At 65.6% G+C, this 113510-nt stretch carries 107 protein-coding genes and 2 pseudogenes (2 of these 109 running past the window's edge); 66 read left to right on the forward strand and 43 right to left on the reverse strand.

What is annotated here, in order from left to right:
- A protein-coding gene (locus M0R89_RS19105; RefSeq protein WP_248652675.1) for a sulfatase-like hydrolase/transferase crosses the window boundary here: on the reverse strand, window positions 1-421 show its 5' end (the start). It extends 770 nt beyond the left edge of the window; 421 of the gene's 1191 nt are visible here — the first part of the coding sequence; it begins with the start codon at window positions 419-421; its stop codon lies beyond the left edge, outside the window.
- Between the two features lie 426 nt (window positions 422-847).
- Between M0R89_RS19105 and M0R89_RS23480 the strand changes: the two genes are divergently transcribed.
- Both M0R89_RS23480 and M0R89_RS19110 read left to right on the forward strand, forming a co-directional pair.
- On the forward strand, window positions 848-1720 hold the full coding sequence (locus M0R89_RS23480; RefSeq protein WP_368408903.1) for a class I SAM-dependent methyltransferase: 873 nt from the start codon (window positions 848-850) through the stop codon (window positions 1718-1720).
- Window positions 1717-2640 carry an aminoglycoside phosphotransferase family protein gene (locus M0R89_RS19110; RefSeq protein ID WP_248652676.1) on the forward strand — a complete coding sequence of 308 codons (924 nt, stop codon included), beginning with the start codon at window positions 1717-1719 and terminating at the stop codon, window positions 2638-2640. The genes M0R89_RS23480 and M0R89_RS19110 overlap by 4 nt, the downstream gene beginning before the upstream one ends.
- Here M0R89_RS19110 and M0R89_RS23565 read toward each other — a convergent pair.
- Together M0R89_RS23565 and M0R89_RS19115 are read right to left on the reverse strand one after the other, a co-directional pair.
- Window positions 2614-3765, reverse strand: coding sequence for a glucosamine inositolphosphorylceramide transferase family protein (locus tag M0R89_RS23565; RefSeq protein WP_438267693.1), 1152 nt, complete (start codon window positions 3763-3765; stop codon window positions 2614-2616). The genes M0R89_RS19110 and M0R89_RS23565 overlap by 27 nt on opposite strands.
- The gene (locus M0R89_RS19115) at window positions 3762-5543 is read right to left on the reverse strand and encodes a putative glycosyltransferase family protein (protein WP_248652677.1); all 1782 of its coding nucleotides are present in this window, start codon (window positions 5541-5543) and stop codon (window positions 3762-3764) included. Before M0R89_RS19115 ends, M0R89_RS23565 begins: the two co-directional genes overlap by 4 nt.
- 154 nt (window positions 5544-5697) lie before the next feature.
- Between M0R89_RS19115 and M0R89_RS23650 the strand changes: the two genes are divergently transcribed.
- Complete coding sequence (locus tag M0R89_RS23650) at window positions 5698-5973, forward strand: DUF8044 family membrane protein (RefSeq protein WP_248652678.1); 276 nt, start codon at window positions 5698-5700, stop codon at window positions 5971-5973.
- A gap of 118 nt (window positions 5974-6091) precedes the next feature.
- Window positions 6092-7105: a DUF1616 domain-containing protein gene (locus M0R89_RS19125; protein ID WP_248652679.1), complete on the forward strand. Its 1014-nt coding sequence runs from the start codon at window positions 6092-6094 to the stop codon at window positions 7103-7105.
- 865 nt (window positions 7106-7970) lie between these two features.
- Here M0R89_RS19125 and M0R89_RS23570 read toward each other — a convergent pair.
- Complete coding sequence (locus M0R89_RS23570; protein ID WP_438267694.1) at window positions 7971-8222, reverse strand: hypothetical protein; 252 nt, start codon at window positions 8220-8222, stop codon at window positions 7971-7973.
- Between M0R89_RS23570 and M0R89_RS19130 the strand changes: the two are divergent.
- Window positions 8173-8847: pseudogene (locus M0R89_RS19130) on the forward strand (NAD-dependent epimerase/dehydratase family protein). The gene M0R89_RS23570 and the pseudogene M0R89_RS19130 sit on opposite strands and share 50 nt — an antisense overlap.
- Before the next feature lie 1106 nt (window positions 8848-9953).
- Window positions 9954-10214, forward strand: a complete 261-nt coding sequence (locus M0R89_RS19135) for a hypothetical protein (protein WP_248652680.1) — start codon at window positions 9954-9956, stop codon at window positions 10212-10214.
- A 468-nt stretch (window positions 10215-10682) separates the two neighbouring features.
- Here M0R89_RS19135 and M0R89_RS19140 read toward each other — a convergent pair whose 3' ends face one another.
- On the reverse strand, window positions 10683-12866 hold the full coding sequence (locus M0R89_RS19140; protein ID WP_248652681.1) for a hypothetical protein: 2184 nt from the start codon (window positions 12864-12866) through the stop codon (window positions 10683-10685).
- A gap of 171 nt (window positions 12867-13037) precedes the next feature.
- On the opposite strand from M0R89_RS19140, the gene M0R89_RS19145 reads away from it, so the two are divergent.
- From M0R89_RS19145 to M0R89_RS19155, 3 genes are read left to right on the forward strand one after another with little or no spacing between them, the layout of a single operon-like run.
- Complete coding sequence (locus M0R89_RS19145) at window positions 13038-14531, forward strand: DUF58 domain-containing protein (RefSeq protein WP_248652682.1); 1494 nt, start codon at window positions 13038-13040, stop codon at window positions 14529-14531.
- 1 nt (window position 14532) lies between these two features.
- On the forward strand, window positions 14533-15021 hold the full coding sequence (locus tag M0R89_RS19150) for a DUF8163 family membrane protein (RefSeq protein WP_248652683.1): 489 nt from the start codon (window positions 14533-14535) through the stop codon (window positions 15019-15021).
- The gene (locus tag M0R89_RS19155; RefSeq protein WP_248652684.1) at window positions 15014-16081 is read left to right on the forward strand and encodes a DUF7982 domain-containing protein; all 1068 of its coding nucleotides are present in this window, start codon (window positions 15014-15016) and stop codon (window positions 16079-16081) included. Before M0R89_RS19150 ends, M0R89_RS19155 begins: the two co-directional genes overlap by 8 nt.
- A 9-nt stretch (window positions 16082-16090) precedes the next feature.
- On the opposite strand, the gene M0R89_RS19160 is transcribed toward M0R89_RS19155, so the two are convergent.
- The 3 genes from M0R89_RS19160 to M0R89_RS19170 all read right to left on the reverse strand — a co-directional run bounded on the left by M0R89_RS19160 (window position 16091) and on the right by M0R89_RS19170 (window position 20075).
- Entirely contained in the window at window positions 16091-17095 is a 1005-nt protein-coding gene (locus M0R89_RS19160; RefSeq protein ID WP_248652685.1) for an AAA family ATPase, read from the reverse strand.
- 126 nt (window positions 17096-17221) lie between these two features.
- Window positions 17222-18364, reverse strand: coding sequence for a DUF4350 domain-containing protein (locus M0R89_RS19165; RefSeq protein ID WP_248652686.1), 1143 nt, complete (start codon window positions 18362-18364; stop codon window positions 17222-17224).
- Window positions 18365-18617: 253 nt separating this feature from the next.
- Window positions 18618-20075 carry a sulfatase family protein gene (locus M0R89_RS19170; RefSeq protein WP_248652687.1) on the reverse strand — a complete coding sequence of 486 codons (1458 nt, stop codon included), beginning with the start codon at window positions 20073-20075 and terminating at the stop codon, window positions 18618-18620.
- 116 nt (window positions 20076-20191) lie between these two features.
- Between M0R89_RS19170 and M0R89_RS19175 the strand changes: the two genes are divergently transcribed.
- The 3 genes from M0R89_RS19175 to M0R89_RS19185 are packed head-to-tail and all read left to right on the forward strand — an operon-like array spanning window position 20192 to window position 24666.
- Window positions 20192-21376, forward strand: a complete 1185-nt coding sequence (locus M0R89_RS19175; RefSeq protein ID WP_248652688.1) for a DUF1616 domain-containing protein — start codon at window positions 20192-20194, stop codon at window positions 21374-21376.
- Window positions 21377-22807, forward strand: a complete 1431-nt coding sequence (locus M0R89_RS19180; protein ID WP_248652689.1) for a flippase — start codon at window positions 21377-21379, stop codon at window positions 22805-22807.
- Window positions 22804-24666: a hypothetical protein gene (locus M0R89_RS19185; protein WP_248652690.1), complete on the forward strand. Its 1863-nt coding sequence runs from the start codon at window positions 22804-22806 to the stop codon at window positions 24664-24666. Before M0R89_RS19180 ends, M0R89_RS19185 begins: the two co-directional genes overlap by 4 nt.
- On the opposite strand, the gene M0R89_RS19190 is transcribed toward M0R89_RS19185, so the two are convergent.
- Window positions 24667-25836, reverse strand: coding sequence for a glycosyltransferase (locus M0R89_RS19190; RefSeq protein WP_248652691.1), 1170 nt, complete (start codon window positions 25834-25836; stop codon window positions 24667-24669).
- A 163-nt stretch (window positions 25837-25999) separates the two neighbouring features.
- On the opposite strand from M0R89_RS19190, the gene M0R89_RS19195 reads away from it, so the two are divergent.
- Complete coding sequence (locus M0R89_RS19195) at window positions 26000-27283, forward strand: glycosyltransferase (RefSeq protein ID WP_248652692.1); 1284 nt, start codon at window positions 26000-26002, stop codon at window positions 27281-27283.
- On the opposite strand, the gene M0R89_RS19200 is transcribed toward M0R89_RS19195, so the two are convergent.
- The 3 genes from M0R89_RS19200 to M0R89_RS19210 form a co-directional block, all read right to left on the reverse strand.
- Window positions 27261-28463: a glucosamine inositolphosphorylceramide transferase family protein gene (locus M0R89_RS19200; protein ID WP_248652693.1), complete on the reverse strand. Its 1203-nt coding sequence runs from the start codon at window positions 28461-28463 to the stop codon at window positions 27261-27263. The genes M0R89_RS19195 and M0R89_RS19200 overlap by 23 nt on opposite strands.
- Window positions 28463-29767: a carboxylate--amine ligase gene (locus M0R89_RS19205; RefSeq protein WP_248652694.1), complete on the reverse strand. Its 1305-nt coding sequence runs from the start codon at window positions 29765-29767 to the stop codon at window positions 28463-28465. Before M0R89_RS19205 ends, M0R89_RS19200 begins: the two co-directional genes overlap by 1 nt.
- 265 nt (window positions 29768-30032) lie before the next feature.
- Window positions 30033-30287 carry a DUF8044 family membrane protein gene (locus M0R89_RS19210; RefSeq protein ID WP_248652695.1) on the reverse strand — a complete coding sequence of 85 codons (255 nt, stop codon included), beginning with the start codon at window positions 30285-30287 and terminating at the stop codon, window positions 30033-30035.
- A gap of 385 nt (window positions 30288-30672) precedes the next feature.
- On the opposite strand from M0R89_RS19210, the gene M0R89_RS19215 reads away from it, so the two are divergent.
- Complete coding sequence (locus M0R89_RS19215; protein ID WP_248652696.1) at window positions 30673-31722, forward strand: hypothetical protein; 1050 nt, start codon at window positions 30673-30675, stop codon at window positions 31720-31722.
- A gap of 59 nt (window positions 31723-31781) precedes the next feature.
- Here the strand turns inward: M0R89_RS19215 and M0R89_RS19220 are convergent, their stop codons facing one another.
- A complete protein-coding gene (locus M0R89_RS19220; RefSeq protein WP_248652697.1) occupies window positions 31782-32627 on the reverse strand; it encodes an alkaline phosphatase family protein in 846 nt (281 codons plus the stop codon).
- 529 nt (window positions 32628-33156) lie between these two features.
- Between M0R89_RS19220 and M0R89_RS19225 the strand changes: the two genes are divergently transcribed.
- The 6 genes from M0R89_RS19225 to M0R89_RS19250 all read left to right on the forward strand — a co-directional run bounded on the left by M0R89_RS19225 (window position 33157) and on the right by M0R89_RS19250 (window position 39978).
- Window positions 33157-34482: a glycosyltransferase family 2 protein gene (locus M0R89_RS19225; protein WP_248652698.1), complete on the forward strand. Its 1326-nt coding sequence runs from the start codon at window positions 33157-33159 to the stop codon at window positions 34480-34482.
- Window positions 34483-34640: 158 nt separating this feature from the next.
- Window positions 34641-35822: a glycosyltransferase family 4 protein gene (locus tag M0R89_RS19230; RefSeq protein ID WP_248652699.1), complete on the forward strand. Its 1182-nt coding sequence runs from the start codon at window positions 34641-34643 to the stop codon at window positions 35820-35822.
- On the forward strand, window positions 35819-36847 hold the full coding sequence (locus M0R89_RS19235; protein WP_248652700.1) for a lipid II:glycine glycyltransferase FemX: 1029 nt from the start codon (window positions 35819-35821) through the stop codon (window positions 36845-36847). Before M0R89_RS19230 ends, M0R89_RS19235 begins: the two co-directional genes overlap by 4 nt.
- Before the next feature lie 31 nt (window positions 36848-36878).
- Window positions 36879-37946: a GNAT family N-acetyltransferase gene (locus M0R89_RS19240; protein WP_248652701.1), complete on the forward strand. Its 1068-nt coding sequence runs from the start codon at window positions 36879-36881 to the stop codon at window positions 37944-37946.
- A 165-nt stretch (window positions 37947-38111) separates the two neighbouring features.
- The gene (locus M0R89_RS19245) at window positions 38112-39503 is read left to right on the forward strand and encodes a sulfatase-like hydrolase/transferase (protein ID WP_248652334.1); all 1392 of its coding nucleotides are present in this window, start codon (window positions 38112-38114) and stop codon (window positions 39501-39503) included.
- Between the two features lie 85 nt (window positions 39504-39588).
- A complete protein-coding gene (locus M0R89_RS19250) occupies window positions 39589-39978 on the forward strand; it encodes a DUF4112 domain-containing protein (protein ID WP_248652335.1) in 390 nt (129 codons plus the stop codon).
- Between the two features lie 210 nt (window positions 39979-40188).
- Here the strand turns inward: M0R89_RS19250 and M0R89_RS19255 are convergent, their stop codons facing one another.
- Window positions 40189-41985, reverse strand: a complete 1797-nt coding sequence (locus M0R89_RS19255) for an alpha-amylase family protein (protein WP_248652336.1) — start codon at window positions 41983-41985, stop codon at window positions 40189-40191.
- A gap of 362 nt (window positions 41986-42347) precedes the next feature.
- On the opposite strand from M0R89_RS19255, the gene M0R89_RS19260 reads away from it, so the two are divergent.
- The 5 genes from M0R89_RS19260 (at window position 42348) to M0R89_RS19280 (ending at window position 47156) form a co-directional block, all read left to right on the forward strand.
- Window positions 42348-43298 (forward strand): hypothetical protein, encoded by a 951-nt coding sequence (locus M0R89_RS19260; protein WP_248652337.1) that lies wholly within the window; start codon window positions 42348-42350, stop codon window positions 43296-43298.
- Window positions 43299-43508: 210 nt separating this feature from the next.
- Window positions 43509-44264, forward strand: a complete 756-nt coding sequence (locus M0R89_RS19265) for an ABC transporter ATP-binding protein (RefSeq protein WP_248652704.1) — start codon at window positions 43509-43511, stop codon at window positions 44262-44264.
- An 8-nt stretch (window positions 44265-44272) separates the two neighbouring features.
- Complete coding sequence (locus M0R89_RS19270; RefSeq protein ID WP_248652338.1) at window positions 44273-45523, forward strand: ABC transporter permease; 1251 nt, start codon at window positions 44273-44275, stop codon at window positions 45521-45523.
- A gap of 63 nt (window positions 45524-45586) precedes the next feature.
- On the forward strand, window positions 45587-46801 hold the full coding sequence (locus tag M0R89_RS19275) for an ABC transporter permease (protein ID WP_248652339.1): 1215 nt from the start codon (window positions 45587-45589) through the stop codon (window positions 46799-46801).
- A 148-nt stretch (window positions 46802-46949) separates the two neighbouring features.
- Complete coding sequence (locus M0R89_RS19280) at window positions 46950-47156, forward strand: hypothetical protein (protein ID WP_248652340.1); 207 nt, start codon at window positions 46950-46952, stop codon at window positions 47154-47156.
- Between the two features lie 19 nt (window positions 47157-47175).
- On the opposite strand, the gene M0R89_RS19285 is transcribed toward M0R89_RS19280, so the two are convergent.
- The 3 genes from M0R89_RS19285 to M0R89_RS19295 form a co-directional block, all read right to left on the reverse strand.
- On the reverse strand, window positions 47176-47661 hold the full coding sequence (locus M0R89_RS19285; RefSeq protein WP_248652341.1) for a hypothetical protein: 486 nt from the start codon (window positions 47659-47661) through the stop codon (window positions 47176-47178).
- A 150-nt stretch (window positions 47662-47811) separates the two neighbouring features.
- Window positions 47812-49422 carry a DUF7282 domain-containing protein gene (locus M0R89_RS19290; RefSeq protein ID WP_248652342.1) on the reverse strand — a complete coding sequence of 537 codons (1611 nt, stop codon included), beginning with the start codon at window positions 49420-49422 and terminating at the stop codon, window positions 47812-47814.
- 137 nt (window positions 49423-49559) lie between these two features.
- Entirely contained in the window at window positions 49560-50117 is a 558-nt protein-coding gene (locus tag M0R89_RS19295; protein ID WP_248652343.1) for a metal-dependent hydrolase, read from the reverse strand.
- A 149-nt stretch (window positions 50118-50266) separates the two neighbouring features.
- Here M0R89_RS19295 and aglF point away from each other — a divergent pair, with 149 nt between their 5' ends.
- Entirely contained in the window at window positions 50267-51043 is a 777-nt protein-coding gene (gene aglF / locus M0R89_RS19300) for a UTP--glucose-1-phosphate uridylyltransferase AglF (RefSeq protein WP_248652344.1), read from the forward strand.
- Here aglF and M0R89_RS19305 read toward each other — a convergent pair.
- Entirely contained in the window at window positions 51040-52248 is a 1209-nt protein-coding gene (locus M0R89_RS19305) for a DUF8073 domain-containing protein (protein WP_248652345.1), read from the reverse strand. The genes aglF and M0R89_RS19305 overlap by 4 nt on opposite strands.
- Before the next feature lie 289 nt (window positions 52249-52537).
- On the opposite strand from M0R89_RS19305, the gene M0R89_RS19310 reads away from it, so the two are divergent.
- A complete protein-coding gene (locus tag M0R89_RS19310) occupies window positions 52538-53245 on the forward strand; it encodes a hypothetical protein (RefSeq protein ID WP_248652346.1) in 708 nt (235 codons plus the stop codon).
- A gap of 37 nt (window positions 53246-53282) precedes the next feature.
- Here the strand turns inward: M0R89_RS19310 and M0R89_RS19315 are convergent, their stop codons facing one another.
- The 3 genes from M0R89_RS19315 to M0R89_RS19325 all read right to left on the reverse strand — a co-directional run bounded on the left by M0R89_RS19315 (window position 53283) and on the right by M0R89_RS19325 (window position 54965).
- Complete coding sequence (locus M0R89_RS19315) at window positions 53283-53837, reverse strand: D-lyxose/D-mannose family sugar isomerase (protein WP_248652347.1); 555 nt, start codon at window positions 53835-53837, stop codon at window positions 53283-53285.
- Window positions 53838-53950: 113 nt separating this feature from the next.
- Complete coding sequence (locus M0R89_RS19320) at window positions 53951-54301, reverse strand: HalOD1 output domain-containing protein (RefSeq protein WP_248652348.1); 351 nt, start codon at window positions 54299-54301, stop codon at window positions 53951-53953.
- 124 nt (window positions 54302-54425) lie between these two features.
- On the reverse strand, window positions 54426-54965 hold the full coding sequence (locus M0R89_RS19325; RefSeq protein ID WP_248652349.1) for a DUF1684 domain-containing protein: 540 nt from the start codon (window positions 54963-54965) through the stop codon (window positions 54426-54428).
- 142 nt (window positions 54966-55107) lie between these two features.
- Here M0R89_RS19325 and M0R89_RS19330 point away from each other — a divergent pair, with 142 nt between their 5' ends.
- From M0R89_RS19330 to M0R89_RS19345, 4 genes are all read left to right on the forward strand, one after another.
- Complete coding sequence (locus M0R89_RS19330; RefSeq protein WP_248652350.1) at window positions 55108-55278, forward strand: hypothetical protein; 171 nt, start codon at window positions 55108-55110, stop codon at window positions 55276-55278.
- Window positions 55279-55627: 349 nt separating this feature from the next.
- Window positions 55628-55801, forward strand: a complete 174-nt coding sequence (locus tag M0R89_RS19335) for a hypothetical protein (RefSeq protein ID WP_248652351.1) — start codon at window positions 55628-55630, stop codon at window positions 55799-55801.
- Window positions 55802-55904: 103 nt separating this feature from the next.
- The gene (locus M0R89_RS19340; RefSeq protein WP_248652352.1) at window positions 55905-56414 is read left to right on the forward strand and encodes a macro domain-containing protein; all 510 of its coding nucleotides are present in this window, start codon (window positions 55905-55907) and stop codon (window positions 56412-56414) included.
- A gap of 302 nt (window positions 56415-56716) precedes the next feature.
- The gene (locus tag M0R89_RS19345) at window positions 56717-58255 is read left to right on the forward strand and encodes a PAS domain S-box protein (protein WP_248652353.1); all 1539 of its coding nucleotides are present in this window, start codon (window positions 56717-56719) and stop codon (window positions 58253-58255) included.
- A 29-nt stretch (window positions 58256-58284) separates the two neighbouring features.
- Here M0R89_RS19345 and M0R89_RS19350 read toward each other — a convergent pair whose 3' ends face one another.
- On the reverse strand, window positions 58285-59316 hold the full coding sequence (locus tag M0R89_RS19350; protein ID WP_248652354.1) for an enolase-like domain-containing protein: 1032 nt from the start codon (window positions 59314-59316) through the stop codon (window positions 58285-58287).
- A 76-nt stretch (window positions 59317-59392) separates the two neighbouring features.
- The gene (locus M0R89_RS19355) at window positions 59393-59839 is read right to left on the reverse strand and encodes a universal stress protein (RefSeq protein ID WP_248652355.1); all 447 of its coding nucleotides are present in this window, start codon (window positions 59837-59839) and stop codon (window positions 59393-59395) included.
- Window positions 59840-59963: 124 nt separating this feature from the next.
- On the opposite strand from M0R89_RS19355, the gene M0R89_RS19360 reads away from it, so the two are divergent.
- The 3 genes from M0R89_RS19360 (at window position 59964) to M0R89_RS19370 (ending at window position 64334) form a co-directional block, all read left to right on the forward strand.
- Window positions 59964-61775, forward strand: a complete 1812-nt coding sequence (locus M0R89_RS19360; protein WP_248652356.1) for an alkaline phosphatase D family protein — start codon at window positions 59964-59966, stop codon at window positions 61773-61775.
- Window positions 61776-61965: 190 nt separating this feature from the next.
- Complete coding sequence (locus tag M0R89_RS19365) at window positions 61966-63477, forward strand: hypothetical protein (RefSeq protein WP_248652357.1); 1512 nt, start codon at window positions 61966-61968, stop codon at window positions 63475-63477.
- Window positions 63435-64334, forward strand: coding sequence for a hypothetical protein (locus M0R89_RS19370; protein WP_248652358.1), 900 nt, complete (start codon window positions 63435-63437; stop codon window positions 64332-64334). The genes M0R89_RS19365 and M0R89_RS19370 overlap by 43 nt, the downstream gene beginning before the upstream one ends.
- Here the strand turns inward: M0R89_RS19370 and M0R89_RS23575 are convergent.
- The gene (locus M0R89_RS23575; RefSeq protein ID WP_438267689.1) at window positions 64331-64477 is read right to left on the reverse strand and encodes a DUF7503 family protein; all 147 of its coding nucleotides are present in this window, start codon (window positions 64475-64477) and stop codon (window positions 64331-64333) included. The two genes, M0R89_RS19370 and M0R89_RS23575, sit on opposite strands and share 4 nt — an antisense overlap.
- Before the next feature lie 461 nt (window positions 64478-64938).
- On the opposite strand from M0R89_RS23575, the gene M0R89_RS19375 reads away from it, so the two are divergent.
- The gene (locus M0R89_RS19375) at window positions 64939-65688 is read left to right on the forward strand and encodes a DUF7504 family protein (protein WP_248652359.1); all 750 of its coding nucleotides are present in this window, start codon (window positions 64939-64941) and stop codon (window positions 65686-65688) included.
- A gap of 65 nt (window positions 65689-65753) precedes the next feature.
- On the opposite strand, the gene M0R89_RS19380 is transcribed toward M0R89_RS19375, so the two are convergent.
- The gene (locus M0R89_RS19380; protein WP_248652360.1) at window positions 65754-66686 is read right to left on the reverse strand and encodes a helix-turn-helix transcriptional regulator; all 933 of its coding nucleotides are present in this window, start codon (window positions 66684-66686) and stop codon (window positions 65754-65756) included.
- Between the two features lie 602 nt (window positions 66687-67288).
- Between M0R89_RS19380 and M0R89_RS19385 the strand changes: the two genes are divergently transcribed.
- Together M0R89_RS19385 and M0R89_RS19390 are read left to right on the forward strand one after the other, a co-directional pair.
- Window positions 67289-67825 carry a type IV pilin domain-containing protein gene (locus M0R89_RS19385; protein ID WP_248652361.1) on the forward strand — a complete coding sequence of 179 codons (537 nt, stop codon included), beginning with the start codon at window positions 67289-67291 and terminating at the stop codon, window positions 67823-67825.
- 114 nt (window positions 67826-67939) lie between these two features.
- Window positions 67940-68293: a hypothetical protein gene (locus M0R89_RS19390; RefSeq protein WP_248652362.1), complete on the forward strand. Its 354-nt coding sequence runs from the start codon at window positions 67940-67942 to the stop codon at window positions 68291-68293.
- A 78-nt stretch (window positions 68294-68371) separates the two neighbouring features.
- On the opposite strand, the gene M0R89_RS19395 is transcribed toward M0R89_RS19390, so the two are convergent.
- Both M0R89_RS19395 and M0R89_RS19400 read right to left on the reverse strand, forming a co-directional pair.
- The gene (locus M0R89_RS19395; protein WP_248652363.1) at window positions 68372-68656 is read right to left on the reverse strand and encodes a DUF7521 family protein; all 285 of its coding nucleotides are present in this window, start codon (window positions 68654-68656) and stop codon (window positions 68372-68374) included.
- Entirely contained in the window at window positions 68653-69030 is a 378-nt protein-coding gene (locus M0R89_RS19400; protein ID WP_248652364.1) for a winged helix-turn-helix domain-containing protein, read from the reverse strand. Before M0R89_RS19400 ends, M0R89_RS19395 begins: the two co-directional genes overlap by 4 nt.
- A gap of 190 nt (window positions 69031-69220) precedes the next feature.
- On the opposite strand from M0R89_RS19400, the gene M0R89_RS19405 reads away from it, so the two are divergent.
- Window positions 69221-70360 (forward strand): multicopper oxidase domain-containing protein, encoded by a 1140-nt coding sequence (locus M0R89_RS19405; protein WP_248652365.1) that lies wholly within the window; start codon window positions 69221-69223, stop codon window positions 70358-70360.
- 7 nt (window positions 70361-70367) lie between these two features.
- Window positions 70368-70880, forward strand: a pseudogene (locus tag M0R89_RS19410) (halocyanin domain-containing protein); the annotation flags it as partial.
- 290 nt (window positions 70881-71170) lie between these two features.
- On the opposite strand, the gene M0R89_RS19415 reads toward M0R89_RS19410, so the two are convergent.
- Complete coding sequence (locus M0R89_RS19415; protein ID WP_248652366.1) at window positions 71171-72847, reverse strand: gamma-glutamyltransferase family protein; 1677 nt, start codon at window positions 72845-72847, stop codon at window positions 71171-71173.
- Between the two features lie 71 nt (window positions 72848-72918).
- The gene (locus tag M0R89_RS19420; protein WP_248652367.1) at window positions 72919-73680 is read right to left on the reverse strand and encodes a hypothetical protein; all 762 of its coding nucleotides are present in this window, start codon (window positions 73678-73680) and stop codon (window positions 72919-72921) included.
- Between the two features lie 206 nt (window positions 73681-73886).
- Here M0R89_RS19420 and M0R89_RS19425 point away from each other — a divergent pair, with 206 nt between their 5' ends.
- Window positions 73887-74156, forward strand: a complete 270-nt coding sequence (locus M0R89_RS19425) for a hypothetical protein (RefSeq protein ID WP_248652368.1) — start codon at window positions 73887-73889, stop codon at window positions 74154-74156.
- A 92-nt stretch (window positions 74157-74248) separates the two neighbouring features.
- On the opposite strand, the gene M0R89_RS19430 is transcribed toward M0R89_RS19425, so the two are convergent.
- Entirely contained in the window at window positions 74249-74698 is a 450-nt protein-coding gene (locus M0R89_RS19430) for a hypothetical protein (RefSeq protein ID WP_248652369.1), read from the reverse strand.
- An 86-nt stretch (window positions 74699-74784) separates the two neighbouring features.
- Window positions 74785-76326: a uracil-xanthine permease family protein gene (locus tag M0R89_RS19435; protein WP_248652705.1), complete on the reverse strand. Its 1542-nt coding sequence runs from the start codon at window positions 76324-76326 to the stop codon at window positions 74785-74787.
- 425 nt (window positions 76327-76751) lie between these two features.
- On the opposite strand from M0R89_RS19435, the gene M0R89_RS23340 reads away from it, so the two are divergent.
- Window positions 76752-76886, forward strand: a complete 135-nt coding sequence (locus M0R89_RS23340; protein ID WP_256478566.1) for a hypothetical protein — start codon at window positions 76752-76754, stop codon at window positions 76884-76886.
- A 15-nt stretch (window positions 76887-76901) separates the two neighbouring features.
- Here M0R89_RS23340 and M0R89_RS19440 read toward each other — a convergent pair whose 3' ends face one another.
- On the reverse strand, window positions 76902-77714 hold the full coding sequence (locus M0R89_RS19440; protein WP_248652370.1) for a TrmB family transcriptional regulator: 813 nt from the start codon (window positions 77712-77714) through the stop codon (window positions 76902-76904).
- A 200-nt stretch (window positions 77715-77914) separates the two neighbouring features.
- Between M0R89_RS19440 and M0R89_RS19445 the strand changes: the two genes are divergently transcribed.
- Window positions 77915-78265: a DUF7344 domain-containing protein gene (locus M0R89_RS19445; protein ID WP_248652371.1), complete on the forward strand. Its 351-nt coding sequence runs from the start codon at window positions 77915-77917 to the stop codon at window positions 78263-78265.
- 156 nt (window positions 78266-78421) lie between these two features.
- On the opposite strand, the gene M0R89_RS19450 is transcribed toward M0R89_RS19445, so the two are convergent.
- Complete coding sequence (locus tag M0R89_RS19450) at window positions 78422-79681, reverse strand: XdhC family protein (RefSeq protein WP_248652372.1); 1260 nt, start codon at window positions 79679-79681, stop codon at window positions 78422-78424.
- Window positions 79682-79809: 128 nt separating this feature from the next.
- Between M0R89_RS19450 and M0R89_RS19455 the strand changes: the two genes are divergently transcribed.
- The 6 genes from M0R89_RS19455 to M0R89_RS19480 all read left to right on the forward strand — a co-directional run bounded on the left by M0R89_RS19455 (window position 79810) and on the right by M0R89_RS19480 (window position 88290).
- Window positions 79810-81387, forward strand: a complete 1578-nt coding sequence (locus M0R89_RS19455; protein WP_248652373.1) for a S41 family peptidase — start codon at window positions 79810-79812, stop codon at window positions 81385-81387.
- Window positions 81388-81493: 106 nt separating this feature from the next.
- Window positions 81494-82423, forward strand: coding sequence for an NAD-dependent epimerase/dehydratase family protein (locus M0R89_RS19460; RefSeq protein ID WP_248652374.1), 930 nt, complete (start codon window positions 81494-81496; stop codon window positions 82421-82423).
- A 185-nt stretch (window positions 82424-82608) separates the two neighbouring features.
- Window positions 82609-84147, forward strand: a complete 1539-nt coding sequence (locus tag M0R89_RS19465; RefSeq protein WP_248652375.1) for an outer membrane protein assembly factor BamB family protein — start codon at window positions 82609-82611, stop codon at window positions 84145-84147.
- A 164-nt stretch (window positions 84148-84311) separates the two neighbouring features.
- Window positions 84312-86018, forward strand: coding sequence for a thiamine pyrophosphate-binding protein (locus M0R89_RS19470; protein WP_248652376.1), 1707 nt, complete (start codon window positions 84312-84314; stop codon window positions 86016-86018).
- A 71-nt stretch (window positions 86019-86089) separates the two neighbouring features.
- Window positions 86090-87550 (forward strand): extracellular solute-binding protein, encoded by a 1461-nt coding sequence (locus M0R89_RS19475; protein ID WP_248652377.1) that lies wholly within the window; start codon window positions 86090-86092, stop codon window positions 87548-87550.
- Window positions 87551-87804: 254 nt separating this feature from the next.
- Window positions 87805-88290: a hypothetical protein gene (locus M0R89_RS19480; protein ID WP_248652378.1), complete on the forward strand. Its 486-nt coding sequence runs from the start codon at window positions 87805-87807 to the stop codon at window positions 88288-88290.
- A gap of 19 nt (window positions 88291-88309) precedes the next feature.
- Here the strand turns inward: M0R89_RS19480 and M0R89_RS19485 are convergent, their stop codons facing one another.
- Together M0R89_RS19485 and M0R89_RS19490 are read right to left on the reverse strand one after the other, a co-directional pair.
- Window positions 88310-89770, reverse strand: coding sequence for a PAS domain S-box protein (locus tag M0R89_RS19485; protein ID WP_248652379.1), 1461 nt, complete (start codon window positions 89768-89770; stop codon window positions 88310-88312).
- Window positions 89771-89845: 75 nt separating this feature from the next.
- Window positions 89846-90814 carry an LLM class oxidoreductase gene (locus M0R89_RS19490; protein ID WP_248652380.1) on the reverse strand — a complete coding sequence of 323 codons (969 nt, stop codon included), beginning with the start codon at window positions 90812-90814 and terminating at the stop codon, window positions 89846-89848.
- 288 nt (window positions 90815-91102) lie between these two features.
- Here M0R89_RS19490 and M0R89_RS19495 point away from each other — a divergent pair, with 288 nt between their 5' ends.
- The 3 genes from M0R89_RS19495 (at window position 91103) to M0R89_RS19505 (ending at window position 93606) form a co-directional block, all read left to right on the forward strand.
- On the forward strand, window positions 91103-92071 hold the full coding sequence (locus M0R89_RS19495) for an NAD-dependent epimerase/dehydratase family protein (RefSeq protein WP_248652381.1): 969 nt from the start codon (window positions 91103-91105) through the stop codon (window positions 92069-92071).
- Between the two features lie 124 nt (window positions 92072-92195).
- Window positions 92196-92672, forward strand: coding sequence for a cupin domain-containing protein (locus M0R89_RS19500; protein WP_248652382.1), 477 nt, complete (start codon window positions 92196-92198; stop codon window positions 92670-92672).
- A 49-nt stretch (window positions 92673-92721) separates the two neighbouring features.
- Window positions 92722-93606, forward strand: coding sequence for a DUF5602 domain-containing protein (locus tag M0R89_RS19505; RefSeq protein ID WP_248652383.1), 885 nt, complete (start codon window positions 92722-92724; stop codon window positions 93604-93606).
- Window positions 93607-93768: 162 nt separating this feature from the next.
- Here the strand turns inward: M0R89_RS19505 and M0R89_RS19510 are convergent, their stop codons facing one another.
- Window positions 93769-94107 carry a DsrE family protein gene (locus M0R89_RS19510; protein WP_248652384.1) on the reverse strand — a complete coding sequence of 113 codons (339 nt, stop codon included), beginning with the start codon at window positions 94105-94107 and terminating at the stop codon, window positions 93769-93771.
- A 243-nt stretch (window positions 94108-94350) separates the two neighbouring features.
- Between M0R89_RS19510 and M0R89_RS19515 the strand changes: the two genes are divergently transcribed.
- Together M0R89_RS19515 and M0R89_RS19520 are read left to right on the forward strand one after the other, a co-directional pair.
- Window positions 94351-94953: an HD domain-containing protein gene (locus tag M0R89_RS19515; protein WP_248652385.1), complete on the forward strand. Its 603-nt coding sequence runs from the start codon at window positions 94351-94353 to the stop codon at window positions 94951-94953.
- Window positions 94954-95014: 61 nt separating this feature from the next.
- Entirely contained in the window at window positions 95015-95452 is a 438-nt protein-coding gene (locus M0R89_RS19520) for a dCTP deaminase/dUTPase family protein (protein WP_248652386.1), read from the forward strand.
- A gap of 129 nt (window positions 95453-95581) precedes the next feature.
- Here the strand turns inward: M0R89_RS19520 and M0R89_RS19525 are convergent, their stop codons facing one another.
- Together M0R89_RS19525 and M0R89_RS19530 are read right to left on the reverse strand one after the other, a co-directional pair.
- A complete protein-coding gene (locus tag M0R89_RS19525) occupies window positions 95582-96856 on the reverse strand; it encodes a M24 family metallopeptidase (RefSeq protein ID WP_438267690.1) in 1275 nt (424 codons plus the stop codon).
- A 70-nt stretch (window positions 96857-96926) separates the two neighbouring features.
- Entirely contained in the window at window positions 96927-97271 is a 345-nt protein-coding gene (locus M0R89_RS19530) for a hypothetical protein (RefSeq protein WP_248652388.1), read from the reverse strand.
- Window positions 97272-97628: 357 nt separating this feature from the next.
- Between M0R89_RS19530 and M0R89_RS19535 the strand changes: the two genes are divergently transcribed.
- From M0R89_RS19535 to M0R89_RS19550, 4 genes are all read left to right on the forward strand, one after another.
- The gene (locus M0R89_RS19535) at window positions 97629-99407 is read left to right on the forward strand and encodes a hybrid sensor histidine kinase/response regulator (RefSeq protein WP_248652389.1); all 1779 of its coding nucleotides are present in this window, start codon (window positions 97629-97631) and stop codon (window positions 99405-99407) included.
- An 83-nt stretch (window positions 99408-99490) separates the two neighbouring features.
- On the forward strand, window positions 99491-99661 hold the full coding sequence (locus tag M0R89_RS19540) for a hypothetical protein (RefSeq protein WP_248652390.1): 171 nt from the start codon (window positions 99491-99493) through the stop codon (window positions 99659-99661).
- 76 nt (window positions 99662-99737) lie between these two features.
- Window positions 99738-100061, forward strand: a complete 324-nt coding sequence (sugE, locus tag M0R89_RS19545) for a quaternary ammonium compound efflux SMR transporter SugE (RefSeq protein WP_248652391.1) — start codon at window positions 99738-99740, stop codon at window positions 100059-100061.
- Between the two features lie 54 nt (window positions 100062-100115).
- Window positions 100116-100832: an EthD domain-containing protein gene (locus M0R89_RS19550; RefSeq protein WP_248652392.1), complete on the forward strand. Its 717-nt coding sequence runs from the start codon at window positions 100116-100118 to the stop codon at window positions 100830-100832.
- A gap of 33 nt (window positions 100833-100865) precedes the next feature.
- Here the strand turns inward: M0R89_RS19550 and M0R89_RS19555 are convergent, their stop codons facing one another.
- Window positions 100866-101714 carry an ABC transporter permease subunit gene (locus tag M0R89_RS19555; RefSeq protein ID WP_248652393.1) on the reverse strand — a complete coding sequence of 283 codons (849 nt, stop codon included), beginning with the start codon at window positions 101712-101714 and terminating at the stop codon, window positions 100866-100868.
- An 82-nt stretch (window positions 101715-101796) separates the two neighbouring features.
- Window positions 101797-101955 carry a hypothetical protein gene (locus M0R89_RS19560; protein ID WP_248652394.1) on the reverse strand — a complete coding sequence of 53 codons (159 nt, stop codon included), beginning with the start codon at window positions 101953-101955 and terminating at the stop codon, window positions 101797-101799.
- A gap of 107 nt (window positions 101956-102062) precedes the next feature.
- Between M0R89_RS19560 and M0R89_RS19565 the strand changes: the two genes are divergently transcribed.
- From M0R89_RS19565 to M0R89_RS19590, 6 genes are all read left to right on the forward strand, one after another.
- On the forward strand, window positions 102063-103097 hold the full coding sequence (locus M0R89_RS19565; RefSeq protein ID WP_248652395.1) for an LLM class flavin-dependent oxidoreductase: 1035 nt from the start codon (window positions 102063-102065) through the stop codon (window positions 103095-103097).
- 119 nt (window positions 103098-103216) lie between these two features.
- On the forward strand, window positions 103217-104494 hold the full coding sequence (locus tag M0R89_RS19570) for an ABC transporter substrate-binding protein (RefSeq protein ID WP_256478567.1): 1278 nt from the start codon (window positions 103217-103219) through the stop codon (window positions 104492-104494).
- 1 nt (window position 104495) lies between these two features.
- Window positions 104496-106487 carry an ABC transporter permease gene (locus M0R89_RS19575; RefSeq protein WP_248652396.1) on the forward strand — a complete coding sequence of 664 codons (1992 nt, stop codon included), beginning with the start codon at window positions 104496-104498 and terminating at the stop codon, window positions 106485-106487.
- Window positions 106484-107305 carry an ABC transporter ATP-binding protein gene (locus M0R89_RS19580; protein ID WP_248652397.1) on the forward strand — a complete coding sequence of 274 codons (822 nt, stop codon included), beginning with the start codon at window positions 106484-106486 and terminating at the stop codon, window positions 107303-107305. The genes M0R89_RS19575 and M0R89_RS19580 overlap by 4 nt, the downstream gene beginning before the upstream one ends.
- Before the next feature lie 74 nt (window positions 107306-107379).
- A complete protein-coding gene (locus M0R89_RS19585; RefSeq protein ID WP_248652707.1) occupies window positions 107380-108078 on the forward strand; it encodes an ABC transporter ATP-binding protein in 699 nt (232 codons plus the stop codon).
- A 106-nt stretch (window positions 108079-108184) separates the two neighbouring features.
- Window positions 108185-108433, forward strand: a complete 249-nt coding sequence (locus M0R89_RS19590; RefSeq protein WP_248652398.1) for a hypothetical protein — start codon at window positions 108185-108187, stop codon at window positions 108431-108433.
- 34 nt (window positions 108434-108467) lie between these two features.
- Here M0R89_RS19590 and M0R89_RS19595 read toward each other — a convergent pair whose 3' ends face one another.
- The 3 genes from M0R89_RS19595 to M0R89_RS19605 are packed head-to-tail and all read right to left on the reverse strand — an operon-like array spanning window position 108468 to window position 110955.
- Window positions 108468-108707 (reverse strand): hypothetical protein, encoded by a 240-nt coding sequence (locus tag M0R89_RS19595; RefSeq protein WP_248652399.1) that lies wholly within the window; start codon window positions 108705-108707, stop codon window positions 108468-108470.
- Window positions 108704-110128, reverse strand: a complete 1425-nt coding sequence (locus M0R89_RS19600; RefSeq protein ID WP_248652400.1) for a hypothetical protein — start codon at window positions 110126-110128, stop codon at window positions 108704-108706. Before M0R89_RS19600 ends, M0R89_RS19595 begins: the two co-directional genes overlap by 4 nt.
- Window positions 110125-110955, reverse strand: coding sequence for a hypothetical protein (locus M0R89_RS19605; RefSeq protein WP_248652401.1), 831 nt, complete (start codon window positions 110953-110955; stop codon window positions 110125-110127). Before M0R89_RS19605 ends, M0R89_RS19600 begins: the two co-directional genes overlap by 4 nt.
- 128 nt (window positions 110956-111083) lie before the next feature.
- Here M0R89_RS19605 and M0R89_RS19610 point away from each other — a divergent pair, with 128 nt between their 5' ends.
- The 3 genes from M0R89_RS19610 to M0R89_RS19620 all read left to right on the forward strand — a co-directional run.
- Window positions 111084-111281 carry a hypothetical protein gene (locus M0R89_RS19610; RefSeq protein WP_248652402.1) on the forward strand — a complete coding sequence of 66 codons (198 nt, stop codon included), beginning with the start codon at window positions 111084-111086 and terminating at the stop codon, window positions 111279-111281.
- Window positions 111282-111498: 217 nt separating this feature from the next.
- On the forward strand, window positions 111499-112890 hold the full coding sequence (locus M0R89_RS19615; protein WP_248652403.1) for a hypothetical protein: 1392 nt from the start codon (window positions 111499-111501) through the stop codon (window positions 112888-112890).
- 127 nt (window positions 112891-113017) lie between these two features.
- On the forward strand, window positions 113018-113510 hold the beginning of the coding sequence (locus M0R89_RS19620) for a hypothetical protein (protein ID WP_248652404.1). Its footprint extends 4808 nt past the window's final position; only the first 493 of its 5301 coding nucleotides appear in the window; the start codon lies at window positions 113018-113020; the stop codon falls past the right edge of the window.

Consider the following 113510-nt stretch of genomic DNA (forward strand, 5'->3'; position numbering starts at 1 on the left):
GAGCAGTTTCGGTCTTGTACTCGTATACGTTCATATCGAACCCATCGTAGGGGGCGTGACCACCCGGTCTTCGAACAACGTGAATAAAGGGAGGTTCTACCTCGTTGATGGTCGAACGTGGAACGCCTCCAAAAATGGATCCAATAGTGTCGTTCATGCCACCAACAGCTGCGAGAGAGACATGGAAGTTTCGGGCGTCGAATATTGACTCTATCCCATGAGGTGAAGAGTGATTGAAACTGATAATGCCGTTCGACGGCGGATACAATCCTGTAAGGAGACTTCCAAACGATGTCGGTGTGTGCGTCGAAGCTGAAATAGTTTTGTACGTTGGGCCGAGCGTAGCGAGTTCCTCACTCACAGCGTCGTATCGCACTGCATCAGCCACATATATCAGTACATTTCGCACACGGATATCCATACCTACCACATCTATCTACTTTTGCATCAATATTTGGGCTAAGATGGCTTGTAGAAGGCAACGAAGACTGGTCATGGAGGAATCATACACCCGTTATTTCATATATTTTATAATATTGAAATTATCCCCGGTAAAGTGTAAATATAGAGTAACTATAAGTGTGACTGTGAAGTCTTTCGGATATGTTAGCCGGAAGTTGGTACTCCGACGGCGACTCGGTGTACGAGAAGGAATCCCAACAATGCCCGTGAATTACAGAAGATGAGTGAAGAAAAAGTAGGTCCATTGCTCTGTCAGTCGTGTTCGACGGCTTTGACTCATACAGACGCAGAATGGGTTTGTAAGACCTGTGCCGACACGGTTCCTATCGACCATGATGGAGTCGTCCGATATTCCGCTGTTGAGACGGGCAATATAAACGCGGTAATGCCTGAACTCCGTCAACTTTCCCAAGATCAGTTTTTCGATCAATTCGCTCGACTCTGCGAGGAAAACGACGAGGCAAAATACGAATGGCTCGACCCCGTTCAAGCGGATTGGACTCTCCTCGGGGAATTCGACGAAGCGACTGTACTCGAAATCGGTAGAGGATACGGTGGAATATCACAACACTCGCTCTCCAAAGCAGCCAAGTTTTATCTCGTTGATTCGTCATTCGGGCGACTTAAGGCAGCCGCTATTGCGGCTAATACGTTGGAGTTAGACTCACTCACGTCGGTAGCAGCTACGCCACTTTGGCCGCCGTTCAAGAACAGGAGTTTTGACCGCATAATCGATAACGGATTCCTTCATTGTATTAGCGACCGGACCCAAGAAGTACCAGGACATAGCCAACGGGCGTACCTCAAACGAATTAACAGTCTCCTCAGGACACATGGGGAGCTCTACATCCGAGCAAGAAACTGGTTCAGCCCGTATACTCTCCTCGATAACACATCGAATCTCAGTGAAAGAGCGTTGGAGATAGCGCGAACGATTCTTCGGAGACTGACAAGCGGAAAAAGGCTTAGAACTCGTCGATACACGAAGCGCGGTTACGAACGGTTGTTACACCGGGCGGGATTTTGCGAAGTCGAAGTTGCGTTCGGTGTCCCTGACCACCGCAGCCCTGTTTCAATCTTTTCCGGAATCGACACCCTTACTGCCCATCTCCGAGAGCAGCTGACGTTAGTGCTGCGCAATCGATGGAATTCACTCCCGACAAGTATTATCGAGAACATTGTGGATCTAGCGATGTCGGACAGACTGTCTGAACTGATCACCCCGGCGTTGTTCCTGAGAGCGAAAAAGAGAACATGATTGGGAGTATCGTCGAGTACATCGCCGAAAATCACTCAATCGACCGAGACAAGGTTTCGTACTCCGTATACAGCGGTAGCGGTACATATAGGTATCTAACAATTCGGATCTATTGCGATGGCGAACCAATGGTTGTCTGCCGCGTTCCGCGATGGAGTACGTCGGCCATCGAAACCCAGTACGAGACGTTACAGACCGTCAACAATATAGTGGAGGGGAGCGGACCACTCGAAACGAGTATCGAGAAACCACTGGCGCTAAAAACTATCGACGGTGTTCCAGTCATCTTCAAGGAATTTGTCTCCGGGACAGTAGCAAAGGGAATCGTCAGAAAGAACGTCTCTGAAGCAGTCGGCTTCCTCCGCAAAGCAGTCAATTGGCTTATAGATTTTCTTCTCGGGACTCAACCATACTGGGTATATGAGGCAGAAGTAAAACGGGAACGGCTCAACGAGTTGGGCGTTCCCCCTGAGACGGATCGAACCGAGACCTTCATCAATTCCCACCTACTCTTTTTAGCCCCATGTCACGGCGACTTCGTTCCGTCGAACATCCTCATCTCCGACACGGACGATATTAACGGTGTAATAGATTGGGAGCTGTTTTCAGTTCGAGGTGTGCCCATGTTCGACTTCATGCATCTCGTCGTAGCGACAGGAACCCATCAGTTCGGCGCAACGTCGGAGATGATTCAAAAGACGTTCTTCGAACATAATAGGTTCTCAGCTACCGTACGGGCTTGTGCAACCGATTACTGTAGCGCACTCGGTTTTGCAGTGAAGGACTTCAGACGTACACTTCCAATTTATTCGGATATTCGTCTCTCCCGTGGTCACAATCTGGACAACCTAGATTTCCTTCGGAAGCTCCGGGAACAGTTAGTCAATTTCAACTCAGATATCGTGCCTCTCTGTGATTAATGAGGGATCATATGAATTCGGAGATGTAGGTACGCGCTGATCGTAAATCCCAATACTCCAGTGGTTATCTCCGACGACAGAACGACCGAACCCGACGTTTCCATCAACTACACACCGCCAGCCGTCTTCAAGCGGCCAGGTATCAATGTGGTGCATCTTCCCTGAATTCCAGCCGACTGGACAGGGGTCTGCCTCAAGAACAGGAGAATATTGCAGTTCCACATCTTGGTACGACTGGCGAGTCAGCGTGTTTATCCGATACGCACGGACATTGCGGCCATATCTCCCGTTACAATCTTGAAGGTAGACAACTATCCCATCATCCTGGATGTGGGGTCGGCCCGCGGGACGTGATGCTTCGGGCCGACCGCTGGCGACTGGGTTCTCGGGGTGCTGATCCCAACTATTAGTAACCAAATTAGGGGAGTGATAACAATAGAGGTCTTGACCATTACCGGTAAGCGCCCACCACCTGTCCCGCCATTGGAAGACGATACAGTCGTGAATCGGCGTAGTCGGTCGTACCAAAGTGGCACACTTGCTCCACCCGTCAGGAAGGTTCCGCGTACGATAAAGAGAAATAGGAGCGGGAACCTCGCTTTTCGACCAAGCGTCCGGAAGCATATAGTACCAGTTATCATGACGAAACACAAATGGAAACGAAAGATGGTCGTCAGTCTTCAAGACTACCCCGTTGTAGGACCACGTAACCCCAGCGTCGTGACTCAGCGCGTGACCGATGACTGCGGAAGGAACAGCTTCGTGATTATGAACCTCAAAGAACATGTGCCATCTATCGTCTGTGACGAGCAGAAACGGATCGGCCACTGAGTCTACCCGGCCATAGTCAGTGACCGCATCAGCAGTCAGTACCGGATTTTCAACGACAGGAGACGGCGTGGGGAAGATGGGGCCCAGTGTGCGCTTGAACCGGGACTCGAAGTATTTCGATCTATGCTGTTCAAACTGCGGTCGGTTATGGTCTTGACACAGAAGACGTTGAATCCACTCGGTTCGGTGGATTTGTTCGCCGACCTGCCAGACCATCTGTCTGATTGTACTGCGGTGAGGCTCAAATATGGAATTAACGCCTCGTTTCCAATTCAGCAAGCCGTCTCCAATCATGATTTGGTCTTATTAGTCACGTACCAAGCTTCGAAACCACCATTTTCGTATATTTTCATAACTGTCGGCTCAGTCGAGAGACGCCGAATGTGAGTTTTGTTATGATGGAAGAATGCTCTTTGCTGTCGCTCCGTAAAGTATTTTGCTTTATGGAACTTGCGGTCAAACTGTTTGGTCACAAGATATCCGGGACCAAGTGAACGCGCTGTGGACTCATTGGGTTTCCTACCGTATCCAAGATGGCGGGGAAGACTGTACCGTTTGTCCTTAACGCTGAACGATTTTCGATTTGCATTGGGGTGGTCCGTTCCGAAGACGAATTCCTCCATCTTATACGAGATGGAGAACGAACGAATTGGGACTGTCTCATTGTGGTGACGCAACACGAATTCGGCCCCTTGGTACTCCTTATGAGTGAGATGCTTGTTCGGCCCGTAGACTGTCCCAGCACCGAGGAGAGTAGCTATAATGATGATGGATACGATAGCCGGAACGAGTTGCGCGTTCGTGTCGGTGCAACGGTAAAGGAGTAATGCGACGAGAACGACTGCGAGAACTATCATGTATCGTGAGACCCGTATTGGGGAGAACGCAATGAGATAAACGTTCAGGAATACACCAGCGAGGCCGAAACCCACGAAGAATTGCAAGGAGAGATATGTATATAGGTATGACTGCTTAGCGGTCACAACCCGGTAAATTAGGTAGAGTGCGAACGCTCCTCCAATAGAGAGATAGACGAATACGGCTCCGTAAATTTGGACGAATCGAATCACGAGTTGGGGCACTGTTAATGAGGCCTCAACGGCTTGTGAAAATTCGGCCTCTCCAGGCGAAACGTGTCCCTTTAAGAGGCCATAGGCGACGGATCGTACGGCCCACTCGAACGTAGTAAATGTCATGTACCACGATAGTAATGATAGGAGTCCAACAATTCCAAGATTGAGCGAAATTTTAGAGACTGGGCGAGCGGTCCACCACTCGAAGAGAAAACCGAATACCGATGATGTGACGAAAAGGATGACGAGGAACAACGCGGTCACGGGGTGGAAAAAGACAGTCGCAACCAGAAAAACAATCAATACGGCCAGATACCGTCCAGACTTCGTGCGCCGGTACAATTCCAGCACGACCACAACCATTGGGAACCAGAAGAACGACAGAACTGACGGACTGAGAGAAATATGATATGTTCCAAACAGAAGCGGAGTCCCCGCACAGAGCCCGGCGGTCAACGCTCGTCTATCACCGAAGAAACGCCGGGCGGCGATCCCGATCGAACAGATGTACAGTACCGTGAATACCCATCCAACGAACACAGCAGCGATTCGCATCGAAAGTCCGAGTTGGACCAGTTCAGCCACCAGTACGTGTTCGAAAGGATACCACAGCGTGTCAGGTACTGACCCCGTCTGGAGAATGGCCTTGATATCTCCAAAGTGAGCGAGTATATCCGAAGTTCCGCGACCGTAGAGTCGGTAACCCCGAAAGAACGGTAGGGAAAACAGAATGGCGTAAGCGCTCATTGCGAAAACGAGTCCCCACCTCCATCCCGCCGAATGGGTCATTGTAGAGACCGCGTAGATACTCACTGCCACCGTGACGAGTAGTCCGAAGCAGAGCCAAAAGGCGAATGGATACGCCGTGTAGACCGAGGTCTCGAATTCTGTCGCCCCTTGCACGGTAGCGAGGAAATATCCCTCGGATGCGATGCATAGCAATCCTATGATGGCTAGGACCTTAACGAGTATCGATAGGTCAAAGTCGTCGAATAGCATCTCTACGTATTCCTGGTAGTGTTTTCCGTCTCCCCATCCGATGCCAGAATACGTACGGCGCCGACTTTCTTAGTATTACCGGGGCGTTCGTCGTGTATTGAGGAGTCCCGGAATCACCGATATCTTCTCCTGTAAGCAGGTAGAAAAGGAAACGATGAGGCTTCCACGGAGCCAGCAGTTTGTTTACGGCCAGATCGTTGCGATGCTCGTCATAGTCGTCAGCCTTTCACTTTTGCGGTTGCTCTCGCTCGAACTTTTTTTTATCACTTCGTTCATCAGTCTATTACTCCTCGTCGAACTCACGTCGCCCTTTAACGTCGCGCCGTGGTGGCGCAGGAGACTAAAATGGTTCGTCATCCTTGGGGTCCTAGGGTCCATCTACGTCATCGGAAAACGGATATTGGAAATTCTGCCACCTGAGTTTCTATAAAAGCTTCGAGACACGCCCTCAGGAATCTCTTCGAAATACAGTTTTATTATTCCAATCGTCTGCAACCACCAGACAATTGGCCTATCGTTATGTAATGCTAGACTGTTAATAGGTAATAGTGAACACCAAGCTCCTACGTTCGAGGATCCTTCTTGCCGTCCGTCGATTTCCCACCGACCTTGCTATCGTATTGGGAGTCGTCGGCGTAGCATCTCTGTCGCTTCTCATTCCAGTCCTCCGAAAGTCTCCACTCGGACTCCTATTCGGTCTCCCGCTCGTCCTCTTTCTGCCAGGATACGCCACAATCTCCGCCCTCTTCCCCGAAAAAGGAGAACCGAACATCGAAGTCGGCATCGTCGTGGAATCACTTCCCGGGAGCGACAGAATAGACGAGTTCGAACGCCTCATCTTCTCCGTTTGGCTTAGCGTCGTTATCGTCCCCATGACTGGGTTGGTACTTGACCAAGCGAGAGGCGGATTCAGGGTCGAGACGGTCGTGTTGGCGGTCGGGGTCTACACCGGGGTAATGACCGTACTCGCAGCCGTCCGGCGTCGGAACGTACCATCCAACGAGTGCTTCCGTGTACCGTTCGCGCAGTGGCGGCGTTCGATCCAGGTCTACTTCTGGGACCCCGGTAATCGGACCGAGAAAGTCATAAACGTTACACTGGCTCTCGCTTTACTCGTTGCAGTTAGTAGTCTCACCTACGCGGTGGCAGTCCCGAAGCAAGACGAAACGTTCACAGAATTCTACCTGTTGAACGAAGATTCAGCCGGGGAACTCCAAGCCGAGAACTATCCGACAACACTCGTTCAGGGAGAAACCACCAAACTGGTTGTCGGAATCACCAATTACGAACACGAGCGGACTGCATACACGGTTGTCGTCAGAATTCAACGTGGTGAAGTGACGGAGAATTCGCTGAACGTGCACGAAGAGACGGAGTTGTACCAATTTCATGTCCTCCTAAACCACAACGAGTCGTGGACACGAACACATGCTATTAAACCTACGATGGTCGGTGATAACCTTCGGGTGCAGTACCTTCTCTTCCGGAACGAGGAACCGTCAGAGCCACGTACAGCGTATAGGAAGTTACACTTCTGGATAAACGTCACTGAATCCGCGTAGCAGAGACGCCATTAATTATAAGGTTATAATGAATTTATTACAATTATAGTTGCTATTTAGGTGTTCTCATAGAGTGAAATATCTTAATAACGGGGGAATTCGACTGCGGCTATTGACCGAAGAGAGACCGAAGGGGATAATCGAGATTGTCGGGAAGTCAATCCCTACACGCTGTTTCGAGGAGTTATCTGTACACGACGCCAACGAGTTCGTGGTAATGGACTAATGCAAGTAGAACATCCAACTACCCTTATAACAACGAATTCGACCCCATCCCAATCACCGACCCGTACCAGTGCGAAAGCAAGAATTGGTGCACGACCTATTCAGTTAAGGATTACAACGAGAAAGTCTTCATGTAGATGCGGGAGGACAGAATCTTCGACGTGAGTCTCGGTGACGTGGTGAAACGCCAGCAGGAAGAGCAGGGCGACGCTGACATCCCACCGATTCGGTCCCATAGGACGAGGCGGGCCGCTACGGGGTCTGTGACACCAAAGACTACGGCGAGACAACCGACAAGATTGAAAAGGCAGACGACCTGACTGGCACCCTCGTAATGACCGGCTTCTATACATTCCCCCGCCATCTTCCATGCCTGTCACATCCTCCGGACCTCCAACCGTGGAGAGTACGAAATCAGCCAGGCCATTGCCTTCCTGGCGCGGAACGGTCGCACCCTCAACGTCATCTGGATGGACGTCTGATGCGTCGACAGGAGGTATCCCAAGGACCGTTAGAAGGCCGAAAGCCTGCTCCGGGGCGAAACCCAGAAGGCAACGCGACCAGAGTGTCCGCAGACGAGGGGTCGTAATGGGATGGTGAAGAATCTGCTCGTCACTGGCAGCACAGAGTTCATCGGTAGTCATCTCGCCGACAGGTCGCCCGCGACGGCCACCGCGTAATCGCACTCGACAACTTCGAACCGTACTACAACCTTATCATTAAGGAGCACAATGGCAAGAAGATCCGGAGGGTAGCCGGGGAGACCCACGGGAACTACGAACTGGCCCAAGTAGACATCTGCGACGAGGCGGCCGTGCGGAAATCCGTCGAAGACGCGGAGGTTGTCTTCCCTCAGTTGGCGAAGGCCGGCGTCCCAACCAGCGTCGAGCACCCCAGAACGTCAACGACATCAAGGGCACGAAACGGTCAACGTGCTGGAGGCGGCCAACAATTCAGAGGCCGTCCGGGTGGTTGGGAGTCCTTCGTCGGTGTACAGCAAACCCGAGTACCTGCCCTACGAAGAGGACCATCCGACAACTCCGGTGAGTCTCTACGGCGCGTTGAAATTGGCACAGGAGCAGTACGTCTGGGTCTACTAGAAGGTATACGGCCTACCGACCACCTCGCTTCGGTACTTGACGGTGTATGTCTCGCGAATGCGGCCGAACATGGCCATCTCGAGCTTCGTCTCGCGATGTCTGAACGGCGAACCACCAGTCGTCTACGGCGACGGCGACCAGACACGGGGCTTAACCTACATCAAAAAGTGGTGCAGGCCAACAGGACCCTGCTGGAAGCGGACGCTACGGACGGCGAGTTATGAATGTCGGGAACACCGACAGCATCGAGATTTGAACATTGGTCCGGGAGATACAGACCGACTTACGCTCAAACTCGAACTCGAATACACTGAGTGCCACAGCGGCGATGCTAAATGGAGTCAATCTTACATTTATCATATTAGCGAACTCCTCGGATGCGAGCCCACGACCACGATTCAGGAAGGTCTCGAGTGATTCACAGAATAATATCTCGCAAACCGCAAATGGTACGGGTCACTGGTGTGGGGCTAGTGGCAAGCATCCCGTCGGACGCTATTCAGAGTGTGACCCGGACGTTTCGACGCCGCCGTACCCGTGCATTCCGAATTCCTGTCTTGGGCGCGACAGTTCTGGTTCGGATTCAGCTCGGGAGGGACCGGATTTCGACGAACGGTGGTTCGTCACGGTGGTCCCTCCGTAGCCGTAGTTACAAGTAGTAGCGCATCTTTCTCGGAGTCTCGTACCGAGTGCGACCGCAGTTATCGCTACGAGAAATGACCGGCGGTTCATGGTTTTAAAGGTCAGTTCGTGGGTGCATTCTCCACAGGAAACTCTAGTGGATTGCTTCTACAAACAGTCACCGGACGTGTGCAGAGGCGGAGAACACTTCAAAATATGTTCCGACGGGGTTACACTGAGATTTTCACCGCACTAATCGCGGTACTACAATAATAATTCTGGTACTGGGAGCGCCGTCGTAAAAGTAAAATGAGGACGCGAAAATTCCAATAGAAGTTTAAACGCTATCCGCGAACTGAGTGTCAAGCCGTGGAGGAAGCGGCGAAGGTCGGTTCGGTCGAGTACTCTATCGCGGGGACGACCGGCCACGTGAGAAATCCGAGGATGTAGTAGTCGGCTGTGAGCATTGAGGCCTATCGGTCACTGAAGAACTGAGAGACGTAGGCGATGGCGAACGCGATCGCCAGTTCACGAGGTTCCGTCGTCCAAGGAGAGTTTAGTGTGCGACAATGACGAAGACGGCCGCGAGCGGCAAGTGAGCCAACGAACGGCCGTTCATAATGACGCCGAAGGTCCACGCCAGCGGTTTGTCGACGAAGTCCGGGAACAACGTACCGGGGACAAGCGCGAGGTCACACGCCCGGTCGGCGAGCGTCGGTGGAACAGGTAGACTAGCAGGTACAGCAGGTGTCCGGCAGCGGGTCTCTCCACGGCCGTATGGACCTTTTTAGACATCGAATTGGATTAGCCCCTTCGGTCGCTCTGGTCGGCACGGCCAGTCAGAGTCCAGACTACGACCATATCAATTCCTTGTAGAAAAGATCCTGTCGGAGCTCGACGATATGGCAACCGACAACGACGAGAGGAGTAGCCATCGCGGCGAATTTAGGTCAAGCGCGGCGAACTCGTCTCAGTCGATAACAAGTAGTGCGGCGTGGGCGTCGGCGAGTGGTTCGTCGGCCGAGGAGGCGTACTCGATTTCAGGAAGCGCTCGCGCATGTTCTCAATTATCCAAATACGAGCAGCCATTCGAGACACTGCTTGCGGTAATCGATTTGTTAGGGTTCGTCGAGAGTTTCTGCAGAAGGTTTGGGGACAACTAAGATCCCCTCTAGAGGGATCTTGCCACGTCAACGTTCTGTATTGCCTGCTACCTCACATGTAACCTAGGTACTTATGCCTCAGTTCTATCCAACCGCCAAACAGCACCGATTTCAGAACACCGAAATGTTTGCCGGCACTATACGTCTAACCGCAAGTTAACAATATATTCTTCCAACCCTTTATAGTAATTTATTGCAATTATTATATAATATTTTATAATTATTACTATAATATAGTAATTTATTTTTCTTTATATATTATTATAAATATTTCATTATAATAATAGAATCGCCTCTATCGCTCATGGCGGAGTTAATTGAGTATCTGTATAAAATCCAGCAGCACCGTCTTTAAAATCTGTCGCAACAAAAGAGAATTAACAGTAATGACTTTTAGCGATTTAGGGTCGTCAATAGTCAGTAGGACTCTCCAAATCGTTGCCGAAAACTCGGGTGACTACAGACCGTTCAACCCCACTCATCTGATCGGATGACATGCGCGACTTCCACCGCCTTGACGACGGTAGTCTCTGAGACTGATTTCGGTGCGAATGCTGCGATCTCATAGGCTTTGGTCAAAAGCTTCAGGTTATCCAAATGCTCCTCGCCAAGACCCGCCTCACGACATTGCTCGTAGAACTCCCAATGTGTCTCGACCGAAGTACTGCCGACCAACTCTTCTAGACGCACCCGAGCGACAGCGTACGCTAACAAAACGGCGTCATCGTTGTCTCCAGCTTCAAGATAGTCTTTAGCCACGTCAAGGAGCGCGTCGGCGGACTGTTCGGTGTCGGCCGGAATCGTCTCCGAGAGGTCGGCCGCGGCCGTCTCGGGCGTCGCGTCGTCGCCGATGCCCCAGTCGTCACCGCCGAGTCGCCACGCGAGGACGACGCCGATGACAGCGAGACCGAGCAGTCCCGCGACGCGGAGCGCCAGCGGGTAGTCGAGCGGACCGCCGTCGGCCGTCTCGAAGGTCACGGTCGCGTTCGCCCGCGACGGTTCGAGGTTTCCGCCGATCGGCGAGTACGACGCGCTGACGTTGGCGTTCGAACTCCCGGCGACCGACGACGGCACGGGCACGACCTGCGCGTAGCCGCCGGTCGCGTTCGTCGTGACCGTTCCCACCGCGGTCCCACCGACTGACAGTTGGAGCGTGCGATTCGGAAGCGGGGTCCCGCCCTCGGTCGCCAACCGGCCCGAGACCAGCAGGCTTCCGTTCATCCGCCTGACCTCGGTCATCGAGAGGGCGGTCACGGTCGGTTCGACGGTCACCGGGACGGTGGCGTTGGCCGCGCGGAACTGCGGGTCCGCGATTCGGACCCGAACTCGTCGCTCGCCGGTCGAGAGGTTCGCCGGCACCGTCGTCGCGAAGTCGAACGACCCGTTCGGCGCCGTAGTCGTCCGCCCGACCGGGAACCCCGCGAGCGTGACCGCGACCGGCACCCCGCCCGTGGAGACGTTCTCGGCGGTGACGGTGCCGTCGACGACCAGCGAGTCGCCGAACCCGACCGTCCGCGTTCGGTTCGTGACCGCTATCTCGGGTCGGACGCGCTCGACGCCGAACCTGACCGTGGCGTTGTCGTGGAGGTACCGCGACGCGTTCGCGGGTCGGAACCTGACCGAGCGGACCCGGTCGCCGACCGACGCCAGCGTCGGTCGGTAGGCGACCGCGAAGTGACCGGTCTCGTTCGTCCGGGTCTCGACGGTCCGGTTCTCGATTCGGAGCGTGACGTTGCGCGAGGCTATCGCGCTGTCGTTCGCGGCGGTCACAAGTCGCCCGCGGAGTCGCACGCGGTCGGTGAACGACCCGTTCTGCGTGACCGCCCGGACCGACAGTCGAGTCCGGACGAGCGTCTGGTTCCGGACGGTCTGCTGGGCGGCCACCACGTCGGCGCGCACGGCCCCGATTTGCCGGGTCACGTTCGCGGTGTCGTCGCCCGACCCGGTCGAGACGTTGGCGTAACTCCGCCGGAGCGCGGCCGCCGACCGGTTGACCTCGGCGAGACGGCGTTCGAGTTCGTGGGCGAGTCGGCGCTCGCGTCGTATCGTGTCGTTCTCGCGGGCGTTCCGGTAACGCTGGAGCGTCGTCCGGTACGCCTGCACGTCGGCGAGGAACGCGCTCTGGATGGCTCCGACGCCGTCGAGGTCCGAGAGGTTCCGGTCGTCGCTCGCCGCATCGCTCTTCAGTTCGGCGTACTTGTCGGCGAACTCCTCGAACTTCGAGTCGTTGCCGACGAGGCGGCGGGCGCGCTCGGAGTTGCGCTCGCTGACGTTGATGCTCCGGACGAGGCGCTCTACCATCCGGTCCTGAAGCCACGCCTCGACGTCGCTGGCGTTGGACCCCTCGCCGACCCGGCCTGGATTCCGGTGGTGGACCGTGGTGTTGTTCCCGCCGGGCGGACGCGTGGTCGTCCCCTGTGCGGCGACGACGGCACCGTCCGCGCGTGATGCCGGTTGGTCCGTCCACGACGAAGCGCCACTCGTCGCTGACGAAGATTCGTCAGCGGTAGGCACGTCTCTAGTCACGGAAGACGAAGGTTCACCTGTCTCTGGCGCGGACGCGCCCGCGGCGACCGCACCGCTCGCGGCGGCGAACAGCAGCGTCACCGCGACGGCGACGCTTCCCAGTCGCTCCCCATCGACCCCCCTCACAGACAACTGATACTGCGGCGAGCGTAATACCTCTATTGGGGACCAATCGGCAATATTATGCTACTCGGTGGCACGCCAATCAGAGCGCGCCGACGGTAATGACAACCTGTTGGACTCTCGCCGCCCGGACGACCAACAGCTTGAACTACAGATACGTCGTGCGTTGGTCTGATGGGGGTTACTCGCGGGTATTGGGGAGAGTTCGGACTGGTCGTCGCGCTCACCGGAGCGGCCGCGCTGTTGGCGGAACCGCTCGTGCTGGTCGGCGCGGCGGGCGTCGGCGGGTGGCTGGTCGCGCGCCACTACGCGTTCGTCAGAGCGGTCTCGGACGCCGCCGCCTCGCTCGCCGTGACCCAGTCGCCCGAGCGAGAGCGACTCAGCGAGGACGACTCGGTGACGGTCGCGCTGGAAGCGACGCTCCCCGACCCCGCGCCGCTGGACCTCGACGTGCGCGCCGACGCGCCGGTCGGGGTCGAAGTGGACGACAGCGGAACCGGCGACTCCGACGACGACGGAACCGACAGCATCGCCGACGACGGACCGAGCGTGACCCTCCCGGCGGGCGAGCGCGAGGCGACCGCGGCGTTCGAGGCCCGCTGTCCGCTGGCGGGCGAGTTCCGGTTCGACCGGCCGACCGTGACGACGGCCGACGAGTCGGGGCGGTTCACCGCGCGCTTCGCGACGGGGGAACCGGCGACCGTGACGGTCGACGCACGCGGTCCCCGGGACCTCCACGTCGGCACCGGCGGCGACGCCATCGACACGCCCTACGGCGACCTCGACACCGGCGAACGCGGCGTCGGCCTCGACTTCGCGGAACTCCGGTCGTACGTCCCCGGCGACGCTGTCCGGAACATCGACTGGAAGGCGACCGCGCGCTTCGACGAGGCGTACGTCCGGACCTACGAGACCACCGCCGAGCGCCGCATCGCCCTGCTGGTCGACTGCCGGAGCGCGATGGCGACCGGGCCGGCGGGCGCGACCAAGTTCGACTACCTCCGGCGGTTCGCGCTCGGCATGGTGGAGTACGCCCGCCAGCGGAGCGAACCGCTCGGTCTCTACGCGGTCGGCGACGAGGGACTGATCGCCAACCGCGCGCCCGCCGCCGACGTGGAGTCCTACGCCGCGGCCGAGAGGCGACTCCGCGAACTCGCGCCGGGCGACGCCGCCGAGAGCGACCGGCGCGCTCCGAAGGACACTTCGCCCGCCATCGCACGCCAGCGCGCCCGCCGCCTGCAAGCCGACGACTCGGCGTACGCCGAGCGGCTGGAACCGTTCTTCGCCGCGGCCGACCCGTACGTCGAGCGCATCGAGGGCGACCCGCTCTACGGCGCGGTCCGATCCTCGCTCTCGCGGGTCTCGGGCGCCCTGACGACCGTCGTGCTGACCGACGACTCGAACCGGGCCCGGACCCGGGCGGCGGTCAGGGCGGCGGCGCGGGGTGACGGCACCGTCCTCGCGTTCCTGACGCCGACCATCCTCTTCGAGCGCGACGGCGGCGACCCGGAGGCGACCTACGAGCGCTACGCCGACTTCGAGCGGTTCCGCCGCGAACTGGCGAACGAGCGGGGCGTCGCGGCCTTCGAGGTCGCGCCCGGCGACGAACTGTCGAGGCTGCTGGCCGGCCACCGCGCGCGCCGCCGGGCGGCGGAGGCGGGTGACTGAGATGGCCGCCCGCACCGACTCGACCGCCGACCGGACTCGCCGCGCGGACCGAAGCCGTCTCGGCGGGGCCAGCGTCCTCGTCGTCGCGGGCGCGTTCGTCCTGTCGGCCGGCGCGCCGGGCATCGCGGCGGCCGCGGCGGTGCTGGCGGTCTGGTTCGCGCTCCCGGCGACCTACGCCTTCGCGCTCGGCAACGTCGCGCTCGCGGCGCTGGTCGGGAGCGGGGACGTCGTCCAACTCGCGGTCGCGGAGGCGGGTCTCCTCGGCGTCCTGCTCGCTCCGGCGGGCGCGCTCGACAGGCCGGGCCGCCCGGTCGCCATCGCGGTCGGCGGCGCGGCCGCCGGTGCGGCGCTCGCGTGGGCGGCCAGTCGGGGCGCGGTCGGCCTCTGGGTCGCCGGACTCGCAATCGTCGCGGCGACCGGACTCGGCGGCTACGGTCTGCATCGGTACCAACTCGTGGAACTCGACTCCGTAGGTGATGCCAGTGAGTAACGACGGGAGATTCGACCGAACCGACGACGCGCGCGAGGAATCGACCGACGGACGACCCGGCGACCTGCTCGGCCGGGCGAGAGACGACGCGGACGATGCCAACGGGAGCACCGCCGAGACCGACCTCGAAGAGCGCGCCGAAGACCTCGCGGCGCAGGTCGAACTCCTGTCCGAGGAGAACCAGCGCCTCCGCGAAGAATACGTCCGGGCCCGGCGGAGCGACTACCGCCGGACCGCCGCGGGACTGCTCGCGGTCGGACTGGTGGCGGTCGTCGGCGCGCTCGCGTTTCCGAGCGCCCGCGCCGTCCTGTTCGCGCTCGGGGGAACCGGCGTGTTCGGCGCGCTCCTGACCTACTACCTGACGCCCGAGCGGTTCATCGCGGCCGAGACCGGCGAGCGCGTCTACCGGGCCGTCGCGGCGACCGGCGCGGCGCTGGTCGGCGAACTCGGCCTGCGGGACGACCGGGTCTACGCGCCCGCGAGAGCGACCGGCGACGAGTTCTCGAACGTCAGACTCTTCGTGCCACAGCGCCGCGACTACGCGGTTCCGGACCCCGCGGAGTTGGACTCGCTGTTCGTCGTCACCGACGACGAGCGTGAACGCGGCGTCTCCGTGCCGCCGACCGGCGGGTCGCTCCACCGCGAGTTCGAGTCGGCCATGGCCGACGAACTCGCCGCAAGTCCGGTCGGGGTCGCCTCGCAACTGACCGACGCGCTGGTCGAGGGTCTGGAACTGGTCGAGCGTGCGGCCCCCGAGACCGACCCCGAGGAGGGCCGCCTCACCGTCGAGGTCTCCGAGAGCGCCTACGGCCCGCTCGACCGGTTCGACAACCCGGTGGTCTCGTTCCTCGCGGTCGGACTGGCCGACGCGCTCGACGCCCCGGTGGCGGTCGACGTGACCGAGACCGACGGTCGCGCCGACTACTTCGTGACCTGCGAGTGGGACCCCGAGGAGGCGCGAGTCGGCGAGTCCGAAGGCGCAGAAGACGCCCGAGAGTCGGCCGAGGAGACAGCGAGGACAGAGAATATCGAGAACGGCCGAGAGGGGACCGAGGAGTAACGCCGCCGGTTACGACCCGCCGGCGGTCGCGTCCGATTCGCCGGTCGCGTCTGCTTCGGGCGTCTCGTCGGCACTGCCCGGCGGTTCGACGCTCGCGAGCACGTCGTCGATTACGTCTTCGACCGTCACGTCGCTGAGTTCCGCCTCGGCGCTCAGGGTCAGGCGGTGTGCCAGCACGGGCCGGGCCAGCGCCTTCGCGTCGTCGGGTATCACGTAGTCGCGGCCGTGAATCGCGGTGCGGGCCTTGGTCGCGTGGAGGAACGAGAGCGCGGTCCGGGGCGACGCGCCGTATTCGAGGTCCGGCGTCTCGCGGGTCGCGCCCACCAAATCGAGCAGGTACTCCTTGACGGCGCGCTCGACGTGAACGTCCTCGACGGTCTCGCGGGCGTCCAGAATGTCCTCGGTGGAGACGACCGGCGACACGTCGTCGGGCCCGAGGTTGGGCGATTCGTCGAACCGGTCGAGCAGCGCCATCTCCTCGTCGGCGTCGGGCATCCCGACGGTGAACTTGAACTGGAAGCGGTCGCGCTGTGCGATGGGGAGTTCGTAGGTCCCCTCCATCTCGACGGGGTTCTGGGTGGCGACGACGAGGAAGGGTTCGGGCAGCGAGAGCGTCTCGCCCTCGATGGTGACCGCGCTCTCCTGCATCGCTTCGAGCAGGGCCGACTGGGTCTTGGGCGTCGCGCGGTTTATCTCGTCGGCCACGACGAGGTTGGTGAACACCGGGCCGCGCTGGAGGTCGAACTCGCCGGTCGCCTCCCGGTACACGTTCGTCCCGGTGATGTCGGCCGGCAGGATGTCGGGCGTCATCTGGATGCGGTTCGAGTCCATCCCCGTCGCCTCGGCGAACAGGAGCGCGATGGTCGTCTTGGCCACCCCCGGCACGCCCTCCAGCAGGACGTGGCCCCGCGTCAGCAGCGAGATGGTGAGTCCCTCCACGATGGTCTCGTTGCCGACCAGCACGGTTCCGATGCGGTCTCGCAGGTCCTCGTAGATAGCCGCCGGTTGGGTCATCGTCCACCCACACCACGCGGAGCCGGATAACTCGCGCGGTTAATTTCGGATTACCGAGCGCCTCACGTCCGCCCTCCGACTGGAGTAATCGCGGTTCCGGGTCGACTGCGGTTCCGGCGGTCCCGCTCACCCGTCTCGGCGGCGGTGGAGCGCGGCCGCGACTCGCTCGACGCGTTCGCGGTCCCACTCGGGATGCCGACGTTCGAGGTGGGCGGCCACCTCGCCCCGCGTCGGCCGGACGCCGACCCCCGAGTCGGGCGCGCCGTCGAGGTCCGAGTCGTGACGCCACGGCCGGGGGAACGCCACCTTCGCCGACGCGAGCAGGTCGGGGCGGCGCGACCAGACCCCGAGAACCCCCACCGCCGCCGCGCCCGCGGCGAGCGTTAGCCACGCCGAGTCGCGGACGACGAGGAGTGCGACCACCAGCGGCGGCAGGCCCGCGGTGTGAGAGTAGTCGAGCAGCACTCGGTCGTGGCCCGACAGCAGCGACGCGACGAACGCCCGGTTTCGCCCCTCCTCTACCATCGCGTCGATGAAGACCGACGAGTCAGAGACCACGACGACTCGGCCCGCGCCGAGGCGCTCGGCGGTCACGACCGGCGCGGACGTGAGGTTCTCGGTTGACCCGAGTTTCCCGTTCCGGTCGGTGTCGAGGTAGGCGTACCCCGAGGTGTTGTAGACGACCGTCGCGCCGTTCGGTTCGACCGCGGTGCCGTAGTTCAGCGTCACCGAGTCCGCGCCGGTCGTCCCCCGAATCGGCGCGCGGCCGGGGGCGCCCGGACCGCCCGCGCTCCCCGGACTCAGCGAGGCGTTCGGGACCCGCGAGGCCACCGGCATCGCCGGGGTGCGGTAGTTCGACCGGGGGTCCCGGAGCGGCCGGCCGTCGAGGCGCGCCTTCGTTCCCAGCACCCGGAGCAGTTCGTTCGTGTGCGGGCCGAAGTCGCCCGCCACGACCAGCGTGCCGCCGTTCCTGACGAACCTGCTCACTTCGAGGAGTTCCGACGACGAGTACTCGGAGTCGGGCGACAGGACGAACGCCACGGTCCCCCTCGGGGACACCGAGTCGTACGCGCCGGTCCCGCGCGCGACGACGACCTCTCCCCGCTCGCTCGCCATCGACCGGAGGTCGCTCGCGCCGTCCCAGTCGGCGTTGTAGGGACTGAGCGCGGCCGACGAGGAACTCCCGGCCAGCACCGCGACGACGAGGACCGAAACTACGAGCGCCGCGAGGACCATCCGTGGAATCGAGACGTCGAAGTCCCGCGCCACGGTCAGGCCTCCCGGAGCGTGAAACGAGTTCGGTCAGTGGCTCTCCGGCCGGAGCGAGGTTGGACACAAGCGGCGCTGTCGGGGCGAGTCGAAGCGGAGTCGGTGCGGTCGGCGCGACTGCAGTCGCACCGACCGCGTTCGAGACGGGACGAGACGCGGGTGTCCATCGTAGCGCCGGAGCTACGCCGTCGGTCGTATAGAATCGTTCGGCGTAAGCCGTGCTTAACCGGCGCGTCGGGACGCTCGCGGACGCTCAGAGGTATCCCAGTTCCTCCAACTGCCGTTTCGTGCCCGCCTCGATGTCGGTCGCGTCGCCCGACCGGTATTCGAGCGGCCCGAGTTCGGCGGTCGCTCGCTCCCGGAGTCGGTCGGCCGTCTCGGGGCGGTCGGCCGCGAGATTCCGGGACTCCGCGGGGTCGTCGGTCAGGTCGTACAGTTCCTCGGTGCCGTCGCTCCCCTCGACGTACTTCCACTCCGGCGTCCGGACCGCCCGCAGCGCCCGGTCGAATCGAGAGATATCCCGGGGAACCTCGTCGTACCGGTCGCGGACCGCCTCGATTTCGGGTTGGGGGTGCAGGTACTCGCTGACCGCGTACTCCCTGTCGGAGCCGATTTCGTCGCCGTCCGCGAGGACGTTGCCCGACGTCGCCGCGTCGAGTTCCGACGGGTCGCCCCCGGCCAGCGAGAGGACCGTCGGGTAGAGGTCCCGGAGTTCGACGGGGTCCTCGCAGGTCGTCGCCCGGTCCCCGCCGGGCAGACTCATCACCAGCGGAACGTGAACCAGCGTGTCGTAGAGGCAGTACTGGTGGTCCATCAGGCCGTGGTCGCCGATGTTCTCGCCGTGGTCGCCGACGATAACGACCGCGGTGTCGTCGAGTTCCCCGGCGTCGGCGAGGAAGTCCAGCAGGCCCCCGAGGCGATGGTCGAGGTAACGCAGTTCCGCCTTGTAGAGTCCCTCCAGAATCTCGAACTCCTCGGCGGTGCGCTCGTCCGCGCCGGTGATGTGGGCCCACGCGTCCTGATTTATCGTCTCGACGCGCGCAATCTGCTCGTCGGTCAGGAACCTGCGCTGGAACCGCTCGGGCGGGTCGTACGCCAAGTGCGGTTCCATGAAGTTGGCGAACGCGAAGAACGGCCGGTCGCCGTCGCGGTTGCGGAACCACCGCTTCATCCGGCGGACGGTCCGGCGCGCGCCCGAGTCGTAGCCCTCCCGGAGGAACTGCATGTAGAGCGCGTTCGCGACGGTCTGAGGACCGGTCGGCGAGAGCAGTTCCGAGGCCAGTTCCCGGAGTTGGTCGCGCCGGTCCTCCATCTTGGCGATGGACGCGAGGTCGGCCCCCTCCGAGAACAGTTTCCAGCACGGCGAGAACTCCTCGAACCCGTCGAAGCCGAAACTCGGCGAAATCCACGGATTGTTCGAGAACGCCGCAGTCTGATAGCCCATGCGCCCGAGGCGGGCGGGCAGCGAGCGGCGACCGGCCGTGAACGCCTTCGTGCCGGCGTGTGCGCCGTGGTCCGAGGTGCGCTGGCCGGTGAACATCGAGGCGTGGGAGGGGAGCGTCCACGGTCCGTTCGCGGTGGCGTTCGCGAACCGGACCCCCGAGTCCGCGAAGTCGGTCAACCGCGGCGCTACCTCGTCGGCGTCGTCGCCGAACACCGTCCGCGCTCTGGCGGTGTCGAGTACGACGAACAACACGTTGGGACCACGCATCGTAGCCAGTGTCGGCAGTCCTCCTCATATCTCTGACGGTCGCTCGGGCGATAATTGACCGATTTCTCCGCGTTACGGCCTGACCACTTTTGTGGGAGAACGTCGAACCCACGGCGATGAGTAGACGCCCGGAGTTCGCCCGACGAGTCGGACGGCTACCGCTCGACCTCGCGGCGGTGGCGGCGCTCGACGCGGTGGCGGCGGCGGCGCTGTTCGTCCCGGCCGTCCGGACGACCCCGATTCGGGTCGTCGTCGGCCTCCCGTTCCTGCTCGTTCTGCCGGGGTACGCGCTGGTCGCGGCGCTGTTCCCCGAGAACCGGTTCGCGCTCTCGACCGACCGGACCGGCGGGGGCGCGCCCGGCGACCCCGGGGTCTTCCTGCGCCACGAGTTGGACGGCATCGAGCGACTGGGGCTGTCGGTCGGAGCGAGCATCGTCGTCGTCGCGTCGATAGCGCTCGGACTCGACCGGTCGGCGGTGGGTCTCGGGACCACCTCGCTCGTCCTGTCGGTCGGCGCGTTCACGCTCGGCGTCGCGCTCCTCGCGGTCCGTCGGCGCGAGCGACTGCCCGAAGACGAACGGTTCGGGCGCGCTCTCGGCGCTCGACTCGGCTCCGTGCGCGGCGAACTCCTCAGTCCGGACACGCGAGCGGACGCCGCGCTCAACGTGGTGATGGCGGTGAGCCTGCTCCTCGCGGCCGGGGGCACGGCCTACGCGCTCACCGCCGGGTCCGGCGGCGAGGGCGACACCGAACTGTACCTGCTGTCGGAGAACGAGGACGGCGAACTCGTCGCCGACAGCTATCCGAACACGGTCGCCGAGGCGAGGCGGAGTCCGCTGGTCGTCGGCCTGCAGAACAACGAGGGCGAACCGACGAAGTACACCGTGGTCGCGGAACTCCACCGGGTGGCGGGACCGCCCAACGCGACCCGAATCGTCGCGGAGCGAGAACTCGCCCGGTACGGCGTTCGCGTTGCTCCCGGCGAGTCGTGGCAGACGCGCCACGTCCCCCGGGTGCAGATGCGCGGCGACCGACTCCGACTCGTCTACCTGCTCTACCGCGGTACCCCGCCGTCCGACCCGAGCGTCCGGAACGCGGACCGCGAGGTCCACCTCTGGCTGAACGGGACGGCGGCAGCGAGCGGAACGACGACGGCGGCGAGCGGAGCGACGACAGCAGGAAACGGAACGACGACAGCAGGAAACGGAACGGCGGCAACCAGAGACGGAACGGCGGTGACGGGAGACGGAACGACGGCCCCGAACCGTGACGGCTTCGACCGACTCGGGAGGTGGTCGTGAGTGGACATCGCCCGCTCGACGCTGAAGCTCTACGTCGCCCAACTCGGGAGCGCGGCGCTCGTGGCGGGCGGTCTCGTGTTCTTCTCCCGGGAACTGGGGGCCGCGACGATGGGGGTGTTCTTCCTCTTTCAGGCGGTGCTGGAGATGCTGATGATTCCCGCCGACTTCGGCGTCCGCGGGGCCGTCGAGAAGCGAATCAGCGAGGGCGAGAGTCCGCCCGACATCTTCAGCACCGGCCTGCTTCTGAAGGCGGGTCTCGCGGCGTTCGCCGTCGCGGGCATCCTCGTGTTCCGGGGGCGACTCAACGAGTACATCGGCGCGGAGTTGGCGCTCTACCTCGCGGTCGCAGTCGTCCTCCGGGAGTTCTCGTGGCTGATGATGCGGGTGCTGAAGGGCGAACTCCGAGTCGAGGAGACCGCGACCCTGAAGTTCGTCCAGAAGGCCGTCTGGATAGTTGGCGGCGGCGCGCTGGTCTACCTCGGGTGGGAGGTCGAAGGGCTGGTCTACGGCCTCATCGGCGGCTTCGCGGCCGTCCTCGTCTGGGGGACGTGGAAGGTCTCGACGCCGCTCGGCAGACCCTCCCGCGAGCGGGCCCGGTCGCTGGTGGACTACTCGAAGTACAACGTCGTCACGTCGGTGCAGGGCTACGTCGGTAACTGGCTCGACGTGGTGTTCATCGGCTTCTTCCTGAGCCAGACCCACGTCGGGGCCTACGAGGTGTCGTGGCGGGTGACGACGTTCGTCCTCCTGCTCAGCAAGGCCATCGCCCAGAGCATCTTCCCCCAGATAAGCGAGTGGAGCGGCGAGGACGCGACCGGGCGCATCGAGCGTCTCATCACCTCGGTCATCACGCCGTCGGTGTTCCTGCTGATTCCGGCGCTGGTCGGGACCGCCCTGCTCGCCCGACCGATTCTGGAACTGGTGTTCGGCGCGGAGTTCGGCATCGCCAGCGTCTCGTTCGTCATCCTGATGGGGTTCACGCTGATTCGGGGCTTCGGCGTCGTCTTCGGCCGGGCGCTCGGCGCGATAGACGAGATGCGACTCGCGGCCATCTCCGGGGTCGCCGCGACCACGAGTAACGTCCTCCTGAACGCGGTGCTGGTCTTCCAGTTCGGTCTCGTCGGCGCGGCGACGGCGACGTTAATCTCGTCGGTGGTGGGGACCGGTCTCGACGTGCGATTCCTCTCCCAACACATCGACCTCGAACTCCCGGTCACCGAACTGAAGTACTGCGCCGTCTCGGCGGGCGTGATGGGCGTCGTCGTCTACCTCGCGCGGTCGAGCATCGGCGTCGGGACCCTCTGGAAACTGGGCGCGGTCATCGCGCTGGGCGGCGCGACGTACGGGGCCGCGGTCTTGGCGTTCCGACCGCTCCGGACGCGGGTCCTCGGGACGCTTCCCGTCGGGCGACTCCGGAGGTGGTCGCCGTGAGTTGGCTCCCGTCGGACTGGACGGGGCGGACCGCCGGCGGCGAGACGGACAGCGGAGGCGAGACGGACAGCGCGGCCGAGACCGGTCGCGGCGTCCTGACGAGAGCGAACGCGGTCAAGGTAGCGGTGATACTCGGGTCGCTCTGCGCGCTGAACGCGGTCTACCTCTGGTCGTACCGCGGCGCGCTCTCGGGGTTCACGTTCGCGCGCCTCGGCGTCCTCAGCACGTACGTCCGCAACGACCTCTTCCTGCTGGAGGCGACCCCGTCGTTCCCGTTCGGCGCGTACTACCTCCGGTCGCTCCAGGCCGTCGTCGGCGGGAGTCTGGTGGACGTACTCTACCTCCCGATAATCCCGCTCCTGAGTCCGCTGTTCGTCTACCCGTTCGTCCGCCTGTTCTTCGACGACCGGACCGTGGCGATGCTGGCGTCGCTCCCGGTGTACCTGCTGGTGTTCGCCGACAGCTACCACTTCCGGGCCTACGAGATGGGAAAGCTGTTCTTCCTGCTGTTCGTCTTCGCGACGGCGCTGTTCCTCAACGACTTCGAGGAGTACCGCTACCGGTTCGGCTTCCTCTCGCTGCTGTTTTTCGGCGGGGTGAAGTTCTTCGCGCCGCCGATGGAGGTGTGGGCGGTCACGTGGGTCGGGATCGTGACGGCGCTGGCGCTGTTCCGGCGGTTCTACCACGGCGAACTGACCGTCACCCGGCGGATGGTCGCCCGACTCGTCGCCCTCGAACTCACCTTCGTCGTCCTGCTGTTCTCGTACAACAACAAGTTCTACAACCAACTGCTCGGGATGGACTTCCCGCTGTCCGGCGCGAACCTCATCTACTCGGTGTTCGCGCTCGCCTCGGTGCTGATGGCCGACCCCGTGACCGTCCAGAGCCAGTACGTCGTGGTCGAGGAGTCGCCGCGCCTGCTCCAGATGGTGAACATACTGACGTTCGGGCTGATAGCCCTCGCCTGCGCGCTGGTCCCGCTCACTCGACTGATTCGCTCCGGGCCGTCGTTCGTCTTCCGGAACGCGCGGGAACTGCTCGCCATCTCGCTGATGGCGGCGTACACCGAAGAGCTACTGCTCTACTCGATGGTCGGGTCGGGCGTCCAGTTGCGGTACGTCGAACTGGTCTTCCCGGTGGTGGCGCTGTACTACTACGCCGACGTGTCGGTCCGCGACGCCCTGCCGGTGGTCTCGCTCCGGAAGGCGATGCCCGTCGTCCTCGGCGTCCTGCTGGTGACGAGTTCGTTCGCGCTCGGCTACGAGTACGCCAACGAGACCCAGCGCCAGTACGTGAACGAGGAGGCCGCGAACGGGCTGGTGGAGTGGCTCTACGAGTACCAGACCGGCGAGGAGGTCACGACCGACTTCCAGACGTTCGGTTCCATCGTCGCCCACTCCGGGATGCAGTTCGGCGAACCGTACTTCACGAACCTCGGGCGAATCGACCCCGAGACCTACGCGAAGTTAGACGACGCCGACACCAGCGACAGCTACAGCATGAACTACTTCGTCCTCAACGTGAAGTCCATCGACCAACCGGTCATGCGCGGACCACCGACGTGGACGAACTTCGAACCGCTGGCTGGCTACACCGACGCGATAGCGACCGAACAGTCGCTCGACAAGGTGTACGCCAGCGAGACGTTCCGGGTCTACAAGCCCGACCCGGCGACCCGAGCGGCGAACGGGACGGAAGGCGGAACCGCGACCGAAGCGGGAGGCGCGGCGAACCGAACCGGAGGCGGAGCGACGAACGGAACTGAAAGTGGAGCGACGAACACGACAGAAGGCGGAACGGCGAACGCCTCGGCCCGGCCGCCCCCGAACTCGGGGAGCGCGCCCGACCGCCGGGGGTAGCTACAGCACTTCCTCGGCCAGATACGTCTCGAAGTTCTCGACGTACCGCTCTTGACTGAACTGCTCGACGACCGTCCGGCGCGCGTTCCGACCCATGCGGGCGCGGCGGTCCGAGTCGGAGCCGAGTCGTTCGAGCGCGTCGGCGAGTTCGTCGGTCGAACCCTTCGGGACGATAAATCCGTTCTCGCCGTGGGCGACGAGTTCCCGGGTGCCGCCCGCGGGCGTCGCCACCACCGGGACGCCGAGCGCGAACGCCTCCATGATGCTCCGGGGAAGCCCCTCGTTGTACGACGGCAGGACGAAGAGGTCGATTTCCGCGAGCAGGGAGGGCACGTCGTCGCACCACCCGAGGAAGGTGGTCCGGTCCTCGATGCCCGCGTCAGCGACGCGCCGACGGAGCGACTCCGCGTAGTCGCTGCCGTGCTTGTACGCCTCGTCGGACGCCTCGCCAGCGAAGACGAGTTCGAAGTCGCCCAGCGAGTCGGCGACCGCTCCGACCGCGTCCACGAGGTGGTGTTGGCCCTTTCGAGGCTGAATCGTCGCCACCTCGGCGATTATCGGCCCGTCGCGGTCGGCGAACGGGAAGTCCGGAGCGTCGCGGTCGTCGGCGCTCGTCGCCGAGAACTCGTCCAAATCGACGCCGGTGTAGATGGTCGTCGCCTTCCCGTCGCGGGTCAGCGGCCCGTCGAACCGGGTCTTGGTCCCGTCCGAGATGGTGATGACGTGGTCGGCGAGGCGGTGCGCGAGCGTGTCGAGGACGGAAATCGGCGTGTCGATGCGGACGTACCAGACGACGGGAATCCCCAGAAGCTTCGCCGCCGGGCCGAAGAGGACGACCGCTTTCAGACTGTTGCAGTAGACGGCGTCGTAGTCGCGCTCCCGGAGGTAGCGCACGATTTTGCGCGGGTACCCCGTCACGCCCGCGGCGGTGGACAGCAGCGACGCGGGGTGGGTGTCGAGCAGTTCGTCGCCCGACCGGTCGAGTTCGTCGGGGAGGCCCACTACGTCCACCGATACGCCGCGCTCGCGGGCCTCGGTAGCGAGCGCTCCCTCGCTCGGGACGACCAGCGTCGCGTCGAACGAGTCGGTGTCGGTCAACAGCGGGAGCATCGACTGCTGGGCCCCCGTCACGCTCTCGTAATACGGCTCTACGAAGGCGACCTGCGTCACAGGCCAAAGAAAGCGAGAGGCGCACTTAGTAATGGCCTCCGTATCGACTCGCCGAGCGAGCGCGCGCCGGGCGCGAGACGGGAAACGGGAGCGAAACGGACGAAACCCCTTTCCGGCGACGCGTCGTCGTCGGTGACGAGACATCGTGCAGGGCCGGATTCGCGTGTGTCACGTACTCAACGCGCTGGGGGACGGCGGGGTGCAGAACCTGCTGTTGAACATGGTAGAGCGTTCCGAGAGCAACGTCGAGCATTCCATTAGCTATCTGAACGAGTTGGAGACCTCGCTCGAACCGGCGTTTCGGGCGAGGGGCGTCCGGACGACCGACGCGAGTCCGGGCGGCCAGTTCGACCCGCGGGCGATCCCCGCGCTGGCGCGTCACGCCCGGGAGAACGACGTGGACGTGCTCCACGCCCACCTGCCGTGGCAACAGGTCGTCGCCAGACTCGCGAGTCTGGCGACCGACGCGGTCGTGGTCAGCACCCACCACAACCTCGGCGACAACACCCACCCGGCGGTCGCCACCGCCGAGCGAGCGACCAGACCGCTCGACGCGGCGACGGTCGCGGTGTCGGAGGCGGTCCGCGACCGGCACGCCGGGCGGTGGCTTCCGGGCGAGGACGGATGGCGCGTCGTCCACAACGGCATCGACGTGCCCGGATTCCGCGAGGAGGTCCGGTCGCGACGCGTCGACGGCGAGGTCCGCGACTCAGCGTCGGCCGCGCCGCGCGACACGGACGAGACGGTGGCCGACGGCGGTGCGGACGAACGAGATTCGGGCGGCGACGCTGACGAGCGAACTTCGGACGCCGACGAGCGGAGTCTGAGCGGCAACGAGCAGAATCCGACCGGCGACGAGCGAAACCCGGCCGACGACGCGGCGGACGAGGGAGGAACCACGTTCCTCCACGTCGGCCGGTACATCCCCGGCAAGTCCCAGATAGACCTGCTCCACGCGATGGCGCGCGTCGTCGAGGACCACCCCGACTCGCACCTCTACCTCGTCGGGTGGGGCGACCTCGAAGCGTCGCTGCGGGACGCTGCCGACCGCCTCGGCGTCGGGGCGAACGTCTCGGTCACGGGGTATCAGAGCGACGTGGAGGCCTACTACGCGATGGCCGACGCCTTCGTGTCGAGTTCGCTCTCGGAGGGGTTCCCGATAACCTACATCGAGGCGATGGCCGCGGAGTTGCCCGTGGTCTCGACGGCGTTCGGCGGGGCCGCCGACATCGTGGCCGACAGCGAGACCGGGTTCGTCGTGCCGACCCGCGACAGGGAGGGTCTCGCCGAGGCGATGCTGGCGCTGGAGTCGCCCGAGACGCGCCGCGAGATGGGGCGGGCGGGGTACGAGCGCGCGGCCGACCTGTTCGACGTGGGCCGCACCGCGGCGGAGTACCGCCGGATTTACCGGGAGAGCCTCGGCGCTACCGCTGGAACTCCGGACTGAGCGTGTTCCGCTCCTCGCGGGCGTCGGCGGGGCGAGAGGCCGACGCGACGCTCTCGTACATCCCGATTGACCAGTTGTGGCCGAAGACGCCCCGGCCCCAGTCGATGTTGCCGTCCACCGCGCACCGCCACGTCGTGCCGTCGAACCACGGGTCGACGTGGTGCATCTTCCCCGAGTTCCACCCGACCGACGAGTCGCTGGCCCGAATCGTCGGCGACGAGTCGAGTTCCGCGTCCGCGTAGCTCTCCGGCGTGAGGTCCGTGATTTCGAAGGTCCGGACCTGCTCGCCGTAGCCCGCGATACACTGCTGGAGGAACAGCAGGACTCGGTTCTCGCGCACGATTGGTCGGCCCGCGGGCCGGGCCGCGCGCGGCCGGTCCTCGACGACGGGGTTGTCGGCGTGAGGTTGCCAGTCGTCGGACCGGAGTCGCGGCGAGTGGTAGGCGTACAGGTCGCGCTCGTCGCCCGCGACGGCCCACCAGCGACCGCCCCACCGGAAGACGACGGTGTCGCTCACGGGGGAGTCGGGCGACAGTATCGTCGCCGCCTCGGTCCAGTCGTAGGGGAAGTTTTGGGCCTCGTAGAGTCGAATCTCGGCGGTCCCCGACGACTTGTCCCACGGGTCGGGCAGGAGGTAGTGGGTCCCCTCCCACGCGAACACGTACGGGAACGAGAGGTGGGCGTCGGTCCGCAACACGACGCGGTCGTACTCCCACGACGACCCGCCGTCGGGACTGGTCGCGTGCCCGATGACGGCCGTCGGGTCGGCGTCCTGATTGAAGATTTCGAAGAACATGTGCCACTCGCCCGACGCGGTGACGAACAGGAACGGGTCGGCCACGCCGCCGACGCGCCCGTAGTCGGTCACGTCGCGGGCGGTCAGGACGGGGTTGGCCGCGTCGGGCGACGGCCGGAGGGCTATCGGGTCGAAGGGAGCGTCGCGGTACGGATACGTCGGAATCGTCTCGCCGGTGTAGCACCGCCGAGCGGACGGGTCCGTCTGCCGGTCGTCGGCCGACGACCGACTCGAACCCGAGCCACCGACTACCCGCGGGACCGTGTGGTGGAGCGTCTTGCCGACCCGCCAGCTCAGCTGACGGACCACCGGGACGTTGCCGAGTCGCGCCCGGAGGGAATGGACGACCTCGTCGCGGAGTTCGGAGGGCGAGTTCCGTTTCATCACTCGAAGTCGGGTTCGTTCACTTCCAGCCGCGAGCGCTGGGGCGGTTCGGTCGGCACCGACGCCGGGTCGTCCTCGTCGGCGGAACCGACGAGTCGGTCCGACAGCCCAGCGATTCGGTTCGACGCGTACCGGGCGAACGGCAGGGGGTCGGTCGGGTCGAGGTAGTCGAAGCGGGGGTGGCGGACCAGCGAGGTCAGCACGTCCGCCGCCGTCCTCGCGAACGACGGACGCTCGACGAGCGCGGTGTCGTCGGCGAGGATGCTCAGCAGGTGGCTGGCCTCCCCGCTCAGCAGGTGACCCGCCGTGCCCACCTCGTAGTCGCACTCGATGCGGTCGCGGTCCCCGTTCGCCAGCAGCCACGCGTAGTACGGGAAGTCCGCGCCCGCCTGCACGGTGAACGGGAGCGACGACCAGAACCGCGGGTTTATCTCCATGAGTTCGAAGTCGCCGGTGTCGGGGTCGCGGAGGAACTCGACCATCGCCACGCCGTGCCAGTCGAGGTGGTCGAGCAGTCGCGTGCCGAGTCGCTCCAGTTCCGGAATCTCGACCGACCGCCGGAACGCGCTCGCGCCGCCGCTGTAGTGGACGCCCCGAATCTGGCGGTGCTGGAAGGTGGCGACCGCCTCGCCCTCGTCGTAGAGCGCGAAGAAGCCGTACTCGTCGGTCGAGCGCAGGTACTCCTGCACGATGGGCACGTGGTGCATGTCGGCCACGGCCCGGTCGGCGTCCGGACGCTCGCCCGCCGGGAGGTAGCGCGTCGTCGGCGGACGGGCGAGTCCGCGGGACTCACCCGCCCCGTGCGCGCCGCTGTCGGTCGGCAACACCGAGTATCGACCCTTCATTATCCACGGCCGCGACCAGTCCGAGCACTCGGTCAGCAGGTGGGTCTCCGGCGAGGGCACGCCGACCTTTCGGGCGGCGTCGTAGAGCCGAATCCGGTCCTGGACCGTTCGCAGCGTCTCGAACTCCGGCCACGGCGTGCCGACGTGGTCGGCGAACTCGTCGCGGTACTTCGAGAGGAGATACACGTCCTTCTCTCGGACCGGAAGGACGGTCCGAACGTCGGACCGGCGCGCGAGGCCGAGTAACGCCTCCTTGTACGCCGTGGCGTCCCGGGACGGCGACGGCACGACGACCGACTCGTCGCAGTACCGCGACCGGAACGCCTCGGCGGACTCGTCCTCCGAGACCAGTATCGTTTTGAAACCGCGGCGACCCAGCGACCGTGCGCAAGCGAGTGAACTCGGATGCGTTATCGCAGGCACGACGACCCCGTCCCCCGCTCCACCTTTCGCAGACATGTCGTTATTACAAACGCTACGGTAGGTTTTCTTAAAGAAGTTGCTCCCGTTGACGCGGCTCCGGCACGTTATTGTATCCGTACGCCCCCGAAATTTCATTCGTTTGCCACCTCGTATCCGCCTCCGAGGCGCCGCGAGTCGGTCGGACGAGGCCAATGCGCGAGTCGCGGACCGACCAACCGCCGACGGAAGGTGGCGGCCCGTCCACGTCGAGTCCGGACAAGGCCCGAGGCCGACCGCCTGCCACGGCTTACCGCGAGTCGGGTCACAGTTTCCCCATCACCCGACGGAAGACCGCGTACCCGAACACGACCACGACCAGCGCCACGAACCACTTCAGGCGGCGTCGCCACTCCGGCGACCGGGTCGCGGGCGCCGTGAGCGCCACCAACCCGAGAAACCCGACGAACGAGACGAACGCGAACGCCTGTAGCGACATGAGTCCGAAGAGAGTGAGTCCCAACACGCCCAGAAGCATCCACGACACGTGAGCGAGAACGAACTCGTGGCGTCGGAGCATCGACACAGACCGTATGCTCCGTAATTCTATGTAAGTACCGGCCGGGCGCCGGCGGTTCGCGCCGCCCGACCGGAAGCGAGCGCGGTCGAAACCGGTTCTCGGCCCGTCACCGCGAGACCAGTCCAAGCCCAGAGCGAAAGAAAGAGTCTAGTCTAGGAAGTCTAGGTATTATGGCCCAATTTCCTACGTTAAGCCAGTAATATCTCCAGATGCCGAAATATCCGGTTGCTGTTACGGAAGATTGATGAAGAGGTGTTGCAAATCCAGTTCCCGTGGCCCCGTCACGGACCGTCCGGGTACGCCGAAGCCCTCCTCGCGGGAGACGACTGTGGGGCGAGTGGGAGAGCGCCCGGCGTCCGGCGGCGGGTCGAACGAGTTGGTATCTATGACAGACAACCACGAATATCAGACTCCCTCGAAGGGAGCGAACGATTGGCACATCCCGATCAACAAGAACTTCGCGGCGCTCGACGCCGACGTCGAGATCCGCGACGCCGCCCAGAATCGCTCGCAGTACAAGCCCAAGCAGGGCGCGAAGTTCCTCGCGACCGACTCCGGCGAGCGGTTCATCGGCGACGGTAGTCAGTGGACGAAGCTTCCGTACCCCGGTTCCAGCGACGGACAGACCACGTCCCAGACCAACGAGGGCGACCGACCGCTCACGACGACGGGCAGCGTCGGCGTCACGGTGGACTCGGGCGGTGGCGGCGATTACGAGTCGATTCAGGCCGCCATCAACAACGAGGTGCCGTGGCTGGTCCAACACCCCATCGACATCGGAGTGAAGGGCGGAACGTACGACGAGGACATTCTCCTCCCGCCCTACATGTCCAACTGGGCCGAGCAGGGCGACCGGGGCGAGCGCATTCCCATCCAGATTACCGGTGACACGAACTCGCCGTCGAACGTGAAGGTGAACTCGTTCATGGCGACCGGCGGCGTCGGCGTGACGCAGATCCGCGGTATCGAGTTCACGGGCGTCAGCCCCTACGACGACGAGAACACGGCCTTCTCGGTGTACAACACCAACCGGGTGGGTATCATCGACTGTAACATCAACACCAGCGGAAACGCGATGACGGCCTACAACGGCCAAATCTGTGCGGTTCGCGTCAAGGTAAACGGTGGCGGTTGGGGCATCAAGGTCAAGCACAACGGCCAGTACTGGGAGTCCGGCAGCGGCGTCTCCGGGTCGGTCAGCGGCAAAGCCTACAACATGGACGACGGGACCATCAAGTTCAACCACAAGGACAACGGCCACATCTCCGGCAACCCGACCGTCGCGGCCGACAAGAGCCACGACGGCGGGTTCGTGCTGGACGAGGGCAAGGGTCGACTCTACGGCGTCAATCGACTCGCGGTGGCCGACCAGAGCGACGGGTCGCTCCACGACATCGTGGTCGAGAACGGGTCCGTGACCGCGAAGAAACTGTAACGCCCGGAAGTCGCGTCCCCGACGAACACGTCGGTCCGGCGGTCACCGACGACCGGCGGTCACATCTCGACGTAGCCGAGGTCGGCGAGTCGCTCCGAGACGGTTTCGTCGTCGATGCTGTCGGTGTCGGCGCGCGACTCGCCCGCGACGATGTTTCTGCGGTCTCCCGACTCGCGGACCAGCCACGGCACTCGTACCAACTGGTCGGTGTAAAGTTTGGGCGGGTGGCCGAAGAACGGCACCGGAATCGGGGAACTGCGCTCGCCGAACATGTTGCCGTGGTCCGAGGTCACGACGGTCCGGCCGTCGAGTTCCTCGACCAACTCCTCGACGTGAGGGAGGGCGCGCTCGAGGTTCTCCTCGAAGAGGTCCCAGAGTCGGCGACGCGAGATATCGAGTTGGCCGTTGTTGAGTTCGTGCCAGAAGCTCTTGTCCTTCTCCGCGCCGTCGTGGAGCTGTTTCTTGTCGAACTCCGTGTCGGACTCGATGAAGGGGTAGTGTGGCTGGATGTAGTGGACGAGGAGCCGTTTGTTCGGGTACTCCTCGTAGGCGTCGAGCGCGTACTCGGTCGTCGTCTCCGGGAGGACCGTCTTGACGTCTTCGTGCCACCCCGCCTCGTTCCAGACGTTGATGACTTCGTGGAAGGAGGCGTCGATGGCGTCCTGATGGTAGTAGTAGATGGGACTCGCCGTGACGTAGACCGTGTCTTCGAGGTCCTGTCCGTTGCAGTTGGCCTTGAGGAACTCCGAGGTGTTCGACCCGCGCGATATCTTGGTCTCGACTTCCCCCGAGAGCGTGTTCGACATCCGGAACTGGTCGTCGCGGCAGGCGTCAAGGATGACGAGGTTGTCCCAGTCCTCGGCGAAGATGTTCGTCCCGTCCGTGTTGTACTCGCGTCGGTCCATGCGGGTGTGGTAGAGACTGTTTAACTTTTTAATAATTAGATTCGGATGGTACGGGAGCGCCTCTGCGAGCGTATCCATAGATACCGTACACATCGTCCTCACCTTTATACGTAGTGCCCGCCGGGAGCAGGGCGGAGCGATTACTCTCGCGGGGCCTCCTGTCAGACCGGAATTGACTGTGGGAAAGACCCACATCCGGGTTTTCCCCCAATCTGACACTGTCGGTAACGGACGCAACGACCGCACTAACGAGCCAATAACGGTCCGAGTCGGCTCTCCGACGGGCCGCGGTCAGTGAGGAAACCGCGCCGTTCCGCTTCAGCGCCGTGTTCGAGCGCGTGCGGTCGCGAATCGAAACCGGTGGTTTCCAGACGGCGGTAAGCGACGGAAAGAATCGGAAACGGGGGAATACCCAACGGAAATCCGAAATTCCGAGTATTTGTCGGCTGTTATACTCTTTGAGCGCAAATAATAACGGGCAGATAACAAAGGAAGCAAGAACCCTCCTTTCAGGCGAGGAGATGGGGAAATGGGGGTACTACCATCAGGCCCACAGCGTGCCGAGCGTAATCGACGCGATACGCGTCCGGCCGTCGGTCTGATAGCGACTGAGTCGAACAAGGAGTCAATCGAGAGAGCGATACGGCGGGCCAGCGACCTCGGCTACGAGGTCTTCGTCGCGCCCGGGTGTGAGGAGTCGGCCGAACTCGTCCGGCAACTGGACGGGACCGTCGTCCGACCGCACGAGAGCGACGGCGACCACAAGGTCGACGACCTGCGGGTCGCGCTGGCTGCTGCCGCGCGCGACGCCGAGTTCCCCGGACTTATACTCTCCGAGGAGTCTACCGGCCGAATCGACTACACGCGAAGTATCTCGACGTTTCGAGAGCGCGACTCGTACGTCGTCCCCGCTGTCGACCTGGAGTCTGCGCACGCGCGGGAAACCGACCCTATCGTCGCGGGCATCCCGGCGTACAACGAGGGCGAGACGATAGGACAGATAGTAGACATGACGACCGAGTACGTCGACGAAGTCGTCGTCGTGGACGACGGGAGCGCCGACCGGACCGCGGAGGAGGCGAAACGGGAAGGCGCAGTCGTCATCCGTCACTCCGCGAACAGAGGGAAAGGTGCCGCCCTGAGGAGTCTGCTCGACTACGCCGAGCGGCGGTCGTGTTCCGCGCTCGTCTTGCTCGACGGCGACGGACAGCACCTTCCCCGAGACATCCCCACCGTCGTTCAACCGGTCCTCGACGGCGACGCCGACGTGGTCATCGGGAGCCGGTACCTCCGGCAGGGGATGGGGACCGAGACGCCGCTCTACCGGCGTCTCGGCCAGCGAGTCCTCGACCAGAGCATCTCGTTTCTGTTCGGCGTCTCGGTCTCGGACACACAGAGCGGGTTCCGGGCGCTCTCCCCGGAGGCCGTCGAGGACATCACCATCCGGACGAACGGGATGGCCGTCGAGACAGAGATGCTAGACGCCGCGAACCGCAACGACCTGACCATCGCGGAGCGCCCGATACGGGTACAGTACGACGTTCGCAACGGCCAGACGTACAACCCGGTCCGCCACGGAGTGACCGTCCTCGGGCGCATCGTCCAGTTGGTGGCCCGAGGTCTGCTGAACCAGTCGTCCCGCGAAGGGACCGACGACCGGGGCCGGGCGCGCGACGCCGGGACCCCGACGGAGGGAGAGCGCGCGGCCCGGCGGCGCGAGCGGGCCGTCGCGCTGGGTAACGGGCGAACGCCGGGGGAGAGCGATATGCCGGCGGACGGCGGGCGAGCGCCGATGCCGGGCGACGCGAGCGGAGACAACCAGAGCGCCGACGAGCGAGAGCAGCCACAACGATGACCGACAGCCGAGAACGGACACAGCGACGCGACGCACCGAGAGGAGAGGTCGAATCGACGCGACGAGACGAACCGAGGCGACGGGGCGAGTCGGGACGGACCGACTCGGCCCGACCGACGCGACCGATACGGGACGACGGCCGACTGCGGATTCTCCGCGTGAGCAGCGACATCCACCCGGAGGTCCCCGGCGGACTCGGCCTCCACGTCCACAGCCTCTCGGAGAAGCAGGCCGAGATGGGCCACGACGTGACGGTTCTGACGTCCGACCACGGCGACCGGTCGCTCCCGCGCACCGAAGTCCGGGACGGCTACGCGCTGAAGCGCCACCGCGAGGTGGCGAGGCCCGTGGACAACAGCATCGTGCCGGGCGTCGCGAAATCGCTGTGGGACCTCGCCGACGAGTACGACGTGGTTCACGCCCACTCGCACCTGTTCTTCTCGTCGAACGTGGCCGCGGCCATGGCCGCGCTGACCGACGTACCGCTGGTCGTCACCAACCACGGCCTGTTCTCGCAGTCGGCGAATCAGACGGTGCAGGAGGCGTACCTCTACACCGTCGGCCGGAAGACGTTCGACGCGGCCGAGCGGGTGTTCTGCTACTCCGAGACCGACCGCGACCGACTGCAGTCCTACGGGGTCGAGACCCCGGTGTCGGTCGTCCGGAACGGCATCGACTGCACGAGGTTCCGGCCGGTCGAAGCAAGCCAGAGCGACGAGGGGAGGGAAGAAAGCGAACGCGGAGGCGACGGCGACACGCTGCTGTTCGTCGGGCGACTGAAACCCGGCAAGGGCGTCCGGGTCCTCCTGCGGGCGATGGCCGAACTGGGCGAGGAGTTCCCCGACGCGACGCTCAGGATAGTCGGCGACGGCCCGCTCCGGGAGTCGCTCGAGGAGTACGCCGCCGAGTGCGGCGTGGCCGACCGCGTGACCTTCACCGGGTGGCTCTCGCAGGACCGACTCCCCGAGGAGTACGGCGAGGCCACCGTCTTCGTCCTGCCGAGTCTGAACGAGGGGTTCCCGCGGACCGTCCTCGAAGCGCTGGCCTGCGAGACCCCGGTCGTGACCACCGACCTGCCGCAGCTCGAATCGGTCCTCGACGGAGTGGGCCTGACCGTGCCGCCGAAGTCGCCGGACCTGCTGGCGTCCGCGGTCGGCGAACTGCTGGCGGACGACGAGCGCCGCGAGCGCATGGCGGCCGAGGGTCGCTCGCTCGTCGCCGAGCGCTACTCGTGGGACCGGACCGTCGAGGAGACGACCGCGACGTACTACGACGTGCTGGGCGTCGAACCGCCGCGCGACGCCCGCACGCTTCCCGAAGGGAGCGTGCAGCACCGATGACGGTGCGCGTCGAAACGACCTCGGACGCCGACGAGTGGGACTCCTGCGTGGACCGGTCGCCCCAGACGGGGTTCTTCCACCAGTACGACGCGCTGACCACGCTGGCCGAACACTTCGACGCGACGCTCCACACGCTGGTCGGCTACGTCGGGCAGGAACCGGTGGGCGTCTTCCCGGTGTTCGGTCTCGAACGCGGGCCGCTCTGGGTCGCCGCGTCCCAACCGCCGGGCGTCGAGGTAAACACCGGGCCGGCCCTGCTGAACCACCGGAAACTCAAACAGCGGAAGGCCGAGAAGCGCCACCGGGAGTTCCTGTCGGGGTGCATGGAGTTCGTCGAGGAGATGCTCGACCCCGACTACCTCAAGATAGCGACGACCGACCGGTACGACGACGTTCGCCCGCTGGTCAATCACGGACTCGACGTGCGGCCCTCCTACACCTACGTCCTCGACCTCGACCCCGGCGAAGACGAACTGCTGGCCCAGTTCAGCAGCGACGCCCGGAGCAACGTCCGCAACACCGACGAGTCGCGGTACGAGATTCGAGAGGGCGGCGTCGAAGAGATTCGGGAGATAGTCTCGTTCGTCCGGCGGCGCTACGCCGAACAGGGCGAGGACCACTACCTCGATACGGCGTTCGTCGCGGACCTTCACGAGACGCTCGGCGACGACGCGGTCCGGCCCTACGTCTGCGAGGTGGACGGCGAAATAGCCAGCGGCATCGTCGCGCTCGAGTACGGCGACACGGTGTACCGGTGGCAGGGCGGGCCGCGGCCGAGGGTCGACCTGCCGGTCAACGACCTGCTCGACTGGCGGGTGATTCGGGACGCCGTCGACCGGGACCTCTCTCGCTACGACCTCGTGGGCGCGATGCTCCCGCGGCTCTGCGAGTACAAGGCGAAGTTCGGGCCGGAGCCGAAACCGGTCTACCTCGCCGAGCGACGCAACCTGACCGCGAAACTCGCCTCCGAGACGTACAGCACGCTCCAGACGCTCCGCGACCTCTCTCTGCGAACTGACGGATGAACCCGAACTACGCTCGACGATTCGAGACAGCATGACGAAACTGCAAGCAAACGTCGTAGACAGCATCGACGCGGTCAACGAGAACCAGTGGGACAACGTCGTCGCCCAGTCGGAGTGCGGCACTATCTTCCAGCAGTCGGGGTGGCTCCGGGCCATCGAACGCGCGCTCGACCGGACCCCGCGGCACGTCGTCATCCGGAAGAACGGCAACCCGGTCGCGGTGCTCCCCAACTTCGTCTCTGACATCGCGCTGCCCGTGGACCTCCCGGTGGACGCGAGCGCGGTCGGAGCCACGCAGTTGAGTTCCGTCACCCCCGGGTTCGGCGGGCCGCTCATCATGGGCAAGAAAGACCGGGTCCTCGGTGCGCTTCGCCAGACGCTGGAGCGAGTCCACCGAGAGGGGTCGGTGTTCCACCGCATGCGCATCCTCGATTCGAACCACGTCCAGTACGCCCAGACCCTCCGCAAGTGGGGGTACCGCCCGTCGCTGCTCTACTGCCGGTTCGCGCTCGAACTCGACGACTACGACCGCATCCTCGCGGACATGGACAAGGAGCGCCGGAAGGAGATTCGGGACGCCAAGGAGATAGAGTACGAGGTCGAGTCCGAGGAGATAGACCGCGAGACGATGCGGTCGTTCCACGACGAGTACCTGAAGACGATGAGCCACGTGGACGGGTCGCCGTTCCCCGTCGCGTTCTTCGAGCAACTCGGCGACCACCTCGCCGACCAGATTCAGATTTTCACGGCGTACGTCGAGGGCGCGGAGGCCGGGCAACACCTCTACCTGCGCGACGACAACCGGGACGCGCTCCACTACTTCTTCGCGGGCGTGGACGAGGAGTACTTCCGGTACTCGTCGCCGACGCTCCTGCACGACCACGCGCTCCGGTGGGGCATCGAGAACGGGTACGAGCGCTTCGACTTCGGCAGCACGAACGCCAACTACGCGAACGGCACCTTCAACTACAAGCAGAAGTTCGGCGCGGAGTTGGAACCGATTTACGAGTGGGAGAAGGGGACCGCACCGATTCGGTGGCCGGTCTACCGGTCGGCGCGGACGCTCTACCGGCGACACAGCGACACCCTCGAGAAGTAGGTCGCGAGCCACAGCAGACGAGGTTCCGAGGGGGCACGCCCTCGAACGGGCCGGGCGCGCCGAGGCGTACCAACCAACTAATCGCAGTAACAGCGCGTTGGCGAACCGGTCGGTGCTGAACGGTAGCCCCGGTTTATGGCTTCAGCGGCGGAAACAGTGCTGAGAATGTACGGGAACAGCGACACTCCTCTCTCGATGCAGTTAGTCTGGGCGCTCTACGACCACATCCCCGAGACGGTCCAAGCCTCGGCCGAACCGCTGTACTACTGGTACCAGTCGAAGCGCGCCGACCAGCGCCACGTTCCCCCGACCCGAACCGCCCGTCGGCGCGAGGACGCGCCCGACCACGTGCTGACGGTGGTCGTGGACGCGCTCCGACCCGACCACGTTCCGAGCGTCGGAATGCCGTTCGACACCGCTATCGCACCGAGTACGTGGACGTTCCCGTCGGTGACGAGCATGCACACCGGGGTCTACCCGAGCGAACACGGCGCGTCGGCCCACACCCGGCCCGACGCCGAGGAGTACGCGATGCCCCGGCAGGTGGACGACCGGCCGACGCTCCCGGCCGAGATGGAGGCGGCGGGCTACGACACCTACGGCGGGTTCGCGTTCGTCGTCCCGTTCACCGCGCTCCGGGGCTGGTATCAGACCCATCGGCTCTACGGCAACGACCTCGCGGAGAATCTCTTCTCGGACTACGTCTCGTGGCGAGGCGGCCGCGACCGGACGTTCGGCTACCTCCACCTCGGCGACCTCCACCAGCCGATTCGCATCCCGGACGAGTATCTGGAGGCCCGAGACGTGGACACGCGAGTGTTCGACGAGGTGGAGATGTGCGTCGAGTTCGACGGGTGCGAGAGCTGCCGGCGAATTCAGCGCGAGCGATTCGCCGAGTATCGGGCGGCGCTCGACTACGTGGAGGACCAACTCGACCGACTCCTCTCGGTGGTCGGCGACGACACGCTGGTGGTCGTGGTCGGCGACCACGGCGAGGGGCAGGGCGAACACTACGAGCGCGCCAACCGCATCACCGACTCGCGGCCGAACGGCGGGAGCGGCTACCGGGGCAACGTCGGCCACGGCGGGACTCCGTTCGACGTGGTGGCCCGCGTCCCGGTCGGCGTCTCGGACCCCGAGGACTCGAACGCAGATACGCTGCTCCCCGAGGGCGGGTGGCCGAGTCTCGTGGACCTCGCGCCGACGATTCTGGAGGAGACGGTCGGCGACTCCCGACTCACCGACGAGGCCACGGGGCGGCCGTGGCAGTCCGAGATTCCCGCCGACCGGACGGCCGTCTGCGAGGCGGCGCGGTTCGGCGTCGAGCGCAAGGCCGCCTACCGGGGCGACTCGAAGGTCATCCGGTCGGAGGCCGACGACGTGACCTACACCGCGCGCGTCGAGCAGTCGGAACCGGGCGAGGAGTTCCGGACGATTCCGGTCCGCGAGCGCGAGGAGTTGCTGGCGAGTCTACCGGACAACTGGGAGGACTTCGACGTGACCCGGTCGGTCAGTCCGGCGGTCGAGCGGCGACTGGAGAAGCTGGGATACCGGTGATTTGCGGGAGACGCCGACAGAACCCTCGACGGCGCGGATTCGAAGGCCAGCAAGCCTTTCCCCGCTCGAACCCTCAATCACACTCATGGAAAACGAACCCGACGAATACGGCGAGCGAATCGAGGTATCGGTCGAGGACGAACCGCCGGGCATGGAGCGCGTGCGGGCCGTCGCCGACCTGCTGGACGAGGCCATCGAACTGCCGGTCGTCAACTACAGCGTCGGGTTGGACCCCATCCTCGGCATCCTGCCGGTGGGCGGTGACGCCATCTCGGCGGCCATCTCGCTCTACATCGTCGCCGAGGGCGCCCAGATGGGAGCGTCGCGCGACACGGTGATGAAGATGCTGTTCAACGTCGGTCTCGACGCCGTAATCGGGTCGATTCCGGTCATCGGGACGCTGTTCGACTCGGTGTGGAAGGCCAACATGCGCAACGTCAAACTGCTCGAAGACGAGTTGGGCGACGGGTACTGAGCGGTCGGCGCCAATCGCGGTGACGAGGCGGGAAGGGGCTAAATCGGTGTTTTTCTTTTCGGAATTACGACGGTAGCCGGCGGTACGCGAGTCGGTGATTGCGACGGGACGACGGAAATACGGAAACGCGACGACCGGCGTTTCGAGACTTCGTCGCCGCGTTCGGCGCTCACGACCTTCCGGGCGACGCCAGACCCGACGCTCGCCGCGCTACACTCCCGACTCGACCCGCATCCAGCAGAATCCGTATCGGTCTAGCTCGAATCGCCACTCGCTGGACCCGTCTCTGCCTTCGTCGTCGCTCCCTCCGTCAGTGTTAGCCACGGCTACTCCTTCGGTAGAGCCATCTTCACCTTCCTCTCCGCCCTCGAACGCCGCGCCGCCCTCGTCAACTCGCTCGAACGCCGCCTCGCCGAATAGCCGGGTCGGTTCGCCGGGCAGTTCGAGCGACACCGCCGTCTCGGTCTCGTCGAGGTTGTGGACCGCGACGACCGACCCGTGGTCGCTGGTCATCCGATGGGCGAACACCGCGTGGTCGTCGACGTCCAGAATCTCGCAGTCCCCGTTGCCTATCTCCGGGCACTCCGAGCGCAGGCGGGTCAGGCGCGAGAACCACTGGAGCAGCGAGTCGGGGTCGCCGCGCTGGTCGGCGACGTTGACGCTCTCGTAGCCGTACTCGCCGCCCGCGACGACCGGGCGCACGAGGTCCTCCGGGTCGGCCGTCGAGAACCCGGCGTTGCGCTCGTCGGACCACTGCATCGGGGTGCGGACCGCGCTCCGGCCCGGCAGGTCGAGGTCGTCGCCCATCCCGATTTCGTCGCCGTAGACCAGCAGGGGCGCGCCGGGGAGCGAGAAGAGCAGACTGTAGGCCAACCGCAGGCGGTCGCCGTCGCCGTCGAGCATCGGCGCGAGGCGTCGGCGGATGCCCCGACCGTAGATGCGCATCTCCTCGTCGGGCGCGAACTGGTCGAACACCGTCTGCTGGTCGGCCGCCGAGAGGCGGCCGACGTTGAGTTCGTCGTAGTTCCGGAGGAAGTTGGCCCACTGACCGCCCTCCGGCGTGGGCGGGAGCAGGTCCAGCACCTCCCGAATCGGGTCGGCCTCCCGTTCGGCCAGCGCTAACACGAGGTAGGCGTCGAGCAGGAAGTTGAGCAGGACGTTCATCTCGTCGCCCTCGCCGAGTTCGTCGCTCGATTCGGCCGCCGAGGCGGGTCGGCCGGTCGTCCCGCCGAAGTAGTCGCCGAGGTGTTCGGGCGCGTCGTCGGCCTCCGCGAAGAGGATGGCGTCGTCGCCCCGGCGCTCCACGAAGTGGCGCATGTCCCGGAGGACGCCGTGAGGGTCGTCGAGTTTCGTGGACTCGAGACCGCCCTTGTTGTCTATCATCAGCGTGGCGGCGTCCACCCGGAACCCGGAGACGCCGAGTTCGAGCCAGAACCCCATTATCTTGCGAATCTCCTCGCGGACCGCCGGGTTTGCGAGGTTGAGGTCCGGTTGGTAGTGGTAGAACCGGTGGTAGTAGAACGCCTCGGCCTCCTCGTCGTAGCTCCAGACGTTGTCCTCCTCGCCGGGGAACACCGGCCCGCGGTGCGGGTCGGGTTCGTCGGGCAGGTCCTCGCGCCAGACGTAGAAGTCGCGGTGCTTCGAGTCGGGGTCCTCGCGGGCGCGCCGGAACCACGGATGCTGGTCGGACGTGTGGTTGACCACGAGGTCGATTATCACCCGAATCCCCCGGCGGTCGGCCTCGCGGACGAACTCCACGAAGTCCCCGAGCGTGCCGTGGCGGTCGTCCACCCCGTAGTAGTCGGTCACGTCGTAGCCGTTGTCGCGGTTCGGCGACGGGTAGAACGGCAGCAGCCAGATGCAGTCGATGCCGAGACTGTGGAGGTAGTCGAGTCTGTCGGTCAGGCCTCCGAAGTCGCCCACGCCGTCGCCCTCGGCGTCGGCGAACGCCTCCACGTCGATGGCGTAGAACGTCGCGTTCTCGTACCAGCGGTCTTTCGTTCCCATTTGAAACACCCCACTTACGGTTTCTGACGGCCTCGATTCGGAAAACTGGTTCGGGCGACGCGGTGACAGACGAACCGGCGGTGTAGCTGTGGGAAAACTTATGTCCCGGTTCGCGCAGGTAGCGGCTACCCGGTTCCGACCCGCGTGCGCGCCGTTCGCGGGGACGTCTCGCTCGCGGGAACATTCGCTTTCGCGGTCACGAAATAAGCTCGGCCAAAGCGACACGGCGAGTCGCTCCACGAGACGTTGGTCGGGGAAACGACGGATTTGTTCGGTAAATCTGGATTAAGGCGGCGAAATCCCGGCAAAGCAACGGCCGGGTTCACATCGCTCGACGCTATCGTTACTGTCGGGGTAAAGAAATGACCGATTCGGACGAAGCAGGTCGAACGAGCGGGTGGATGAATCGCCGAACGATGCTGAAGAACGCGGCCGCCGCGGGCCTCGTCGGGGCCGGACTGACCGGCACCGCGAGCGCGGCAGAATGGACCGAGATGACCCTCTGTGCGAGCGGGAGCGAAACGTTCAGTTACCGCGTCGAGGTCAGCGGTGCCGTCAAGCGCGGGGGGACCTACCAGAGCGACAGTTGGGACGAAGTCGGCGACGACTACGTGGAGGGAGCGGTCTCCCAGAAGCGCTGCGACAGTTTCCTCTTCCAGGGAGAAATCACCAGCCACGAGTTGGAGGGGCCGGGGCAACTGAAAGTCGACGGCGAAGTCGTCGCGGAGTCGTCGGGCGACGGCGGCGACGTCGGCGACGAAAAACGCGAGGTGACGTTCTGCGCGGCCGGAGACGAGACGTTCAGCTACCGGGTGGAGGTGACCGGCGAACTGATGCGGGGCGGCAGTTACCAGAGCGACAGTTCCGACGAGGTCGGCGACGACTACGCCGAGGGCGCGACCGCCGGAGGGCGGTGTGACAGCTTCATCTGGACCGGCGAAATCGCCGACCTGCAGGTCGACGGTCCCGGGACCGTGAAGGTAGACGGCGAAGTGGTCGAGGACACGACGGGCAACGGTGACGGGTCGGACGGCGGCGACAGCGGCGACGGCGGCAGTCTGCCGAAGATGGTGACCATCTCCAGTCCCGACACCGACGAGCAGATGAACTACGTCATCGAGGTGACGGGCGACTTCCGGAAACTGGAACCCAACGAGGACGGCGGTGCGGCCGTGGACCTCGTGAGTCAAGCCGGCGACCGGGTCCGGGTCAACGGCACGGTCGGCAAGGGCAACGACAAGTTCGCGTTCTCGGGGGACCTCATCGAGGTGGACATTCCCTCGGGCGTGGTCGTCGAAGTAACCGACCGCTGACGCGGCGGAGCGGAGACCGGCGAGGTCCTATAGCGGAGACCGACGGAGCAGGTACCGCAACCGACGAAACGAGAACCGACGGAGCGACGTAGCGGGGCGTTGACCGACCCGCTCGATTTTTGAAACGGTTGGTTTCACGAGTAAGCGGAGCGTAGAGCCTGAAACGATAAGTGTGTCCGGGTCTTCTACACGTCCGTTCTGGTGGGGGAGATGGACGCGAGTACACGAGCAGCGACGGAGGAATCGGACCGGAGCGAAGCGGTCGTCGAGTGCGACCGAGTCACCCGCAGGTACGAACGCGGCGGCGGGGGCGGGTGGTTCTCGTTCGGCGACGGCGGCGACGACCGCCCGACGGTCACGGCGCTCGAAGACGTGTCGCTGGCCATCGAGCGCGGGGAGTTCGTCGGCCTGTCTGGACCGAGCGGGAGCGGGAAGTCCACGCTCATCCACCTGCTGTCGGGGCTGGACGCGCCGACGGAGGGGACCGTCACGCTCGCGGGCGAGGAGGTGTCGTCGCTCTCCCAGAAGCAACTCACGCGACTGCGACTGGAGCAGGTGGGAATCGTCTTCCAGCGGTTCCACCTCCTGCCGTCGCTGTCGGCGCGCGCGAACGTCGCGCTCCCGTTGGTCGAGCGCGGCCTCGGCAAGTCAGAGCGCCGCGAGGAGGCCGCCGACCTGCTGGAGCGAGTCGGCCTCGGCGACCGGCAGGACCACCGGCCCGGCGAGATGTCCGGCGGCGAGCAACAGCGGGTCGCGGTCGCGCGGGCGCTGGCGGGCGACCCGCTGGTCGTCTTCGCCGACGAACCGACCGGCGAACTCGACACCGACACCGGCGGGGTCATCCTTGACCTGCTCGGGGACCTCGCCGAGGACCGCGCGGTGGTGCTGGCCTCCCACGACGAGCAGGCGTTAGACCGGACCGACCGCGTCATCCGCCTGCGCGACGGGCAGGTGAAGGATGATTGAGAGGGACCATGCGTAGCCTCTCGCGCTGGGTCGGTCTCGTCGGGGTCGCGCTCCGGCGGACCGCCACGAAGGCGACCCGGACCGCGCCGCGCCAGACCGCGGTCAGCGTCCTCGGCGTGGCCATCGCGGTCGCGCTCATGCTGGTCGTGACCGCGACCGGTCTGGGCCTCGTGCAAGGGACCACGGTCCGGGGCGACGCTGTGGACTACTGGGTCGTGCCCGAGTCCGGCGGTGCCTCGACGATGGTCGTCTCGACCGCGTCGGCCCAACTCGGCGGCGTCCACGACAAGAGCGCCGCGCTGAACGCCGACGACCGCATCGAGTACGCCACGCCGGTCCAGATTTCGGTGTTACAGGTGAAGTCGGGCGACGGAGGCGGTGGAGGCGGCGAGTACGTCCTCGGGGTCGGGGTCGTCGGGTCGCCGAAACTCGACCGAGTCGCCGGACTCCCGACCGGGTCGCTCTCGGCGGGCGACCCGTACTACGCGAACGGAAGTTACAACGGAACGTGGACCGGCGAGGCCGTCCTCTCGGCGGGCGCGGCCGAGCAGTTGGGCGTCAACGAGAGCGCCAACCTCTCGGTCAGCGGCGCGGTCTCGGGGTCGGGCGAGCGGAAGTTGCAGGTGACCGCCGTCGAGCAGGCCGCCGTCGAGTCCGGACTCTCGGGAATGCCGGTGATGCTCGTCCACCTCAGCGAGTTGCAGGCGATAACCGGCGCGAGTTCGGGCGACCAAGCCGACCAGATTCTGGTCCAGTCGAACGTCGGGAATCTCAAGTCGTCGCTCGAAACCCGGTTCGACGGCGCGAGCGCGGTGACGCGGTCGGGGTTCACCGCCCAGAAGTCGGTGGACTCGGACCTCCCGCTGGCGATGGGACTCGCGGCCCTGCTCATCGCCATCGTGGTCGGGACGCTGTTCGTCGCGACCACGCAGGGGTTGCAGGTCGAGGCCGACAGCGAGCAGTTGGCGACGCTGACCGCAATCGGGTTCTCGCGGCGCGCACGCGCGGTACTGCTCGTCGTGCAGGCGCTGGCGCTCACGCTCGTCGGCGGCGCGCTCGGAATCGTCCTCGCCTACGGGACGACGGCGGTGACGAACTACGCCGCCACGCGCGCCATCGCGCCGGTCCCCATCGCCAACTTCCACCCCCTGCTGGTGGTCTACGGTCTCGGCGTCTCGGCGTTCATCGGGATACTGGTCGCGCCGTACATCCTCGCGATGGAGCGACGCACCGAGGGCGTCTCGGAGGTGATTCGGTGAGCGAACTTCGCCGGAGTCGGCCAGTCTCGGCGGCCCAGTTCGGGCCGCCGCGGAGGTGGACCGATGAGCAAACTCCGTGTCGCGGCCTCGGTCGCGGCCGCCCAACTCCGCCACGACCGCGCGCGGACCGCGCTCGCGGTGGTCGGCATCGCGGTGGCGGTTCTCTCGACGACCCTGCTGGCGAGTCTCGGCTACGGCGTCTTCGAGACCGGCCAGCAGAAGTTCGACGCCTCGGGGCGGGACCTCTGGGTCACCGGCGGGTCGCTCTCGGAGGGTCCCGGCGGGTTCGGCACGTCCATCACGGACTCCCACATCACGGCAGGGAACATCGAGTCTCGCGAGACGGTCGAGTCGGCGGTGCCGATGGCGTTCAGGGCGGTGTACGTCGGCAACGGGTCGGGAGAGATGCAGACGCTCGTCGGGGTCGGCGTCCCCGGCGGCGGCGGAGCGGTCGATATCACCGAGGGCGAGGGGTTCCAGACCCACGACGTTCACTACGCGGGCGGGGACTACGACGGGAACATGACCTACTCGGTCATCATCGACACCCGGACCGCGGAGATGTTCGACGTGGGCGTGGGCGACACGCTCCACATCGGCGGGTCCGTCGAGACCGCGAAGCAACACAACTTCACGGTCATCGGCATCTCGCCGACGTTCTCCAGCTTTCTGGGCGCGCCGACGGCCACGATGCACCTGAGCGAACTCCAGCAGGTCACCGGCACCACCGGGACCGACAAGGCGACGTTCATCACGGTGAACCTGAAGGACAGCGCGAACGTGAGCGCGGTCGAACAGCGCCTCCAGCAGAAGTACCCCGACTACACGATTCGGACGAACGACGAACAGATGCGCGCGGTCCTCCAGCACAACGCGGTGGTCATCGCGGTCGGCGGCGCGCTGGTGGTTCTCGCGGTGGTCGCGGGGTTCGCGCTGACGCTCAACGTCCTCTCCATCGTCGTCTTCCAGCAGAAGGAGGAACTCGCGGCGCTGACAGCGCTCGGCGTCTCCCCGAAGACGCTGGTGGCGATGGTCTCCGGGCAGGGCGTCCTGCTCGGCGCGCTCGGCGGAATTCTCGGAGTCGCCGTGACGCCGCCGTTCGTGGTCGCCCTCAACTTCGTCGCGGCCGAAATCGTCGGCTTCGAGGGACTGGTGCAGGCACCGATGTCGGTCCTCGCGCTCGGCGGAGCCATCGCGCTGGTCATCGGGACGCTGGCGGCCGCGGTCGCCGGGTGGCGGACGCTCCGGACGGTCGGCATCGACCAGTTGGCGCGGTGAGAGCGAGAGGACAGAAGGCGTAGACTCCGCTCGACTTCTCCTCCAGAAAGCGAGAAGAGAGGGAGAACCGAGAGCGAGAGGAAGCGAGAGAGAGAAAGCGGGACTTCCGGACGAAGCTTTTTGTGGCGCAACGTTGGGACTCGTCCCGATGGGAGAAACCGACACCGACGCGTGCGCTCGATGCGGGGGTCCGCTCGACCCGGAGCGCGACCACCACGTCTCGCTGTCTCGGACTTCGGTGGACCTCCGGACGGCATCGAAGGAGACTGACGAACGGCTGTTCTGCCTCGACTGCACCGCGTCGTATCTCGACGACGCGGGGCGAACTGCGGGCGCAGACCCCGTCGGGGAGTGAACTGAGAGCGCTGCGGGGATTACAGCGTGATGGACTGGGACTGCTTGACGACCCGATTGCCCGCGTCCTTGGCGCGAATCGTCACGTCGAGCGTGCTGCCGACCGGGAACTGGAAGAGGTCCCATCCGGAGGCCGACTTGCCGCTCACGTCCGTCACCGAGAAGTTCACGTCGGCCGTGCCCTCGTGGACGACGACCTCAACCACGTCGAGGTCGGCGTCGGTGTCGGCGACGGCCCACTTCACCGAGAACATGCGGTCGTCGCCGAGTTGTTCGCTCTTCGAGACGTCGAACCGTTGGACGGTGGGCGCGGACTCCGCGGCCCCGCCGCCGAACGCCACTTGGCCGTAGCCGCCCTCGCCGAACCCGGCCGATTCGGCCGCGGTGGCCCCGCCGGAACCCGCGGCGACCGCCGCCGCGGCGGACCCGGCGAGTTTCAGGTAGGAGCGTCGGTCGAGTAGGGAGGTCTCTGCCTCGTCGTCTGCTTTGAATTGCTCGCGTGCCATGCGCAGTCGAAAGGCTTCGACCGGCGACTATGAACTTTATGGTCTGCTTGTAAAAAGAGAGAATTCTTTGAACCTTCACCGCCGCGAGGTGACGCGGCCGCGCCCGGCCGAGCAGTCGGCCCGGCGCGGGCGGTTCGACTCGTCGCTCGATTAGTTCGAACTACCGTTCTCGGTGTCCTCCTCCGGTCCGTCTCGGACCGTCACCTCGACGGACTTGCCGAAGTCGGTGGTCAGCACGTCGATGAACGTCTCGCCCGGTTCGAGGCCGAGGTCGGACTTCGACACGCTGAACTGGACCGACACGCTCTCACCGGCGTCAACCTTCACGCGGCGCTCCGCCACGAGGTCACCGTCGATGCGCAACTCCACGGTGTCGGTCACGACTTGGTCGCTCGGGTTGCTGACCTCCGCGTTCACGACCAGCGTGCCCTCGTTCAGGACTATCGTTCCGGGCGCTGTGAGCGCGGGCACGCGGAGCGACGGCTCCTCGGCGGACGGTTCTTCCGTGGTCGTCTTTTCGTCCGGTGCTTCCGTCTCCTCGGTCGTGGTCGTCTCGGTTTCCTCTGTCGTGGTCGTTTCTGTCTCCTCGGTAGTGGTCGTTTCAGTGGTCGTCGTCTCGGTCGGCTTCTCAGTCGTCGTCTCGGTCGGTGCTTCCGTCTCTTCCGTCGTGGTTTCGGTCGGTGCTTCCGTCTCCTCCGTCGTAGTCGTCTCCGACACCACCGTCGTCTCGGGCATCATCTCGTCGGGCACGTTGAACTCCACGCCCTTCGGCGCGGTCACGACGAACTCGACGTTCTGGACGGACACGTTCCGGAAGACGAACCGAACGTCCTGCAGGTCCGAGGAAGCAATCTGTCGCTCCTCGGTCGCGGCCTCGCCGACGCTCTCGGCGGGCGAAGCCCCGCTCAGAATCTTCGTGAGGTCCACGCGGACCGTCTGGTCGCTGACCGAAACGTTCTCCACGACGACCGTGCGGTCCACGTCGTCGGGGTTGCCCACGACGAACGAGAACTCGTTGACGTGGACGCTGTCGATGTGGAACCGGACCGTCTGCTCCGGCACGGACGGTCCAGCCTCTTTCGTCGTTGTCGTCGTCTCGGTCGGCTTCTCAGTCGTGGTTTCGGTCGGTTCTTCGGTGGTCGTGGTCGTCTCAGTCGTCTTTTCGGTCGTCGTCGTTTCCGTGGTCGTCTCGGTTTCTTCCGTCGTCGTTGTCGTCTCCGTCTCGGGCGGCTCCTCCGTCGTGGTCTCCGTCTCGGGGACCTCCGTCGTAGTCGTCTCCTCGGGCTCCGCCGTCGTGGTGGTCGTGGTCTCGGTGGACGCCTCGACCGTCACCGTGGCCTCGTCCGCGACGACCTGATTCTCTACGGTGTAGGCGCTGTCCTCCTGACCCTGCGTCGCCACGAAGTCGAAGCTCTGGTTGTCGTTCGTGTCCCGGTAGGCGAGCGCGAGCAGGCGCTGGGACTCGTCGACCGGTTCGTCGAGCCTCACCTGGACGTTCTCGTGGGTTCCCGGTTCGAGGTACTCCGAGACCCCGCGGACGCTACCGAGAACCGACCCGTTGAGGAGGCTCGTGTCGTGGACGACGACGAAGCCCCCGTCGGTCAGGTTCACCTGCGAAATCGTGACGACGGTCCCGTTCGTGGTCTGGTTCTCGAACGTGACCGACGTGTTCGCTACCGTCTGATTCTGTCGTAACACCTCGCTCGACGGCGACGCGTCGTCCGCCGCGTCCGGACCCGTCGCCCCGAGCGTGGTTGTCACTCCCCCGAAAGCTGTTCCCAAAACGAGTACGATAGCCAAGGCTGCGTGCTTGTGACTCACTGTTTTTCTCCCCCGGCGAATACTCTACGACGAATGGTATAAATCCGCTGGCGGCCGGTAGACCGGTTCTCAGCGTATCAGACCGAGAGACGGCGACCGACCCATCGCGGAATCGCCGCGACGACCCGGACGCCGGGCGCGCCGTCGTAGAGCCAGAGACAAAACGTCAGAAGAGCGAACAGTCCCTCGTCGCTCGCGAGCGCGGCCAGCGAGAGTTCTTGCAGGTGGGCCACGAAGCTCTGTTCGGTCCCGTAATCTATCGCCGGCACCAGCGGCCACGCGAGGAAGCCGAGCAGGTAAACGTCGCCCGCGAGCAGCGGGTCGAGCGCGTCGCCCAAGAGGTGCGAGAGGTAGCCGATGGCGAACGCCGACGCCACGGTGCCGCGGTCGAGCAGACGCAACAGGACCGACAGTACTGCGAGGAAAACGACTGCGATAATCAGCGAGTGGGCCAGCGACCGCCCGTTCGGGATGACGCCGAACGTCCACGCGAGCGGTTTGTCCACGAGGTCGGGGAACTGCGTCCCGAGCGCGAGTGCGACGGTCGCGTACCCGTCGGGTGCGCGCCGGGCGCTAACGTGGACGAAGGCCGAATACAACAGATAGCCGACAGCGAGATGCCCCCAAGGCCACATGCGGGTTGGTTGGGAACACGAGCGCTTAGTCCTTCGGGCGAAGGCGACGCGTTAGGCAGTCACAACCGCGTCGTTTCCGGTAATTCAAACGTTCAACGAGCAACGGGTTTTTTAAAAGAGAGAGTGGTCGTATCTGTGGGGAATGGGAAATGAAAGCTGTTATTCTAGCCGCTGGAAAGGGCACTCGTCTCCGGCCGCTGACCGACGACAAGCCCAAGGGAATGGTCGAGATAGACGGAGAACCGATTCTGACCCACTGCTTCGAGCAGTTGGCCGAACTGGGGGCCGACGAGTTCGTGGTCGTGGTCGGGTATCGCAAACAAGACATCATCGAACACTACGACGACGAGTACGAGGGCGTGCCGATCACCTACTCGCACCAGCGCGAGCAGAAGGGACTGGCACACGCGCTGCTGACCGTCGAGGAACACATCGACGACGACTTCATGCTGATGCTGGGCGACAACGTCTTCGACGCGAACCTCGGCGACGTAATAAACCGCCAGCAGGAGGACCGCGCTGACGCTGCATTCCTGACCGAGGAAGTTCCCTACGAGGAGGCCGACCGGTACGGGGTGTGCGACACGAACGACTACGGCGAGATAACCGACGTGGTCGAGAAACCCGAGGACCCGCCGAGCAACCTCGTGATGACCGGGTTCTACACCTTTACGCCTGCCATCTTCCACGCCTGCCATCTGGTTCAGCCCTCGAATCGAGGAGAGTACGAAATCAGCGAGGCCATCGACCTGCTCATCCAGAGCGGTCGCACCATCGACGCCATCCGGATGGACGGGTGGCGCGTGGACGTCGGCTATCCCGAGGACCGCGACAGGGCCGAGCGACTGCTCCGCGGCGAGGACCCCGAGGCCGCCGACTCCGAATCAGACTCGGCCACGGGTTCGGCCGAGGCGTCCTCGGACTAATCGCTCCGGTTCGCGTTCGTCACCGCCTCTCGAATCCGGCGCTCGACCGTTTTGCGCGACTGGGAGTGCGCCGAGACGGTCGAAACCCGGCCGTGGACGAGTTCCAACAGGTTCAGTTCCGAGAGCAGTCGATAGGTCTGCTCGCGGTCGATTCCCAACTCTCGTTGGACCTCGTAGAGCGTCTTTGCGGTACAAACCGCCTCGGTGACGCCGACCACCGAGAGGTCGTCGGGGAGTTCTACCGACTCGGCGATTTCGGCCGCGACGTCGCCGCTATCCGGTACGCTGTCGTCCGAAATCGTATCGCCGTCCGGCGTCGAATCGCCGTCTGTACCTTCGGCCGCCAGTTCGGGGCCGGTTTCGTCGGACGAGTCAGCGGTTGGCGCTCCAGACGAGTCCGTCTCGGGGTCGTGGATACCGTACTTGACCATGTAGTGACGAACCGTCTTCGGCGTCACGTCCACCCCTAACTCGTCGCGCATCTCCGGAAACGTACGCTCGGAGTCGTACACTTCCGCCAACCGCTCGGGGTCCTTGTACGTCGGTTTCGAACCGTCATCGTCGTGGCTCGGCGGTAGCGTCTCGGGGTCGTGGATACCGTACTCGACCATGTAGTGGCGAACTGTCTTCGGCGTCACGTCTACTCCTAACTCGTCGCGCATCTCCGGAAACGTACTCTCGGAGTCGTACACCTCCGCCAGCCGCTCGGGGTCCTTGTAGGGAGGTCGCTCACGAAGTTCGGTCTCGTCCGAGTCGGGCGTCGAGACGATAGCCGTCCCGCCGTCCGTGACCCCGTTCGCCGTTTCGTCGGTATCAGCCGTTACAGCCGTCAGTGAGGCCTCCTCGGCGTCTGTCGGGGACGCGTCTTCGATATCGCTTTCCGGACCGTCCTCGACAGCAGTCGGCGAAGCCACCCCGACCGTAGACGGAAGCGCCTCGATATCCGAAGCGCCCTCGTCTGCACAGTCGAAAGCCGCCGCGACCCGAATCGAAATAGCACCCTCGTCCGTCAACGCCGCGTTGGTCACCGATAACTCGGCGATATCGTCCGCGTCGGCCTGAATAGGTAGCTCGACGGATACGTCGGCTTCGAGGCCGTGGTTGGTGGCCTCGTTGCGCGACTGTAGCTCCGTAATCTCCGGTTCCGATTCTTCGAGTCGTTCGGCGAACTCCGCTAATCGTCGGAGTGAAGTACTGACCCCCATAGTTGCCACGTTTCTGGAACATCTTCTCTGCCAAGTGTGATAGTTATTCCCTCGTATACGTCCCAGTATTACGAATTACGGGTTATCACGTTCTGTGTGATATTTCCGCTTCCTGCCGAGAGAGACGTAACTCGTCGTGTCGCCCGCCACAGACGGCGTGGACGCGACCGGTGCCATCGCCACTCGTATCGGCCCGTTCGAGGTTCTCCATTCGGGTACACGTCCCGAATCTGACCTGTACTATCTCGGTTACGCCGGGTTTATACACGCCGATTAGCGTCGTCTACGCATGGGTCGTTGGGGCGAACTCGCCACGCAGATACACGGTGAGGCCGGCGACGAGCGACCGCCGTCGATAGAGGAGTTTCTGGAGTCCAACCACCAACTGTTCACCGTCATCGGCATCTTCGGTGCGCTCTCGGTGTACCTCATCAAGTTCCAGCAGTCGGCCGCCGAAACCGGGGCGGCGACCGGGTCGGTCGGCGCTATCCTGCTGCTGTTCCTGCTCACGTCGTCGGTGGCGGTCCGGAACTCCTACCGGTGTACCGAACGAGCGAGACGCCACGGCGCGTACCTCCTCGTGTTCGGGTACGCGGTCTTCATGTACTCGTTCGTCACGCTCGTGGTCTCTGTCGTCCTCGTCATCGTCGGCCGGTACGCGCAGGGCGCAGAGAGCGTCCTCGGGTCGAGTTTCGTCTACGCGCTCGTGTTCCTCTACGTACCCTTCATCTTCCGGGCCGACGCCTTCCGGGAGTTCGAAGGGTCGAGCGTCGCCGCGGCGGGCGTCCGGCGCGCTCCGCACTTCGGCGCCGTCGTGCTCGCGGCGTGGTACGCGATGCAGTGGTACCGCGGCACCCCGCCCGCTCTGGAACTCGACAGCGCGGCCTACTCCATCGGCATCGTGGCGAGTCTGGTCGGCAACCACTTCGTGCTGACCGCGTTCGCGTTCGGCGCGTTGTGGGTCGGAGACAGGGTCGTCACGGCGATTCGCGGATGAGTCGGTGAGAAGTCGGGCGTCCGAAGGAAGAAATCAGTCAGTACCTCCCCGCCATCCGGTCGATTTTCGGGTCGGTGAACACGTCCTTCTCGTCGTAACTCGGTGACGAGAACTCCGAGATTACCGCGCCGTCCCCGCCCGCTTTGAACCAGTGACGCGTGTCCGGCGGGATGGTGTACTGCTCGCCGGGTTCGAGGTGAATCTCCTCGCTCGCGGTGTAGAACTCCTCGCGCATCGGCGGGGAGACCGACCACTCGTCGGAACTCTCCGAGTCGTCGCCGTCGCCCTCGACGTAGAGATACACCTCGCCCGAGCGACACCGGAAGGTCTCGCGCTTGCCGGGGTAGTCGTCGAAGGGCGGATGGCGATGCTCGGGGCAGGTCTGGTCGGGGAACAGGACGAGTTCCTTCGCGCAGTAGCGGTCGTCGTTGACGTAGACGACGATTTCGGTCCCGACCGATTCGAGGTCGCCGAGACCGTAGTCCACGACTTCCATTTCGTCGCGCTCCTCGTCGGTGAGGACGACGCCCGCGTCCGCGAGCATGTCTGCGGCGCGTTCGCGGGCCCGCGCTCGCTCGACTTCGTCGGTCATGACCGCCGGTTCGGGGCGGCGAGTAAAAAACGGTCGGGTGGCCGTCGCCGATTGCTCGGGCGACGGTGTTCGGTCGGCCATCGTTCGTTGGGCGGTCGTTCAGTCGGCGGCCGTCAGTCGTCGAGGTCGGACCGGTCGGCGAGTTTCATGAACGAGACGTTGCCGCGCTGGTCGAGTTGGATGCGGTAGCCGTGGTACGAGAACTCGATTTCGGCCTGCGCCTCCGGCGGTGGCGGCGTCTCGAACAGGTGTTCGACCATGTGGTCTATCTGGTCGTAGAGGGGCGGCAGGTCGGTCACGTCGCAGTTCTCAAGATTGGCGACGAGACGGAGGAGACTCCGGTTGGCCTCCTCGGCCTCCGGCGTTATCCTCCGGTGACGTATCCGTCGCTCCGATTCGGAATCTTCGCCCTCGCCGTCCGATACCCCGTCGTCTTCCCCCACTTCTTCGTTCCCACTCGGCATCACCAGTAACGTAGCCCCGAAGCGGGGAAAATTTAACTCTGGGTTTCTCGCGGCGTGCGCCGAAACGAAGCGCCGTCCGGGGTCGCGTCTCTACTGCCGAAGGGTTGCGGTCGCCGCGGCGCGGTCACTCGTAGGTCTTCTCGCCGGCCTCGATGGCGACTTCCAGCCAGTTCTCCGTCGGCGGAAGCGGACACTCGTACCGGTCGGAGTAGGCGCAGGTCGGGTTGTACGCCTCGTTGAAGTCGACCACCCACTCGCCGTCGTCGGTCCGGTGGTCGGCGGGTTCGAGGTCGAGGTACCGGCCCGCGCCGTAGGTCTCCTCGCCGCTGGTCGCGTCGCGGAACGGCACCCAGAGGCGGGCGTCCTCGCGGTCAGTTTTGTAAGCCTGCAAGGTCGCCTCCTCGCCGTCAACCTCGAATCGGAACTCGCCCCACCGGAGGTACTCGCGTTCGCCCTCGGTGCTGGTGGAGACGGTGACGCGCTCCTTCTCGTCGTGTTCGCGGAGCGCGAGCGTGAACCGGAACGCCTCGTCGATGGGGAAGTGGTCGAGACCCTCGAACGAGTCGCGCTCGTCGTCGGGAATCGGCGACTGGGGATGCTCGGCGAAGTAGTCGTCTTTCTCGGCGCGCTGTCTGCGGATGGTCTCGCGCCAGTCGATACTCATGCGGAGAGATGCGTGTTCGGCGTTGACGTGTGTTTGGGCCAGAACGGCGACCCCGAGCAATCGCTCGCCGTTCGTTTTTCGAACCTGACGCGGCCGCCTCGCCGACAACCATTTGCCTGACGGCGTTGCCAATGGACTACAGATGTACAAAGCACAGATAACTGACGGCGAGCAGATAGAGTGCGCGGACTACGAGGAGGGCGACAACGGGGTCGAACTGTTCGACGAAGACGGCGACTTCATGGCCTTCGTGCCGTACCCCCACCTGCTCTACGTCGGGAACATCACCGAAGACGGGCAGATGGTCTGGTAGCCGGGGATAGTCTGGTAACCGAGGGCGTCGAGTTCAGTTCGGTACCGATTGCGCGACTCGCGCGGAAGGACCGTCCGGTCGCGACGACGCCGTTCGGTTCTGTAACGCGGCGGACCGAATCGAGCGATTACCGGGGCCCAAACGCCGCTCACGGGCCGCGTTTCGACCGAACGCAGAAACCTACGCGACTCGTCACGTAACCGTCTCACCGGAGTATCTGACCTGCGTGAATCAGATGCCCAACCGTTTCACACGTTCCGTTACTGGCCTGAATCCGACTTAATTGGGTCCGAACGGACGCAAGCGTCGCACCCGCCTAATAGCGTCTGGGTCGGAGAGTAGACCGACGATGAGTTCCGGAATAACCGACGACGACAAGGAGCGCATCGCGTCGTTCTGCGAGACTCCGTCGCACGCCCGTTCGCCCGACGACCTGACTCCAGACCAGTCCGACGACCGCCGAGACGACGACGGCGACGAGTCGCTGTTCCGCGCGGTCTGGCACCGGATACAGGGTCGGTAGCGCGGGCGATTACCCTTTTGCGAGCGGTCACTGAACCGTCACGTGTTTCTGCGAGCGGTCGCCGACCGTCACGTCCTTGGCGACTGCGGACGCGTTTTCTAGCATGGAGTTCAGCGTGATTCGCGGCGACATCGCCGAACAGGAGGCCGACGCGCTGGTCAACGCCGCGGGCACCAGTCTTCGAATGGGAAGCGGAGTCGCGGGGGCGCTCCGGCGGGCGGCGGGCCCGGAGATAAACGAGGAGGCGACGGCCGCCGGGCCGGTTGACCTCGGCGAAGTCGCAGTCACCGACGCCTACGACCTCGACGCCGAGTTCGTGGTCCACGCCGCCGCGATGCCCCATCACGGAGACGGGCGAGCGACGGCCCAGAGCATCGGGGACGCGACCAGAAACGCGCTCGAAGCCGCGGACGAGCGAGGCGCGTACTCGCTGGTGATTCCGGCGCTCGGGTGCGGCGTGGCGGGGTTCGACCTCCGCGAGGGCGCGCGAATCGTCTGCGAGGAACTCGCGGCGTTCGAACCCGAGTCGCTGTCGGACGTGCGGTTCGTGGCCTACGCCGACGACGAGTACGAGACGATTCGGGCCGTCGCCGACGACGTGCGCGACGGGTAATGTCACCTAATCTCAAATACCACCTATTTTTAAGTATGGGGCGTAATAACGCGGTACAGACACTACGACATGGGTTGGAGTAGTACGGTGGTAACCGGTAGCGAGTCGGGCGAGCGCAGGGTCTCGCGGACCCGCGACCGGTGCCGTGGGGAAGGGCACTTCTGTCAGAATCGCCGACCGAGCAGACGAACGCGGACGGAGGCCGTACCGAGTCGCCGCCTCGCCCGCCGCGGCGCAGACTGCGAAGTCGATCGCGCCGGCCGCGAGCGCGGACGACGTCCGGGAGGGACCCGAGAACGAGCATGAGCGAACAGTTACGCGAGGAGAAACGGAAGATAGAGGAGTTGCACGAGGTCGCCTCCGAGATGGAGGCCTGCAAGAGCAAAGCCGAGGTCTATCGACTCGCCGTCGACGCCGCGGAGGGCATTCTGGAGTTCGACATCTGCGGCATCGACATGGAGGAGGACGGCTACCTCGTCCCGAAGGCGAGTTCGTCGGAGATGCCCAACGACGGGTACGAGGCGCTCGAAGCGGACGAGGGACTGGCCGGCCGGACGTTCCAGAACGGCGAGTCGTTCCTGATTCCGGACGTACGGACGATGAGCGAGGCCGAACCGGTCCAAGAGCAGTACCGGTCCATCCTCAGCGTCCCCGTCGGCGACTGCGGCGTGTTTCAGGCGGGGTCCCGGGAAGCGATGGCCTTCGACGAGGACGACCTCGAACTCGCCGAACTCCTGATGAGTCACGTCACGGAGGTCATCTCGCGCATCGACTCTCAGTCGGCGCTCCGCGAGAGCGAGGAGAAGTACCGGACGCTCGTGGAGGGGAGCCACGACGCCATCTTCATCCACAGCGACGAGCGGTTCCGGTTCGTCAACGACCGCGTCTCGGAACTCACGGGCTACGACGAGGACGAACTCCTCGGCATGCCCGTGTCGAAGGTCGTCCACGAGGACGACCGCGACCGCGTCAGCGAACTCATCGAGCGACGCGAACGGGAGGGCGAGACGCCCCACTACCAGTTGCGAATCCGGACGAAGGACGGCGACGTTCGCTACGTCGAGTTGAGCGTCCAGTCCATCTCCTACGACGGCGAGCAGGCCCACCTCGGGTCGGCGCGCGACGTGACCGAGCGCAGGCGTCGAAAGCAGAAGGTAGAGCGCCAGAACGAGCGCCTCAAGGAGTTCGCCAGCGTCGTGAGCCACGACCTCCGCAACCCGCTCAACGTCGCGCAGGGCCACCTCGAACTCGCTCGCGAGACCGACGAGCGACGCCACTTCGAGAAGACCGGGTCGGCGCTCGGTCGGATGGAGTCGCTCATCGAGGACCTGCTGACGCTCGCCCGGCAGGGCCAAGACGTGCGCGAGACCGAACCGATTGACCTCGAGAGCGTCGTCCGGCGCGCGTGGGCCACCGTCTCGACAGGCACCGCGACCCTCGACGTGGACGACGGCCTCGGCGAAATCGAGGCCGACGACGGCCGCCTGCAGGAACTGTTCGAGAACCTCTTTCGGAACGCGGTGGAACACGCGGACGACGGCGTGACCCTCTCGGTCGGGACGTTGGACGGCGGGACGCCCTGCGAGGAGTCGAGTCCGAACCTCGACGCCGAGGACCCGCCCGCCGCGTTCGGCACGAACGGGTTCTACGTCGCCGACGACGGGCCGGGAATCCCCGAGAGCGAACGCGAGAAGGTCTTCGAACACGGCCACACGACCGCCGACGACGGGTCGGGACTCGGTCTCGCCATCGTCAGCAGCATCGTGGACGCACACGGGTGGAACGTCCGGGTCTGCGAGAGCGAGTCGGGCGGCGCGCGCTTCGAGGTCGCGACGGCGTAGGTCGCGGCGGGCAGGTCGCGGGCGGTCGATTATCTGAATCCGCGAACGTCCGAGACCGAGAGCGGACTCGTCGGCAGGCCGTCCGGCGCGGCGCGGTCGTTGTACCCGGTGGGGGCCACGTCGTTGGGTGACTCGGGATAAAACAGCGACGCGAGCAGGTGGAGTTGGCGACGCCCCGCGTCGAGTTCGAACTGGCCGCCGCCGTACATCCGGACGCCCTCGTTCTCGCAGAACTCGACGGTGTCGAGCAGCGACTCGACAGACCCGAACCGCGAGGGCTTGATGTTCAGCCAATCGGGGTCGATGGGCAACTCGCGGACGCTCTCGACGTCGGTTATCGGGTAGTCCCACGAGACGCGACCGCGGGCCGAATCGAGGGCCCGCGCGGTCTCGTCGGTCCACGCCGGGTCCTCCAGAATCGCGTCGGGGAACGCCTCGGCCACCCGCCGGTAGAGGTCGGCGTCGTCGCTCCCGGCGACCTCGGCGTCCTCGTAGTACGCTTTGAAGTCCACCACGCGAACGCCCTCGCCCGAGAGGTCCGCGAGCAGGTCGTCGGTCCACCCCTCGTCGGCGTCGAGTTTGAATTCGAGACCGGGGACGCGCTCGTGCCACTCCCGGAGCGGGTCGGCGCTCGGCGGGTCGCCGAGGACGGGGCTGGCGACGAACCGCACGGGGTCGTACTCGCAGTCCAGCGCCGCGCCGAGGTCGGTGTCGGCCTGCCGGAGCGCGAGGTCGAGCGCGGCGCTCTCGAAGGCCCACCGACGGTAGTGCCGGAAGTGGTCGTCCACGTCGCCGGCCTCCTCGCCGGGAAAGAGGTCCAGCTCGGCCAGTTTCGCGGAGAAGGAGTCGAAGGTGTACTCGCCCGCGAGGTCGAACTCGTCGGGAATCGGGTGTAACTCGGCGTCGTAGGTCACGTCCTCGCCCGCCCCGACCTCGCCGCCGCCCGACAGCGAGACCACCGTGGTCGCGCGGGTGAACTTGGTCGTCTCGCGCTCGCGACGCTCGTACGCGACGCCCTCGACGGTCAGCGGGAGGTCCGCGACCTGCTCGTAGAGGCTCATGTCCGACTGAACGTCTGCTTGGGGGAAAGTCGTTGGCCCCGCAGGCGCTCGAACGAGAAACGAGAACCGCCGGAGTCTACTCGGTCACGACGGTGACCGGACCGTCGAAGTTGAGGATTATCGACTGTGTCAGGTCGCCGAACAGCGCCTTCCCGGCGGGCGAGCGCTTCTCGCCCGCGATGAACAGGTGGTCGCAGTCGCGCTGGTCGGCGGTCTGGAGAATCTGGTTCTGCTCGTCGCCGAGTGCGCCGACCGCCTCCCACTCGACGTCGACGCCGTCCAGCACCTCGCGGCCGATGTCGGCGGCGAAGTTCTCGGCGCCGACCCGGGCCTGTTCGGCCGAGTAGCCGACGACGTCGTTCGGAATCGACTCCATCGTCTGTCTGGTCTTCTCGTACTCGTCGTTCGTCGTGACGTGGAGCAGTACCAGTTCGGCGTCCACGGCGGCGGCGAGTTCGCCCGCCTCGCGGACTAGCGCCTTCGTGGACTCCTCGGCGTCGACGACTGCGAGTGCGCGTTCCATATAAGGGCCATGAAGTGACCGATACATAAATAATCCGATTGGGTGGTAATAATTAGCACTCGCCGTTTAGACGGTATCAGTTCCAACCCGCAGGTATATGCACGTCGATGGTGTGGGAGAGTCCGTGTCAGAACAGTCGACGCGCCGCGACGTGTTGAAAGCGGCGAGCGCGGCCACGCTCGGGTCCGCGCTGTCGGCGCTCGCCGCGGCGGACGCCGCGGCCCCGCGACTCGTCCCGGAACCGCTCGGCGGGACCGACAGCTTCGAAATCGAACGCGAGCGGGCGACGTCGGTGTTTCCCCACTCGGTCGCCAGCGGCGGGCCGACCCCGAGCGGCGTCCTGCTCTGGACCCGACTCGACCGGGAGGCGTACTCGGAGGGGACGAAACTCGGCGTCGAAGTCGCCGCGGACGAGGCGTTCGACGACACCGTCTATCGGGGGACGGTTCCGGCCGGGCGGGTCGGCCCGAAGCGCGACTACACCGCGACGGTGGATTTGGACGGCGAGCTGAGCGCGGACAGCCGTTACTTCTACCGGTTCGTCTACGACGGCGCGGCCAGCGAGGTGGGTCGGTGTCGAACGCTCCCGAAACCCGACGCGAGTCCCGACTCGCTCAGTCTCGCCGTCGCGTCGTGCAACCACTACCTGCAGGGCTACTTCGGCGCGTTCGCCCGGGTCGCCGAGGAAGACGTCGACTTCCTCGTCCACCTCGGAGATTTCATCTACGAGGAGGGCGGCGACGGCGTCGGCGACCGGTCGCTCGACCTGCCGACCGGGCACCAGAAGGCCCACGGTCTGGCCGACTTCCGGTACCTCTACCGGCAGTACCGGTCCGACGAGTTCCTCCGGCGCGCGCTCCGCAACCACACCATGATTCACACGTGGGACGACCACGAAATCGTCGGCGACAGGTGGTGGGACTACGACGCGAACGCCCCGGCGACCGAGAAACACCCCCGCGGCGACGACCCGGAGTTCATGCGCCGCCTGTACGTCGACGGGATTCGGGCCTACACCGAGTACGTCCCGGTCCGTGCGCGCTACGAACCCTCCGGCGAGGAACTCGCGCCCGACGCCATCCGGGAGAACTTCGAACTGTACCGGTCGTTCGAGTTCGGCGACCTCGCGGACCTGTTCGTGACCGACGAGCGCCTCTACCGGTCGACGCCGCCGGGGACCGAGGGGAAGACCGTCGCCGTCCCGGTCGAGAACGCCGTCGAGAACCCCGGCCGGACGATGCTCGGGGGCGACCAGCGGTCGTGGTTCCGCTCGGGGATGGCCGACTCGGACGCCCGGTGGAAGCTCTGGGGCAACGAGGTGCTGGCGGCCGCGTTCCGGTTCTTCCAGGACGGCCAGATAACGGTCAACGCCGACGCGTGGGACGGCTACCGGACCGAGCGCGAGCGCATCCTGTCGGGTCTCGCGGACGCTGGCGTCGAGAACGTCGTCGCGCTGACCGGCGACATGCACAGCTATCTCGCCGGCTACCTGCTAACGAGTTACGAACTGACCGCCGGGGGAGGCGGCGGTTCCGGGGACGGGAGCGGCGAGCGGGTCGGCGTCGAGTTCATGGCCCCTGCGGTCAGCAGCGACAACCTCGTGGCGAGCGGACAGTTGCCCGACGAAGGGACCGACGCCCTCGTCGCCGCGCTCCGGGCGGAGAACCCGCACGTCCAGTGGTTCGACAGCAGTCACTGGGGCTACGCGGTCGTGGACGTGACCCGCGAGGAACTCACCTACTCGGCCTACGCCGTGGACCGGAGCACGGACGCGGCCGACGCGTCGAAGGAACTCCTCCGCCGGTATCGAGTGCCCGCGGGGTCGGTCGAGATGAAGCGAGTGGACGGCGAGGGCGGCGGCGGGAGCGATAACGACAGTAACGCAACCGGCGCAAGCGACGAAAACGACAGTAGCGGTGGCAACGAGAGCCAGTAGCGGCGGCAATCGGTCCAGTAGTAATGGCAACGAAAGCAGGTGACGGTGGCGGCGAGCACGGCGAACCGTAGACGCCGATCGAACGATTCCCGGAATCGACGGCAGGAGGCGAGCAAAACGCGCTGCAACGGGACCGAGGATTTTTAGGTGTTCACTGAGACGACACGTACAGTTCAGGAGGCCGTACGCTATGTCCACGCAACCGACCTTCAGTCCGCTGTCCGACGCGACCGGCCTCGACATCGTCGACCCCATCGAGACCCGCCACTTCTCGCTGTTCACCGACTCGCCCGTGACGCCGACCGACGCCGACGCCGACGAGTTCGCGTTCCCGGTCGCGACGGCGTGTCGGATTACCACCGGGCGACTCGGTCTCCCCTACATGGTTCCGATGGAGGTCCGGTCGCCCGACGGCGCCCACCGGGCGTCCATCGACCTGCCGACGACGCGGGAGTTCCCGGACGACGAGTACCTGCTCGAACTCCACTCGCCCATCAAGGTCTACCTCCGGACGACCGGCGGGATGACCATCGACACGGACGACGACGGCGTCGAAATCGAGTTCGAGGGCGAGGTCGCGGTCGAGGTCGGCGCGCGGTCGTACCACAGTTCCCCGGCGGCGACGATTACGGTGCCCGACGACCCGGCGGCCGTGATGGAGGCGGTGTCGGCGTTCCCCTCGGCGCTGAAGACGACCAGTCCCGAGCGCGCGTGGCCGACCCTTCGCGGCCACCCGCCGCGAGTCGAGCGCGGCGACGAGTTGTCGATTCCCGACGGACTGAAGTCGCCCGATACGGGCATCGAAATCGCGGTCCCCGCGGAGTACGGCCACGTCTACACCGTCGCGCCGCTGGCCTACTACCTCGGCGCGGACGTGGTGCCCGGCGAGACGGCGCGCCTGACCGCGGAGTCCGGCGTGGACCGACTGCTCGGCGACGACGCGGCGGCCGTCGGCGAGTCGGTAGAGGAGATTCTCAAGCGGGTCTTTCTGCTGGACTGCGTGACCAGAACCGAGGGCCTCTATCCCGACGAACTCCACGAGCGCGAGGTGCTGGAGTCCCACGTGGACCTCGATTTCGGGGGACTCTACGAGGCGTCGCTAGCCGACCGACTCGCGGCGTACCTCGCGGTGCCAGACGAGGCGTTCGCAGCCATCGAGTCGCCGTGGCACCGGGTCACACACGTCGAGGGCGACCCCGGCCCCGACGCCGCGGAACTCCTGCCGTACGTCGTCAACGACCTCTCGTTAGTTCGAGTGAAGTCCGAACGCGAGGACGCGTGGTCGCCGACGGAAGCCCAGAAGGAGACGAACGAGGCGCTGAACGCCTTCGTCCGGTCGCCGACGACGGCGGCCTCGACAACCGGGGTCACGAAGGTCGGGGAGCGGACGACGTGCCACCGGCGGGTAGCACTCCGGAGGCGAGTGAGGAACGCGAAGACGTCCTCCGGTCGGCCGGCCACGAACGCTCGATTCGGCGGCGTCACTGCGACGGCTTGGGGAACACGGACGCCGAGTGCGACGAAGAACCGGCAGACGGCGAGGAACCGGTGGATGGCGAGAAACCGGACTGCGGCGGGTCGGCGCACGCAGGCGAATCCTATCGCGACGACGACTCCGGCCGCGACGCGGCCCGAGGCGTGCCGGGCGAGGACGGCTACATGCCGCTCCCGGAGACCGACGCGCTCGAACAGGCGTGGATAGGCGACCGGACGCCGGTCGAGGGGACGAAGTTGCTCAAACCGGCCTTCGAACACGAATCGACGACTTCGGAGGACGGTACGGTCGAAATCACGGTGGTCTGCAACGACGAGCGGATGCGCGAGGAGTGGGACTCGGCCGCCGAAATCTACGCCGACCGCGACGACGTCCGGGCCAACGTCACCTGCGAGTTCGACGTCTCGACCGCTCGCCTCCGGGACCTGCTGGCCGAGGACACCGACATGTTCCACTTCGTCGGCCACATCGACGGGCTGGGATTCCAGTGTTCGGACGGGATTCTCGACGCCGACACCGTCGACGGGACCGGCGCGACCACGGTGCTGCTCAACGGCTGTCGGTCCCACGACCAAGGCGTCTCGCTGGTCGAGGCGGGCGCGAACGCGGCGGTCGTCAGCCTCGGCGACCTCTGGAACGAGGGCGCGGTCGAGGTCGGCGAGACGCTGGCGAGACTGATGCACTACGGATTCAGCATCGGCCACGCGATGACCATCGTGCGCGAACACACGTCGCTCGGGAAGGAGTACATGGTCGTCGGCAATCCTAGCGTGACGCTCTGCCAATCCGAAAACGGAATTCCGTGTATGTACCATGTTTCGGATGAGGAAGCGGAAACCGAGACGTTCGAGGTCAAGATATATTCGTATCCGATCTGGGGATTCAGTATCGGGGCAACTATCGTCAGCTATCTTCCGAAATTCGAAAGACAATACATAGCCGTCGGTGAGTGTGGGAAAGAGAGAACAACCATAGACGAATTCAGAGAAGTCCTCGACTCGTATTCCGAACCGCTAATCGTCAATGGGAAACTAACTTGGTCAGATGTCTGGCTTGATATTTAAGGCCCAAACCTAGCTCCTGCAGACCCTGCCGCCACGTTCCCCACCTGCGACAGCAGTAGTATCAGCGTGAAGAGCGCGCCCATTGTCCTCGGATGCTCTGCGAGCCATCCCGTGATATCCTCCGTTTCTGGCATCACAGACATATATCTAATTACGATAACTATCTAATTTTCTAAATATTTCCTATGCTAAAAATCAGATAGAATGTCGGAGGTTATGGCTTACGTGCTAACATCGCTCCCGAACGACTTATTCTTAGGGTCTGAAACCGCCTCTCCGGGATTACGACCGCGTAATAGGAAGTTCCGTCGACGATGCATCCGATAGAACCGGGTCGGCCTCGCGAAAAGGTAGAGATAAATAAATACGTCTCAAGTATTCCTATAGACACCTTTTCCGCCAGTAAATCAACCTTATTTCTCTCCATTGCGTCGGACGCGGTGCAGACCGAAAGATCGCACGACGCGCGACTCACTATCGAACTATCACCGGAACTAGGAACGACAACGTTTCGCGTGGTTGGGGCACGGACCTTTTGTATCCACTCTGTTTCGGGAAGAAAATTTATAAGCCGATAGATGGAACATCTGACACAGCAATAGCTATGACGACGGACCGGTCCACGCCACGGGAAGACGACGACGAGCCGCCCGGCGACGAGTTCGACGCGTTTCTGAACACGCTGAACGAACTGAAATCGACTGGCTGTAACTTGCTGGTGGTCGGGGACGCGCCGCGGGAGGTCTTCACCCGTGCGAGCAGTCAATTGTTAGGCGACTCCGACATACTCCGCTACCGAGTGTTGGCCGTCACCGACGCCACGACCCGGAGCGTCGCCGACCGGCTTCCGGACCCCGAGACCGCCCCGCGACCGCTGGCCGAGACGACGCGCATCTTGAACCACGCCGGCGTACCGCGGTCGGTCACCGACGAGAGCGCCGCGCCGCCGGAACTCGCCGGGATACGCGAGACGTGCGTGGCCGACCCGCAACTTCGGGGTCTCCAGTCGTGCCTCGCGGAGGCGATTCAGGAGGTCGTGGACAGCGCCGAGTCGCTGAACCCGGCGGACCTCCGGGTCGGCGTCGATTCGCTCACGCCGCTAGTCGAGTATCACGGCGCGGACGTGGTCCGGCGGTGTCTCGACATGGTCGGGGGCCACGTCCGCGACAACGACGCGATGGCCCACTACGTCCTCCCCGGCGGTTACCGGAGCGAACGCGTCCAGTCGGTCGTCCCCGCCGCCGACGCGGTCATCGAACTCCGGACGGTGGACCCGGACGAGTACGACCACGACGTACAGCAGCGCTGGCACGTCCCCGACCGGGACCTCGCGACCGGGTGGACTCCGCTGTAGCGGCCGGTCGAATCACCTCACAGAAGACGGTCCGCCGCTTCCTTCTCGCCGGTTCGGTTTCGTCCTCAGTCATCGGCGGGCGCGCCCAACTGCATCGCGTCGGCCGCGAGGCGGTCGAAGACCGCCTCGCCCCACGCGACCGCCGCACGGGCGTCGGTGTGGACGAACCCGACCAGTCTCCCCTCGTCGTAGAGCATCGCCCCGACTCGCTTCGTCGGGTGGTGAGCGTCGCGGGTCTCGGTCGCTCGGCCGTCGTCCTCACGACACTGGTCTCCGTCCGGGGCGCGCGCAGACGCGGAGCGGTCGGGCGTACGCTCGGTAGCGGACGCGGGCACACCCGCGGACCCTTCGTGTTCGGACGCGTCGCTCTCACGCTCGGTAACGACGAGACTGAAGGCTCGGTCGGCGCTCGTCTCCGAGAGCGTGACGCCGTCGCTCCCGGCGATGGCGGCCAGTTGCTCCTCGCGCCGGGAGAGTATCCAGTCCAAGACGCCCTCCGCGCAGACGACGTCGGCGGTCATCCCCCGGTCGACTATCTGTTCGTGGAAGATGTCCACGTACGCCGGGATGACTGCCGTGGCGAACACCCGGGCGTGGTCGGCGTCGTCGAGGACCGCTTCGAACGACTCGACGGGTGCGTGGGGCGAACACTGCGTCGGAAGCGCGACGGTCGCGTCCTCGAAGAGCGCGCCGTCGAGCGCCGCGCCCGTCGGCAGGGGTTTGAGGGCGTCGTGGGCCGCCACGAGTCCGTCGAGACAGGCGACGTACCGGCGGTACGCCTCGAACGCGAGTTCGCCGGTCAGCGTCGTCCGATAGCCGCGGTCGGCGCGCTCGACGAACCCGACGCCTTCGAGTTCTCGGAGGGCGCGGTCGATGGTCGAACGGGACTCCTCGAGTTCGTCGGCCAGTTCGCGCTTCCGGCGGGGGTGACGGAGGCGGGCCAAGAAGTGGCTTCGCGTGCGGAGACACTTCTGGAGGTCGGCGGGACCGGATCGCATGGCCGTACGTTGTAACCGGATTTACAAGAAACTACGCGAAAGCGCCGGTATAAACCGCCGCCGGATTTTTATATTAGTAACTACCGGCTGGGTGAACCGCTCAGGGAGTGAGATAAAGCGGGTGCGTTTCGTCGCTCAGGACGCTGGTGCCGCGAACCAGCCGCTGCGTGCGTCTGACACCGACCATACCATTGTCGTCTCGGGGAGTCCCGCTCCCCGTGAACTTCCCGCCGTTTTCGCGAACCGCACAGCGTCCCCGCTAACGAGTTCGCTCCGAGCGGTCGGTTCAGTTCCTGATGCGGTCACGGGCGAGGAGTGAGATTGCGACGACAGCAAGCGGTCTTTGTTCGACCTTCTGTAACCATGGGCGAGTCCTCGGCCCGGACGAACGCGAGTGAAGCGCCCGCTCTCGGGGTAGAGCGCGATTGACTCGGCACAGTTCGCGCATAACAAATACGGTATCTATCGGGACAGGTAGATAGCGACGCCGGTCCGGACCGCACGAGCACCTCCGTTCGGTCACTCTCCGACGTATCTCGGCCCGCGAGACGGACTCGGACGAGCGGTGGACCGGGGACGGCGCTCGCGAAGGAACACGACTCATGACCGACGACGACCTACCCGGACTCTCGCGACGCAACGCATCCGCTAGCGACGATGACTCCCTCCGCGTACCGGGGAGTCCCGTCGCGGCCCGTGCGCTTTCGGCGCTCAGGGACGACGACCGGGCCGCCTCGCCGACCGTGGGCGCGGTCCTGCTGGTCGGCGTCACGGTGTTGTTGGCGACCGCCGTCGGCGGCTACCTCTTCGGGCTCGCAGGCGGCCAACAGAGTCCCTACGCCACGGCGACCGTCGAGTTCTCGAAGACGGAGAACCGCGTGACGGTGACGTGGATGGCGAACGCGAACGCCGACGAGTTGACGGTCCGGGTGCAGGTCGGCGACGAGCGCCGGACGGTGAGTCTCGACGGGGTGGGCGACCGCGCGGTGGTGGACGAGGGCGGCGTGACGGTGAGTTCGGGGTCGGTCGGCGAGTGGAAGTCGCCGACGATTTCGGACGGCGACCGCGTGACCGTGACCGTCGTCGCGGTGACGGGCGGCGAGCGCGTGGTAATCGCCGACCGGAGCGAGGTCGTGTGAGTCCCGACCGACGCGACGACGTGTGGGTCCGAACTGGCGCGACGGCGTGCCGGACGGCGGGCGAGAGTGCGACGGGAGGTAGGCATTTCATCGAGCGCCCCATACCGACCCCATATGGGAATCGGACGTGCGCACCACGGGGAGCGAGAGACGGTGTTCGACTGGCTCGCCGCGCTGCTGGCGGTCGTCCTCGCGGGCATCCACATCTACCTCGGGGCGGTGGGCGACGAACAGCGGTTCTTCGTCGTGGCCGGGTTCTTCGTGGTCGGCGTCCTGTTCTTCTTCACCGGGTACTGGCGCGCGATGGTCTACCTGCTCGCGGCGGTGTACGTCGCCACGCTCGGAGTCCTCTGGCTTCTCGGCGGCATGCAGTATCGGGAGGTCGGCCTTCTGACGGGGGCGGTCAGCCTCCTGTTCATCGGTCTCGTCGTCTATCTGTTCTACGAGGAGTCGGGGCAGTCCGAGTGAGCGAATCGCGAACGGACCGGGGTACTCGACGCGTAACCGGAACGACCGAATCGTCGACGCTCAGCGAAACCGACCGAGTCACTCGACGTACAGCGAGTACGTGATGACGCCGAATCCGGCTGCGGTCAGCGTGCTCTCGATGATGAGGACGACCTCCCGGTCGATACCGACGACTTGGTCGGCGATGCCCGCCAGAAACGCGCCGAGCGTGACGACGCCGAACCCGAGCGCGAGCGCCCGAAGCGCCGGGGAACCGGTCCGGCGGTAGGCCTTGAACGCGAAGAAGGTGATGAGTCCGCCGAGCAGGAGCGTAATCGTCTTGAGCGCCACTACCAGCGACGTAATTTGGGTGAGTTCGTTCATGTTTCCTTTCGCACCTCCGACCACATGTCCGCGAGGCGCTCCTCGGCGCTCCGGGACGGTCGAGAGACAGCCACGTCGAAGTCGTTGTCCTCGGTCAGCGAGAGGTTCACGTCCTCGAAGTCGAGGTCGTAGCGAGTCGTGTGGTGGCCGTCGCTCCGTACCTCGGTGAGTTCCGAGAGCAGCGACGCCTCGGTCAGCATGTCGAGTTTCCGGTAGACCGTCGAGAGGGGGATGTCCGTCGCGTCCGAGATTTCGCTCGCGGTCATGGGTTCGTCGATCCGTTTGACGATGGCCCGGCAGTCCGGGTCGTCGAGCGCGTCGAGGAGCGTCTGGAGGTCGGGGGAGTCCTCAACACCCACCGGGTCTCGAACCATCTAGTCGAACGTTTCCAAAGGCGATACATAATAGGTTCGACTTCAGCGGCGGTACCGCCGGCGTCGCCGGTGCCGAGACCCTCTGGACACGCGAACTCACGACACACCGAACACGTTCGATTCCCCTCCCACGCGCTGAGAATCACCGTCGGCGCTCTTTAAGTAGCCCCTCTAAGCTGGAACTGTAACAATGACCGACATCGGCGCACCCGGCGACGGCCCGTCCCGACGAGACTTCCTGAAAGCGACCGGTGCGGGCGGTCTGGCCGCCGCGGCCGGTTGCACAGCACCGAGCAGTCGAGACCCACAGACGACCCGACAGCAGGCCATGAACTCCCAGAGCTCACTCCCCACCACGAGTCCCCCCGAAGTAGTGAACGTCGACGAGCAGGGCGGTAAAGTCACGCTCAAGTCCGCGCCCGCGAAGCATCAGGTCCACCCGCTGGACACGATGGGCGGGCCGGTCGAACTGCCGCAGGTCTGGGCGTTCCAGGCCGACGACCGCGACCCGAGCGTCCCCGGTCCCATCCTCCGGACCACCGAGGGCGAGGACATGGAGGTCACGCTCGACAACACCGACGGCAAGCGCCCGCACACGCTCCACTTCCACGGCGTCCAGAAGACGTGGGAGAACGACGGCGTGCCCACGACCACGGGCATCACGGTCAAACCGGGCGAGAAGCACACCTACCAGATTCCCGCGAACGTGCCCGGGACCCACCTCTATCACTGCCACTTCCAGACGCCCCGCCACATCGAGATGGGCATGTTCGGCATCCTCCGGGTGGACCCGAAGGGGTACGAACCAGCCGACAGGGAGTACTTCATGACGGTCAAGGAGTGGGACTCGTCGCTCTCGCGCATGATGGCCGGCGAGAGCGCGAGTTACAACCCCCGCAAGCGCAATCCCGACGTGTTCACCATCAACGGGAAGTCCGCGCCCCGGACGCTCCACCCCGAGGACGGGTCGCCAATCATCGTCAAGAAGGGCGAGACGGTCCGCCTCCACTTGGTCAACGGCGGATACATGTCCCACCCCATGCACATCCACAACCACCGGTTCCAGAAGGTCGAGAAGGACGGCGGCACGATTCCGAAGGCCGCCCGCTACGACCAGGACGTGACCAACATCGCGCCCGCCGAACGCCACACCATCGAGTTCACGGCCGACGCCGACCCCGGCATCTATCTGATGCACTGCCACAAGGTCAACCACGTCATGAACGGCCGGACCTACCCCGGCGGGATGCTCAACGGCGTCGTCTACGAGGACGCGATGGACACCGACATCTTCAAGCAACTCATGGAGTACGCCGGATACCAGGGGTGAGACGACGATGCGAAGCGACACGACGACGGAAGACGGTGCGGCGACACACGGTCCGACGCGGCGCGACGTGATGAAAGCCGGCGCGACGGCGACGGCCGCCGCGGCCGGGCTCGCTGGGGCCGCGACCGCTGCGTCCGGCCTCGAATCGTGGTTCGAGAACACCAGCAACTACGACGGCGTGGTCGACGAGACCGGCAGTTCCGAGGTGACGATAGAAGTCGGCGCAAAAGGCAACAACGGCAACTTCGCGTTCGGCCCTGCCGCCGTCCGAGTGGACCCGGACACGACGGTAGTCTGGCAGTGGACCGGGAAGGGCGGCAGTCACAACGTGGTGGCCGAAGACGGGTCGTTCGAGAGTGAGACCTCCGGCGAGCGGGGCCACACCTTCGAGCAGACCTTCGACGAAGCGGGCGTCACGAAGTACGCCTGCACGCCCCACAAGGCGATGGGCATGAAGGGCGCCGTCGTCGTCGGCGACGCCAGCGTCGGCGGGTCGGGGCACGGCGCCATCTCACTGTCGACCGACGAGTACGCCCTCGGCGGGAGCATCTTGCTCGGCCTGCTCTCGCCCGTCGCGTTCGCGGCGGTCCTGTTCGGGCGCGACCCCGACGGACGCCGCCGCGGGCGGTGATTCGAGTCCTCGCGGACGGTCGGTTTGGGTTCGGTATTCGGTCCGCCCTGTTATAGAAGTGTTTTAGACACTTTTACAATTGCCGGAGGCTTGTATAGCAATCTATCATCAGTGTCCAGTTATCTCCGAGATGAAAGCGGTTCGCATCCGCGGAACGACGGTGGAAGTCGAAGTCCGTCTCAGTAACCCGTCGCGGTCCCGTCCTTCCGGGGTTCGGTCGCGCCCGAGAGAACCGGGTCGCCCGCGTCGAGACCCTCCAGTCGAGTGATCTGAGCGCCGCCGAACATCACCGGCGGGAGGACGCGCACGTCGTGGCCCTTCCGGGCGAGTTTCGACTGAGTAGCGCCGTCGAGTCGTCCCTCGACCGCCAACTCGCCGGACTCGCGGTAGCGCCAGCGGGGGTGGTCGAGCGCGGCCTGCAGGGGCAGTCCGTAGTCCACGATGTTGGAGATGACCTGCACGTGACCCTGCGGTTGCATGTAGCCGCCCATCACGCCGAACGCCGCCCAGTCGTCCGCCCCGAACTTCGCGAGGCCCGGAATCAGCGTGTGGAACGGTCGCTTGCCGGGTTCGAGGCTGTTGGGGTGGTCGGGGTCGAGCGAGAACGACGCCCCGCGGTTCTGGAGCGCGATTCCGGTGTCGCCCGCGACGAGGCCCGACCCGAACCCGGCGAACCGGGAGTTGATGAACGAGACCAGATTCCCCTCGCCGTCGGCGACGGTCAGCAGGACGGTGTCGGCGTCCTCGGCGTGGGCGTCGGGCACGCCGAACGTCACGTCGTTGTCGGCCGTCTCGCTGATTCCCTCGGCGCGCTCGGCGGCCCACTCCTCCGAGGCGAGCGGCGGAATCTCCTCGTACTCGGGGTCGGTGATGTAGCGGTGGCCGTCGTGGAACGCCCGCTTCGTCGCTTCCGCGAAGTAGTGAATGCGCTCGGGCGAGTCGAGCGGGTAGTCGCCCGCTCCGACCTCCTCGGCGACGTTCAGGGCTTCGAGCGCCACGAGGCCCTGATTGTTCGGCGGGAGTTCGTAGATTTCCGCGCCGTTGTAGGTGGTCGAGACCGGGTCCACGAACTCCGGTTCGAAGTCGGCGAGGTCCTCGACGGTCATGAACCCGCCGTGGGACTGTACTTCGCAGGCTATCTCCTCGGCGATTTCGCCCTCGTAGACCACGTCGGCCCCTCGTTCGGCAATCTTCCGCATCGACTCGCCGAGTCGGGGCAGGGTCATGCGCTCGCCGACCTCCGGCGCGCGGCCGTCCTTCAGGTACGCCTCGCGGGCGTGGTCGTCGGTGAACAGGTCCTCCGCGCCGGTCCAGTGGCTGGCGATTATCTCCGAGACCGGGTAGCCCTCCGTCGCGTACTCGATGGCCGGATCGAGCGCGTCGGCCAGCGAGAGATTCCCGAACTCCCGCACCGTCGCCTCCCACCCGCGGGCGGTGCCGGGCACCGTGACCGCGTGGGGTCCGAGGAACGGCATCCCGGCGTCCTCGTCGGCGTCGGTCGCGTATCCCCGCGATTCGGGGTAGTACTCGTCGGCGTCCGCGTCGGCCTCCAGCGCCGCGCGGACGTTCTCGATGGTCGCCTCGGCGGGCGCACCGCCGCAGGAGCGCATCGCTCCCACGTCGCCGTCGGCGGTCCGGTAGAGCGCGAACGCGTCGCCGCCGAGACCGGTACTCGTCGGTTCCACGACGTTGAGCGCGGCAGCGGTCGCCACCGCGGCGTCGAAGGCGTTGCCGCCCTCGCGGAGTATCTGGACGCCCGCCTCGGCGGCGAGCGGTTGGCTGGTGGCGACGAGACCGTTGGGAGCGTGGACGGTCGAGCGTCGAGACGCGAAGCGGTCGGGGTCCGGGTCGGTCATGGGTGGGGATTGCGTAGCAGGGGTCAAAAACGACGGGGAAGGGGCAGAGTGCGAATCGAGGGAACCCTCGCCTACAGCGACACGAGCGCCGCTCCGAACCCGAACGCCGCGAGTGCGCCTGCTGCTACGAACCGAACGACCAGAAGCCCGACCAACCGAAGCCGACTGTTCGCGTTTAAGTCGAGGAGGGTGATTTCGTCGATTCGCTCCCGAACCGTCGGTCGGGTCGCGTCGTCAGTGTGGCCGAGGAGGTAGAGCCTGTCGCCTTCTTCGAGTCGCCACTCCGTGTATCGGTGCGGGTGCGAGCCGATTCCGAAGACGAACCACGGACTCGACACCTCCGACGGCTCCCCTAGAACGCTTCGGACTGCATCGGACGGTGACTCGGACTCGTCGTATCGGCGGCGTTCTTCGCTTCCGAACTGCAGGTTACTGAACAGTCCGTTCGGAACGGGTTCGCGCCACGACTCGACGTCCGTGTCGAACTCGACTCTCACCCGCCCGCAGTCTCCGTCGGCGAGAGACATCGGCGGGAGTTCGTAGTGAACGTCCTTGCGGTACCATCGCGGCAGTAGCAACCCGATTCCGGTGGCACTCGTGCGGTGTTTCACTTCTCTAGCGAGGACGTATCCGACACACTCCGTGCCGGAGACGGGCGCACGGACCGTCGAGTCGTCCGCTTCGAGGGTCCCGATTACCGCTTCTCGACCGTGGCCGAGTTCGTTCGGCGCGGAGACACCAGTCGAGACCACCGTCTGCACGAGGCGTAGCGGTTGGAGTAGCCCGACGATTCCGAGGAGTCCGACCAAAACGAATATCGCGGGAAGAATCACGTTCGAGACTGTCAGTTAGGTCGGCACCACGACCCGGCCAAACGTGATTTTTCAGCGATGCGCATAACTGAATCTCACAGGCGAGGGTCATAAGTGTAACGTCACCACTGACGAGAGTTGCAGCACCTGAGACGAGTGTTACGGTTCTCGTGGCGAATTGGTCGAGTAGTGGAAAGCCTTTTTTCTCGTTACTATATCTTGGGACTATGCACAACCGTCGCCTAGCAGAGGTGATTGTCGTCGGATTGGGATACGTCGTCCTGTTCGTGTTCGTCATCGGCCCGGCAATCGGTGCAGCCACGGGGTTCGACCAGCCAGCCTTCGACCTCGACAGCGGCGTCGCGCGACAGCTTCCGACAGGCGTCAGAGGCGGGATACTGGTGCTAACCGGCGCGATGGTCATGGTCGGATACATGTTTCTTCGCGCTCGAATCGCAGGCGTTCCCTTCGATGCGTACTGGAATCAACAGAGTTAGAGCGCAATCGGGACGAAACGCAGCGACGAGAAAAGAGGGCGAAGATTGCGTAGCAGGAGTCAACGACGGAGAAGGGCAAGGTGAAACGGAGGTCACTCTGACTCGCCGCCGTCGCCCGTCTCTACTTCCAACAGGGGCCGGAGCGCGCTCGTGAAGGCGTCTGTGTCGGCCGGAAAGAGGGAAATCGGCTTCGCGCGGCCCTCGACCTTGATGCGGGCCTTCCCGCGCTTGCGGTAGGTCCAGTAGAGGCTGGCCGCGCCGAACGCCGCGAACGCGAGGCCGAGGGCCGCGCTCCGCGGGACCGAGTAGAGACCGTAGCCGACCAGCAGGACGCTCAGGACGGCGAGGAAGTAGTCAAACTCCTCGACCGTGACCTCGGCCACGTCGTCGAGCGCGACCCGGGTCAGGTCCGGGTCGCCCGACCCCTCGCCGGTGACGACCAGCAGGAAGTCGTCGCTGAGTACGACCGACCCGCCGGTCCGGAGCGCCAGTCGTTCGCGGACCGTTTCGCCGTCGGGGAGTGCCTCGGAGATGGCAGTCACGACTCGCCGTTGTCGTCGGGGCGCGAAAAATGGTCGGTTCCGCCCGTCGGGTCAGTAAATTTCGGAAAAGAGGACGATAATCCCTGTCAGTCGGCCCGCCGTGTCCGGTCGTCGGTCTCCGAGGAGCGCCGGTCCCAGAACGACTCGAACTCGCTGTCGTCCTCGGTCAGACTCTCCCACGCGGTCAGGCCGCGCTCCTCGCGGGTGCCGGGAACGGTGTTGTCGAGGAAGAACGCGACGATACCGCCGACAGCCATCCCGGTGCCGCCGATGACGAAGACGGTGGTCGAGACCACGTCGGTCCCGAGAACGGGGCCGAGGACCGGCACCGAGGCGAGACCCTGCTGGAACGCGGTCGAGGCCGAGACGTCCATCCCCGCGCCGACGTTCGACATGTAGCCCGGAATCGCGAGACCGGCGAACAGCGCGAACCCGACGATGAACACGTTCCGGTTCGCGTCGAGGTCCACGTACTTCAACTGCGAGAGGCCGACGGCGGCAATCTGGCCGAACATCACGACGTAGAGGCCGCCGATGATGGGTGCCGGAATCGTTGCGAACAGCGCCCCGACCGGGCCGAAGTAGCCGACGACTATCATCACGGCGGCCCCCGTCTGGACCACGTAGCGCGAGGCGACGCCGGTGATGCCGATAGCGCCGACGTTCTCGGTGTAGGAGGTCAGACCGTTTCCGGTGCCCATGACGCCCGCGAGCGTGTTGCCCAACCCCTCCATGCCGATGCCGTGATTGATGCGCCGGGCGCTGGGCGCTCCGCGTCCGGCCATCCGGGCGACGGCGTGGTAGTCGCCGAAACTCTCGATGGCCGAGGCGAACATTCCGGCGACCATCCCGATTGCGAAACCGGGCGTGAACAGCGGCGTGCCCCACTGGAAGGGGTAAATGGGTTGAACGAGGGTCGCGCCCGTGACCGACCCGAGGTCGACGTAGCTGATAGACCCCGAGGCGAAGACGCCCGTCACCGACAGGAGCGCGGCGACGAGCCACGCCGACGCGATGCCGAGCAGGACCGGAAAGAGTCGGAACGATCGGTGATACCGGTCGAGGTACTGGGAGAACGCGACGATGAGCGCCAGCGTCAGCCCCAACAGCCACCAGTTCTGTCCCGTTCCGGGCGCGGCGGCGTTCGGGTTCTGAATCTGGGGAGCGTTGAACAGCGACAGTCCGATGAGCGCGATGACCGGCGCGATGACCACCGGCCCCATGTGGCGTTTAATCCAGCCCATGACGCCGAAGTAACCGATGAGGACCTCGACCAGTCCGGCGACGATGACCGCGCCCATGAGTTCGCGTATCATTATCTCCCACCCGCCGCCGTTCGACGCGATGACGCCGATGATGGCCAGTCCCGGGGCCAGCATCGAGAACGTGCCGCCCTGCACGATGGGATAGCGGTTCCCGACGGTCGTCTGGGCCAGCGTCCCGACGCCCGACGCGACGAAGAACGTGCCGATGAGTCGTGCGGTCGCACCGTCTGGCATCCCCATCGCGGCGGCCAGCGCGAGCGGGATGGCCACCGTCGCGCCTATCATCGTGAGGTAGTGCTGGAAACCCAACAGCACGGACTCGGCGAGCGGCGGCTTGTCGTCGATGCCGTACTCGATGTCCACGGAGGCCTCGGCGTCGGGTTCGACGCTCGGTCCCTCCGGCGAGAAGTCCTTCTCGACCTCCTCGAAGTCGTCGCTCCCGCTCACCGCGTCTCACCCGCGGTTCGCTCGTCGTGTGACCCACGTAGCGCGAGAACGATATACGCGAATGGCATGGCTATCAATGCCTACAGAGTCGGCATAAGCATACCGAAGATTCCCTCACTGTCGCCCGTCGAAGTCGAACGATTCGGGGTCGATGAGGTGGCCTCACGACGTTCGGCCGTCCACGCCGACCGAGCGTCCCCGTCGACTGTCGTTTCGGCCGCGGAACCGTCCGGTCGCCCCGGCGTCCGCTTCGTTCCGGGTCGGAACTCCTGTCAGCGTGGGTTGTTGTTCCTCGCGTAGTACTCGGTCGTTTAAATGCGACGAGGGACACTCGCCGATAAATGAGCGATTCGAGCGAGGAGTCGGCGGAGCGAGAGGGTGCGGTCGAGCATTTGGACTCTGCGCTGTCGGCGGACCGACTGGACGACGCCAAGTATCACGTTCGGCAGGCGCTTCAACTGCTCGACGTCGAGTGACGCCGGACGGGGCGTTCAGTCCGAGACGGCCGAGTCACCCACCTCGGCCGCGTTCTCTCGCAGTTCGTAGGTCAGGACCGACTCGGCGAAGGTCGCGAGGCCGTGGTCGATGCCGTCGCTCCACGCCGCCGTCTCGTTGGGCACGCCCGGAAGGTCTTCGTCGTGGAGGGCGCTCATCAGCACCGGTCCCCTGTCGGTCATGAGCAGTCGCCCGATTCTGGGCGTGGCGTCCCCGGCGTCGAACCACTCTATCAGTTCGGACGTGAAGACGCGGGCGTCGATTTCGGCGTCCGCGAACGTATCGCGGACTGCCTCGGCGTCCGTGCCGACGTGGACGGCGACACCGCGGTCGTCGGCCGACCTAAGCGCGTCCAGCAACTCCTCGTCCAGCAGGGTCTCCGCGAAGACTATCAGCAGAATCTCGTCGGTCGCGTCCGCGACGAGGTCGAGTATCCGCTCCGTGACCTGCTCGTGGTCGTTGATGGCCCACACCGCCTGCTGGTTCTCCTTGAACACCGGTTCCATCTGGCGCAGCGACTCCTCGACCGTCTCGAAGTAGGACTCGTACTGCTTGCGGAGAACGCGGACGGCGGTGTTTATCGAGACGCTCTGGAAGGTCCGCGGTTCGCCCTCCTGCAACTCGACCAACCCCCGCTCCCGGAGGCGGTCCATCGTCTCGTAGACTCGCGAGCGCGGGATGTCGGCCACTTTTCCGATTTCCTTCGCAGTGCCGTGAGGGAGTCGCGTGAGCGCGACGAAACACCGGGCTTCGTACTCGGTCAGTCCGAGTCGTTCCAACCCGTCTACTGCCACCTGTACCTCTTCCATACACGCGGAAAGGGCGGGAGACAGTAGAGCCTTTGGGCGTTTTTCCCGGAGGAACACCAGCCGTGTTGTTCCTCGGAAACTGTCGTTCTACTTAAACGCGTGTGGCGAGTAACTCCGATGTGGCCACGAACGAAACTCGTCGCAGTTTCGCGGCCCGAACCGCGAGACGCGACCGACGTGGCCTGCACGGTGACCGAAAAATGGAAAGCACGACTACCCCACGCTCGACCGATGCACAGTCTCTGGACGCAGTTCTGTCTCTCCTCCGGAAGGAACGCCGTCGGCACGTCCTCGCGGTCCTCTCCGAGCGGAACGGCCCGGTTTCCGTACGCGACCTCGCCGCGGCGGTCGCGGCGCGCGAAACCGAGGGCGACGCCGGCGAGATTTCGCCGGAGACGACCGGGAGCGTCGCGGCGACGCTCCACCACGTCCACCTGCCGAAACTGGCGGACGCCGACGCGGTGGCCTACGACGACGAGGCGGGCACCGCCACGCTCGCGCAGGCCGAAGGGTTCACGCCGTTTCTCGGACTGGCCGACGAGGCCCGGTGAACGCCGGGCGAGGCGAGGTACCTCCGCCGCGAACAGTGTACACTCCACTGAATAGCAATATCCTCACACGTTAGAGGAACGAAAGCCTTCCTTAAAGCAACATATAGTGTCTTTTAGCGAGTGAATCTTTTAGCCGCAGCGTCGTCTGCGAACGCCTCAGGGCGACTCCGAGTCCGAGTCCGAGTCGTCCCGTGGCGACGGGGACGACGCCGAATCGCCGCCCACCGCCGACCGGGGGTGAATCGGTCCCTCGCCGTCGGTCAACCGACCACCCGCCCTGCCGTTCGACACCGCCAGCACCTCGCCGACGACCGAGAGCGCGATTTGGAAGGGTTCGCCCCCGCCCAAGTCGAGACCCACGGGCGTTCCGATTCGCTCGGCGTCGGCGGCCGAGAGTTCGACGCCCGCCTCGGCGAACTCCTCGCGCATCGCGTCGAATCGCTTGCGCGGCCCCATCAGGCCGACGTACGGAACCCGCGTGTCGAGGAGCGACTCCAGCGCCAACCTGTCGTCCACGAAGTTGTGGCTCATCACGACCGCGTAGGTGTCGGCAGGGCGCGAGACGGCGTCGCCGACCGCCGTCGGCCGGGTAGCGACGACATCGTGGGCCGCGGAGAACCGCTCGGCGTCGGCGCGCGCTCCGCGGGCGGTGGCGACCGTCACCCGGAATCCGGCCTCGCGGGCGAGGCGCGCGACCGGTCGCACGTCCGCGCCGTGGCCGAAGACGAGCAGTTCCGGCGCGGGTTCGAGACCGTCCACGAACACCGCCGCGGTCCCCCGGTCTGTCTCGACCGTCACGGTGTCCGAGCGCCCGGCCGCGGCGAACTCCCCGGCGCGCTCGCGGACCGCCGCGAGCAGGTCGTCGGGGAGCGGCGGGCGAGCGTCGGCGTCGGCCGCGGCGACTTCCCCGTTCTCGGCGACGAGCGACCGCGCGCCGACGGGTGCGTCGGGATACTCGTCGCTTCCGTCGGCGGACTCCCCCGAGACGACCGTGGTCAGCGCGACGCGTTCGCCGTCCGCGACTCGCTCCAACGCGGGCCGAAAGCTCTCGTCGGCGGGTTCGACCAGCACGTCGACGACGCCGTTGCATCCGAGTCCGAACTCCCACGCGTCGTCGCCCGTGAGGTCGAACGTCCCCCGGACCGGGCCGTCGGCCAGCGCGCGCTCTGCGAGGTCGGCGACCGGGCCTTCGAGACACCCGGCGGTGATGGCCCCGACCGCGGCGTCGTCTGCGAGGACGCGCTTCGCCCCGGGGCGTCGGTAGGCCGACCCCTCGACCGCAGTGACGGTGGCGACGGCGGCCGCGGCGTCGTCAGTCGCGGCGTCGTCGGGCGGGGCCGAGTCCGCGACGACTTCCCAGAGGCTCTCACGGACCGACAGCGCGCTCGCGGCCCACGCGTCGGACTCGTCGTTCATGGCCCGTGGTAGCAAATACGGATATTTAGGTGTTGGCGTGAGTCCGCGCTCGCCTCCCCGTCGGTTACCGGAGCGAACTCGTCGGTTTGCCAAGACGTTATTACCTCGGCGTCCGACAGGTTCGTCGCATGGGAGACGAACCCACACATTACCCCCGTGCGGACCTCGTAGAAGACGCCCGCTCGCTGGCGACCACGCTCGAAGCGTCTCACCCCGACCCGTACGCCGGACACGGCGGTCGGGTGGCCTTCCACCGAAACCTCGAAGAGCTAGTTCGGGAGATTCCAGCGGACGGCGAGTCGCTCGAGGCGTTCTACGAGCGCGTCGCCGAGTTCGCGGCGCTGGTCCGGGACCTCCACACGGCCGTCAGTCCGCCCGAGGAGACCGAGGCGGAGGTCGCCGGGCGACTACCGCTCGGGTTCCGCGTCGTCGGAGACGGTCTCTACGTGGACGAGGTGTACGACGAGGATTGCGCGGACCTGTTGGGCGGGCGTCTCGTCGCCGCGGAGGGCGTCCCGACGGCCGACCTCGAAGCGCGGGCGGCCGCCGTCGAAAGCGCCGACAACGAGTACGGCGACCGCAGAAACCTCGGGAAGATGCTCGAAGCGGTGGCTCCGCTCCGGTTCCTGCTGGACGATGAACGCGAACCCGAGCGGCCGACGCTGACCGTCGAAACCCCAGACGGCGAGCGCACCGAGCGGACCCTCGAAGTAGTCGAGACCGACGAACCTGTCGAGACGCTGGCGACGAGCGTCGAGCGCCCGGAGACCGACGGCGAACCCGCGTTTCGGTTCCTCGACGACGAGCGTTCGACCGCGCTCCTCGCGCTCCCGGACATGCGACTCTACCGCGAGCATCCCGAGATGATGACCGCGATGGACGCCGAGGGGTCCGAACGAATGGCCCGCGACGCGTACCGGGAGGTCGTCGGCGAACCGGTGCCCGACGAGCTAACCGACGTGCTGGCGGGGATTCCCTCGGCGACCGAAGTGCTGACGGAGTTGGTCGAGGAGATGGCCGACGCCGGGACCGAGACGCTGGTGGTCGATACGCGGGACAACGGCGGCGGGAACTCCGCGCTCACCTACATTCTGCTCTACGTCCTCTACGGGTGGGACGGTATCGCAGACGCGACCGCGGACCAGATATCCGTCCCGAAGGACTCGGACCTGTACCGCCAGCGGTTCGGCGACGAGGGAGCGGTCGGCGAAACCGACAACCCGGCCGGGTTCGACTTCGAGTCGTACTTCGCGCGGGGCGATGCCGACGAGCAACTCGACCAACTCCGCGAGCAGGTCCGACTCACCGAGACCTTCCGCGAGGAGGTCGAATCGGGCGACAACGAGGCGTACTACCGCCCGGAGAGCGTGGTCGTCGTGACCTCGGCCGGGACCGCCTCGGCGGGCACCGAACCCGCCTTCCTGCTGTCTAAGCTCGGCGCGTCCGTCGTCGGCGTCCCCTCGGTGCAGGCGCCGAACAAGCCCCGAGACCTGCTTCCGGGCGAACTCCCGAACACCGGCCTCGACTTCCGGGTGTCGTTCCGCCACGTCGAGTTCCGCCCCGAGGCCGACGACGGCGACGTGTTCGTGCCGGAGGCGGAGCTGACCTCCGACCGGTTCGAGGCGTACGACCGCGCCGGCGACGCCGGCCTCCGACTGGCGCTCGACTTCGCAGGCGCGGACGACGACTCGGAATCGAACGCGTAGCGTCGCCAACTCGTCATCGGCTCGGTTACTACGCCACACCCTCACAAACCCACCGCAGAAACCCCGAACGTAAAGATATATCCGTCGCTCCGTCGGTACATCCGGCATGGAGCTTTCAGGGAAGTCGGTCCTCGTCACCGGCGGTGCCGGACTCATCGGCACCCACCTCACGGAGTCGCTCGCCGCGGACAACGACGTACTCGTCGCCGACAACTGCTCGAAGGGCAACCGCGAGTGGGTGCCCGAGTCGGCCCGGTTCGCCGACGCCGACCTCACCGACCCCGACGACGTGGCCGAAGTCGTCACCTCGGACCTCGACGTCGTCTTCCACCTCGGGGCGCTCTCGGACGTGAACCGGGGCGACCACCGCCGCGTCTTCGAACACAACAACGCGATGCTCTACAACATCCTCGAACGCATGGACGAGGTCGGCCTCTCGAAGATAGCCTTCGCCTCCTCGTCGGCGGTGTACGGCGAAGCGCCCCGCCCGACGCCCGAGGACTTCGCGCCGCTCGAACCCGTCAGCACCTACGGCGCGAGCAAGTTGGCCGGCGAGGGCCTGCTCTCGACGTACGCCCACTCTCACGACTTCACGACGTGGATGTTCCGGTTCTCGAACGTCGTCGGGCCCCACCAGCGCAACAACGTCATCTCGGACTTCATCGAGAAGTTGCTCGACGACCCCTCCCGTCTCGAAATCCTCGGCGACGGCCGCCAAGAGAAGTCCTACCTCCACGTCGAGGACTGCGTGAGCGGGATGGAACACGTCGTGGAGAACACCGACGAACCGACCAACATCTACAATCTGGGCACCAGAACGACCATCTCGGTCACGCGCATCGCCGAACTGGTCAGCGACGTGGTCGGCTGTGACCCCGAGTTCGAGTACACCGGGGGCGACCGGGGCTGGACCGGCGACGTGCCCAAGATGCGCCTCTCCATCGAGAAGGCCAGCGCGATAGGCTGGTCGCCCGAACGCGAGAGCGCCGACGCGGTCCGGACCGCGGCCGAGCAGTTGTACGACGAACTGGCCTGACGCGGCCGGCGATTAAGCCCGGTCAAACGCTACCCCCCGCGGCTCTTCGCGCCGATTCCAGTGGGCGTAACGCGTCTCAGACCGGTCTTAGCGAAATATTTCTCGAAGGCGACTCCGCGCGGCGAGCCTAAGCGAGCGATAACAATAGTGTCACGTCGAGAACGTGAACGCGTCCGGTGACAGCTATGTTCGATACGACCCCGCTCGCGCTCGACCGCCGGCGCTTCCTCGCCGCGGTCGGAAGCGCCCTCCCCGCGACCGGTTTCGCCACCGCGTTCCGCGACGACCGGTCCAGTTCAGACGACGACTCGCAGACCGACCAATCGTCCGACTCCGACTCCGGAAATCGCCAGCGTCCGGACTGGCGACTGACCGGTTTCGACGCGACGAACGTCGGATACCACCCCGACCTGACCGGCCCAAAAACTCGCGCCCGAGAACGCTGGCGTCGCGACGCGGCGGTCGAGGGCGTCGTCGCGGCGGACGGCGTCGTCTACGCCAGCACCGAACGAGACGTGGTCGCGTTCGACGCCGAGACCGGCGAGGAGAAGTGGCGGACTCGGGTCTGTGACAACGCGACCAGCCAGAACCTCGTCTACACCCCGGCGGTCGCCGACGGTCGGGTCTTCGCCAGCACGTTCGCCGAAACCCTCTACGCGCTCGACGCCGAGACCGGCGAGACGCGCTGGGAGTACGGTCTCGACCACCGATGGGGCGGGAGGATACTCGCGGCCGACGCCGACGCGGTGTACGCGACCGACGACTCCCGGCGGGCGTTCGCGGTGGACGCCGAGACCGGCCGCGAGCGGTGGGAGTACCGCTACGGCGAACCGCTCCCGTCCACCCCGGTCGTCGCCGACGGGACGCTCTATCTCGGGTACGCCGACCGGTCGGTCCTCCGCGCCGTCGAAGTCGAGAGCGACCGTCAGCGTTGGGAGCAGTCCGGCCCGGGCGACGAGTGGGTCGAAGCGATGACCGTCGCGGACGGCACCGTCTACGCCGGATGGGGCCTGCCCGGCGAGGAACCCGGCCACCTGACCGCAATCGACGACGAGACGGGCGAGGAGAAGTGGCGACTGGAGACCGACCGGACGGTGGACACCGAACCCGCCGTGGCGGACGGAACCCTCTACGTCCACAGCGGCGGATGGCTTCGGGCAGTGGACGCCGAGACGGGCGAGTTGAAGTGGCGGTTCGACACCGAAGGGGCAGTGGACAAGGATTCGTGGCACAGCATCGAACCGCCGTCCGTCGCCGACGGGACGGTCTACGTCGGCGGGTACGACGCGATAGTCTACGCGCTGAACGCCGAAACCGGCGAACCTCGGTGGACCTACGCCTTCGGACAGGAGTCCCCGCTCCACGTCACGCCGGTTCCCCACCGCGGGAGTCTCTACGCCGCGAGCGAAGGAGTCGTCGCCCTCGACGAGACGAGCGAGGCCGCGGTCACGGCGGCGTTCGAGGCCGACCAAGACGGCGCGGACGAAGACGACACCTTTCAGGTCGGCGAACCGGTCGAGTTCGAGGCGCTGAAATCTCGCGGTCCGATCGCGGAGTACGAGTGGGACATCACCGAGGAGGAGGGCATCGACGCCCGAGGCCAGCGCGTCGAACACACCTTCCGCGAGCGCGACGACGAGTTCGTGACTCTCCGGGTCCGGGGCGACGACGGGCGGGTCGATACGGTCGAGCGCGAACTGAACGTCGTCCCGTGGGAAGACTGAGTTGGAGTCGGTTTCGAGCGGTCCGCGTTCTCGATGCGGTCGGCGTCGTCCTCGGTGCGCAGGTCGGCGAAGATGTCCGGGAAGGGACGGAGACGGGGTTCGAGTCCCCGACACACCTTCGAGAAGCGACAGACCAAAGGCGCGCGCCGGAGTCATGTCGTCCCATGGCAGAGACCAACGAGGAACTCGTCGCCCAACTCGAAGCCCTCGGCGTCGAGTACGTCTTCGGGTACCCCGGCGGGCGGGTCATCGAGTTGCTGGACGAACTCCCCGAGTCGGACATCGAGGTGGTCCGTCCGCGCGACGAGCGAGAGGGCAGCGTCATGGCCGAGACGTACGGTCGCCTAACACAGACGCCGGGCGTCCTCGCCGGTCAGGGGCCGTGGATAGGCAGTCTCGGTACCATCGGCCAGATGGAGGCCCGCCTGTCGTCGTCGCCGATGGTCGTCCTGACCGAGGCCAGCGAGCGCGGCGACTACTCGACGCTCGCGCCCTACCAGCAGTCCCGGGGCGACTACGGCGGCCTCGACCTCCCCAAAATTTTGGACGGCGTGACGAAAGAACACTGGTTCCCGCGCTCGCCGACCGAGACCCTCCGGAGCGTTCAGTTGGCGTTCAAGCACGCGACCGCGGGCCGGCCCGGTCCCACGGCGGTCATCCTCGACGGCGACGCGATCACCGAGGAGGTGCCCGAGGACCCGATTCCGCCGGTCTGGGACGCCGACGAGCAGGTCCGCAACTGGGACGCCGCGCCGACCGAGAGCGACGTGGAGCAGGCGGCCGAGGCCTTCGCCGAGGCGGAACGACCGGTCGTCATCGCCGGCAACGGCGTCCACGCCGCGCAGGCCTACGACGAGTTGCGGGAGGTCGCCGAGACCTACGACGCGGTCGTCGTGACCTCCTACCTCGGAAAGTCCACGATTCCCGAGACCCACGACCTCGCGGGCGGCGTCATCGGGTCGTTCGGCCACGAGGGCGCGAATCAGGTCGTGAGCGAGGCCGACGCCCTGCTCGTGGCGGGATGCCGGATGAACCCGATGGACACCAACTGGCAGGCCCCGAGTTTCGTCCGACCCGACGAGCAGACGATCGTCCACGCGGACGTGGACACCCGGAACGCGGGGTGGGTCTACCCCGCCGACGTGGGCCTCATCGGGGACGCGAAGGAGAGCCTTCGGGCGCTCTCGGACGCCGGTGAAGCGGCGAGTGCGGGCAACGACTGGGCGCGAGATCGCGCCGAGTCGGCCCGCGAGTCGTTCTCGGCCCCGGAGTGCGAGTCCGACGCCTCGCCCATCAAACCCCAGCGCGCCGTGAAGGAAATCGAGGCGGTCGCGGACGAGGACACCATCGTCACGGCCGACTCGGGCAACAACCGCTTCTGGCTACTCAACTACCTCCAGACGCCCGGCGTCCGGACCTACTTCGGGTCGGGCGGCGTCGGCGGGATGGGATGGGCGACCCCGGCCGCGGTCTCGGCCGCGATTACGACCGACGAGGACGTAATCGGCGTCGCCGGCGACGGCGGGTTCACGATGACGATGACCAGCGTCGAAATCGCCGTCGAGAAGGGGGTCGCGCCCACCTTCGTCGTGCTGAACGACACCAGTCTCGGGATGGTGCGCCAGATGCAGGAGGAGGACGGCGACATCGCCGGCGTGGAGTTCCACGACACCGACTTCGTGGCCATCGCGGAGGGCTTCGGCGCGGAGGGAATCCGGGCGACGACTCCGGACGAACTCGGCGTGGCGCTCGCGGAGGGGAAAGAAAACGACGTGCCGACGGTCATCGACGCCCGCATCGACCGCGAGGAGGACATGGCCGAGCAGTTGCAGTCGTCGTTCTACGCGGAGGTCGGCGGACTCCACGAGTGAGGTAGCGTCGCCGTCGGCCGAAGCTGTTTTACCGTGAAAGGTCGTTCTCCGGCCGGAGGGTGCGGGATACAATGGCACATGACAGTGACGGACGTTCGAGACGTCAGTTCGTCAAGGCCGTCGGCGCATCGGGGGCCGCGGCCGGTTTGACGGGATACGTAGAGTCGGGGACCGTAGGTGAAGTGCAGCAGGGCGGGACGACGCTCCAGTGGGCGACCGACCCGGACTTCAAGGGACAGCCGTGGAATCAGGAACTCGAGCCGGTGCTGTACGACAACGGTCTCTCGAAGGATATCGAAATCGAACTCCTCGCGGGACCGTCAGTGACCGACAACCGGCGGGCACAGTATCAGCAGTGGCTGTCGGCCGGTCGGGCGAAACCGGACATACTGTGGGTGGACAGCGGATGGACGATTCCGTTCGTCGTCCGGAACCAGTTGATGAACCTGAGTCAGGCGGAGAACTTCCCGAAGAGTCGCATCCAGCGGGTCGAGAACCAGTACTTCGACGCGAGCGTCTCGACGGCGAAGGGGCCCGACGGCGACCTCTACGCGCTCCCGATATACCCGGACTTCCCGACGATGCAGTACAACAAGCAGTACCTGAAGAACGCCGGGTACGGGCAGTCGGACTTCGAGAAGTGGGCCACCGAGTCGATGACGTGGCAGAAGTTCTCGCAGGTGACGAAGGAAGCGATGAACAGCAACGACGTCCAGTACGGCTACACCTTCCAAGGCAGCGCCTACGAAGGCCTGTCGTGCTGTGACTTCAACGAGTTCATGACGAGTTGGGGCGGAGCGTACTTCGGCAACCCCGAGCAGTACCTGTTCGGTCCGGTGGGCGACCGGCCCATCACCGTGGACGAGCCACAGGTCGTCAACGCCATCAAGATGGTTCGGACGTTCATCCACGGCTCGAACGCGAACAACACCTTGAGCAAGTATCAGGGGAACATCGCGCCCGCGGCGGTGATGCAGTGGACCGAAGAACCGTCGCGCAAGCCGTTCACGAACGGCAACGCGGTGATGCACCGCAACTGGCCGTACGCCATCAACATCAGCGGCTCCGAGGAGAACCTCGGAAAGGACCTCGGGGTAATGCCGATTCCGTACGCCAAGACCGAGAAACAGGCGAAGTATCCGCTGACGGGCGGTCCGGTCGCCGCCTTGGGCGGGTGGCACAACGCCATCAACCCCAACTCGAAGAACAAGGAGGCGGCCGTCGAGGTGCTGAAGGCGATGATGAGCGACGAGTTCAAGTACAAGCTTTTCGAGGTCATCGGCAACGTGCCGCCGGAGCCCCAGCTTCTGACCTCGGAGCGGGCCAAGCAGGTGCCCGTCATGGGCCAGTTCGTCGAGCAGCTTCGAATCGCGGGCGAGAACGCGATTCCGCGACCGGTCACGCCGGTCTGGCCCGCCGAATCGTCGAAGATAGCCCAGCAGGTCAACGGCGCGTTCGCCAAGGGCGGCAAGCCCGAGCAAGCGATGACCCAACTCAAGGCACAACTCGAGGCCATCGAACAGAGCGCGTGAGTCGACGACCCCCACGTCTCTTTCGACGTGGCGGAACACCGCTTTCGACGCGACGGGACGTCTCCGTCAACTCGGCGAGACAGGTAATCGTAGTGAACCGTCTCTCGGACTCGGTAGACATTTGTAGTTACCTTAAAGAAAGATATAGGTGTTTCAAGGATATCAGTAGTTGTTTTCACACACCTATAGGCGGTTGCCGAGGGTGCGCCCGAAAAACCGTGAGGCATTTGTCAACGTCCACCAAATTACCGACGATGGGAACCGAGGAGCAAAACCCGTCGTCGCCAGTGGACTCCGGCCTATCGTCCCCCGTCCACCTGCTCGCGGCCCACCTCGCAGTACTCGTCGCGGTGATTCACGTCACGCTCGGCCTCTACAACTGGGTTCGCTGGGCGAGCGCCGGATTCCTGATTCCCCGAGACCTCCGGTGGCCGCTGTTCGTCTTCTCGGGCGTCGTCCTCGTCGTCGGCCTCCTGCTGGCCGCGCAGGGTCGCTACCGACGCCCGCTCTACGTCGGCGGCATCCTCCTCATGGCCGTCTACGTCGTCGGCTACTTCGCGTGGCACGCCACCGGCCACCGACCGCTGCTGCTGTTCGGGGAGGGTGCCACCCACGCGGGACCGCTCGTTCCCTTCCTGCTGGACCACTTGTTCGCCGGACCGGTGAAATTTCTCGCCATCGTCTCGGAGGTCACGCTCGCGGTGCTGTTGGCGTATCTGCTGGTTCGAGAGGATAGGTGAACCAAATTCGGAACGAACGCTACGCCACGGCCTCGGTCGCGTTCGCGAACTCGAAGCGCGCGCCGCCCGTCTCGCTCTCCGTCACCGAACAGTCCCACTCGTACACGTCGGCCATCTCGTTGACGAACGTCAACCCGAGTCCCATGCCGCCGTTACTGCCCGCCGTCGTGTACCCCGTCTCGAACACGGCGTCGCGCTGGTCGGTCGGGATGCCGGTCCCGTCGTCGGCGACGTAGAATCCGGTCGGCAGTTCGCCGACCGTGACCGTCACCTGCGGACCGCCGTGTTCGACGGCGTTCTCGAACAGGTTCCGGAACAGGTGGCGGACGTACGTCTCGTCGGCCTCGATGGTCCGGTCTATCTCCACCTCCAGCGTGGCGTCGGGGGCGTCCACCTCGTTCCACGCCTCTCGCGCCGCATCAGCGAGTTCCACCGGCGCGCTCTCCGAGAGCGCCTCCCGACCCCGCGTCACGACCAGCATCACGTCTATCATGTCCTCGATGCGGTCGAACGCTTCGGTGACGTACTCGACCGCTCCCGAATCGGCCTCCGCCGGTAACTGCTGGCTGTATATCTGACCGATGGTGACGGGATTGCGGAGTTCGTGGGCGAGCAGACTCGCGAAACTGTCGAGGCGCTCGTTCTGCTGTTCGAGTTGCCGCTCGCGCTCGTTGCGCTCGGTGATGTCGCGCACGACGACGACCTTGTCGTGGGCGGCGTCGTCCTGTTCGGGCAGGACCGCGACGGTCGATTCGACCTCCTTCCTCTCGCCCGACGCGGTCCGAACTATCGATTCGTACGTCTTCGTCTCGGCGGTCCCGTCCCCGAGGTCGTGACTAACCTCCCGCGACATCGCGTCCACGTCCGTCTCTTCGGCCGCGACGAGCGACGAGGGCGACCCGACGAGTTCCTCGCGGTCGTAGCCGACCAACTCGGTGTAGGCGTCGTTGACTAACGTGAATCGGCTCTCCTCGTCCACGACGAAGATGCCGTCGTTGACCGTCTCGACGATGGTGTGGTAGCGTTCGAGTTCCCGACTGTAGCGCTCGGCCTCCCGCTGGCGCTCCTCGGCGTCCAGCGCCCGAGTTCTGGCCTTGGCGTCGTGATACCCCATGCCGAGGCCGGCGACGCTGGCGAGCGAGGGGAGGACGACGAACCCCGAGACGGGGTCGTCGAGGCTACCGAGGAGTTCCGCGGAGAGCGCGATACCGAACATGACCCCGAAAGCCCGAAGGCACCAACTGGCGACGACGTGGAAGAGGTCGGGCCGGACGTTCGTCCGGGGGAGCCGATAACCGCAGTAGGAGAGTACGAGACCGCTCGTGGCGAGAAGGAGGGGAGAAATCAGCGCTTCGCCGACGGTCTGTTCGCCGGTTTGCGTGACCGCGATTCCGACTGCGACCGCGGCGTACGCGCCGCCGAGAGCGAAGAGGACGCGCCGTGCGCCGAGGCCAGCGACGGCCCGTGAAACGTAGCCCATCGCCAGTTACCATGAAGTGAGCGTTAATTACGGTTGGGATTCGGTCGCCGCGACCCGGGCGGCCGTCGGCCGGGACTACACCTCGTCCAGCACCTCGTCGGCGAACTGCGCCAGCACCGTCCGGGCGTCCCGGTCGCTGCCCCGGATGCCTATCGCGAGGTGGTCCACGCCGCGGTCCGCGAGCGCCCGGAAGTGCTCGACGAACCACTCGCTGCCCGCCGCGAACCCCTGATGGACGTGTTCCATCTCGGCCTCGGGGTCGGCCTTCAGGTTCACCGTCGTCGCCTGCGCGAACGGTTTGTCGCCCGCCGCCTCGCGCCAGTCGCCGACGACGCTCTCGGTCGTGTTCAGTGGCATCTGATAGTGGAGCCAACCGTCGCCGTTGTCGGATATCCAGTCGAGCGACTGGCGGGAGTTGCCGGTCACGAGCAGGGGAAGCGTCTCTGCGGTGGGTTTGGGAACCACGTCGAGGCTCCCGTCCAGCGTCCCGTACGACGACTCGACTTCCGGGAACTCCTCGGTCCAGACCGTCCGGAGGACCCGGACGTGTTCGCGGAACCGCTCGCCGCGCGACTCCTCCGCGACGCCGAACGCGGAGTACTCCGGCGAGCGGTCGCCCGTGGCGACGCCCAGCACGAGGCGGCCGTCGGAGAGTCGGTCCACCGACGCGGCCGACTTCGCGACGTGCAGCGGATGGCGAAGCGGTAGGACGACGCTCCCCGTCGCCAGCGCGATGTCGTCGGTCCGGGCCGCGACCTGCCCGAGGTAGACCCACGGGTCGTACACCTGCCCCGCGTCGCCGAACTTGGGCCAGTAGGTCGGCACGTCACGGACCCAGAGCGCGTCGAAGCCCAACTCCTCGGCGTACCGCGCGAGTTCCATCTGGTCGTTCGTCGGCGGTACGTCCTCCTCGCTGGTCGTGATGGGGAAGAACAGGCCGACCGAGAGGTCGGCGTCCCCGAAGAGGCGTCGGAACCCGCGGTTCTCGTGACCGAGGTTCGCGCGGCCGGAGTTCTCTTGCCCTCGATTCTCGCGTTCGGTCACGGCGCGTGGTAGGAGTGACCGACAGGAGAAAGCGACGCTTCCGGAGCCATCATCCGTCGGACCATTCTGGGGAGTTTAGCGAGAGGGCACGAGTTCCGCCAATCCGCAAGGCCTGCAGGCGTTCCCCGAGGAGTTAGAGGGCCGAGAGTCGTGGCTCGAACCGTTCGAGTAGTACCGGGAGATACGCGACGAGAGTCCGGTCAGGTATGACGAACGCCACCGACCATCGTGAAACAATTCTAATAAGTTGCTGCACTTTTTTTACGGTCGCCGACAGATTTGCGAGGGATGACGGACTCAGAGACGGTACTCGTCACGGGCGGCACCGGCTTCATCGGTTCCTACGTCGCGCAGGACCTCGTCGAGGCGGGTCACGACGTGGTGGCCTACGACCTCTCGACCGACACCCGGATTCTGGGGAAACTCGGCGTCGCCGACGACGTGACGGTCGTCCGGGGCGACATCACCGACCCGACCAGCGTGATTCGGGCGGTCCGCGAGTCGGGCGCGACCCGAGTCGTCCACCTCGCGGCGCTCCTGACCAACCTCGCGCGGGACAATCCCCGCGGCGCCGCCGAAGTCAACGTCATGGGCACGAACAACGTCTTCGAGGCCGCCCGGACGCTCTCCGACCAAGTCGAGCGCGTGGCGTGGGCCTCCTCCGCCGCGGTGTACGCTCCGCCCGCGAACTACGAGGACGAGTGGGTCGACGAGGACGACTTGGTGTACCCCGACACGCTCTACGGCGCGACAAAGGAGTACAACGAGCATCAGGCGAAGGTGTACTTCGAGGACCACGACGTGAGCCACGTCGGCCTGCGCCCGACCGTCGCCTACGGCCCCTACCGCGAGACCGGCGGGTCGGCCTTCCTCGCGGACATCGTGGAGAAACCGGCGGTCGGCGAGTCGTTCTCGGTCGAGTACGGCGACCAAGTCATCGACTGGCAGTACGTCGAGGACATCGCCCAAGCCTTCCGGAAGGCGGCGTTCGCTCCCGAGGAAGACCTGAGCCAGCGCATCTACAACGTCCGGGGCGAGGTCGCCACGATTCGGGAGGCCGCCGAAGCGGTGCGCTCGATTATGCCCGACGCCGACATCGAGGTCAGCGACGAGGGCGAACTCCCGTGGACTCAGAAGCTCGACATGACCGACGCCCAAGAGGACTTGGGCTACGACCCCGAGTACGACCTCGAAGCCGGCTTCCGGGCGTACATCGACGCCCTGCGCGCCGAGGAAGGACTGGAGCCGCTGGAGTAGTACGAGACTGACGAGCCGATTTCTGAAAGCCTTCTCTCCCGATACCGTCCACGTCAGCGGGGAATCCTCGAAAACCGAATGTCAGTTCGAACAGCTTTTTCCGGGCGTCCGACCTGTGTCCGCCATGGAGAAAGTCGCCGTCGACGAGGTCGACAACGAGCGAAATCCGATGAAAGTTCACAGCGTCCGCAAACCGGTCTCGCGTGCGCTCGGCACCGACCACTTCGCGATGAACTACTTCGTGCTGGAGTCCGGCGAGTCGTTCTCGGGCGGCCTCCACCGGCACGACGACCAAGAGGAGGTCTTCTACGTCGAGTCGGGGACCGCGACGTTCGAGGTCGGACTGGAGCGAGACGAGGTGACGGTGGAGGCCGGCGAGTTGATTCGGTTCCCGCCCGGCGAGTTCCAGAAGGGGTACAACGACGGCGAGGAGACGGTCGAAGGGTGGGCGCTCGGCGCGCCCGGCGCGACCCACGACTGGGACGAACTCCAGTCGCGGGCCTACTGCCCGGAGTGCGAGGACGAGACGACGCAGGACGTCGGCATGGTGGACGGCACCTTCGAACTCACCTGCACCGAGTGCGGGACGACGCAGGGTTGACAATAGTTATTTCTACGGAGTCAGCGTAGCGGGGGCGTCAGGTGGGGACATGAACGAACGACCCGAACCAGACCGGCGGCCGAGAGTAGGGAGACGCACAGCGCTGCAGTCACTCGGAGCGGGAGTGGTCGCGCTCGGACTCGGGGTCGCCGGGACCGCGAGCGCACAGGAGCGGTTCCCGCCGAGCGACCGGACCCACTGGGGTCGGCCGAAGCGACTGGGCGACGGGACGATGGCGACGTTCTTCGCCGAGGGGAGGTCGGGCGCGCCGCGCTACCTCGGCGTCTGGTTCACCGCCGACGCGCTCGACGGCCTGCCCCAGGGCGGGGAGTCGCCGTCCCGCATCACCGAACTTCCGCTTCCGGCGGCCGCCGAGGACGCGTCGAACTTCGAGTGGGCGAGCGTCGACTGGAACCCGAGCGGGCACCTCCCGAGGGAGGTCTACGACGTGCCGCACTTCGACTTCCACTTCTACACGATGGAGCGTGCGGCGGTCCACCGAGAGATTCCGCCCGGCGAGTGCGACGCCGACGGAGACGGCGCGCCCGAGGCCGCGGTGCCCTGTGAGGTGCAAGCGCGCGGCACCGAACCGCTGCCCGACGCCCAGTTGCCGGAGGGGTACGTCTCGACGGACGACACCGTGCCGCTGATGGGCAACCACTGGGTCGACTCCGAGGCGCCGGAGTTGTCAGGGGAACCGTTCACGCACACGTGGATATACGGGTCGTTCGACGGCGAAATCACCTTCCTCGAACCGATGATAACCACCGAGTTCCTGCGGGGACTGCGAGGGCGGGTCGTCGCCGACGTGAAGACGCCCGAACGATTCCCCCAGCGGGGGTTCTACCCCACCCAGTACGTGATACGCCACCTCCGACGGCAGGACGCCTACGCCGTGTTCCTCCGGCGGTTCAAGCAGTTCGAGGGGAGCTAAGTTCCCCGGAGACGCGGTGGCCGCGAGCGTCGGGTCGGCCTCGAACGCGCCGTCCCCGGGAACGGTAACCAGCGCGAAACGGTAGCCGAGCGCGGAAACGGAACGGTGAGCAATACAGCGTCACCGAAAAGAAGTTTATATATTGCTAAGGGAAAGCCAGAGTTAGGGACGGAGGTACGCGTAGCCGTCGTCCTGCAATCGGGTCAGTTCGCTCGCGCCGGAGGAGACCTTCTCGACGCCCTCCACGAGGTCACCGTCCTCGATGTCCATCATGTCGAGCGTGTTGCTGCAGGCCCGGAACTCGATGCCCTCGGTCATGAGCGATTCGACCGTTCCGCTGTGGGTGCCGCCGACCGTCAGCGGGTCGATGCCCTTCGACTGCGCGACGACCACGATGTCGTCCATCTCGATGGTCTCGTCGTTCGAGAGGTTCTCCGCGATGGTGAGCACGGTCTTCTGCTGGTCCTCGTCGCCGCTGGTGAGGTGGAATGCGGTTCGCATACGAATCGAGTACGCGAGTGACGCGGAAGTGGTTGCTGGCCCCGCCGCGACGCGTCGAACCGTCGGCGCTAGCCGTCGCCGACGCCGCAGAGTGCGTCGTCGACATCACAGAGTGACCGCAATCGGGGTCGTCCGCCCGACGGGCGCACTCGACCCGGAAACGTCGCCTCCAGAATCATCGACCCCGGAAACGTCGCTTCCGAGACACGAACGCTTACGGTTCGGCCGACAGACTTCCGAGGTATGACCGACGACCCTCCGAACTACGAGGCGCAGGTCCGAGACGCCTTCCCCGAGATTCGGGACATCGAGGACGAGGACTTGCGCGAGCGAGTGGTCGAAGCGTGGACGCTCGGACTCGAACGCGGCGGGTGGAAGGACGTGTCCGACATCCCCTACGCGTGGAACATCCACGAGGTCACGAACGTCGAACACGTCCGGGGCGTGACCAGAATCGCGGTCGAGTCCGCCGAGCAGCAGCGAGACTTCCACGGCGCGGACCCCGACTTCGACGTGATTCGGGCCGCGTGCCTGCTCCACGACGTGGGCAAGTGCTACGAGTACGTGGACCACGTGGACGAGGAGCGACTGCTGGACCCCGACCCGCGATACGCCAGCGAGGAGATTCCCCACTCCCTCTCGGGGTACGCGCTGTCCCACGAGGTCGGGTGTCCGCTGGCGGTCCAGCGCGCGATTCCCCACTTCCTCGGCGAGGTGCCGAAACGGACGCTCGAAGCCGAGCTGGTCAAGAGCGCCAACTCCGCGAGTTCCAACGCCATCACCCAGTCCGCGATGGGCATCACCTTGCAGGAGTGGGTCGAGAAGTACAGTCAGACGAGCGAGTGAGGCCCACAGACCGACCCGCCTCCGACACTTTTCACGCTGGCGCTCGTCGGTCCGAGCGACCATGCGACCCAGCGAACTCACCACGCTCGTCTCGGGCCTGCTCCACGAGGAGACCCAAGTGACCGACCGCGGCCTCGACCTGACCGTCAACGAGGTGCTTCGCGTCGAGACGCCCGGCAGCGTGGACTTCGGCGGCGACGAACTCGACGGCGCGAACCTCTCGGCCCACGAGAAGGTGTGGCACGACGGGGACGACGACTACCAGTGGTGGCACTTGGAGGGCGGCCAGTACCTCGTGGAGTACAACGAGACGCTCTCGGCGGACCGGCCGCTGACGGTCCAGACCCGCGACGCGGTGCGGACGCGCGGCGCGTTCCACCCGACGCTCGAACTGACGGAACTCGGCCGAGTCCCCTTCTCGGTCGCCTCGGGCGGGATTCGACTGAAGGAGAACGCCCGGATTTCGACCGTGCTACCGCCCGACGAGGGGTCCGAGTAGTCGGTACCGAGCGACGGTTCATCGCGCGCCCATCGGATTTTCACCGCATCGGGCGGCGCGAACGCCGAGGACGGCGGTTAGTGGTTGAGAGGGCAGTTAAGCGGCCCAGAGCGGCGGACTTGCGGCAGTTCAGTGTTCGATGGTCGTAATCTCCTCAACCGGCCACTGGCTCAGAATCTCGACGCCGTTCTCGCGGACGACCACCATCTCCTCGACCCGGACGCCCTGCCGGTCGGCGGGTCGCATCGTCTCGACGGCCATCGTCATCCCCTCCTCGATTTCGATGGGGTGGTCGGGCGAGAGGCCGCGCCAGATGAGCGGAACCTCGTAGAGTTGGAGGCCCAGACCGTGCGCCCAGTGGTTCGTCGTCATCTCCCAGAACTCGTCGGCGCCGTACCAGTCCATGTGTTCGCCCTCCTCGTCGGGGAAGCCTTCGCAGATTTCGTCGGTCGTCGCGCCGGGTTCGATGCGCTCCAGCACGTCGTAGAGGTCGTCGCGGGCCTTCTCGTAGGCGTCCTTCTGGGCCTGCGTGGGTTCGCCGACGCTGAAGGTCCGGTAGTAACAGGAACGATAGCCCATGAAGCCGATGTTGTAGAAGTCGGCGTAGACGAGGTCTCCGGGTCGGATGACGCGGTCGGTCGTGTTGGCCTGATGCTTCGGCCACGTGTTCGGCCCGGAGGTGACGTACCCGCCCTGCACCATCGCGCCGAGTCGCCAGAGTTCCTTCGTGGCCTCGCCCCAGACCTCCGACTCGCGCATGCCCGGCTTGGCGGTCTCCGTGATGCGCTGAAAGCCCGCCTCGCAGATGGCCGCGACCATGCGCAGGCACTCGATTTCGTCGCGGGTCTTGACCTTCCGGGCGTCCTCCATGACCTGTGCGCACTCGCCGGGGCGCACGTCGACGCCCCGGTCCTCGAACTCCGCAACCAAGGCCTGATTGCCCACGTCGATTCCCATCGGCTCTTTCTTCACGCCGTACTCCTCCATCGCCTCGACGACGAGGTCTGCCATCTTGCCCTTCAGCCAATTGCGGGCCGAGTCCCGGCCGGACGCGCGGGGGACGTTGCCGAGTCCGGGGACGGCGTAGCGGATGTCGTCCAACCACGGGCAGTTGAACCGCTGGTTGCTCGCGTGGTCGGCGGTGTCCCAGTGGACCACGTCGCCGTCCTCCGTGACGAGGGTGTAGTGGTCGGCACCGCTCCCGCCGGTCATGGCGAGTCCGGTCACGTAGCGAACGTTGGGGTCGTTTATCAGGAGCATGCTCCCCATCTCGGTGTCCTGCAGGCGCTCGACGGCCCGCTCCTTGCGCTCGCGTCGCATGCGCTGGAAGTCGATGCGCTCCTCCCAGTCGACGCCCATCGTGCCGCGAGTGCCTTCCATGAAATTGCGTTGATAAAACCCCATGCAGGCGATTACGCCGAGGCGAGTAATGAAAGTAGGTGAAGTTCTGCAACCCGAGTCGGTCGGCCGAGGACTACCGGAAGTGGTCGGCCTTGCTGGCGATGTACGCGACGATGAGTACGTCGATTATCAGCGAGACGATGCTGAAGGTCACGAGGTCGAGAATCGCGCTCAAGACGTACAGGCGAATCGCCCACTTGTAGCCCCACCGCTGAAGCGTCCAGAGGCCGACGAGGACGATTCCCCTCCCGACGACGAGCGCGAGTCCCACGAGTCCGAGGACGGCGAACGGGCCGCCCCGGCCGATTACACCGAGCATCCCGAAGAACGAGGCGAACACGCCGAGGAACCCGAGGAGGCAGAGTATCGTGATTCCGAGCGGTCTGCCGCGCGAGCGACGGTCGTAGTTGGAGGGCATCACCTTCGATTTCCGATGAGACCGGGATAAGTTTTGGGTCAGTGCCGGACGGCAGTCGTCACTTCCCACGGGTTGGACAGGGGCGCGGTCCTCGCGACGTCGACCGGTTCGTCCGGACAGAGGGTGATGGCAAAGGAATTACATCGGTTCTGGTCCTCGGTCGAGCGGTACTGCCACGCGGTTCGTCGCGTGTAGAGGAGATGCGACCGCGTGCCAAGAGCGTGGTCTAGAGGGTAAAGCCATAACCGCGTTTGACGAAAGTGAAACCGTCACTAACTATTAGAATCTCTAATATCTTGGGCCGAGCTGCAGTTCGAGGGACAAGTTTTTTAGATGCCAGTTTCGTTCGAGTACGCAATGGACGAGCCGGTCCGAGTGCTCCACGTCGACGACGAACCCGACTTCTCGGAGCTGACCGCGACGTATCTGGAGCGGACCGACGGGCAGTTCTCCGTCGAGACAGTGACCAGCGTCAGCGAGGGGCTGGCGCGGTTGGACGACGGGGACTTCGACTGCATCGTATCGGACTACGACATGGCCGAGCGGGACGGAATCGACTTCCTCGACGCCGTGCGTGAGGACTACCCCGAACTTCCATTCATCCTGTTTACCGGGAAGGGGAGCGAGGAGATCGCCAGCGAGGCAATCTCGGCCGGCGTGACGGACTACCTCCAGAAGACCCCCGGCACGGAGCAGTACACACTCCTCGCGAATCGGATCGAGAACTCCGTCGCCCAGTATCGGGCCGAGCAGGAGGTGAAGGAGACGGAGGCTCGGTACCGACACCTGATCGAAGAGTCGACCGACGTGATAACCGTCGTCGACTCCGACGGAACGTTCGAGTATCTCAGCCCGGCCGCCGAACGGATACTCGGGTATTCCGCCGACGAAATGGTCGGCGAGAACGCGTTCGACTACGTCCACCCCGACGACCGCGAGCGCGTCGTCGAGGAGTTCAGCGATCAGGTCCGACGCCCGGAGGAACGCGTCACGACCGAGTTCCGGTTCGCGCACGCCGACGGGTCCTGGCAGTGGATCGGCGTGCGGGGGCGGAACCTGCTGGACGACCCGATCATCGACGGCGTCGTCGTGTACGCCCGCGACGCGGCGGAGCGCGAGGAGCGCGAGCAGGAACTCGAACAGTACGAGACCATCGTGGAGAACACCGAGGACGGCATCTACGTGGTCGATTCCGACCACCGATTCGAGTTCGTGAATCACCGCGTGGCCGAAGCCTCGGGGATTCCGCAGGACGTCTGGGAAGGCCAACACGTATCGACCCTCTCGGAACTCGGAATCCTCACCGAGGACGAGGTGACCGCCCTCGAGGACGGGTTCGACGCGATAATCGGCGGCGAGGAGGACCAGGTGAGCGTCGAGGTGACTCCTCAGGTGCCCGAGGAGGAGTTCGTGCTCGACCTCCGATTGACGTCGCTGCAGACCGAGCGGCTGAGCGATTGCGTGGTCGGATTCTCGAGGAACGTCACCGAACGGAAGCGTCGAGAGCGGGAGTTAGAGCGGAAGAACGACAGCCTAGAGAAGTTCGCCAGCGTGGTCAGCCACGACCTCCGGAACCCCCTGACCGTCGCCGAGGGGCGTCTCGAACTGGCCCGCGAGGAACACGACAGCACGCACCTCGATGAGGTCGCGAACTCCCACAAGCGAATGCGAACGCTTATCGACGACTTACTGACGCTCGCCCGGGAAGGCGACACCGCCACCGAAGCCGAGCGTATCCGGCTCTCGGAGGCCGTCGAACGCTGCTGGCAGAACGTCGAGACGGAGCGAGCGACACTCGACGTCGACACGACGCGGACGGTTCGGGGCGACCGGGGCCGCGCGCAGCAGTTACTCGAAAACCTGGTTCGGAACGCCGTCGAACACGGCGGGACGGACGTGACGATAACCGTCGGCGACTTGGAGGACGGGTTCTACGTCGCCGACGACGGGCGGGGGATATCCGACGCGGAAGCGGTGTTCGACGCGGGCTACTCGACGGCCGAGGACGGGACCGGTCTGGGACTCACCATCGTTCGGCGCATCGCTGACGCACACGGCTGGGAGTGGACCGCGACCGAGAGCGAGCGGGGCGGCGCGCGATTCGAATTCACCGGACTCGACACCGAACCGAGATGAGGACTCGCCGACCCGAGTTCTCCGTCAGAGAGACGGGGCTGTAAAACCATCATTTATGTGAAAGGAGGGACACAGCACCCGACGTGAACGAACTCTCCGCAGACCGCGTCTTGTGGCGCAACGTCGGCCTGGTCCTCGCCGGCCTCGTCGCCGGCGTGCTCGTCGCCTACTTCGAAGGTGACGTCGTCCCACCGGTCCTCGTCATCGGCGCGATAGTCGTCGGAATGCTGCTAATCGACCGATACGACATGTAAGAGCTGAGTTCGCGATGCTCTGGATCGGCGGGTCGAGAACGGAAGACATAGCTCCGCGGGTCGGCTACCGACGGCCATGTCGTGGTACGTCCTCCTCGTCGCTGGCCTGTTCGAGGTCGCGTGGGCAATCGGTCTGGAGTACTCGGACGGTCTCTCGAAACCCGTGCCGACCGCCGCGACGGTCCTCGCCCTCGTGGTCAGCATGGTGCTGCTGGCGAGGGCGGTCGAGGAGTTGCCGGTCGGGACCGCCTACGCGGTCTGGACCGGCATCGGCGCGGTCGGTACGGCGACGCTCGGCATCGTCCTGTTCGACGAACCCGCCGACCTCGTGCGAGTCGCCTTCATCTGCGTCATCGTCGTGGGCATCGTAGGCCTGCACGTCTCGTCGGGCGGGCACTGAGTCGCCCCTCGACTTCCGGATGGTTTTATGATTCTTCCAACTGTTTCGCTGATTATGTACAAGCACGTCGCGCTGCTGGTCCGACAGGACGGGATGAGCCACGACGAGTTCGTCGACTACTGGCAGAACAACCACACCCCCATCGCCCGCGAAATCGAAGGCGTCGCGCGCTACCAGACCGTCCTGCCGACCGACCCCGAGAACGCCGAGTTCGACGGTCTCGCCGAACTCTACTTCGAGGAGTTGGACGACCTGCACGACGCCCTCGGGAGCGAGGGGTCGCGCGACTACGACCCCGACAAGGGCAAAGCCAAGGAGGCCCGCGAGGACGTCGACAACTTCCTCGACGTCGAGGAGCGACCCCGGTTCATCGGCGAGGAAATCGTCCAGAAGGACGAGGTGGACGGCGACACCGACGGTCTCTACAAGCACTCGGCGTTCCTCGTCCGGCGGGACGGGATGAGCCACGACGAGTTCGTCGACTACTGGCAGAACAACCACACCCCCATCGCCCGCGAAATCGACGGCGTGGTCCGGTACGCGACGGTCCTGCCGACCGACCCCGTGAACGCCGAGTTCGACGGCGTCGCCGAACTCTACTTCGAGGACCTCGACAAACTCTACGACGCCCTCGGGAGCGAGGGGTCGCGCGACTACGACCCCGACAAAGGCAAAGCCAAGGAGGCCCGCGAGGACGTCGACAACTTCCTCGCCGTCGAGGAGCGTCCCCGGTTCATCGGCCGGGAGACGGTCCAGAAAGACGAGACGTAGCCTCGGCCGGCGAGAGCGCGGCCCGCGGCGACGCTACGTCTGCAAGTCCATCCCGTCGAAGCGGCGGTAGCCGAGATACAGCGGGACGCCGCCCCAAAACGCCAGAATCACGAAGCCGAACCAGTCTTGGAGGTAGAGCGCGCTCGCCTCCGGAAAGACGGTGAGTTCGCGGTACTCCGGGATGACCGCCCTCGTGGCTTTCATGAACGCCGACGACGGATTGAGGAGGCCGACGAAGTCCATCCAGTCGGGGAGTCCCGACTCCGGGAGTTCCGAGGCGGGACCGACGACCGCAAACTGGAGGAGGAGCAGGAGAACGTCCCAGCCGACCAGAAACAGCGCGTACAGCGCCGCGGCACCCGCGAGCGCCCACTCTCTCGACTTCGAGACGGCCGAAAAGCCGATTCCGATACCGATGTAGACGGCCCCGTAGAAGAGCGTGAGGAGCGTGTAGAGGGCGAAGACGACGAAGTCGAACGAGTCGTAGGTGAGTAGCGCGACGGTGCCGGCGACGGCGTAACTCGCGAGTATCGAGACGGCGACGACGGCGGTCCGGCCGAGGAACTTGCCGAGGACCACGTCGCGCCGGGCGTTCGGCAGTCCCAAGAGGAGTTTGATGCTCCCACTCTCGCGTTCGCCGAGTATCGACCGGTAACTCAGCGCGAGACCGACCAGCGGAACGAAGAAGACCGTGGGTTGTCGCATGCTGTTCAACAGCGCCAGCGTACTCGTCTCGACGCCGCTGTCCCGGTACATCGTCGGGACGAACTGCATGGCGGCGAGACCGGCGGCAAAGAGGGCGAACAGCGCGGTGACGGAGACGAGCGAGTGCGAGCGAATCGAATCGCGGAAGTCCTTTTTCACGACGGCGCTCAGACTCATCGTTCTAGTGCTAATTAGTTGGACATCATATAATTTCGGTCGCGGTCCGCGAGACGAACCGCAGTTCGCCGCGTTCGCTTCGCTAGCCGAACAGCACGAGCAGGAGGAAGAAGACGACCAGCAGGACGGCCAACGCGAGGATTCCCGTCGGCGAACCGCCGTCGTCACCGCCGCCGATACCTTCGTTTGACTGCTGGGAGACGCTCGGTCTACCTCCGCCGCCAGCGCCGAACACGACCATGCGGTTGTTCCGTCACTCGCGCCACATAAGTCTCGTGGGACGGTGTTTCGTGGCGCGGCGACATCTCGCGCATAAAACACTAAGACGCTCCCCGCCGACCCTATGGTATGGAAATCGGGACCGGACTGTTCACCTGCCAGCGGCGACCCGACGACGACCGGTCGATGGGCGAAATCTACGACGAGATGCTGACGCTCGGCCGGGCCATCGACGAGTCGGGCCTCGCCAGCGCGTGGGTCTCGGAGCATCACTTCGCCGAGGACGGCTACCTCTCGGCGACGATGCCGACGCTCGGTGCGCTGGCCGCCGAGACCGAGAACGTCGAACTCGGCACCTGCATCGCGCTCGCGCCGCTCTACGACGGGGTCAGACTCGCGGAGGACGCCGCGACGGTGGACCTGCTCGCGGACGGCCGACTCACGCTGGGTCTCGCCATCGGGTCGAACCCGACCGAATTCGAGGAGTTCGGCGTCCCCCGCGAGGAACGGGTCGAGCGCATGCGCGACACCACCGACCTGCTCCGGGCGGCGTGGTCCGACGGGCCGCTGGATTACGACGCCGAGTTCCACGACGTGTCGCCCGACGCGAGCGTGACGCCGAAACCGGAGTCGGAGATTCCGGTCATGTACGGCGGGTCCGCGAAACCCGCGGTCCGGCGCGCGGCCCGGGTCGCCGACGCGTGGTGCGCGCCCTCGGCGCTCTCCGTGGAGGGCGTCGAAAAGCGCGTCGAGGACATCCGGAGCGTCCGCGAAGAGGAAGGCCTGCGAGACGACTCCTCCGAGGAGGGCGAGGCGGACGACGACTTCCGAATATACGTCCTCCAGCACGGGTTCGTCGGCGACTCGAAGGAGGCGGCGTGGGAGCAGATGAAGGACGGCTACTTCTACATCCAGCGGCGCTACGCCGAGATTTTCTCGGGCGAGGAGGTCGAGGAGTTGGACGACGAGCGCAAGCGGGAGTTGAAAGAGCAGGCCGTCTTCGGCACGCCCGAGCAGGTAATCGACCAGTTGGAGGAGTACCGCGAGGCGCTCGGCGACGACGTTCACTTCATCTTCCGGACGTACCACCCCGGTATCGGCACCGACCGCATGGTCGAGTGCGTCGAGCGACTGGGTGAAGAGGTCGTGCCCCACTTCGCGTAGCGGCCGGTCGCCCGAGGTTCCGTGGTCAGTCGATTTCTTGATACGTAACGGGTTATTTCGGCGCCGTCGCGGCTACATCCTACACGATAGTTTATTACTGAAGATTCCGCATAGCTGGTATGGGGCGCGAAACCAACCCACAAGGTGGCGGTGAAACGACGGGTGGAACGACCGACGGACTCGCTTCGCGGCGGACGGTACTCCGACTCGCGGGCCTCTCGGGGGTGGGCGCCCTCGCGGGGTGCGTCGGCGGAGCGGGACTCGGCAATCAGGGAATCGACTCGGTGACGTACGGCGTCCTGAGTCCGATGACCGGACCCTACGGCGGACTCGCCGAGGGCCAGCGCAACGGCGCGAAACTCGCGGTCCAGCACGTCAACGAGAGCGACGAGTTCGGCTTCGAGATGAACGCCGTCTACGAGGACACCGAGGCCGACACCGCGACCGGCCGGCAGGTCGCCCAGAAGGTCGTCCAGCAGGACGGCGCGAACTACCTGATGGGGGCGATTTCGAGTTCGACCGCGCTGGCGCTCAACTCGTTCGCGGCGAACGAGGAGGTGATATACAACCCCGGCGCGGCGGCGATGAACATCACGGGGTCGGAGTGCAACGAGTACGTCTTCCGGGCCGAGACCCACACCGCGCAAGTCGCGGAAGCGGTGGCGCCGTGGACCGCCAACAACGTCGGCACGAACGTGTGGTTCCACATCGCCGACTACGCCTACGGCCAGTCGGTCCGCCGGGAGTGGAGTTCGCGGATGAAGGCGGCCAGCGACGACTTCACGGAGGTAGGCGTCTCCCGGTCGCAACTCGGCGCGACCAACTACGGGTCGTACATCAGTCAGATAAGCAACTCCGAGGCCGACGTAGCAGTGCTGGGCATGACCGGCGGCGACCTCATCAACTTCACGAAGCAGGCCGCGAATCAGGGACTGAAACAGGACGTGCAACTCGTGAGTCCCACGATGACGTTCCAAGTCGTCCGGAACGCGCTCGGTCCGGCGGCCTACGGCACCTACGGCGGCGTCCGGTACGTCCCGAAAATCGAGACCGGCGACAACCAGTCGTTCGTCTCGGCATATCGGGACGCCTACGGTTCGGTGCCCGACAGTTTCGCGCGCGTCGCCTACGACTCCATCCGGATGACCGCGCACGGAATCGTCGAAACCGGCAGCAGCGACCCGGAGGAGGTCAAAGACACCCTGCCGGGGCTGGAAGTTCCCAGCACCTTCGGGCCGAACCGGTTCCGGAAGTGCGACCACCAAGCCATGAACCCGGTCTGGGCCGGCGAGAACGTCGAACCGAGCGGCGGCGGCGCGGCGAACGTCGCGCTCCGCCAGAAGGTCGAGGGACCGAACGCCATCCCGCCCTGCGACCAGGTCGACTGCGACCTCTAACATGGTCGGCGTCACCGGAATCGCAGAGCAGTTGGTCAACGGCCTGACCATCGGGATGGTCTACGTCCTGATAGCCGCGGGACTGTCGGTCATCTTCGGCGTGATGGACGTTATAAACTTCGCCCACGGCGAACTGTTCGCGCTCGGCGCGTACTTCGCGTTCGCCATCGTCTCGCCGCTGGGCGGCGCGGGGTTCTGGGTCGCGCTGGTGGTCGCGCCCCTGCTGGTCGGCGTCGTCGGGGCCGCAATCGAGCGGCTGACGCTCCGGCCGCTCTACGACCGGAACCCGCTCTACCACATCCTGCTGACCTTCGGACTGGTGTTGATGCTCAACGACGTCATCACCTTCTTCTGGGGCAAGCAGGCCAAGGCGTTCGCTCCGCCGCCGATTCTCGACGGTCCGGTGTCGATTCTGGGGGTCAACAACTCGGTGTACAGCTACTTCATCATCGGGTTCGGCGCGCTCCTCTCGTTCGGGACGTGGTGGGCGCTGAACAACACTCGGTTCGGACTCGTGGTGCGCGCCGGGTCGCAGGACCGCGAGATGGTCCGGAACCTCGGCATCGACATCGACCGGTACTACACGCTGGTGTTCGGCGCGGGCGCGGCGCTCGCGGCGGTGGCGGGCGTCGTCCTCGGGGCCTACCAGAACGTCAGCCCCGGCATGGGGAACGCGGTCATCATCCCGGCGTTCGTCATCGTCGTGCTGGGCGGTCTGGGAAGCTTTCGTGGCGCGGTCGTCGGCGGGTTGGCGGTCGGCGTCATCCAGACGCTCGCCCGGACCTACGTGCCGGTACTGGAGGGTCTCATCGTGTTCGTGCTGATGATCGGCGTCCTGCTCGTCAAGCCGGAGGGCCTGTTCGGCAACCCCGAGTGGCAGACCACCGCCGAGTCGGAGGGCGAACTGCTGGCGGGCCGCGGCGGCGGCGTCCTCTCCGACGCCCAGCGGTTCGGTCTCGGGGCAGTCGCGGTGACGCTACTCGCTATCGTTCCGCTCGGCGTCGAGGTGTTCTACTCCGAGTACGTGCTGACGCTCCTGTCGGACGTGCTCATCTGGGCGCTGTTCGCCCTGAGCCTCGACTTCGTGATGGGCTACGCCGGACTCGTCTCGCTGGGTCACGCGCTGTTCTACGGGACCGGAGCCTACGCCGCGATCCTCGTGTTGCTCCACCTCACGCCGTCGGCGTTCGTCGCGCTGGCGGTCGCAGTCGTCGTCTGCGGCGTCATCGCGTGGGCCATCGGCCACCTCTCGATTCGGGTCTCGGGCGTCTACTTCTCGATGATAACGCTGGCGTTCGCCCAGTTGTTCTACCGGGCGGTCTTCAAGTTCGAGTGGACCGGCGGGAGCGACGGCCTGTTCGGCGCGGACGTGCTGTACGGAATCGGTAGCTTCGCGATGGAACTCGACGACATCGCCGAGGCGGTCCCGCTGGTCGGCGAGGAAGGCCTGTTCTACTACTTCCTGCTGGCGACCGTGGTCGGGTCGTACCTCGTCGCGCGCCGGATGATGCGCGCGCCCTTCGGGAGCGTCCTCCAGTCCATCCGGGAGAGCGAGCGCCGGACCGAGTTCGTGGGCTACGACGTTACCGCGTACAAGCGCCGGGCGTTCGTGGTCAGCGGCGCGATGGCGGGACTGGCGGGCGGCCTGTTCGCCGTCAAGGACGGGTTCGTCGCGCCCTCGCTGCTGTTCTGGCTCAACTCGGGCGAGGTGGTCGTGATGACCGTCCTCGGTGGGATGGGCACCCTCTACGGGCCGATGGTCGGCGCGGGCGTCTACATCGGGTTCGAGGAGGTGCTGTCGTCGTACACCGACCAGTGGCAGTTCTTCCTCGGACTCGTCTTCGTGATATTCGTCATCGCGCTTCCGAGAGGGCTGGTCTCGCTGCCCGAGAAACTCGCCGGTCTCGGGGGTCGTGCAGGGACCGGCGCCGGCGCAGGTCCGAGCGCCCGCGAGGAGGACGAACCCCTCGCCGAGCAGGAGGTGAACGAATGAGCGCGACCGACGAGTCGGCGGGCGACGGCGCCGCGGAGTTCGACCCGGAGACGGGGGCCGTCCTCCGGACCGAGGGACTGACCAAGCGGTTCGGCGACTTCACCGCGGTCGATTCGGTGGACCTCGCGGTCGCCGACGGCGAGTTCCGGAGCGTCATCGGGCCGAACGGCGCGGGCAAGACGACGCTGTTCAACTGCATCACGGGGGCGCTCGCACCGACCGAGGGCGGCGTCTACTTCCGGGGCGAGGAGGTGACTCGGATGGCGCCCCACGAGCGCGTCCGGCGCGGGATGGGCCGCTCGTTCCAGATTTCGACGGTGTTCGGCGGCCTGTCGGTCCGGGAGAACGTCAGGCTCTCGGCCCAGTCGGTCGCGGAGGGCGCGGGAGAGATTTCGCTCCCCCGAAAGCTGTTCAGTCCGACCGACCGGTTCGAGTCGGTCGAGCGCCGGACCGACGAGGTGCTCGCGGAGATAGGCTTGGAGAACCGGGCCGACGAGTACGCCCGCACTCTGGCCCACGGCGACCGGCGGCGACTCGAACTCGGACTGGTGCTGGCGACCGACCCGGACCTCGTGTTGCTGGACGAACCGACCGCGGGGATGGGGAGCGAGGAGACCCGCCGGACCATCGCGCTCGTCGAGGAGGTGCTGGCCGACCGAACCATGCTACTCATCGAACACGACATCGACCTCGTGATGAACGTCTCGGACACCGTGACGGTGCTGAACCGCGGGCAGGTGCTGGCGACCGACACGCCCGAGCGCATCGCCGACGACGAGTCGGTCCAGCGGGCGTATCTCGGAGGTGTTCGGGAGTGAGCGACGAGTTCGCTCCGCAGGACCGCCCCGCGGACCGTCTCGACGCCGGGGTCTGTGAGGACCCCCTTCTCGACGTGTCGGGTCTCGTCGCGGGGTACGGCGCGACCGAGGTGCTTCACGGCGTCTCGCTCTGCGTCGAAAGGGGCGAAGTGGTCTCGCTCGTGGGACGCAACGGCGCGGGCAAGACGACCACCCTGCGCTCTGTCGTGGGCAACGTCGCGCCCTCGGCGGGCACCGTCACCTTCCGCGGCGAGGACGTGACCGACCTCTCGGCCGAGGCGACGGTCCGGAAGAACGTCGCGTTCGTCCCGGAGGAGCGGCGCATCTTCCCCGGCCTGACGGTCGCCGAGAACTTACAAGTGGGCCGTCTCGGCGGGGGCGACACCGCCGAGGCGCGCGACCCCGAGGCGGTGTTACAGGAGTTCGAGAACCTGCGGGAGCATCCAGACCGCAAGGGCGCGGCGCTCTCGGGCGGCGAACAGCAGATGCTCGCCATCGCCCGCGCGCTGGTCGCGGGGGCCGACCTGCTCCTGCTCGACGAACCTACGGAAGGCCTCGCACCCTTCGTCGTCCGGCAGGTCGAGGACCTCGTGCGGAACCTCAACGACGAGGGCATCGCGGTCCTGCTGGTCGAGCAGAACGTCGGCGTCGCGCTCGAACTCGCCGACCGCCACTACGTGCTGGACCGCGGCGAAATCGTCTATCACGGCACGAGCGACCAGTTGCGCGAGAACGGCGAGGTGATGGACCGGCATCTCGGCGTGACGACCTGAGACGGCAGGTCCGGAAGGCGCGAGTCGTCTTCCGGCCGCTTTCGGTGGCGGGTCCGGCCCCAGCGGCGGGCATAGACTCAAGACCCCAGAAATCCAACTATTCGGTATGAGCAAACTACTCCGGTACGGCGGGTGGGCGCTCCTCGCGCTGGCCGCGCTGTGGGTCGTCGCCGAAATCGTGAGCGTCCTCCTCGGATTCGTCTCGTGGCTCGTGAGCACCCTCGTCACTATTCTGGTGGCCGCGGTCCTGCTGTACCTCGCGTACGCCCTCGTCTCGCGGTTCCTCGGCGGGAGCGGCGGCGGGAACTCTCGGTCGCGGTCCCGGTCTCGCGAACGCGAGAAGATTTACGAGTAGCCCGGACGCGCGTTTTCGAGTTCCTCGCGACGGACTAGAGCCACTGGCCGAGAGCCATCCCGAGCGCCGACGCGACGGCCGTGCCGAGACAGAGCCGCCACGATTTCCCGGTGACGGCGTACGCGCCCAGCGAGAGCGGGACGAAGACCAAGAACGCGGCCAGCGAGGCCGGGAGGAAGGCGAACGGGTTCGTCCGGAGGTAGAGTGCGGTCGCACCGACCGCGAGGAGTCCGCTCGCCGCTCGCCGCCGCCTCGGGGCGGTCGCGACGGTCATCCGTCCGCGACCTCTCGGACCGACCGTCGGACGATTTTCGCCGCGTCGGCGCTCGCCTGCGGGAGTTCGCGGGCAACCGCGGCCGCCCTCACGTAGTTGCCGAGTTCGCGAGCTATCGAGTTCACATCGACCGAGTCGTCGCTCGCCGACCGGACCAGTTCCTCGTCGGCGTAGCTGACGAACTCGTCGATAGCGGCGAGTTCGCGGCGGTTCAGGTGGGGGTGTTCGTCGCGCTCGCGGACCGCCTCGATGGCGTCCACGGCGCGCCTGCGGAGCGTCCGAACGTCAGCGACCGACTCGACGGTGACGTGCTCGTCGGCGGCGACCCGCTGGCGGAGCGATTCGAGCGCGCGGAGTCGGGCCAGCGTGCCGTGGCCCGCGAGAATCGTAGTGGCGTAGTCGTCGGTCCGGCGCTCCCGCTCGAAGTCGTCGTGGTGGGTCAGTTCCTCGGCGAGGTCACCGATAGCGTGGCCGACGGGAGTTCCCTCGACGTTGCCGTCGACGTAGGCCGAGGGCGTCCGCGGGTCGGCGTCCGGGAGTCGGCGGCGACGCGCGTCTATCACCGCTTCGAGCGCGTCCACCGCCCGGACGAACCCCGACCGAAACGTCCGGGTGTCGCCGGACTTGCGAATCGGGTCGTAGAGGGTGGCCATGTCGTCCATCGCGGCGCGGGCGACTTCGAGGCGCCCCGCGAGTTCGCCGACCGCCAGCGGGTCGTCGGGCGTCGGTCGGCCGCGCCCGACGACCCGTTCGGCGGACCCGGTCGCGGTCCGGAGTCGGCCCTCGACCGTCGCGTGGACGACCAGCGCCCGGACCGGGTCGGTGCCGAGGTAGTCCCACGCGTACCGGAAACGGTTGAGCGCGACCCAGATATCCTCGGCGGACCTCCGGAGGTCCTCGGGCGCGAGGTCGCCGTCGATGGCCCGCCAGGCGGCGGCGACCGAACGGGCCGACTCGCGGGCGTCGCCGAGGCGGTCGATGGCTTCGAGCGGCGAGGCCGCCTCCGAGACCGCGTCGATGGATTTCTCGGCCTCGTCGCGGTTACGGGCGAGTCGCCGCCGAATCGCGCCGTTGGGAATCGCCTCGGCGTCGAGCGACGCGGGGACCGACCCGAGGAGATCTCGCGCCCGAGCGAGACCGCTGTCGATGTCCGAGCGCGGAATCTCGACCGGCACGGTCTCCGGAACCGACGGCGAGTCGGAGGCGACGACGTCTCGGAGCGTCGCTCCGTCGAGGGTCGGACCGCCGTCCTCGCGGTTCAGAACGTCGCCGAAGTCGCTACACCCCGCGAGCGCCGTCGCGCCGGCGAGCGCGAGGAACCCCCGGCGGGTCGCGCTGGCGGGCGTGCGCGACCGCCAGCGCGGCGGGGACGACCGTTCGGACGACGGTGACGGCGACCGGTGGGTTCGGTCGTCGGTCATCGCCTCTCCTCCGTCGTGGAACGGTCCGTATATCTTTGAAGTTTCCCTGTCGTTGTCTTAGAAATCTCTGTCTGTCTTTCCACCGTCGCCGTCTCCTCCCGCGCCGGCGTCCGGCGTGTCGGTGTCCGGCGCGTCGCTGTCGGCGTCGTTTCGTTCCCCGTCGCGGTCGTTCCCGCCGAGTTCGCGTTCGCGATTCGGAGATACTCCGGATAGTCACAGCCGTCGTCGCTCGAACTGGAACCGCGATTCGTCACCGCGTCGGGTTCCAACGCGACGGGGACGCGAATCAGCCACGCCACCGCGTCGCTGTCGTCTGTCTGACACGGCACGTCGGCGTCGCGGTAGTCGTAGCCGTACTCGACTTCGATTTCGGTGTCGGACCACGCGACGGAGCAGAGTTCGGCGGTGTAACACGCTCCGAGTCGACGAGTGTCGAAGTACAGCGTCGCTCGCCCGAAGTCGGTGTCGGCGACGAACGCCCGGGCGGCGTCCGCGCCGTCCACGTCGGCGAACTCGAGTCGGTCGGCGGTCGCTCGGGTGGCGACGAGTCCGGTCCGGCGGGCGGCGTCCGGCGCAGACGTCGCCGACTCGTCGGTCGAATCGGCGTCGCCGGTCGAACGCAATGCGTCGTCGCGGGGAAGCCACACGGGCGAGCGGGGTCGCCCCGACGTTCGGAGTCGGACCCGGTCGGGGTCCCGAGCGACGTGCTCCGGGGGCCGGTCGCCGGGGACCGATTCGGTCTCGGTCGTCAGGTCGCTACACCCGGCGAGACCGGTGGCGAGCGCGACCGCACCCTGGAGGAGGCGTCTGCGGGGGAGGGCGGGCATAACGTGTCAACTCGGACAACGGCGACCCATCAAGATTGCGGCTTTCGGCGCGCAGACGCGGTCGGAGCGGTGGAGAGAGTGCTACGCGCTACCACACACTTAACTCTCCGGAGACCTTTGAACCCTCCATGGCTTCGACGTGGCGGCAGTTGCTCCCGCAGTTTCTCGCGATGCTACTGCTGTACTTCGTTTTCGTCGCCGTGCTGGGCGCGGTGGGCGTGGAGGGGTTCGTGCCGCGAATCGTCGTCGCGCTGGTTGTCGCGTTCGGCTATCCCGCCGTCCTCCGGCGGATGGGTCGCGCGCCGCCCGCGTGGGAACGACAGTGACGGGTCGGGCGTAACGAGTCAGGCGAGCCGGGAGATAGTCCGGGGAGAGCGCGGCGTTTCACCCGGAAGGTAGTCGCACGAGCGAGAGTGAAAGTCGAGCGAGTAGGCGACGGACCGTCGATTCGTCGCCCGCGATTCACCGAAAACAGGCACAGGCAACGCCTACGTCGCCCGCAGACGGGCCATAACAAAACAGTTCGACGCCTGACAGACGCGCATGCAGAAACTCACAGCGGCACTCGTAGCGCTGCTCGTCGGCGCCAGCGTGGCGGCGGTCCTCCCTGCCGCCGCGACCGACGGGCCGCCGGACGGAGAATCGACGGCCGAAATCGAAGCGCGCGAACCCCCGAACCTCCCCGAACAGTGGCGACGGACCTACGGCGCGAGCGGCGACGACATGTTCGCCGACGTGGTGCGGACCGACGACGGCGGCTACCTCCTCGTCGGGTGGACCGGCGGTGAGGACCGCGACGGCTGGGTCCTCAAGACCGACGCCGCGGGCGAGCGCCAGTGGGCCAAGACGCTCGGCGGTTCCGGCACCGACCGGCTCTGGGGTCTCGCCCGGACCGGCGACGGCTACCTGCTCGCCGGGCGGACCACGACCGACAGCGGACCGCAGGGCTGGCTGGTCGAAGTAGGCCCCGACGGCGCGGTCCGAGAGAACCGAACCGTCGGCGAGGGGGCGTTCTACGCGCTCGAACGCCGGGACGCGGGCAACGGAACGACCTACCTCGCGGCCGGTTGGACCCGCGGCGAGAGCGGTAGAGACGGCTGGGCGGTCGGACTCGACGCCGACCGCTCGACGGCGTGGCAGAAGCGCTACGCCGCCCCGGAGGGGTACAGCAACGGCTACCTCCGGGCGGTCGTGCCGACCGATTCGGGCTACTACCTCGCCGGGAAAATCGCGGGCGACAGCGACGACGCGTGGGCGCTCCGCGTCGGCCCCGACGGCGAGCGAGCGTGGCAGACCACCGCGGGCGGTGCGAGCAGGGACGACGTGTGGGCCGCCGCGCCCGCCGCCGCGGACGGCAACGCCTCCGCCGGGTTCGTCCTCGCCGGCGAAACCGAGAGCAACAGCACCGGGCCGCGCGACGGCTGGCTCGTGAAGTTCGGACCCGAGGGAGCCGTCGAGTGGGAGCGCCGACCCGGCGGCGAGGGCACCCAGTGGCTCGACTCGGCGATGCGGACCGAGGACGGCTACCTCTTCACCGGCGGGTCCGACGCCGGACCGAAGGGGAGCGTGGACGGTTACGCGCTGGCGACCGACGCAGCGGGCGAGAGTCGCTGGCAGAAGTACTACGGCACCGACGGCTGGGACAAGCCGTGGCCCGCGGTCCGGGCCCACGACGGCGGCTACCTCCTCGCGGGCCAGACCTCCGGCGACGGCGCGACGGGCAAGGACGGCTGGCTGGTGAAAATCGGCGGGTCGGGCGACGGCGGGGGTAACGCGACGCCCGTCGAAACGACCGACCCGGCCGAGACCACCGCCGAGGCGATGCGGGGCGACACCGCCACGGCCACCGCCGACCCCGAGGGCGGCGTCCCCGGATTCGGCGTCGGCGCGGCGCTCGTCGCGCTGGCCGGCCTCCTGCTCGCCGCTCGGCGGTGAGACCTCGCCGCGTTCGGGGAGTAGGCCGACCCTATCGGCCGGTCAGCCGGAGGCAACGCGACGTTACGCACCGCTTTCGCTCCGCATAACAAAGGGCGGAGATAGGTTACTGGCCGAACGAGTCAAAATGACACGGGGGGAGGCCGGGGAGACGCGCGAGCAGTTAGACGTGTTACTTCTCGCATGGTTACTCGTCGCCAGTAGCGTCGTCGGCGCGAGCGGACTCTCGCTCGCGGCGGGCGGCGCGGCACCGAGGAGCGCGAGCGAACTGCCGGGAAGCGCGAACGCCGCGCCCGCGGTCGGACCCGTGAGCGCTGGCGGGCCTCCGGGCGCCGGCGGACCGGGCGCGGCGTCAGCGCCGGCGCGACCGGGGAAAGCCGCTCCCGCGTCCGCACCCTCAGCGTCCGCATCCGCGCGTAGTTCTGCGAGCGCTGGAGCGAACGTGCAAGCGTCTGGCGTCGGCGCCAGGGCGAGTGGCGTCCGCGCGAGTGCGAGCGCAGGCGACAACTCGACGAACGATACCCGGAGCGCTACCAGATGCGGCCGGGGCGAGATTCCGCGCGGACCGGCCGGTGCCGCGAACCTCTCGGACGCCGACGCCGAACTCACCGGCGCGGCGA

Source organism: Halorussus limi (assembly GCF_023238205.1).
GTDB lineage: Archaea > Halobacteriota > Halobacteria > Halobacteriales > Haladaptataceae > Halorussus > Halorussus limi.

Bases quoted from the DNA above. Each gene is read 5' to 3' on its own strand.
- M0R89_RS23480 (WP_368408903.1), top strand. From the start codon at position 848: ATGCCTGAACTCCGTCAACTTTCCCAAGATCAGTTTTTCGATCAATTC.
- M0R89_RS19355 (WP_248652355.1), bottom strand. From the start codon at position 59,839: ATGGAACGCGCACTCGCAGTCGTCGACGCCGAGGAGTCCACGAAGGCG.
- M0R89_RS19600 (WP_248652400.1), bottom strand. From the start codon at position 110,128: ATGACCGACGACCGAACCCACCGGTCGCCGTCACCGTCGTCCGAACGG.
- M0R89_RS19145 (WP_248652682.1), top strand. From the start codon at position 13,038: ATGGGGGTTACTCGCGGGTATTGGGGAGAGTTCGGACTGGTCGTCGCG.
- M0R89_RS19385 (WP_248652361.1), top strand. From the start codon at position 67,289: ATGACCGACGACGACCTACCCGGACTCTCGCGACGCAACGCATCCGCT.
- M0R89_RS19340 (WP_248652352.1), top strand. From the start codon at position 55,905: ATGGAGTTCAGCGTGATTCGCGGCGACATCGCCGAACAGGAGGCCGAC.
- M0R89_RS19380 (WP_248652360.1), bottom strand. From the start codon at position 66,686: ATGCGATCCGGTCCCGCCGACCTCCAGAAGTGTCTCCGCACGCGAAGC.
- M0R89_RS19550 (WP_248652392.1), top strand. From the start codon at position 100,116: ATGTACAAGCACGTCGCGCTGCTGGTCCGACAGGACGGGATGAGCCAC.
- M0R89_RS19610 (WP_248652402.1), top strand. From the start codon at position 111,084: ATGGCTTCGACGTGGCGGCAGTTGCTCCCGCAGTTTCTCGCGATGCTA.
- M0R89_RS19480 (WP_248652378.1), top strand. From the start codon at position 87,805: ATGGGAACCGAGGAGCAAAACCCGTCGTCGCCAGTGGACTCCGGCCTA.
- M0R89_RS19535 (WP_248652389.1), top strand. From the start codon at position 97,629: ATGGACGAGCCGGTCCGAGTGCTCCACGTCGACGACGAACCCGACTTC.
- M0R89_RS19575 (WP_248652396.1), top strand. From the start codon at position 104,496: ATGGTCGGCGTCACCGGAATCGCAGAGCAGTTGGTCAACGGCCTGACC.
- M0R89_RS19110 (WP_248652676.1), top strand. From the start codon at position 1,717: ATGATTGGGAGTATCGTCGAGTACATCGCCGAAAATCACTCAATCGAC.
- M0R89_RS19425 (WP_248652368.1), top strand. From the start codon at position 73,887: ATGCACAACCGTCGCCTAGCAGAGGTGATTGTCGTCGGATTGGGATAC.
- M0R89_RS19605 (WP_248652401.1), bottom strand. From the start codon at position 110,955: ATGCCCGCCCTCCCCCGCAGACGCCTCCTCCAGGGTGCGGTCGCGCTC.
- M0R89_RS19565 (WP_248652395.1), top strand. From the start codon at position 102,063: ATGGAAATCGGGACCGGACTGTTCACCTGCCAGCGGCGACCCGACGAC.
- M0R89_RS19475 (WP_248652377.1), top strand. From the start codon at position 86,090: ATGGCACATGACAGTGACGGACGTTCGAGACGTCAGTTCGTCAAGGCC.
- M0R89_RS19525 (WP_438267690.1), bottom strand. From the start codon at position 96,856: ATGGGGTTTTATCAACGCAATTTCATGGAAGGCACTCGCGGCACGATG.
- M0R89_RS19250 (WP_248652335.1), top strand. From the start codon at position 39,589: ATGGAAAACGAACCCGACGAATACGGCGAGCGAATCGAGGTATCGGTC.
- M0R89_RS19590 (WP_248652398.1), top strand. From the start codon at position 108,185: ATGAGCAAACTACTCCGGTACGGCGGGTGGGCGCTCCTCGCGCTGGCC.
- M0R89_RS19530 (WP_248652388.1), bottom strand. From the start codon at position 97,271: ATGCCCTCCAACTACGACCGTCGCTCGCGCGGCAGACCGCTCGGAATC.
- M0R89_RS19325 (WP_248652349.1), bottom strand. From the start codon at position 54,965: ATGAGTATCGACTGGCGCGAGACCATCCGCAGACAGCGCGCCGAGAAA.
- M0R89_RS19470 (WP_248652376.1), top strand. From the start codon at position 84,312: ATGGCAGAGACCAACGAGGAACTCGTCGCCCAACTCGAAGCCCTCGGC.
- M0R89_RS19235 (WP_248652700.1), top strand. From the start codon at position 35,819: ATGACGGTGCGCGTCGAAACGACCTCGGACGCCGACGAGTGGGACTCC.
- M0R89_RS23340 (WP_256478566.1), top strand. From the start codon at position 76,752: ATGAGCGATTCGAGCGAGGAGTCGGCGGAGCGAGAGGGTGCGGTCGAG.
- M0R89_RS19395 (WP_248652363.1), bottom strand. From the start codon at position 68,656: ATGAACGAACTCACCCAAATTACGTCGCTGGTAGTGGCGCTCAAGACG.
- M0R89_RS19460 (WP_248652374.1), top strand. From the start codon at position 81,494: ATGGAGCTTTCAGGGAAGTCGGTCCTCGTCACCGGCGGTGCCGGACTC.
- M0R89_RS19335 (WP_248652351.1), top strand. From the start codon at position 55,628: ATGAGTTCCGGAATAACCGACGACGACAAGGAGCGCATCGCGTCGTTC.
- M0R89_RS19510 (WP_248652384.1), bottom strand. From the start codon at position 94,107: ATGCGAACCGCATTCCACCTCACCAGCGGCGACGAGGACCAGCAGAAG.
- M0R89_RS19350 (WP_248652354.1), bottom strand. From the start codon at position 59,316: ATGAGCCTCTACGAGCAGGTCGCGGACCTCCCGCTGACCGTCGAGGGC.
- M0R89_RS19115 (WP_248652677.1), bottom strand. From the start codon at position 5,543: ATGCTATTCGACGACTTTGACCTATCGATACTCGTTAAGGTCCTAGCC.
- M0R89_RS19495 (WP_248652381.1), top strand. From the start codon at position 91,103: ATGACGGACTCAGAGACGGTACTCGTCACGGGCGGCACCGGCTTCATC.
- M0R89_RS19150 (WP_248652683.1), top strand. From the start codon at position 14,533: ATGGCCGCCCGCACCGACTCGACCGCCGACCGGACTCGCCGCGCGGAC.
- M0R89_RS19400 (WP_248652364.1), bottom strand. From the start codon at position 69,030: ATGGTTCGAGACCCGGTGGGTGTTGAGGACTCCCCCGACCTCCAGACG.
- M0R89_RS23650 (WP_248652678.1), top strand. From the start codon at position 5,698: ATGAGGCTTCCACGGAGCCAGCAGTTTGTTTACGGCCAGATCGTTGCG.
- M0R89_RS19315 (WP_248652347.1), bottom strand. From the start codon at position 53,837: ATGACCGACGAAGTCGAGCGAGCGCGGGCCCGCGAACGCGCCGCAGAC.
- M0R89_RS19200 (WP_248652693.1), bottom strand. From the start codon at position 28,463: ATGAAACGGAACTCGCCCTCCGAACTCCGCGACGAGGTCGTCCATTCC.
- M0R89_RS19170 (WP_248652687.1), bottom strand. From the start codon at position 20,075: ATGCGTGGTCCCAACGTGTTGTTCGTCGTACTCGACACCGCCAGAGCG.
- M0R89_RS19455 (WP_248652373.1), top strand. From the start codon at position 79,810: ATGGGAGACGAACCCACACATTACCCCCGTGCGGACCTCGTAGAAGAC.
- M0R89_RS19255 (WP_248652336.1), bottom strand. From the start codon at position 41,985: ATGGGAACGAAAGACCGCTGGTACGAGAACGCGACGTTCTACGCCATC.
- M0R89_RS19330 (WP_248652350.1), top strand. From the start codon at position 55,108: ATGTACAAAGCACAGATAACTGACGGCGAGCAGATAGAGTGCGCGGAC.
- M0R89_RS19445 (WP_248652371.1), top strand. From the start codon at position 77,915: ATGGAAAGCACGACTACCCCACGCTCGACCGATGCACAGTCTCTGGAC.
- M0R89_RS19615 (WP_248652403.1), top strand. From the start codon at position 111,499: ATGCAGAAACTCACAGCGGCACTCGTAGCGCTGCTCGTCGGCGCCAGC.
- M0R89_RS19580 (WP_248652397.1), top strand. From the start codon at position 106,484: ATGAGCGCGACCGACGAGTCGGCGGGCGACGGCGCCGCGGAGTTCGAC.
- M0R89_RS19465 (WP_248652375.1), top strand. From the start codon at position 82,609: ATGTTCGATACGACCCCGCTCGCGCTCGACCGCCGGCGCTTCCTCGCC.
- M0R89_RS19595 (WP_248652399.1), bottom strand. From the start codon at position 108,707: ATGACCGTCGCGACCGCCCCGAGGCGGCGGCGAGCGGCGAGCGGACTC.
- M0R89_RS19280 (WP_248652340.1), top strand. From the start codon at position 46,950: ATGGGAGAAACCGACACCGACGCGTGCGCTCGATGCGGGGGTCCGCTC.
- sugE (WP_248652391.1), top strand. From the start codon at position 99,738: ATGTCGTGGTACGTCCTCCTCGTCGCTGGCCTGTTCGAGGTCGCGTGG.
- M0R89_RS19500 (WP_248652382.1), top strand. From the start codon at position 92,196: ATGGAGAAAGTCGCCGTCGACGAGGTCGACAACGAGCGAAATCCGATG.
- M0R89_RS19285 (WP_248652341.1), bottom strand. From the start codon at position 47,661: ATGGCACGCGAGCAATTCAAAGCAGACGACGAGGCAGAGACCTCCCTA.
- M0R89_RS19305 (WP_248652345.1), bottom strand. From the start codon at position 52,248: ATGGGGGTCAGTACTTCACTCCGACGATTAGCGGAGTTCGCCGAACGA.
- M0R89_RS19215 (WP_248652696.1), top strand. From the start codon at position 30,673: ATGACAGACAACCACGAATATCAGACTCCCTCGAAGGGAGCGAACGAT.
- M0R89_RS19205 (WP_248652694.1), bottom strand. From the start codon at position 29,767: ATGTCTGCGAAAGGTGGAGCGGGGGACGGGGTCGTCGTGCCTGCGATA.
- M0R89_RS19320 (WP_248652348.1), bottom strand. From the start codon at position 54,301: ATGCCGAGTGGGAACGAAGAAGTGGGGGAAGACGACGGGGTATCGGAC.
- M0R89_RS19260 (WP_248652337.1), top strand. From the start codon at position 42,348: ATGACCGATTCGGACGAAGCAGGTCGAACGAGCGGGTGGATGAATCGC.
- M0R89_RS19375 (WP_248652359.1), top strand. From the start codon at position 64,939: ATGACGACGGACCGGTCCACGCCACGGGAAGACGACGACGAGCCGCCC.
- M0R89_RS19515 (WP_248652385.1), top strand. From the start codon at position 94,351: ATGACCGACGACCCTCCGAACTACGAGGCGCAGGTCCGAGACGCCTTC.
- M0R89_RS19175 (WP_248652688.1), top strand. From the start codon at position 20,192: ATGAGTAGACGCCCGGAGTTCGCCCGACGAGTCGGACGGCTACCGCTC.
- M0R89_RS19265 (WP_248652704.1), top strand. From the start codon at position 43,509: ATGGACGCGAGTACACGAGCAGCGACGGAGGAATCGGACCGGAGCGAA.
- M0R89_RS19270 (WP_248652338.1), top strand. From the start codon at position 44,273: ATGCGTAGCCTCTCGCGCTGGGTCGGTCTCGTCGGGGTCGCGCTCCGG.
- M0R89_RS19370 (WP_248652358.1), top strand. From the start codon at position 63,435: ATGCCGCTCCCGGAGACCGACGCGCTCGAACAGGCGTGGATAGGCGAC.
- M0R89_RS19450 (WP_248652372.1), bottom strand. From the start codon at position 79,681: ATGAACGACGAGTCCGACGCGTGGGCCGCGAGCGCGCTGTCGGTCCGT.
- M0R89_RS19345 (WP_248652353.1), top strand. From the start codon at position 56,717: ATGAGCGAACAGTTACGCGAGGAGAAACGGAAGATAGAGGAGTTGCAC.
- M0R89_RS19560 (WP_248652394.1), bottom strand. From the start codon at position 101,955: ATGGTCGTGTTCGGCGCTGGCGGCGGAGGTAGACCGAGCGTCTCCCAG.
- M0R89_RS23575 (WP_438267689.1), bottom strand. From the start codon at position 64,477: ATGTCTGTGATGCCAGAAACGGAGGATATCACGGGATGGCTCGCAGAG.
- M0R89_RS19390 (WP_248652362.1), top strand. From the start codon at position 67,940: ATGGGAATCGGACGTGCGCACCACGGGGAGCGAGAGACGGTGTTCGAC.
- M0R89_RS19210 (WP_248652695.1), bottom strand. From the start codon at position 30,287: ATGCTCCGACGCCACGAGTTCGTTCTCGCTCACGTGTCGTGGATGCTT.
- M0R89_RS19570 (WP_256478567.1), top strand. From the start codon at position 103,217: ATGGGGCGCGAAACCAACCCACAAGGTGGCGGTGAAACGACGGGTGGA.
- M0R89_RS19135 (WP_248652680.1), top strand. From the start codon at position 9,954: ATGGCAACCGACAACGACGAGAGGAGTAGCCATCGCGGCGAATTTAGG.
- M0R89_RS19220 (WP_248652697.1), bottom strand. From the start codon at position 32,627: ATGGACCGACGCGAGTACAACACGGACGGGACGAACATCTTCGCCGAG.
- M0R89_RS19415 (WP_248652366.1), bottom strand. From the start codon at position 72,847: ATGACCGACCCGGACCCCGACCGCTTCGCGTCTCGACGCTCGACCGTC.
- M0R89_RS19405 (WP_248652365.1), top strand. From the start codon at position 69,221: ATGACCGACATCGGCGCACCCGGCGACGGCCCGTCCCGACGAGACTTC.
- M0R89_RS19240 (WP_248652701.1), top strand. From the start codon at position 36,879: ATGACGAAACTGCAAGCAAACGTCGTAGACAGCATCGACGCGGTCAAC.
- aglF (WP_248652344.1), top strand. From the start codon at position 50,267: ATGAAAGCTGTTATTCTAGCCGCTGGAAAGGGCACTCGTCTCCGGCCG.
- M0R89_RS19520 (WP_248652386.1), top strand. From the start codon at position 95,015: ATGCGACCCAGCGAACTCACCACGCTCGTCTCGGGCCTGCTCCACGAG.
- M0R89_RS19245 (WP_248652334.1), top strand. From the start codon at position 38,112: ATGTACGGGAACAGCGACACTCCTCTCTCGATGCAGTTAGTCTGGGCG.
- M0R89_RS19485 (WP_248652379.1), bottom strand. From the start codon at position 89,770: ATGGGCTACGTTTCACGGGCCGTCGCTGGCCTCGGCGCACGGCGCGTC.
- M0R89_RS19440 (WP_248652370.1), bottom strand. From the start codon at position 77,714: ATGGAAGAGGTACAGGTGGCAGTAGACGGGTTGGAACGACTCGGACTG.
- M0R89_RS19505 (WP_248652383.1), top strand. From the start codon at position 92,722: ATGAACGAACGACCCGAACCAGACCGGCGGCCGAGAGTAGGGAGACGC.
- M0R89_RS23565 (WP_438267693.1), bottom strand. From the start codon at position 3,765: ATGATTGGAGACGGCTTGCTGAATTGGAAACGAGGCGTTAATTCCATA.
- M0R89_RS19310 (WP_248652346.1), top strand. From the start codon at position 52,538: ATGGGTCGTTGGGGCGAACTCGCCACGCAGATACACGGTGAGGCCGGC.
- M0R89_RS19555 (WP_248652393.1), bottom strand. From the start codon at position 101,714: ATGAGTCTGAGCGCCGTCGTGAAAAAGGACTTCCGCGATTCGATTCGC.
- M0R89_RS19295 (WP_248652343.1), bottom strand. From the start codon at position 50,117: ATGTGGCCTTGGGGGCATCTCGCTGTCGGCTATCTGTTGTATTCGGCC.
- M0R89_RS19160 (WP_248652685.1), bottom strand. From the start codon at position 17,095: ATGACCCAACCGGCGGCTATCTACGAGGACCTGCGAGACCGCATCGGA.
- M0R89_RS19225 (WP_248652698.1), top strand. From the start codon at position 33,157: ATGGGGGTACTACCATCAGGCCCACAGCGTGCCGAGCGTAATCGACGC.
- M0R89_RS19365 (WP_248652357.1), top strand. From the start codon at position 61,966: ATGTCCACGCAACCGACCTTCAGTCCGCTGTCCGACGCGACCGGCCTC.
- M0R89_RS19275 (WP_248652339.1), top strand. From the start codon at position 45,587: ATGAGCAAACTCCGTGTCGCGGCCTCGGTCGCGGCCGCCCAACTCCGC.